Annotated in this window: 113 protein-coding genes, 1 tRNA gene, 1 other RNA gene, 1 pseudogene and 1 riboswitch (2 of these 117 only partly in view); of the genes and pseudogenes, 19 read left to right on the top strand and 97 right to left on the bottom strand. The window is 42.4% G+C overall.

Annotated features, from left to right (window positions below; translation table 11 throughout):
* The 13 genes from msrA to ACSR9O_RS12560 all read right to left on the bottom strand — a co-directional run.
* Positions 1 to 455: the 5' portion of a peptide-methionine (S)-S-oxide reductase MsrA gene (gene msrA / locus ACSR9O_RS12620; RefSeq protein WP_101223690.1), read on the bottom strand. It extends 67 nt beyond the left edge of the window; 455 of the gene's 522 nt are visible here — the first part of the coding sequence; its start codon is at positions 453 to 455; its stop codon lies beyond the left edge, outside the window.
* 100 nt (positions 456 to 555) lie between these two features.
* Positions 556 to 1,164, bottom strand: coding sequence for a response regulator transcription factor (locus ACSR9O_RS12615; RefSeq protein WP_101223691.1), 609 nt, complete (start codon positions 1,162 to 1,164; stop codon positions 556 to 558).
* Between the two features lie 12 nt (positions 1,165 to 1,176).
* The gene (locus ACSR9O_RS12610; RefSeq protein ID WP_101223692.1) at positions 1,177 to 2,298 is read right to left on the bottom strand and encodes a sensor histidine kinase; all 1,122 of its coding nucleotides are present in this window, start codon (positions 2,296 to 2,298) and stop codon (positions 1,177 to 1,179) included.
* 94 nt (positions 2,299 to 2,392) lie between these two features.
* The gene (desA, locus tag ACSR9O_RS12605; RefSeq protein ID WP_230176177.1) at positions 2,393 to 3,445 is read right to left on the bottom strand and encodes a Delta(5) desaturase DesA; all 1,053 of its coding nucleotides are present in this window, start codon (positions 3,443 to 3,445) and stop codon (positions 2,393 to 2,395) included.
* A 291-nt stretch (positions 3,446 to 3,736) separates the two neighbouring features.
* Positions 3,737 to 4,444, bottom strand: a complete 708-nt coding sequence (locus ACSR9O_RS12600; RefSeq protein WP_101223694.1) for a response regulator — start codon at positions 4,442 to 4,444, stop codon at positions 3,737 to 3,739.
* Positions 4,441 to 6,033 (bottom strand): ATP-binding protein, encoded by a 1,593-nt coding sequence (locus ACSR9O_RS12595; protein WP_230176176.1) that lies wholly within the window; start codon positions 6,031 to 6,033, stop codon positions 4,441 to 4,443. The genes ACSR9O_RS12600 and ACSR9O_RS12595 overlap by 4 nt, the downstream gene beginning before the upstream one ends.
* A 79-nt stretch (positions 6,034 to 6,112) precedes the next feature.
* Positions 6,113 to 7,639 carry a tripartite tricarboxylate transporter permease gene (locus ACSR9O_RS12590; RefSeq protein ID WP_230176175.1) on the bottom strand — a complete coding sequence of 509 codons (1,527 nt, stop codon included), beginning with the start codon at positions 7,637 to 7,639 and terminating at the stop codon, positions 6,113 to 6,115.
* An 18-nt stretch (positions 7,640 to 7,657) separates the two neighbouring features.
* Entirely contained in the window at positions 7,658 to 8,113 is a 456-nt protein-coding gene (locus tag ACSR9O_RS12585) for a tripartite tricarboxylate transporter TctB family protein (RefSeq protein WP_101223697.1), read from the bottom strand.
* Between the two features lie 57 nt (positions 8,114 to 8,170).
* Positions 8,171 to 9,193: a Bug family tripartite tricarboxylate transporter substrate binding protein gene (locus ACSR9O_RS12580; protein WP_101223698.1), complete on the bottom strand. Its 1,023-nt coding sequence runs from the start codon at positions 9,191 to 9,193 to the stop codon at positions 8,171 to 8,173.
* Positions 9,194 to 9,503: 310 nt separating this feature from the next.
* Positions 9,504 to 10,430 carry an AEC family transporter gene (locus ACSR9O_RS12575; protein WP_101223999.1) on the bottom strand — a complete coding sequence of 309 codons (927 nt, stop codon included), beginning with the start codon at positions 10,428 to 10,430 and terminating at the stop codon, positions 9,504 to 9,506.
* A gap of 158 nt (positions 10,431 to 10,588) precedes the next feature.
* On the bottom strand, positions 10,589 to 11,461 hold the full coding sequence (locus tag ACSR9O_RS12570; protein WP_101223699.1) for a LysR family transcriptional regulator: 873 nt from the start codon (positions 11,459 to 11,461) through the stop codon (positions 10,589 to 10,591).
* 148 nt (positions 11,462 to 11,609) lie between these two features.
* On the bottom strand, positions 11,610 to 12,407 hold the full coding sequence (gene fdhD, locus ACSR9O_RS12565; protein ID WP_101223700.1) for a formate dehydrogenase accessory sulfurtransferase FdhD: 798 nt from the start codon (positions 12,405 to 12,407) through the stop codon (positions 11,610 to 11,612).
* A 54-nt stretch (positions 12,408 to 12,461) separates the two neighbouring features.
* Positions 12,462 to 12,824 (bottom strand): Na-translocating system protein MpsC family protein, encoded by a 363-nt coding sequence (locus ACSR9O_RS12560; protein ID WP_095390832.1) that lies wholly within the window; start codon positions 12,822 to 12,824, stop codon positions 12,462 to 12,464.
* 333 nt (positions 12,825 to 13,157) lie between these two features.
* On the opposite strand from ACSR9O_RS12560, the gene fdhF reads away from it, so the two are divergent.
* The 3 genes from fdhF (at position 13,158) to ACSR9O_RS12545 (ending at position 17,029) form a co-directional block, all read left to right on the top strand.
* Complete coding sequence (gene fdhF / locus ACSR9O_RS12555; protein ID WP_101223701.1) at positions 13,158 to 16,097, top strand: formate dehydrogenase subunit alpha; 2,940 nt, start codon at positions 13,158 to 13,160, stop codon at positions 16,095 to 16,097.
* An 18-nt stretch (positions 16,098 to 16,115) separates the two neighbouring features.
* Positions 16,116 to 16,592: a helical membrane plugin domain-containing protein gene (locus tag ACSR9O_RS12550; protein ID WP_063595796.1), complete on the top strand. Its 477-nt coding sequence runs from the start codon at positions 16,116 to 16,118 to the stop codon at positions 16,590 to 16,592.
* Positions 16,593 to 16,795: 203 nt separating this feature from the next.
* Positions 16,796 to 17,029: a hypothetical protein gene (locus ACSR9O_RS12545; protein WP_491724472.1), complete on the top strand. Its 234-nt coding sequence runs from the start codon at positions 16,796 to 16,798 to the stop codon at positions 17,027 to 17,029.
* Between the two features lie 83 nt (positions 17,030 to 17,112).
* Here ACSR9O_RS12545 and ACSR9O_RS12540 read toward each other — a convergent pair whose 3' ends face one another.
* The 6 genes from ACSR9O_RS12540 to secG all read right to left on the bottom strand — a co-directional run bounded on the left by ACSR9O_RS12540 (position 17,113) and on the right by secG (position 22,817).
* Positions 17,113 to 18,087 (bottom strand): nuclease-related domain-containing protein, encoded by a 975-nt coding sequence (locus ACSR9O_RS12540; protein ID WP_230176173.1) that lies wholly within the window; start codon positions 18,085 to 18,087, stop codon positions 17,113 to 17,115.
* Positions 18,088 to 18,287: 200 nt separating this feature from the next.
* Positions 18,288 to 18,649, bottom strand: a transfer-messenger RNA (tmRNA) gene (gene ssrA, locus ACSR9O_RS12535).
* 123 nt (positions 18,650 to 18,772) lie between these two features.
* Positions 18,773 to 19,240, bottom strand: coding sequence for an SsrA-binding protein SmpB (gene smpB / locus ACSR9O_RS12530; RefSeq protein ID WP_101223703.1), 468 nt, complete (start codon positions 19,238 to 19,240; stop codon positions 18,773 to 18,775).
* A 66-nt stretch (positions 19,241 to 19,306) separates the two neighbouring features.
* Positions 19,307 to 21,664 (bottom strand): ribonuclease R, encoded by a 2,358-nt coding sequence (gene rnr, locus ACSR9O_RS12525; RefSeq protein ID WP_101223704.1) that lies wholly within the window; start codon positions 21,662 to 21,664, stop codon positions 19,307 to 19,309.
* A gap of 30 nt (positions 21,665 to 21,694) precedes the next feature.
* Positions 21,695 to 22,441 carry an alpha/beta hydrolase gene (locus tag ACSR9O_RS12520; protein ID WP_101223705.1) on the bottom strand — a complete coding sequence of 249 codons (747 nt, stop codon included), beginning with the start codon at positions 22,439 to 22,441 and terminating at the stop codon, positions 21,695 to 21,697.
* Between the two features lie 142 nt (positions 22,442 to 22,583).
* Complete coding sequence (gene secG / locus ACSR9O_RS12515; RefSeq protein ID WP_034309999.1) at positions 22,584 to 22,817, bottom strand: preprotein translocase subunit SecG; 234 nt, start codon at positions 22,815 to 22,817, stop codon at positions 22,584 to 22,586.
* A gap of 177 nt (positions 22,818 to 22,994) precedes the next feature.
* Between secG and ACSR9O_RS12510 the strand changes: the two genes are divergently transcribed.
* On the top strand, positions 22,995 to 23,537 hold the full coding sequence (locus ACSR9O_RS12510; RefSeq protein ID WP_101223706.1) for a hypothetical protein: 543 nt from the start codon (positions 22,995 to 22,997) through the stop codon (positions 23,535 to 23,537).
* Between the two features lie 56 nt (positions 23,538 to 23,593).
* Positions 23,594 to 24,418, top strand: coding sequence for a M15 family metallopeptidase (locus tag ACSR9O_RS12505; protein WP_101223707.1), 825 nt, complete (start codon positions 23,594 to 23,596; stop codon positions 24,416 to 24,418).
* 317 nt (positions 24,419 to 24,735) lie between these two features.
* On the opposite strand, the gene ACSR9O_RS12500 is transcribed toward ACSR9O_RS12505, so the two are convergent.
* From ACSR9O_RS12500 to ACSR9O_RS12430, 15 genes are all read right to left on the bottom strand, one after another.
* Positions 24,736 to 25,047, bottom strand: coding sequence for a hypothetical protein (locus tag ACSR9O_RS12500; protein WP_230176172.1), 312 nt, complete (start codon positions 25,045 to 25,047; stop codon positions 24,736 to 24,738).
* A gap of 60 nt (positions 25,048 to 25,107) precedes the next feature.
* Entirely contained in the window at positions 25,108 to 25,272 is a 165-nt protein-coding gene (locus tag ACSR9O_RS12495) for a hypothetical protein (RefSeq protein WP_157831060.1), read from the bottom strand.
* The gene (locus ACSR9O_RS12490; RefSeq protein WP_230176171.1) at positions 25,269 to 25,448 is read right to left on the bottom strand and encodes a hypothetical protein; all 180 of its coding nucleotides are present in this window, start codon (positions 25,446 to 25,448) and stop codon (positions 25,269 to 25,271) included. The genes ACSR9O_RS12495 and ACSR9O_RS12490 overlap by 4 nt, the downstream gene beginning before the upstream one ends.
* A 58-nt stretch (positions 25,449 to 25,506) precedes the next feature.
* Positions 25,507 to 25,701, bottom strand: a complete 195-nt coding sequence (locus ACSR9O_RS12485; RefSeq protein WP_101223709.1) for a hypothetical protein — start codon at positions 25,699 to 25,701, stop codon at positions 25,507 to 25,509.
* A gap of 20 nt (positions 25,702 to 25,721) precedes the next feature.
* Complete coding sequence (locus ACSR9O_RS12480) at positions 25,722 to 26,048, bottom strand: hypothetical protein (RefSeq protein ID WP_141992827.1); 327 nt, start codon at positions 26,046 to 26,048, stop codon at positions 25,722 to 25,724.
* A gap of 111 nt (positions 26,049 to 26,159) precedes the next feature.
* Positions 26,160 to 26,621, bottom strand: coding sequence for a hypothetical protein (locus ACSR9O_RS12475; RefSeq protein ID WP_230176170.1), 462 nt, complete (start codon positions 26,619 to 26,621; stop codon positions 26,160 to 26,162).
* Positions 26,622 to 26,890: 269 nt separating this feature from the next.
* Positions 26,891 to 28,186: a phosphopyruvate hydratase gene (gene eno, locus ACSR9O_RS12470; RefSeq protein WP_034309992.1), complete on the bottom strand. Its 1,296-nt coding sequence runs from the start codon at positions 28,184 to 28,186 to the stop codon at positions 26,891 to 26,893.
* A gap of 30 nt (positions 28,187 to 28,216) precedes the next feature.
* Positions 28,217 to 29,752, bottom strand: a complete 1,536-nt coding sequence (gene gpmI / locus ACSR9O_RS12465; RefSeq protein WP_230176169.1) for a 2,3-bisphosphoglycerate-independent phosphoglycerate mutase — start codon at positions 29,750 to 29,752, stop codon at positions 28,217 to 28,219.
* A complete protein-coding gene (gene tpiA / locus ACSR9O_RS12460; RefSeq protein ID WP_101223713.1) occupies positions 29,745 to 30,506 on the bottom strand; it encodes a triose-phosphate isomerase in 762 nt (253 codons plus the stop codon). Before tpiA ends, gpmI begins: the two co-directional genes overlap by 8 nt.
* Before the next feature lie 45 nt (positions 30,507 to 30,551).
* Positions 30,552 to 31,736 carry a phosphoglycerate kinase gene (locus tag ACSR9O_RS12455; RefSeq protein WP_230176168.1) on the bottom strand — a complete coding sequence of 395 codons (1,185 nt, stop codon included), beginning with the start codon at positions 31,734 to 31,736 and terminating at the stop codon, positions 30,552 to 30,554.
* A 246-nt stretch (positions 31,737 to 31,982) separates the two neighbouring features.
* Positions 31,983 to 32,990 carry a type I glyceraldehyde-3-phosphate dehydrogenase gene (gene gap / locus ACSR9O_RS12450; RefSeq protein ID WP_076368241.1) on the bottom strand — a complete coding sequence of 336 codons (1,008 nt, stop codon included), beginning with the start codon at positions 32,988 to 32,990 and terminating at the stop codon, positions 31,983 to 31,985.
* A gap of 32 nt (positions 32,991 to 33,022) precedes the next feature.
* Complete coding sequence (locus tag ACSR9O_RS12445) at positions 33,023 to 34,057, bottom strand: sugar-binding transcriptional regulator (protein WP_101223715.1); 1,035 nt, start codon at positions 34,055 to 34,057, stop codon at positions 33,023 to 33,025.
* 139 nt (positions 34,058 to 34,196) lie between these two features.
* Positions 34,197 to 34,439, bottom strand: a complete 243-nt coding sequence (locus tag ACSR9O_RS12440; protein ID WP_101223716.1) for a glutaredoxin family protein — start codon at positions 34,437 to 34,439, stop codon at positions 34,197 to 34,199.
* A gap of 15 nt (positions 34,440 to 34,454) precedes the next feature.
* A complete protein-coding gene (gene rpoN / locus ACSR9O_RS12435) occupies positions 34,455 to 35,792 on the bottom strand; it encodes an RNA polymerase factor sigma-54 (RefSeq protein ID WP_491724471.1) in 1,338 nt (445 codons plus the stop codon).
* Positions 35,793 to 36,108: 316 nt separating this feature from the next.
* Positions 36,109 to 36,180: transfer RNA gene (locus tag ACSR9O_RS12430), tRNA-Arg, on the bottom strand.
* Positions 36,181 to 36,469: 289 nt separating this feature from the next.
* Between ACSR9O_RS12430 and clpP the strand changes: the two genes are divergently transcribed.
* On the top strand, positions 36,470 to 37,078 hold the full coding sequence (gene clpP / locus ACSR9O_RS12425) for an ATP-dependent Clp endopeptidase proteolytic subunit ClpP (RefSeq protein WP_063233960.1): 609 nt from the start codon (positions 36,470 to 36,472) through the stop codon (positions 37,076 to 37,078).
* Between the two features lie 95 nt (positions 37,079 to 37,173).
* On the opposite strand, the gene ACSR9O_RS12420 is transcribed toward clpP, so the two are convergent.
* From ACSR9O_RS12420 to ACSR9O_RS12350, 15 genes are all read right to left on the bottom strand, one after another.
* Positions 37,174 to 37,431, bottom strand: a complete 258-nt coding sequence (locus ACSR9O_RS12420) for an HPr family phosphocarrier protein (RefSeq protein WP_101223717.1) — start codon at positions 37,429 to 37,431, stop codon at positions 37,174 to 37,176.
* Positions 37,432 to 37,451: 20 nt separating this feature from the next.
* On the bottom strand, positions 37,452 to 38,405 hold the full coding sequence (whiA, locus tag ACSR9O_RS12415; protein ID WP_101223718.1) for a DNA-binding protein WhiA: 954 nt from the start codon (positions 38,403 to 38,405) through the stop codon (positions 37,452 to 37,454).
* Between the two features lie 67 nt (positions 38,406 to 38,472).
* The gene (locus ACSR9O_RS12410) at positions 38,473 to 39,459 is read right to left on the bottom strand and encodes a gluconeogenesis factor YvcK family protein (protein WP_101223719.1); all 987 of its coding nucleotides are present in this window, start codon (positions 39,457 to 39,459) and stop codon (positions 38,473 to 38,475) included.
* Positions 39,449 to 40,348, bottom strand: a complete 900-nt coding sequence (gene rapZ / locus ACSR9O_RS12405; protein ID WP_101223720.1) for an RNase adapter RapZ — start codon at positions 40,346 to 40,348, stop codon at positions 39,449 to 39,451. Before rapZ ends, ACSR9O_RS12410 begins: the two co-directional genes overlap by 11 nt.
* Before the next feature lie 45 nt (positions 40,349 to 40,393).
* On the bottom strand, positions 40,394 to 40,852 hold the full coding sequence (locus ACSR9O_RS12400; protein ID WP_101223721.1) for an NUDIX hydrolase: 459 nt from the start codon (positions 40,850 to 40,852) through the stop codon (positions 40,394 to 40,396).
* A gap of 556 nt (positions 40,853 to 41,408) precedes the next feature.
* Positions 41,409 to 42,356, bottom strand: coding sequence for a thioredoxin-disulfide reductase (gene trxB, locus ACSR9O_RS12395; RefSeq protein ID WP_034309960.1), 948 nt, complete (start codon positions 42,354 to 42,356; stop codon positions 41,409 to 41,411).
* Positions 42,357 to 42,459: 103 nt separating this feature from the next.
* Complete coding sequence (locus ACSR9O_RS12390; protein WP_260358748.1) at positions 42,460 to 43,962, bottom strand: tetratricopeptide repeat protein; 1,503 nt, start codon at positions 43,960 to 43,962, stop codon at positions 42,460 to 42,462.
* A 409-nt stretch (positions 43,963 to 44,371) separates the two neighbouring features.
* Positions 44,372 to 45,028: a bifunctional phosphoribosyl-AMP cyclohydrolase/phosphoribosyl-ATP diphosphatase HisIE gene (gene hisIE / locus ACSR9O_RS12385; protein WP_491724470.1), complete on the bottom strand. Its 657-nt coding sequence runs from the start codon at positions 45,026 to 45,028 to the stop codon at positions 44,372 to 44,374.
* Positions 45,025 to 45,783, bottom strand: a complete 759-nt coding sequence (hisF, locus tag ACSR9O_RS12380; protein WP_101223725.1) for an imidazole glycerol phosphate synthase subunit HisF — start codon at positions 45,781 to 45,783, stop codon at positions 45,025 to 45,027. The genes hisIE and hisF overlap by 4 nt, the downstream gene beginning before the upstream one ends.
* Positions 45,784 to 46,518, bottom strand: coding sequence for a 1-(5-phosphoribosyl)-5-[(5-phosphoribosylamino)methylideneamino]imidazole-4-carboxamide isomerase (hisA, locus tag ACSR9O_RS12375; RefSeq protein WP_101223726.1), 735 nt, complete (start codon positions 46,516 to 46,518; stop codon positions 45,784 to 45,786).
* On the bottom strand, positions 46,515 to 47,147 hold the full coding sequence (gene hisH / locus ACSR9O_RS12370) for an imidazole glycerol phosphate synthase subunit HisH (RefSeq protein WP_101223727.1): 633 nt from the start codon (positions 47,145 to 47,147) through the stop codon (positions 46,515 to 46,517). The genes hisA and hisH overlap by 4 nt, the downstream gene beginning before the upstream one ends.
* A 2-nt stretch (positions 47,148 to 47,149) precedes the next feature.
* Positions 47,150 to 47,737 carry an imidazoleglycerol-phosphate dehydratase HisB gene (gene hisB / locus ACSR9O_RS12365; protein ID WP_063233950.1) on the bottom strand — a complete coding sequence of 196 codons (588 nt, stop codon included), beginning with the start codon at positions 47,735 to 47,737 and terminating at the stop codon, positions 47,150 to 47,152.
* 100 nt (positions 47,738 to 47,837) lie between these two features.
* On the bottom strand, positions 47,838 to 49,118 hold the full coding sequence (gene hisD / locus ACSR9O_RS12360; protein WP_491724469.1) for a histidinol dehydrogenase: 1,281 nt from the start codon (positions 49,116 to 49,118) through the stop codon (positions 47,838 to 47,840).
* Between the two features lie 26 nt (positions 49,119 to 49,144).
* On the bottom strand, positions 49,145 to 49,774 hold the full coding sequence (gene hisG, locus ACSR9O_RS12355) for an ATP phosphoribosyltransferase (protein ID WP_034311625.1): 630 nt from the start codon (positions 49,772 to 49,774) through the stop codon (positions 49,145 to 49,147).
* Positions 49,767 to 50,951: an ATP phosphoribosyltransferase regulatory subunit gene (locus ACSR9O_RS12350; protein WP_101223729.1), complete on the bottom strand. Its 1,185-nt coding sequence runs from the start codon at positions 50,949 to 50,951 to the stop codon at positions 49,767 to 49,769. The genes hisG and ACSR9O_RS12350 overlap by 8 nt, the downstream gene beginning before the upstream one ends.
* Before the next feature lie 487 nt (positions 50,952 to 51,438).
* On the opposite strand from ACSR9O_RS12350, the gene ACSR9O_RS12345 reads away from it, so the two are divergent.
* The 3 genes from ACSR9O_RS12345 to ACSR9O_RS12335 all read left to right on the top strand — a co-directional run bounded on the left by ACSR9O_RS12345 (position 51,439) and on the right by ACSR9O_RS12335 (position 53,347).
* Positions 51,439 to 52,497 (top strand): processed acidic surface protein, encoded by a 1,059-nt coding sequence (locus tag ACSR9O_RS12345; RefSeq protein ID WP_491724468.1) that lies wholly within the window; start codon positions 51,439 to 51,441, stop codon positions 52,495 to 52,497.
* Position 52,498: 1 nt separating this feature from the next.
* Positions 52,499 to 53,140: a class D sortase gene (locus ACSR9O_RS12340; protein ID WP_491724467.1), complete on the top strand. Its 642-nt coding sequence runs from the start codon at positions 52,499 to 52,501 to the stop codon at positions 53,138 to 53,140.
* A 63-nt stretch (positions 53,141 to 53,203) separates the two neighbouring features.
* A complete protein-coding gene (locus tag ACSR9O_RS12335; RefSeq protein WP_230176162.1) occupies positions 53,204 to 53,347 on the top strand; it encodes a hypothetical protein in 144 nt (47 codons plus the stop codon).
* Between the two features lie 35 nt (positions 53,348 to 53,382).
* Here ACSR9O_RS12335 and ACSR9O_RS12330 read toward each other — a convergent pair whose 3' ends face one another.
* From ACSR9O_RS12330 to ACSR9O_RS12285, 10 genes are all read right to left on the bottom strand, one after another.
* Positions 53,383 to 53,901, bottom strand: coding sequence for an acyltransferase (locus tag ACSR9O_RS12330; protein ID WP_101223732.1), 519 nt, complete (start codon positions 53,899 to 53,901; stop codon positions 53,383 to 53,385).
* Positions 53,898 to 54,566 (bottom strand): pyrophosphatase PpaX, encoded by a 669-nt coding sequence (ppaX, locus tag ACSR9O_RS12325; protein WP_101223733.1) that lies wholly within the window; start codon positions 54,564 to 54,566, stop codon positions 53,898 to 53,900. Before ppaX ends, ACSR9O_RS12330 begins: the two co-directional genes overlap by 4 nt.
* Complete coding sequence (locus ACSR9O_RS12320) at positions 54,556 to 55,500, bottom strand: nucleoside recognition domain-containing protein (protein WP_101223734.1); 945 nt, start codon at positions 55,498 to 55,500, stop codon at positions 54,556 to 54,558. Before ACSR9O_RS12320 ends, ppaX begins: the two co-directional genes overlap by 11 nt.
* Positions 55,501 to 55,527: 27 nt before the next feature.
* On the bottom strand, positions 55,528 to 56,340 hold the full coding sequence (gene lgt, locus ACSR9O_RS12315) for a prolipoprotein diacylglyceryl transferase (protein ID WP_101223735.1): 813 nt from the start codon (positions 56,338 to 56,340) through the stop codon (positions 55,528 to 55,530).
* Positions 56,341 to 56,366: 26 nt separating this feature from the next.
* The gene (gene hprK, locus ACSR9O_RS12310; RefSeq protein ID WP_101223736.1) at positions 56,367 to 57,302 is read right to left on the bottom strand and encodes an HPr(Ser) kinase/phosphatase; all 936 of its coding nucleotides are present in this window, start codon (positions 57,300 to 57,302) and stop codon (positions 56,367 to 56,369) included.
* 559 nt (positions 57,303 to 57,861) lie between these two features.
* Complete coding sequence (locus ACSR9O_RS12305) at positions 57,862 to 58,962, bottom strand: DUF4097 family beta strand repeat-containing protein (protein ID WP_402943519.1); 1,101 nt, start codon at positions 58,960 to 58,962, stop codon at positions 57,862 to 57,864.
* Positions 58,963 to 59,462: 500 nt separating this feature from the next.
* Complete coding sequence (gene uvrA / locus ACSR9O_RS12300) at positions 59,463 to 62,342, bottom strand: excinuclease ABC subunit UvrA (RefSeq protein ID WP_491724466.1); 2,880 nt, start codon at positions 62,340 to 62,342, stop codon at positions 59,463 to 59,465.
* A 6-nt stretch (positions 62,343 to 62,348) separates the two neighbouring features.
* The gene (uvrB, locus tag ACSR9O_RS12295) at positions 62,349 to 64,334 is read right to left on the bottom strand and encodes an excinuclease ABC subunit UvrB (protein ID WP_101224004.1); all 1,986 of its coding nucleotides are present in this window, start codon (positions 64,332 to 64,334) and stop codon (positions 62,349 to 62,351) included.
* Positions 64,335 to 64,552: 218 nt separating this feature from the next.
* Positions 64,553 to 64,783: a CsbA family protein gene (locus ACSR9O_RS12290; RefSeq protein ID WP_101223739.1), complete on the bottom strand. Its 231-nt coding sequence runs from the start codon at positions 64,781 to 64,783 to the stop codon at positions 64,553 to 64,555.
* Between the two features lie 190 nt (positions 64,784 to 64,973).
* On the bottom strand, positions 64,974 to 66,551 hold the full coding sequence (locus ACSR9O_RS12285; RefSeq protein ID WP_397315557.1) for a catalase: 1,578 nt from the start codon (positions 66,549 to 66,551) through the stop codon (positions 64,974 to 64,976).
* A gap of 260 nt (positions 66,552 to 66,811) precedes the next feature.
* On the opposite strand from ACSR9O_RS12285, the gene ACSR9O_RS12280 reads away from it, so the two are divergent.
* Positions 66,812 to 69,034 (top strand): MMPL family transporter, encoded by a 2,223-nt coding sequence (locus ACSR9O_RS12280; protein WP_491724465.1) that lies wholly within the window; start codon positions 66,812 to 66,814, stop codon positions 69,032 to 69,034.
* A 195-nt stretch (positions 69,035 to 69,229) separates the two neighbouring features.
* Positions 69,230 to 69,763 carry a YceI family protein gene (locus tag ACSR9O_RS12275; RefSeq protein ID WP_101223742.1) on the top strand — a complete coding sequence of 178 codons (534 nt, stop codon included), beginning with the start codon at positions 69,230 to 69,232 and terminating at the stop codon, positions 69,761 to 69,763.
* Positions 69,764 to 69,818: 55 nt separating this feature from the next.
* Here ACSR9O_RS12275 and ACSR9O_RS12270 read toward each other — a convergent pair whose 3' ends face one another.
* Together ACSR9O_RS12270 and ACSR9O_RS12265 are read right to left on the bottom strand one after the other, a co-directional pair.
* On the bottom strand, positions 69,819 to 70,874 hold the full coding sequence (locus ACSR9O_RS12270; protein WP_101223743.1) for a FecCD family ABC transporter permease: 1,056 nt from the start codon (positions 70,872 to 70,874) through the stop codon (positions 69,819 to 69,821).
* Complete coding sequence (locus ACSR9O_RS12265; protein WP_491724464.1) at positions 70,871 to 71,875, bottom strand: FecCD family ABC transporter permease; 1,005 nt, start codon at positions 71,873 to 71,875, stop codon at positions 70,871 to 70,873. The genes ACSR9O_RS12270 and ACSR9O_RS12265 overlap by 4 nt, the downstream gene beginning before the upstream one ends.
* A 180-nt stretch (positions 71,876 to 72,055) precedes the next feature.
* Here ACSR9O_RS12265 and ACSR9O_RS12260 point away from each other — a divergent pair, with 180 nt between their 5' ends.
* Complete coding sequence (locus ACSR9O_RS12260) at positions 72,056 to 73,045, top strand: ABC transporter substrate-binding protein (RefSeq protein ID WP_063595771.1); 990 nt, start codon at positions 72,056 to 72,058, stop codon at positions 73,043 to 73,045.
* A gap of 74 nt (positions 73,046 to 73,119) precedes the next feature.
* Here ACSR9O_RS12260 and ACSR9O_RS12255 read toward each other — a convergent pair whose 3' ends face one another.
* The 9 genes from ACSR9O_RS12255 to secA form a co-directional block, all read right to left on the bottom strand.
* Positions 73,120 to 74,343, bottom strand: a complete 1,224-nt coding sequence (locus tag ACSR9O_RS12255) for a PDZ domain-containing protein (protein ID WP_491724463.1) — start codon at positions 74,341 to 74,343, stop codon at positions 73,120 to 73,122.
* 182 nt (positions 74,344 to 74,525) lie between these two features.
* On the bottom strand, positions 74,526 to 75,950 hold the full coding sequence (locus tag ACSR9O_RS12250) for a S41 family peptidase (protein ID WP_101223746.1): 1,425 nt from the start codon (positions 75,948 to 75,950) through the stop codon (positions 74,526 to 74,528).
* Positions 75,951 to 76,092: 142 nt separating this feature from the next.
* Positions 76,093 to 77,481, bottom strand: coding sequence for a murein hydrolase activator EnvC family protein (locus ACSR9O_RS12245; protein ID WP_101223747.1), 1,389 nt, complete (start codon positions 77,479 to 77,481; stop codon positions 76,093 to 76,095).
* A 93-nt stretch (positions 77,482 to 77,574) separates the two neighbouring features.
* Positions 77,575 to 78,468, bottom strand: coding sequence for a permease-like cell division protein FtsX (gene ftsX, locus ACSR9O_RS12240; protein WP_101223748.1), 894 nt, complete (start codon positions 78,466 to 78,468; stop codon positions 77,575 to 77,577).
* On the bottom strand, positions 78,458 to 79,144 hold the full coding sequence (gene ftsE, locus ACSR9O_RS12235; protein WP_063233927.1) for a cell division ATP-binding protein FtsE: 687 nt from the start codon (positions 79,142 to 79,144) through the stop codon (positions 78,458 to 78,460). The genes ftsX and ftsE overlap by 11 nt, the downstream gene beginning before the upstream one ends.
* Positions 79,145 to 79,440: 296 nt before the next feature.
* Positions 79,441 to 79,782, bottom strand: coding sequence for a cytochrome c551 (gene cccB / locus ACSR9O_RS12230; protein ID WP_230176155.1), 342 nt, complete (start codon positions 79,780 to 79,782; stop codon positions 79,441 to 79,443).
* Positions 79,783 to 79,831: 49 nt separating this feature from the next.
* Positions 79,832 to 80,695 (bottom strand): YitT family protein, encoded by an 864-nt coding sequence (locus ACSR9O_RS12225; protein WP_101223750.1) that lies wholly within the window; start codon positions 80,693 to 80,695, stop codon positions 79,832 to 79,834.
* A gap of 155 nt (positions 80,696 to 80,850) precedes the next feature.
* Positions 80,851 to 81,949, bottom strand: a protein-coding gene (gene prfB, locus ACSR9O_RS12220; RefSeq protein ID WP_230176154.1) for a peptide chain release factor 2 whose coding sequence is annotated in 2 segments (ribosomal slippage) — positions 80,851 to 81,885 and positions 81,887 to 81,949 — 1,098 coding nt in all. Because the reading frame shifts where the segments join, the coding sequence is not laid out codon by codon here.
* 171 nt (positions 81,950 to 82,120) lie between these two features.
* The gene (gene secA / locus ACSR9O_RS12215) at positions 82,121 to 84,634 is read right to left on the bottom strand and encodes a preprotein translocase subunit SecA (protein ID WP_101223752.1); all 2,514 of its coding nucleotides are present in this window, start codon (positions 84,632 to 84,634) and stop codon (positions 82,121 to 82,123) included.
* A 420-nt stretch (positions 84,635 to 85,054) separates the two neighbouring features.
* Here secA and ACSR9O_RS12210 point away from each other — a divergent pair, with 420 nt between their 5' ends.
* Positions 85,055 to 85,378 (top strand): helix-turn-helix domain-containing protein, encoded by a 324-nt coding sequence (locus tag ACSR9O_RS12210; protein WP_063233922.1) that lies wholly within the window; start codon positions 85,055 to 85,057, stop codon positions 85,376 to 85,378.
* Positions 85,379 to 85,526: 148 nt separating this feature from the next.
* On the opposite strand, the gene sinI is transcribed toward ACSR9O_RS12210, so the two are convergent.
* The 7 genes from sinI to flaG all read right to left on the bottom strand — a co-directional run bounded on the left by sinI (position 85,527) and on the right by flaG (position 89,912).
* On the bottom strand, positions 85,527 to 85,667 hold the full coding sequence (gene sinI / locus ACSR9O_RS12205) for a DNA-binding anti-repressor SinI (RefSeq protein ID WP_491724462.1): 141 nt from the start codon (positions 85,665 to 85,667) through the stop codon (positions 85,527 to 85,529).
* 31 nt (positions 85,668 to 85,698) lie between these two features.
* Positions 85,699 to 85,784, bottom strand: a riboswitch (cyclic di-GMP riboswitch).
* 163 nt (positions 85,785 to 85,947) lie between these two features.
* Positions 85,948 to 86,145 carry a hypothetical protein gene (locus ACSR9O_RS12200; protein WP_491724461.1) on the bottom strand — a complete coding sequence of 66 codons (198 nt, stop codon included), beginning with the start codon at positions 86,143 to 86,145 and terminating at the stop codon, positions 85,948 to 85,950.
* 297 nt (positions 86,146 to 86,442) lie between these two features.
* Positions 86,443 to 87,000 carry a ribosome hibernation-promoting factor, HPF/YfiA family gene (gene hpf / locus ACSR9O_RS12195; protein ID WP_137016562.1) on the bottom strand — a complete coding sequence of 186 codons (558 nt, stop codon included), beginning with the start codon at positions 86,998 to 87,000 and terminating at the stop codon, positions 86,443 to 86,445.
* 253 nt (positions 87,001 to 87,253) lie between these two features.
* A complete protein-coding gene (fliT, locus tag ACSR9O_RS12190) occupies positions 87,254 to 87,598 on the bottom strand; it encodes a flagellar protein FliT (protein ID WP_230176151.1) in 345 nt (114 codons plus the stop codon).
* Complete coding sequence (gene fliS, locus ACSR9O_RS12185; RefSeq protein WP_101223755.1) at positions 87,598 to 87,999, bottom strand: flagellar export chaperone FliS; 402 nt, start codon at positions 87,997 to 87,999, stop codon at positions 87,598 to 87,600. The genes fliT and fliS overlap by 1 nt, the downstream gene beginning before the upstream one ends.
* Before the next feature lie 24 nt (positions 88,000 to 88,023).
* Positions 88,024 to 89,535: a flagellar hook-associated protein 2 gene (locus tag ACSR9O_RS12180; RefSeq protein ID WP_491724460.1), complete on the bottom strand. Its 1,512-nt coding sequence runs from the start codon at positions 89,533 to 89,535 to the stop codon at positions 88,024 to 88,026.
* A gap of 14 nt (positions 89,536 to 89,549) precedes the next feature.
* Positions 89,550 to 89,912, bottom strand: a complete 363-nt coding sequence (flaG, locus tag ACSR9O_RS12175) for a flagellar protein FlaG (RefSeq protein ID WP_202190606.1) — start codon at positions 89,910 to 89,912, stop codon at positions 89,550 to 89,552.
* 177 nt (positions 89,913 to 90,089) lie between these two features.
* Here flaG and ACSR9O_RS12170 point away from each other — a divergent pair, with 177 nt between their 5' ends.
* Positions 90,090 to 90,932, top strand: a complete 843-nt coding sequence (locus ACSR9O_RS12170) for a DNA endonuclease (RefSeq protein ID WP_491725465.1) — start codon at positions 90,090 to 90,092, stop codon at positions 90,930 to 90,932.
* A gap of 486 nt (positions 90,933 to 91,418) precedes the next feature.
* Here ACSR9O_RS12170 and ACSR9O_RS12165 read toward each other — a convergent pair whose 3' ends face one another.
* The 14 genes from ACSR9O_RS12165 to ACSR9O_RS12100 form a co-directional block, all read right to left on the bottom strand.
* A complete protein-coding gene (locus ACSR9O_RS12165; RefSeq protein ID WP_101223758.1) occupies positions 91,419 to 92,648 on the bottom strand; it encodes a flagellin N-terminal helical domain-containing protein in 1,230 nt (409 codons plus the stop codon).
* Between the two features lie 138 nt (positions 92,649 to 92,786).
* Positions 92,787 to 93,020 carry a carbon storage regulator CsrA gene (gene csrA, locus ACSR9O_RS12160; RefSeq protein ID WP_260358761.1) on the bottom strand — a complete coding sequence of 78 codons (234 nt, stop codon included), beginning with the start codon at positions 93,018 to 93,020 and terminating at the stop codon, positions 92,787 to 92,789.
* On the bottom strand, positions 93,020 to 93,463 hold the full coding sequence (fliW, locus tag ACSR9O_RS12155; protein ID WP_230176150.1) for a flagellar assembly protein FliW: 444 nt from the start codon (positions 93,461 to 93,463) through the stop codon (positions 93,020 to 93,022). The genes csrA and fliW overlap by 1 nt, the downstream gene beginning before the upstream one ends.
* Positions 93,464 to 93,474: 11 nt before the next feature.
* Positions 93,475 to 94,050 (bottom strand): DUF6470 family protein, encoded by a 576-nt coding sequence (locus tag ACSR9O_RS12150; RefSeq protein ID WP_491724459.1) that lies wholly within the window; start codon positions 94,048 to 94,050, stop codon positions 93,475 to 93,477.
* A 44-nt stretch (positions 94,051 to 94,094) separates the two neighbouring features.
* On the bottom strand, positions 94,095 to 94,973 hold the full coding sequence (gene flgL, locus ACSR9O_RS12145) for a flagellar hook-associated protein FlgL (RefSeq protein WP_230176149.1): 879 nt from the start codon (positions 94,971 to 94,973) through the stop codon (positions 94,095 to 94,097).
* A 15-nt stretch (positions 94,974 to 94,988) separates the two neighbouring features.
* Positions 94,989 to 96,548 carry a flagellar hook-associated protein FlgK gene (gene flgK / locus ACSR9O_RS12140; protein ID WP_230176148.1) on the bottom strand — a complete coding sequence of 520 codons (1,560 nt, stop codon included), beginning with the start codon at positions 96,546 to 96,548 and terminating at the stop codon, positions 94,989 to 94,991.
* Between the two features lie 30 nt (positions 96,549 to 96,578).
* Positions 96,579 to 97,067: a flagellar protein FlgN gene (locus tag ACSR9O_RS12135; protein ID WP_491724458.1), complete on the bottom strand. Its 489-nt coding sequence runs from the start codon at positions 97,065 to 97,067 to the stop codon at positions 96,579 to 96,581.
* A 76-nt stretch (positions 97,068 to 97,143) separates the two neighbouring features.
* Entirely contained in the window at positions 97,144 to 97,407 is a 264-nt protein-coding gene (gene flgM, locus ACSR9O_RS12130) for a flagellar biosynthesis anti-sigma factor FlgM (RefSeq protein ID WP_230176146.1), read from the bottom strand.
* Positions 97,408 to 97,626: 219 nt separating this feature from the next.
* Positions 97,627 to 98,046, bottom strand: a complete 420-nt coding sequence (locus tag ACSR9O_RS12125) for a TIGR03826 family flagellar region protein (protein WP_491724457.1) — start codon at positions 98,044 to 98,046, stop codon at positions 97,627 to 97,629.
* A gap of 98 nt (positions 98,047 to 98,144) precedes the next feature.
* Positions 98,145 to 98,837, bottom strand: coding sequence for a ComFC family protein (locus tag ACSR9O_RS12120; RefSeq protein ID WP_491724456.1), 693 nt, complete (start codon positions 98,835 to 98,837; stop codon positions 98,145 to 98,147).
* The gene (locus ACSR9O_RS12115; protein ID WP_491725464.1) at positions 98,830 to 100,221 is read right to left on the bottom strand and encodes an ATP-dependent helicase ComFA; all 1,392 of its coding nucleotides are present in this window, start codon (positions 100,219 to 100,221) and stop codon (positions 98,830 to 98,832) included. The genes ACSR9O_RS12120 and ACSR9O_RS12115 overlap by 8 nt, the downstream gene beginning before the upstream one ends.
* Before the next feature lie 126 nt (positions 100,222 to 100,347).
* The gene (locus ACSR9O_RS12110) at positions 100,348 to 101,190 is read right to left on the bottom strand and encodes a DegV family protein (RefSeq protein ID WP_230176143.1); all 843 of its coding nucleotides are present in this window, start codon (positions 101,188 to 101,190) and stop codon (positions 100,348 to 100,350) included.
* Positions 101,191 to 101,382: 192 nt separating this feature from the next.
* On the bottom strand, positions 101,383 to 102,066 hold the full coding sequence (locus ACSR9O_RS12105; protein WP_101223770.1) for a response regulator: 684 nt from the start codon (positions 102,064 to 102,066) through the stop codon (positions 101,383 to 101,385).
* 47 nt (positions 102,067 to 102,113) lie between these two features.
* Entirely contained in the window at positions 102,114 to 103,256 is a 1,143-nt protein-coding gene (locus ACSR9O_RS12100; protein WP_491724455.1) for a sensor histidine kinase, read from the bottom strand.
* 615 nt (positions 103,257 to 103,871) lie between these two features.
* Here ACSR9O_RS12100 and ACSR9O_RS12095 point away from each other — a divergent pair.
* Both ACSR9O_RS12095 and ACSR9O_RS12090 read left to right on the top strand, forming a co-directional pair.
* Entirely contained in the window at positions 103,872 to 104,507 is a 636-nt protein-coding gene (locus ACSR9O_RS12095) for a YigZ family protein (protein WP_402943445.1), read from the top strand.
* 178 nt (positions 104,508 to 104,685) lie between these two features.
* Positions 104,686 to 105,708 carry an LCP family protein gene (locus ACSR9O_RS12090; protein WP_101223773.1) on the top strand — a complete coding sequence of 341 codons (1,023 nt, stop codon included), beginning with the start codon at positions 104,686 to 104,688 and terminating at the stop codon, positions 105,706 to 105,708.
* Between the two features lie 164 nt (positions 105,709 to 105,872).
* Here ACSR9O_RS12090 and ACSR9O_RS12085 read toward each other — a convergent pair whose 3' ends face one another.
* The 3 genes from ACSR9O_RS12085 to ACSR9O_RS12075 form a co-directional block, all read right to left on the bottom strand.
* Positions 105,873 to 106,982 carry a glycosyltransferase family 4 protein gene (locus ACSR9O_RS12085; RefSeq protein WP_260358867.1) on the bottom strand — a complete coding sequence of 370 codons (1,110 nt, stop codon included), beginning with the start codon at positions 106,980 to 106,982 and terminating at the stop codon, positions 105,873 to 105,875.
* An 88-nt stretch (positions 106,983 to 107,070) separates the two neighbouring features.
* On the bottom strand, positions 107,071 to 108,174 hold the full coding sequence (locus ACSR9O_RS12080; RefSeq protein ID WP_260358762.1) for a glycosyltransferase family 4 protein: 1,104 nt from the start codon (positions 108,172 to 108,174) through the stop codon (positions 107,071 to 107,073).
* Between the two features lie 18 nt (positions 108,175 to 108,192).
* Entirely contained in the window at positions 108,193 to 108,936 is a 744-nt protein-coding gene (locus ACSR9O_RS12075; protein ID WP_101223775.1) for a WecB/TagA/CpsF family glycosyltransferase, read from the bottom strand.
* Between the two features lie 111 nt (positions 108,937 to 109,047).
* Between ACSR9O_RS12075 and ACSR9O_RS12070 the strand changes: the two genes are divergently transcribed.
* The 3 genes from ACSR9O_RS12070 to ACSR9O_RS12060 are packed head-to-tail and all read left to right on the top strand — an operon-like array spanning position 109,048 to position 113,200.
* The gene (locus tag ACSR9O_RS12070; RefSeq protein WP_101223776.1) at positions 109,048 to 110,478 is read left to right on the top strand and encodes an O-antigen ligase family protein; all 1,431 of its coding nucleotides are present in this window, start codon (positions 109,048 to 109,050) and stop codon (positions 110,476 to 110,478) included.
* A gap of 4 nt (positions 110,479 to 110,482) precedes the next feature.
* Positions 110,483 to 112,009 (top strand): murein biosynthesis integral membrane protein MurJ, encoded by a 1,527-nt coding sequence (gene murJ / locus ACSR9O_RS12065; protein WP_101223777.1) that lies wholly within the window; start codon positions 110,483 to 110,485, stop codon positions 112,007 to 112,009.
* Between the two features lie 24 nt (positions 112,010 to 112,033).
* Complete coding sequence (locus tag ACSR9O_RS12060; RefSeq protein ID WP_101223778.1) at positions 112,034 to 113,200, top strand: glycosyltransferase family 4 protein; 1,167 nt, start codon at positions 112,034 to 112,036, stop codon at positions 113,198 to 113,200.
* A gap of 37 nt (positions 113,201 to 113,237) precedes the next feature.
* On the opposite strand, the gene tagH is transcribed toward ACSR9O_RS12060, so the two are convergent.
* From tagH to ACSR9O_RS12045, 3 genes and pseudogenes are all read right to left on the bottom strand, one after another.
* Positions 113,238 to 114,035, bottom strand: a complete 798-nt coding sequence (gene tagH / locus ACSR9O_RS12055) for a teichoic acids export ABC transporter ATP-binding subunit TagH (RefSeq protein WP_101223779.1) — start codon at positions 114,033 to 114,035, stop codon at positions 113,238 to 113,240.
* A 17-nt stretch (positions 114,036 to 114,052) separates the two neighbouring features.
* Positions 114,053 to 114,850 carry an ABC transporter permease gene (locus ACSR9O_RS12050; RefSeq protein WP_101223780.1) on the bottom strand — a complete coding sequence of 266 codons (798 nt, stop codon included), beginning with the start codon at positions 114,848 to 114,850 and terminating at the stop codon, positions 114,053 to 114,055.
* A 3-nt stretch (positions 114,851 to 114,853) separates the two neighbouring features.
* A pseudogene (locus ACSR9O_RS12045) lies at positions 114,854 to 115,343 on the bottom strand (CDP-glycerol glycerophosphotransferase family protein); its annotated part runs 716 nt beyond the window's last position; the annotation flags it as partial.

The raw sequence follows: 115,343 nt of genomic DNA, 5'->3' as shown, positions 1-115,343 counted from the left end.
TCATCTTTGTTTTTTTTATGATAGCCTTGATGGTATTCCTCGGCAGGATAAAAGGTTTGGGCCGGAAGGATTTCCGTTACGATTGGTTTCTGGAACTTCCCGCTGCCTGCTACCTTTTCTTTCGCTTCAAGAGCCAGTTTTTCTTGAGCTTCATCATGATAGAAGATGGCCGTCCGATATTGGCTTCCTCTGTCATGGAATTGACCGCCATCGTCGGTTGGATCGATTTGCTGCCAATATAGCTCCAGCAATCTTTCATAAGGAAATAACTGAGGATCGAAAGTGATTTCCACGACTTCATAATGCCCCGTAGTTCCCGTCTTCACTTCCTCGTAAGTCGGGTTTTCAACATGTCCTCCCGTATAACCGGATACGATTCCCCCAATCCCCGGTTGTTCTTCAAATGGTGTCACCATGCACCAAAAACAGCCTCCAGCAAATGTAGCCTTTTGCATAATGGTCATCCTCTCCGTATGTAATAAAAATTAATATACCATATTCAATTCTGACACTGCGCTTTTTTGATTTGCGAGGCCGCCATGGATTTACCTTTGATCAATCTTTTGACCAGCCCTTTTCCTTGAATCTTACAATCGCTTCAACGCGGTTGCTCACATCCAATTTATCAAGGATGACCGATATATAATTACGAACCGTTCCATTGGTCAGATAAAGCTGGCTTGCGATTTCCTTTGTGGTCTTACCATCCGCGATCAATTTGAGCACTTGGCACTCTCGTTCAGTCAAAGGGTTTTCTTCTTCGAAAGCCATATCCACCAGCTCAGGAGCATAAATGCGCCGACCATCCATGATGACACGGATAGAGTTCGCCAGTTCGTCACTTGGGCTATCCTTCAGAAGATATCCGCCTACCTCGGCCTTTCTGGCTCTTTCAAAATACCCAGGACGTGCAAAGGTGGTTAAAATGATGACCTTGCATTGGTGGCCTTGATCCTTGATCTCCTCCGCTACATCGAGCCCGGTTTTAACTGGCATTTCAATATCGGTTATGCAGATATCCGGCTTTAATTGATTGACGAGATTCATTGCTTCTTCCCCATTGCTCGCTTTTCCTACAACTTCCATATCACTTTCCAAATCAAGGATGGAACCTAACGCGCCAAGCAGCATCCGCTGATCTTCGGCAATTACGATTCGAATCAAGGTTAATCCCACCTATCCATTATTTTTTATAGCATTCGGAACCCTTATATAAAGTGTCGTTCCCTCTGTTGATTTAATATCCAGGCTGCCATTAACAAATTCTAGCCTTTCTTTCATTCCTTGAAGTCCATTGCCTTTAATATACTCTGATCTATGTGAAAGTCCCACTCCATTATCCTGTACTGTGATCGTCACCCCTGTTTGTAATTCTTCGATGACGATATTACAGCAGTCGGCACCGCTATGTTTGACGATATTGGTCACAGCTTCCTTCAAGCACATGCTCAAAACCGTTTCAACAAGCAATGGGGTTTCTTGCAATTCCGTGGTCCCTTCCAAATTGAATTCTATCTCTGCGGCTTTCAATATTTGCTTGACCCGGATGATTTCATCGCTTAGCTTGGACCCACGCATTTCCGACACCATTTCACGTACTTCCTTGAGTGCCGTCCTCGCCGTTTGACGGATATCCTTGATTTCCTTCTTGGCCGTCTCCGGATTCAAATCGATCAACTTCCCTGCAAGGTCACTTTTCAAGCCAATCAAAGACAGCTTTTGGCCAAGTGTATCATGTAAGTCACGGGCAATCCGCTGACGTTCTTCCATTTTGCCAAGCTCTGATATTCTTTTATGAGCGTCCTCCAATTGTTCTTCCAGCATGCCCCGTTTATTCCGATTATACGTGTTGAAAGGGAGCAGGATCACACCTACCACACAAATGAGCATAAAGGGAAATTGCGAAAAGAAGGTAGGGTCTTTCATGATGAAGCCAATATTGACAGACACGATGGTAGCCAATAGCTGGATTGAATATAATACGAAAAAGCCAACCTTATTTTGAACATTCCCAATAAAGAATGCTAAAAAAAGTGAAAAGTAAATGTAGCTGAAAAATATGGTCATCGATATCGAAATGATTATTTGTATCGCGGTCCATACGTATACGGGCCATCCCTTCGAAACGAATGAGAGACCATATGATATGAAAAACAATATGATCATGACGATTCCAAAGACTATCTCCAACATCGAAGAGGATTTGAAGATGAAATAAAAAGGAAGGATACAAAAAATGATCCAGACATAAGGGCTCAGCCCTGTGTTTTTCGGAAAGATATGATACCAACTTTGCATGGCGCCGCCTCTATTTCTTTTTATCCTAGTATATACTAAGGAGTTTCATCAAAAAACCATCCAATGGGAATCGAATGGTTTTTTGGTGAACAATTTATTTTTTTTGAAGACTTGGACGTTCATTATTGAGTTCAATTTTTGATTTTGTTTCATTTAGACGGTCCTTAATCTCTTTAAAACTGACAAACGTCTTGTTTTCGCCATCATAAAGGCGGAAGCGAAGTGATTTTAAACTTGAACTAAGGGTGATTGTCGTTGCCTGCTGCAAAGGCAGGGTGGATTCATGGACTTTTTCCAGATTATAGTTCGGCACTCTTGGACTAAGGTGATGCACGTGATGAAAACCGATATTACCAGTTACCCATTGCAAAACCTTTGGGAGTTTATAATAGGAACTTCCATCAATGGCAGCCTTCACGTAATCCCATTCAGATTCCTCTTCGAAATAAGAATCTTCGAACTGATGCTGTACATAAAACAGCCAGATGCCCAGTGATCCCGTTACAAAAAGCATCGGTACCTGAATCATCAGGAATGCCTGCCATCCGATAGCCAAGCATAAAAGACCATAAATTGCCACGATTGCAGCATTTGTCAAATACGTATTCATCCGTTCTTTCTTTTTAGCGCCCTTTTTATTCAGACGGTTCGATACAAGAAATAGATAAAATGGACCCAATCCAAACATGACGATCGGATTTCTATATAAACGGTAAGCAAGACGCCCCCAGAATGTAGCCGCGATATATTCATCAACGGTCATGATCCAAATATCCCCTGTACCGCGTTTGTTTAAATTACTGCTCGTTGCATGATGTATGGAGTGGCTATGCTTCCATTGTTCATACGGAAATAACGTAACGATTCCACTGATTGTACCCAGGATGCTATTCGCTTTCCTGCTTTTGAAAAACGATTGATGACAGCAATCATGGAAAATGATGAAAATCCTGACTACGAATCCTGAAGCAAGGACGGCAAATAAAAGGGTCAGCCAGTATGAAATGGTTAAGCTTTGATAAGCTAAAAACCATAACAGGAAAAATGGCGGAAATGTATTTATGAGCTGTTTCACGCTTGATTTAGTATTGGATTTTTCAAAAGGAGCAATATCTTTTCTCAATTGTTTTTGATTATGATTACTCATGATTTCCTCCTCATAATATATAGGAATGGAGTGTTTAAATGGATTGGTTATGCTTACTTCTCTTCTTTAAGTATAGTAATAATAACCGATTTTCTATAGTCATAAACGTCAATTCCCTGCCATGACACTTGTCATATACTTGTCTGCTTCAACACTTTTCATACTATTTTTTCCTCTTTCATCATTTTTACACTTCAAAAAAAACGATGAACTCCAATCAATCTGATTCCAAGAAAATGCCTGACGTTTTTTCGAGCAAATAAAAAAGGATCCGCCGCTTGGCGAACCCATTTATATCTTGATGGCATAAACCCTTTCAGGACGTCCTACCGTGCCATATGTTAAATCGGCATCAATTTTTTCCTCTGACATCAAGTGCTCCAGATAACGCCTTGCCGTTGTCCTGCTCACCCCGATCTCCTTTGCCACTATTTCGGCAGTTAACCCAGGGGAGGATTTCCCCAACACAACCATCACCTTCTCCAAAGTCATCCGATCAATCCCTTTTGGCAGTGAAGCCTGTTCCCTCTCTTTTTCTTTCATATCCTTTCGCAAAAGCTTATCAACCTGTTGCTGCGTTACGGGAAAATTGCCCTTTTCCAATTCAGACAGCTTAATGTGATACTCTTGATATCGGAGTAGGGACTGCTTGAAACGTTCAAATGCGACAGGCTTGATAATATAATCGAATATGCCGATTTTGATAGCTTCCTGGACTTTTTCGATTTCTTTAGCAGCCGTTATCATAATGACATCCATTTGTTTGCTTTGCTGCTTGATTTCTTTCAGGATATCGAGCCCATTCATATCCGGAAAATACATATCGAGCAGCAATAGATCCGGCTGCATGATTTCAATGAAGCTTTTAGCTTCGTCATAGCTTGAGGCGATCCCGATCGTTTGAAACCCCTCAAGCTTTTCGATGAATAGCTTTTGTATTTCGGCAATCCGCAGGTCATCTTCTACGATTAAAACTTCTATATCGCGATTGGCCATCATGAAATCACCTCTCTGTTTTTTGGCAGTGCTACAGTAAATATCGTATATTCCCCTTCTTTCGTCGAAAAAGTGATATACCCCCCTAATCCATCTATCGCTTCCTGAACAAGGCTCAAACCTATACCTGAATTGGTTTGATGGCTTTTCGTCGTAAAGCCGTTCTGGAAAATCAGTTCGGTAACATCTGAATTCATCCCTTTTCCATTATCTTCAACCTCTATGATTAACTCTTTACCCAAGTCCGTGACGAACAACGATACCCTTTTTTCTTCCCTATCGTTTTCCCGTACAGCTTCGAAGGCATTATTGATGAGGTTGCCGATGATCGTCACTAATAAATCTCGATCTATTTCGGACGGAATATCTTTAAAACTGCTTTCTCTATCAATTGTAAAATCAATTTTCAGCTCGCTCGCTAAACTTACCTTCCCTAAGATGAACCCAGCAATAATCGGATCAGGTATTTCCTTCATTAGAAAGTGGAGGAAGCCTTGGGTGACATCCACTTCCTTCGATATGAAATCCATCGCTTCTTTATATGAACCGAGTTGAATCAGTCCTAGCAGTGTATAGAGCCGATTCGAATATTCATGTGTCTGGGCCCTCAGCCCCTCTGCATATGCCTTTACATGTGACAGTTCCTGAAGGAGATTGGATAGTTCCGATTTATTTCTCAAACTTGCAACGGCACCGATAATTTCACCCTGTCCATCCAAAATGGGAATCCGGCTTGCCAAAAAAACTTCACCGTCAATCATGAATTCCTGATCATACTCGGCCCGTGCCGTGCTGACTACATCTAGCAAATGTGTATGCGTGATGACTTTTTCGATTTTTTGCCCGCGAAGCATGACGTCCTTAGGGATATGAAGGATTTTATGCGCCGTTTCATTGACGACCGTGATTTTTCCATGAACATCAATGGCAATGATGCCTTCATGAATGGATTCCAAAATGGCATGCTTCTCTTGAAACATCCAGGCGATCTCTTTCGGCTCCAGACCCAGTATCGCCTTTTTTATATTGAATGAAATGAAAAAGGCTACCAATAAACCGCCGATTAATATAAAAGAGATGATCCAGACGATCTTTCTTTGTATACTGGACAATTCTTTTTCAATATCGTCCTGAAGGTAGCCAACGGAGACGACACCAATGACCTTTTCATTGGCGATGATCGGGGATTTCCCCCTAATGGAAGGACCCAATGTCCCAGTGGACTCCGTGATGATGGATTTTCCATCCCACACCTCGGCGTTATCTCCCCCTACCATTTTCTTCCCGATCAAGTTTGGATCTGGATGGGACAGCCTTGTTTCACTCTCATCCCCTATTACTATGAATTCCGCATCGATCTGCCTGCGAATTTTTTCCGCGATGGGCTGGATGATTACAGAAGGATTGTCCGTTCTAAAAGCTTGTTTAATTTCAGGCAGCAAAGAAATGGTCTGGGCAACCGACAATGCTTTTTCCCCTGTTTCCTGCTTCAGGTTATTTTCCAGGATATTTATGAAAATAACTTCAAAGATTCCACCCATTAAGATGATTAACGTACAGATGCCCAGCATCAACTTGGTGTGTAAACGCATTCAATCACCTCTACTTACATCATATAAAAAAAAACCCCTTTAAAAAAGGAGTTTTTTCACAACATTCAGAAAATATCGGTTAACCTTCAATATTGATGACAACATCCTTCCCTCTCTTCTTGAGTAAAACCGGAATGAGCAGCCATAATGCCGTTACGACCAGGAATGTCAGCGAAAGCGGCCGAGTGAAAAACAAACTGTAATCACCATCGGATATCGTCAGTGCCCTGCGCATATTATTTTCTATCATCGGTCCTAAAACCAGTCCTAAGACCAACGGGGCGATTGGATAATCATTTTTACTTAAGAAATATCCCAAGATCCCACATCCTAGTAATAGCAATAAATCATAAGTCGATACTTGTACCGCATAAACGCCAAAAATGGAGATCGCGATAATGATTGGTATCAAATACTTCTTTGGCGTTTCAATGATTTTCGCAAAAACCTTAACGAGCGGGAGATTAAGGATGAGGAGCATCAGATTCCCGATGAACATACTGGCGATAAGTCCCCAGGCCACCTGGGGATGGTCTTCGAATAATAATGGACCTGGCTGAACATTGTACATCATCAACGCACCCATTAAAATCGCCGTTGTACCTGAACCCGGAATTCCCAGCGTCAATAATGGAATCATCGCTCCGCCAGAAGCCGCATTATTGGCCGTTTCAGGACCAGCCACTCCAGCGATTGCCCCCGTACCAAATCTCCCGGGTTTTTTTGATATCCGTTTTTCCATAAGGTATGAGAAGAAGGAAGCAAGAGTGGCCCCTGCACCTGGCAGGATTCCTACAAAGAAACCTAAGAGCGATCCCCTCGCAATCGGCCCTGCAGATTCCTTGAATTCTTCTTTTGAAGGAATCAAATTATTGATCTTTGCAATTTCCCCATCATCCTCGTCTTTTTCCAGGATTGTCTTGAATACTTCCCCAAGGGCGAATAGGCCTACTGCGATCGTCAGGAATTCGACCCCTTGATACAGCCAAGGAATGTCGAATGTAAAACGGGCGATCCCGGATACATTATCGATGCCTATCGTCCCGATCAACAAACCGCAAACCGTCATGATCAGTGCCTTGGTTACGGATTTTCCCGCGAGGCCGCTGACTGCCGCCAACCCTAGAAGCATGAGCGAAAAATACTCAGCTGGACCGAATTTAATGGCAATCGTCGATAATGGCTGAGCCAAGGCAATCATGGCGACAAGGGTGACAATCCCTCCGACGAAGGAACCGATTGCCGAAATCGATAAAGCACTCCCGGCTCTTCCCTTCTTGGCCATTTGGTAGCCATCCAGTGTGGTGACGACAGAAGAAGATTCACCAGGAGTATTCAATAGGATTGAAGTTGTCGATCCTCCATACATCGCTCCATAATAAACACCTGCAAGTAAAATGATGGCGCTTGTTGCCGCTTGCTCTGGGGGAAGTCCCCCTGTAATCGAAGCGGTTACCGGAATTAAAAGAGCCACACCGCTCATCGGCCCGATCCCCGGCAAAACGCCGACAGCCGTACCGATCAATACTCCGACAAATGCAAAAAGTATATTATACCAAGTTAGTGCCGTTTCAAAACCATGCATCAAATAATCAAAAGTGCCCACTTCACATCCCCCTCCCCTTTATGAAAACCAGATTGGCCAACCCGGCAGTGTTCCCTTTAAAACATTCACGAATAAATAATAGATGATTCCGGAAAATCCTGCGGATATGATGAGCGATGTCACCCATTTATTTCGCTCCATCGTTTGAAAGCAAACAAACAAAAACAGAAAGGTCGTAATGACATATCCTATCGTTTCCAATGTCAAAATATAAATCAAGGTGGAGAGCAGAATGATGATAAAAGGTTTATATTCCAGCTTTCCCTTACCCGATTCCTGTACATTGCTCCGAAATGCCTCATAAAACAGGCGAATACTTAAAACAGCAAGAACGAGTCCCAATACAAAAGGGAAAATGTCCGGTCCTACCGAACTTCCATAAGAAGAACTGGCCAGCTTTCTGCTTCCTATCATAAACAGCACTCCGACAGCCAGAAAGGCTACAGATGCAAAGCGATCAAATTTAACATCCATCACAATCCCTCCATTTCAGAAAATAAGAAGAAGGTGAAAGCACCCCCTTCTTCTCGATTATTTTTCCATGCCTAAGGCTTCCAATAATTGCTGCACCTGTTTCTCCTGTTCTTCTAAAAACTTGCTGAATTCTTCACTATTTTTATACTCTTGTTCCCATCCTTGAACTTCCACTTCCTTTTTCCATTCAGAAGTTTCAACTAGCTTCTCAATGGTTCCGTCCCAAAAGGCTTTCGCTTCACCAGACATATTCTGAGGTCCAAAAACGCCTCTCCAAATCGTGAATTCAGCATCAACACCCTGTTCCTTTGCCGTCGGTATGTCTTTTAGATCTCCACCTAAACGTTCCGTCGAGGTTACGGCCAACACTCTAATCTTTCCTGCCTTTAAAAATTCCCTGACACTGGATGCATCCGTTCCGATCACATCTGCATTTCCGCCAAGCAATGCCGTAATCGCTTCCCCTCCACCATCGTACGAAACGTATTTAAGTTCGGTGGGATTCAAGCCATATTCATATGCTGGAAGAATGGAAATCAAATGATCCATGGATCCCGGAGCCGATCCTCCTGCGAAGGTCAATTTACGCGGATCTTTTTTCACTGCTTCCAGCACTGATTTCAAATCCTTGAATTCAGAATCTGCCTTTACCACTATTGCCCCATAATCCTTTGTCAGCTGCGCCAAAGGAGTCGTATTTTTATATCCATAAGGACTGTTGCCTTCTTTTTTAAGGTTATTGATGATGACAGGCGGTGAATTCACGAACAGCATGTCATTGTTATCAGCTTGCTGTGTTGCATAATCCGCCATGAAGACAGCGCCCCCGCCACCGGGTTTGTTTTCGACGGTTAATGGCTGGTTAACCAGTTTTGTCTCACCCAAGACCTTTGTAAATGAACGGGCGGTTAAATCCCATCCCCCGCCTGCGCCCGATGGAGCAACGACCGTTATGGCTTTTTTCGGATAACCTGTACTTTCTTTCTTTTCTCCTGATGTACCCGAACTGCTGCATGCACCTAAACTTAAAGCTAACGAACCCGCCAATATGACCGCTGAAATCTTTTTACGAGAAAACATAATAATCCCCCTTTTTGAAAGCGTTTTCTTAATTCTACAAAAATATCTTCCTTTTATTTGATTGCCCAACTAAAATGCATAACTTCCATAACTTCCATATTGTTCATAAAGTTTTATAGCAGGAAAAGGGGGAAAAGACTGCTCCTTTTAGAGCAGTCCAAGTTTGTAGACAAAAGGGGTTCTATCTAAATAAAACAAAGTGATTGGAGTGGAAATTACGGTTCGGTTTTACAAACACTATAAACTGTAAACAAACTCGATTTTCATCGAGTTTGTTTACAGTTAGAGACTGCACTTTTGAGCAGCCCTGCTAGAATAGTATTTTTGATAGATATACGACCATCGTTACCGTTATGCTGCTGAATAAAGTCGACATCAAGACTGCCTGTGCCGCATACTCCGGATGGTTGTCATATTCCAAAGCGAATAATGCGCTGTTTCTTGATGTGGGAAATGAGCTTGCGATAAACAACCCTTGGGCGACAGTCCCTTCCAAACCCAGCATGAGGATGATCAGGAAGGCGATGGATGGCGAGAGTATTAAACGGCCAATCAAGCTAAGTATAAGCGGAAGCGGAAATTGCGTCATTTTCAAATAGGCACTCTGTGCACCCAATGTAATCAAGGCAATGGCTATGAAGGCACTCGCGATATTTTCAATCGGGGTCCATAAGAACAGCGGAATGTCGAAAGAAAAGGAATGTAATAGAAAACCGAGTAATAAAGCATAAATGACGGGGTTCTTCAAGAACTCGCGAATGGCGCCCTTCGCACTTTTTGTATGGACGGAAACGGAATTCATCAATCCATAGGTATAGGTCAACAGGTTTTGAAAGATGATCACGATGACTTGTATCGACAGCCCAAGAGGATTTCCGTGAAAAACCATCTGGCTGACGGGTAATCCGAAATTGGCTGAGTTATTCAGGACTACACTATTTTTAAACGTGGCCGAAAGGCTTTGATCAAACCTGGCAAGTTTAGCAATCACTGTACTCACGATGATGAGACTTACTGCTTGAAGAGCAAGGAAGCTGAATATCTGGAAGATCATCCCCCCGCCCATTTTACTTTGATAAATATTAATAAAGCTAATGGCCGGCATGAGCAGGAAGTGATTCAATTTAGACAGCGTATTCATATCCAACTTGAATTTACGATGCAGAATGGCCCCCGCCCCTATGAGGAAAAAGACCGGCACAATGACATTCAATACGATCAGAAACAGGACACTCACTTGACTTCCTCTCCATTCCTTAGGCAATACCTGATGATTTACATTTACATCTCCATTTATCATAATGCCGGGATAACCATAATTAAAATACCAATAAATTATCGTTATCCATTCAAAAAAGGAATGACAAAAAAGCACAGAGGTTTCTGCGCTTCCGGTTAAATGTCCCTCATGAAATCGACGCCTTTGACAAATTCGACAAACTCCTTGACCAGCTTTAATTCCAGCGACTTTTCATGATATAACATCCACGTATTCCTGATAAGGGGATTACCTTGCTTATCCTTAAGGTCCATTTGACGGAGATTTTGGTCCTTCTCCAATAAAACACTGGGAAGGATGCCATATCCCAGGCCATTCCTGACCATTTCTTTGCATGTATCACCTTTGTCCACTTCCATCCCCACCAAAGGAGGTCCGGAAAAATTGTCTCTCCACCAATTATCGATCATTGTTTTCAAAAGAGCATCTGTCCCATAATCGATCCTCGGCAAAAAAGGCAGGTTCCGGACTTCGATTTCTTCCTTGGAAGCAATGCAAATCGTTTCCTCAAAAAGATGATGCCTTGATCCTGACCATTGATAGTCCCCCCGAACGATTCCGACATGCACTTCCTCCTTGTAAATGAGGTTCAGCACTTCTTTACTCCATCCAGTTGTCACATGGAAATCCACTTTGGGATATCGCTCACGAAATAATTTCAGCAGGCCTGGCAATTTATGCAGCGTAATATAGTTGGAAACACCCAGCCGTAATGTTCCACTGATTTCCTGACCCATATTGAATGCCGTCTCTTTTATCTGCCGGAGCCTGATCAGCATCTCATCTGCACAGATGGCCAAATATTCCCCTTGAGGCGTGAATTGCACTCCCCTTGTTCCCCGCTCCACAATCTTTAGATTGAATTCCTTCTCTATTTGTTGAATCCGTTTCGTTAAAGAAGGTTGCGAGATATATAAACTTTGCGCCGTTTTAGTAATATTCTTGTGTTCATGCAACACCTTTAAAATATGCCAATCCCTTTCGTTCATAACCCTTCCCCCGATACGCATTTCCTTGAATGTTTTATCCAAACTGTACCACAAAAGGCCTGATCGATATATCCTTTTACAAGTACATAAAAAGCCCAAGCCATGTTGGCAAGGACTTTCCGATAAGTACCTTTTAAGCGAATGATGATCATTCATTCAATTGAATTCTTTCAGGGCATGTGTAGATATTCAGTGAATCATTACGAATGAATCCGACCGTGGTGATTCCCAATCCTTCAGCCAACTCCAAGGCCAATTCGGTTGGAGCCGATTTCGAGAGTATCAGCTCACAACCGATTTTCGCCACCTTCAAGAGAATTTCCGATGAAATCCGGCCGCTGAACACGATAGCTTTTCCTTCTATCGAAATACCATTTTTCAGGCAATAGCCGTATATTTTGTCCAATGCGTTATGCCGTCCGATGTCCATCCTGCTTAATACGAGGCCATCGACATCACATAAAGCGGCATTGTGGACTCCACCTGTGTTCTGGAAGGTGACGGCAGAATTTTGTAAATCCTTCATCAAGCGGAAGCAGTCATCAGGAGTCAGTTTCACCGAAATATGATCCATTTTCTTGGCAGTCAATGCATCATTCACAAAGACGAAACCTTGTCTGCTCATTCCGCAGCATGATGTAATATACCGCTTATTTTGAAAATCCTGGAAGTAAGGATTCACTTTATCTGTCTTCACATGAACAAAGCCTTCTTTTTCCTGGACCCAGATTTCTTTTATCTCATCATATTTTTTGATGATGCCTTCCGAAGCCAAATAACCAATCACCATATCCTCGATGTATTCGGGTGTACAAACCATCGTGACGAATTCCTGGCCATTTACTTTGACAGTAACGGGATACTCCGTTACAATCGCATCTTCCGTACGCTCAGTGTTACCTTTGGTTATCCGGATGATGTCCCTCTTGATTTCAATCGCTTTCATGTTCCCACTCCTTTTAATATCCAGGAGCCAATTGACCAATATGTAGGAACATGGTCAATGCCCGTTGAGTTTGTCCGCTATATTCTTATCAAAAACGAATACGGAAATCGCTATGTTCTCTTTGATTTTTATGTCTGAAAACAAATGAAGCAGTTTAGCTCCAACCAGTTCTTCCATTCCATCAGGAGGACTCTCCGAATACACATCCTGAACCATCTTGGTTCGTGCAGAATGGACCATGTCCCTTCCTTCCTCCGATCTTGATATGAACATTTCCGTAGGAGTCAAATTTCCATATAACGTAGAAACGGCCATATTTTCCACGAAAACCGTGTGTATGCGTTCTGGTCCTTTACCGAATAGTTCCTTGCGCAGCTTACGAATCATATCATTGAATTCATGGATAACTTTTGACACCGTTGCGTCACTCCAATTCAAGAAAATTAAGTTCTCAATTTTCTTATCATAAATCAACGCGAAGAAAAACGAAAGGAATTTGGGAATGATACCCTCTTTCCAGGATTGTTTCTTTTAATAATTAAAGGTATAATAACAATGATGAAAGTTGGGAGCATAATAGTGTACTGTTTTGTCCTATCTTTTTTAAAATTATCCATTATGGTATGGATTGGTATATTGGCAAGCTTTGCTATTAAACTATTCCACCATGACCTACATTTCCGTTCAGAGACGGAGGTGTAATCATGGTGGTTTTTTTGCGTCTTTTTGGCTATAAAAGGGGGAAATATAATGAGCGATTCAAACATCACCATCAAAATCAACGGGAAGGAATATACCACTAATGAGGGAGCGACAATATTGGAGGTCATCAACCAAAATGAGATGGCTCATCCACAGATCTGTTATGTTCCTGAAGTGGACCCGATCCAAACATGCGACACATGCATCGTCGAAGTTAATGGGAAACTCGTCCGGTCATGTTCGACAAAAGCAGTGAGCGGCATGGATATAGCCTTGGACTCAAGCAAGGCAAAAGAAGCCCAAACCGAGGCCATGGATCGTATCCTGGAAAACCATTCTTTATACTGTACTGTATGTGATAATAATAACGGAAATTGCAAACTGCATAACACGGCAGAATTAATGGAAATTGAACACCAAAAATATCCTTACACACCGAAAGTGAAATTGGATGCCGTCGATATGTCCCATCCATTTTACCGCTATGATGCCAATCAATGCATCGCATGCGGGCAATGTGTTGAAGTCTGCCAAAACCTTCAGGTCAACGAGACGCTGTCCATCGATTGGGAAGCAGAACGCCCACGGGTAATCTGGGATGAAGGAACGGAAATCAATAACTCATCTTGTGTAGGCTGCGGACAGTGTGTAACCATTTGTCCATGTAATGCATTAATGGAAAAATCGATGCTGGGCGAGGCCGGTTTCATGTCAGGTTTGAAAAACGATATGCTTGAACCAATGATAGACCTTGTCAAAGAAGTGGAGCCTGGATACAGCGGGATTTTTGCCATTTCGGAGATTGAAGCGGCAATGCGTGATACACGAACGAAGAAGACAAAAACGGTCTGTACGTTCTGTGGGGTAGGATGCACATTCGAAGTCTGGACAAAAGACCGTAAAATCCTTAAAGTCCAACCTACTCATGAAGCTCCCGTCAATGCGATATCCACATGTGTCAAAGGGAAATTCGGTTGGGACTTCGTAAACTCGGAAAAACGTTTGACAAAGCCCCTGATTCGGAAAAATGGAAGATTCGTTGAATCAAGCTGGGATGAAGCACTTGATTTGGTTGCATCCAGACTCGGTTCGATCAAACAGCAATACGGCGGAAATTCAGTAGGCTTCATTTCCTCTTCCAAGATCACGAATGAAGAAAACTATGTAATTCAAAAACTGGCACGGCAAATGTTCGAAACGAATAACGTGGACAATTGCTCTCGTTACTGTCAATCTCCGGCAACAGACGGACTGTTCCGTACAGTCGGCATGGGCGGAGATGCTGGTACGATCAAAGATATCGCCGCAGCAGGTCTTGTCATCATCGTTGGTGCCAACCCGGCAGAAGGCCATCCCGTACTCGCGACACGCGTTAAACGGGCTCACAAGCTTCACGGACAAAAACTGATCGTAGCTGACATCCGCAAAAACGAAATGGCAGAGCGTTCCGATATCCATATCAGTCCAAAACAAGGAACGGATCAAGTATGGTTGATGGCGGTTACAAAATATATGATCGATCAAGGCTGGCATGATCAAGAATTCATCAATGAAAATGTTAACTTCTTCGACGATTATAAAGAAGTACTTGAAAAATATACCCTGGAATATGCAGAAACACACACAGGTATTTCAAAAGAAACATTGATCCAAATAGCTGAAACCATTCGCGATGCAGACGGAACATGCATTCTTTGGGGAATGGGCGTTACACAAAACACTGGTGCTTCCGATACTTCGGCTGCAATTTCCAACCTGCTATTAGCTACAGGCAACTACCGTCGCCCAGGAGCGGGAGCTTATCCGCTTCGCGGCCATAACAATGTTCAGGGAGCTTGCGATATGGGCACCCTTCCAACATGGCTTCCGGGATATCAGCATGTTACCGATGACGTGGCACGTGCTAAATTCGAAAAAGCATATGGAGTGAAAATCGATGGCAAACCAGGCATGAACAATATTGAAATGCTTAAAGCGATAGAAAAAGGCGACATGAAGGCCATGTATCTTGTAGGTGAAGATATGGCACTTGTTGATGCAGATGCAAACCATGTTGATAAAGTGTTATCCGGATTGGATTTCTTTGTTGTCCAGGATATTTTCCTTTCAAGGACTGCCCAATATGCCGACGTGGTATTGCCCGGAGCTCCATCTCTTGAAAAAGACGGAACGTTCACCAATACGGAGCGCCGTGTACAGCGCTTATATAAAGCCCTTCCCACTATGGGAGATTCTAAGGCAGACTGGGAAATCACTCAGGAGATCGCAAACCGCTTAGGTGCAAATTGGAACTACACACATCCTGGTGAAATCTATGATGAAATGGCAAGCCTGTCACCGATATTCAGCCAAGCGAATTACGAGGTGCTGGAAGGATGGAATAGCTTCCTATGGGGAAGCCATGATGGATCAAGCACGCCGCTTCTTTATGTGGATGGCTTCAACTTCCCTGATAAGAAAGCGCGCTTTGCACTGGCTGACTGGGTGGAGCCGCATAAATTCCCGAAAGAATATGACCTTCATATCAATAATGGACGCATGCTGGAGCATTTCCATGAAGGCAATATGACGAACAAATCCAATGGAATCCAATCGAAGGTACCTGATATTTTCGTTGAGGTTTCACCAGAACTTGCCAAAGAACGTAAAGTCAGTGATGGCGGACTCGTTCGCTTAGTGTCTCCATTCGGGGCCGTTAAGTTAAAAGCCCTGATCACAGACCGCGTTAAAAATAATGAGCTATTTTTACCGATGAACTCCGTTGATAAAGACTCTGCCATTAACTTTCTGACCGGTCCTATCTATGATCAACGCACAAGCACGCCTGCTTACAAGCAGACGATGGTCCGCATGGAAGTATTAAGCGCAAGCGGGGATATCCCATTACCAGGTACCAATCCACGGAACAAAAAACGCCATCCTCAAAATGGTGTCGAGGTTGAACGTAAGTGGGCACGTCCAGGGTATGTTCACTTAACGGATAAATAAACAAGGAGGGTGAAGATCATGGCAGCTCCTATTACGGAAATCCATAATCCCATTACTGAGGAAGAAATAAAGCTTCAAAAACTGGAGGAACTGAAAACGCTGATCACCGATAATGAAGATGCCTTGAACAATATGTTTAAAATCGTCAATGAACTGAATGACTCAGGAGTATTCGAAGCCGCGACCTCCATGCTTCAAGGAAAAGAACAAATTGCCAAAATCGCTCTTCAACAAATCACAAGACAACCTGTCACAAACCTGATCAATACCCTTATGGGGGCAACAGGAGCCTTGATGAATGCCGATGCCGCACAATCCACGAAACTGCTTAACAGTGCACTTGCAGGAATCGATGAAGGAAACAAGTTCCTTCAGGCCGATAAAAAGATCGGCGTTTTGGATTTAATGAAAACATTGAATGATCCAGACATAAACCGGGCGATCGGCTTTGGCGTCCACTTCCTTAAGGGGATGGGCAAGGAATTAAAAGAATAGACTCGGAACAAAGACTCAAGAGAAGCTTCTTTTGAGTCTTTGTTCTATCATTGGGCTTAGTTGCTGAAAACTGCTGAAAGTGTAGCGTATTGGATAAGATTAGCATTGGAGTGGATGATTTAATGAATCAAGAAGAATAAATCAAGGAATTAGAATACGAATTGTTTTTATTGAAGCATGCATTTTTTAAATTACATGATAGTATGGCCCCGAATTTAAAGTCTAGGTATTATGAGTTATTATCACATGGCTTTACAGAGCAAGAGGTTAGTGAGTTAGATAGATTTTTCATGTGGGTTTACGGCACAAAAAATTATCCCACAAAGGAAGAAATGAGAAAAAAAATGGCGGATATAAAAAATATGGAAATGGAAGAATTTGTAATAGATATTATTTTGGAGGATTTCCAAAATGTTGATGTAAATACAGAGAAATGATTTTTTATATTAAGGAATAGTGAAGAAACTATTCCTTTTTTTAAGGTAGTCTGGGTAATAATTAAGGCAAGATCACCCAGAAATCACTCATCAAAATACAGGCTGTACACCCTCCCCTTATTCGCACCACTGCTTGTCAGATTCAATGATTGCAAGATCCTCGTTGCACTGGATGAAGAGGAAATGTTTAAAAAGTTCCTCAACTGCCGATTCGTTATGGTCGAGCCTAATAGATAAAAATAATCTCGTAAAGCCGGGATATGTGCTTTTTTACTGGAGAGTTGGCATTGATTGCAAAGCCATGTGCCATGCCTTCTAAATAATTTATTGCCCTTACAATTCTCACAAATCACTCCTTTAATTAGGTCCTTTTCGGTAAGATTGTATCGTTCCAGAATGGAAAAGTCCGCATCGATGTGGTGTTTATTCATTACGCGAATTGATTTTTTCAAATCTTTCTCACTAAAACTGGATTCTGTTATGGAATGCTCCATTTGATTAATTTTAGCGGGAAGTGCATCGCGATGGATAACTTTATAGTGGAGTTCATGGTTTTCAAGAGCTGTACGGATGATTGTTTGGGGATTACTGATGACAATCAATGAAAGGATGGGCAGTGAGGGAAAACCGTTTTTCAAGAACCAATTGGTCAATTGTGATTCCTGGCGGCTGACTTGTATGATGGGATCTGGAAATGCCGTTTCTTTTCCTTCTATCGTTCGAATGAGCTGATTGAAATGCGGATCAAAATAGATCGCCCCTGCAATGTTCTTCACTTCAATGATAAGCGCATATTTCTTGGAGATTAATAAGGTATCCAGTTGAAAAAATCGGGATTGATCCTGAAGCCTTAAATCGTGGAAGATGAAATTGCTTTTCGGTTCAAGAAAGCTTAATGGAAAATCAATGGAACATTCCCCTTTATAGCCCGCTTCCCTTTTTTTGAGATCATTCATGATTAAGGGAACTTTAGGGTGATTCGGAGGAAGCCTGCACGCTAATGCACGTAATTTGCGGACGGCAAGAGGAACTTTTCGCTTTTTTACAATCAATTTCATCGCTCCAATCCTATTTTCTTCAAAAGGATTCTACAGCAAATGATGGAAATTGTACAGTTTATCTGCGAAATCGGGAATATATCTTCGAAATTGGAGATATATCAACGAAAAATCCTGATATATCTGCGAATTATACGATTTATCGATTTTTCGACAAAAACGACGAAAAAAACCAAATAAAAAACCACCAATATATGTATTGGTGGAGACGGTGGGAGTCGAACCCACGTCCAGACATAACGGCACTTAAGCTTCTACGAGTGTAGTCGATATATTCGCATTTCGCGAACTCATTAGCCTATCGACAGGCGGCAGAGCAGCTAGTCTGATTGGTCTCTTCCTTCATCCTCAGACGGTGGATTCCGGCGTATCCCACTTAGAGTGAGTCCCTTACCCTACCACGTGGGCCATGGAGGGAGGAACAGCTATCGACTGTTATTAAGCAGCGAAAGCTAGGTTGTTGTTTTGTTTGCCAGTTATAGGCGTTGACGTTTTAACGAGGCCGATCCCCTCGACTCGCAACTTAAGCTCGAACTATCCCTGTCGAATCCGTAACGTCCCCATGATATAAATGGAGCGTACGAGAGAAGAATAGTCAGCAAGTTGGCTGATATTCAATTGTCATCGGTACAGGATTAATTATAACAGATTGGCTCAAAAAATCAATTGTAAGGTCTTGGCAGTTCTACATCTTCTGTCGATCACGGAATGCACGTTCAATATCACGCTTCGCTTCCTTCTTCTTCAGGTCTTCACGCTTGTCATATTGCTTCTTCCCTTTACCCAGACCGATTAAAACCTTGGCAAAGCCATTTTTCAAATACATTTTCAACGGTACGATCGTGTAGCCTGTTTCCTTTGTTACACCGATCAGTTTACTGATCTCTTTCTTATGCAAAAGAAGCTTCCGTGTCCGCAACGGGTCATGGTTAAACTGGTTTCCCTGCTCATAAGGGCTTACATGCATATTATAAAGATAGATTTCTCCATTTTCTATTTTAGCGAAGGCATCCTTCAAATTCACTCGGGCCGCACGGATGGCCTTGATTTCGGTTCCCTTCAAAACGATTCCGGCTTCAAACGTTTGTTCAATAAAAAAATCATGATAAGCCTTTTTATTTTGTGCTAGTTGTTTACCTGAACCTTTTGGCATCTAACTCTCCCCTTTTTACATCCAATCGCGGCAAGAGGATGAAATGATCATCCCCCGCCTCAATCTTTATCTCTTTTTTGGTTTTCTCTTGCGCTTGGCAGCTGGCGCATTTTCAAAGAATTTTTTCTTCTTTTTCGATTTTCTCCCATTAGAAGGCGAATCTCCATTACGGCCGCCGCCTTTACCTTCATTACGTCCTCCATTGCCTCCACGGCCGCGTTTACGTTCACCTGAATTGGCTTTGAATATTTTCTTCTCGCCAGATGGACGCGGACGGCTTACCTTCATGCCGATAATTTCAAAATCGATGGCGCGTTCCTCTTTATTGACGTTGGAAACACGTACGTCGATCTCATCTCCAATCCGGAACACATTACCGGTACGTTCCCCGATCATTGCAAGCTGACGCTCATCGAAGCGGTAATAATCATCCGTCATGAAGCTGACATGGACAAGTCCTTCAATGGTGTTCGGCAGCTCGACGAACATCCCGAAATTTGTAACCGAACCAATGATCCCGGTATACTCTTCGCCGATTTTATCCAGCATATATTCCGCTTTCTTCAGATCATCCGTTTCCCGTTCAGCATCGACTGAGCGACGTTCACGTTTCGATGTATGATCGGCAATCTCAGGTAAATTGGCATTCCATTTCTCCTTCGTAGCTTCATCCAGTTTACCTTCCACCAAGTAGGTCCTGATCAACCTGTGCACGATCAAATCCGGGTAACGGCGAATCGGCGATGTGAAATGTGTATAAAACTCAGCAGATAAACCAAAGTGACCTAAGCTCTCCGGATCATATTTCGCCTGTTGCATGGAACGGAGCATGACGGTGGATATGACCGTTTCTTCCGGTTTTCCGGCTACCGCCTCAATGATTTCCTGTAACGCCTTAGGGTGAACGTCATTGGCCGATCCCCGGACAATATATCCGAAGTTCGTTATGAATTCAAAGAAACGCTGCAGTTTTTCCGGCTTGGGATCTTCATGAATACGGTAAATGAACGGTACGTCAAGACGGTGGAAATGCTCTGCAACGGTTTCATTAGCCGCAAGCATGAACTCTTCAATAAGCTTTTCGGCAACCGACCTTTCACGTAAAACCACATCAGTCGGATGGCCTTCTTCATCAACGATGACTTTAGCTTCATTGAAATCAAAGTCAATCGCACCGCGGTTCATCCGGTTCTTGCGCAGGATGGCAGCTAACTTCTCCATGTCCTGGAACATCGGCACCAACGCTTCATAGCGTTCGAGCTGTTCTTCATCTTTATCGACAAGGATTTTGTTCACATTTCCATATGTCATACGTTCCGTCGTCTTAATGACACTTTCAAAAATCTCATGGTTGACGACTTTGCCATCTGGCGTAATTTCCATTTCACAAGAGAGTGTAAAGCGATCGACTTGTGGGTTCAAGGAACAAATGCCATTCGATAAACGATGCGGGATCATCGGGATGACCCTGTCCACCAAATAAACGCTCGTCCCTCTTTCCAAGGCTTCCTTATCGATTGGTGATCCTTCCTTCACATAATGGCTGACATCAGCAATATGAACACCCAGCTTATAATTGCCATTTTCAAGTTTGGAAACAGTGACGGCATCATCCAGGTCCTTTGCATCCGCTCCATCAATCGTGACCAAAACATCATTGCGCAAATCCCTGCGGCTTCCAATTTCACTTTCTTCAATGGTATCCGAAACGGCATTGGCTTGTTCCATGACGTCATCCGGGAACTCCATTGGCAAACCATATTTATGGATCACGGAAAGAATATCTACACCAGGATCATTTTTATGTCCAAGAATCTCAATGACTTCACCTTCGGCACTTATGCGTCCTTCAGGATAAGAAGTAAGCTTGACGACAACCTTATGGCCCTCTACCGCTCCATGTGAAGCATGCTGCGGAATGAAAATATCGTTTGCGATCTTTTTATCATCAGGGATGACGAAACCAAAACTTTTACTTTCGGAGTATGTACCGACCACTTGTGTAATACCGCGTTCAAGAATTCTGATGACCGTGCCTTCTTGCCTTGAGCCCGATGTTTCCGAAGATACTCGTACCATGACGACATCTCCATGCATCGCTGTGCCCGTTTCATTCGGCGGAATGAAAATATCATCCATTCCAGGGTTATCTTCAGGTGTGACAAAGGCGAATCCCTTAGCGTGTCCTGTTAATTTACCACGGAACAAATTCATCTTTTGCGGCAGCCCGTAACGATTGCTCCTCGTTCTGACCACCAATCCCTTTTCTTCCATCTTTACTAGAGCCTTAACGAAATTCTTGAAATCTGCCGAGTCTTCGATTTTCAAAGCCTCTTCCAGTTCTTGTACCGTTAAGGGCTTATACGCTTCATCCGTCATGTATGTCAGAAGCTTATTAATATGTTCTTGAATGTTATCTTCCATGAAAACCCTCCTATTCAGGGTATATTTTTGTTATTCGGCCCAATCCAGACTTTCTAAAAATTCCAATACATCTTCATGCAGCTGGTCCTTTTCTTTATCAAGAGTTATGACATGACCGGATTCTTCATACCACTTGATTTTTTTGACCGGTGATTCAATGGCATCAATAATAATATCGGCACTTTTTGGATTGATAACATCATCATGCCTGCCCTGCACCACAAATGTCGGCGCGTATATAAGGTCGACGTGCTCTCGTACATCCGTTATCAATTCCTGAAGGGCTTTCAATGTATTCATCGGTTTATCGGCAAGGAGGTCCATTTCAAGCTCTATTTGCTCTTGAGTTTTTCCTTCATACTTCTTAAATTCTCTGGCGTACTCCAATACTCCTTTAAACATCATTTCTTCACTTTTGATATACATAGGCGCACACATTGATACGATACCCTTTATAGGTACAGTGTAACCTAATTTAAGAGAAAATACGCCTCCTAATGATAGTCCGGCAACAGCAATTTCTTCATGGCCTTTGCTTTTCAGGAAATCGTAGGCCATCATTACATCTTTCCACCAATCTTCCGGACCCGTTTTCACCAGCTCCTCTGGGGGTACGCCATGCCCTTTATAGTGCGGGGCATGGCAGGTGTATCCCTGTTTCTCCAAGTAACGCCCTAGCATCCGTACATCCGCTGAATTCCCCGTAAATCCATGTAAAAGTAAGACAGCTCTTTTTCCGCCTTCAAAAGTAAAGGGCTGCTGCAGCTTTATTTTCATGATCTTAAGCTCCTTTATCAGTAAATAGAATTTTAAAAACATCCCTATCCTATAATTAAGTACTAAAATCACTATATCTATTCATGTAACTATTGTGCAAAGAAAAAAGTCTAGCTATTTAGCTAGACTCATTTTTGATCCATTACACATCAAAGTATGCAACTAGTAAAGTTAAAGCAAAGAATAAAATCGCCAATACTATTGTCGCACGATGTAAAACCAGGTCCAAACCGCGTGCCTTTTGCTTTCCGAATAACTGCTCAGCACCGCCGGCAATCGCACCTGATAAACCTGCACTCTTACCTGATTGAAGCAATACCGTCACAATGAGGGCGATACTGACAATCACTAAAAGCGTTATGAGAAATGCATGCATGCAATTACACCTCCTGAAGAACCAATAAACAATTACTTTAACTTTACCACACCCAATAAGTATCCACAATCTTTGTTATACTATGATGGTAAGAATTCCTAAAAATCCATAGTCATTTATTTTCTTTTTGAATCAAAGTTTGAGATAATTTGCATAAATAGAGAAAGAGGTGTCAACATGTTTAAGTCCATACTCCGGATTCTTGATCTCCTGACCATCCTATTCTCGGCGGTTGCCGGCTATTCTTTATGGACAGGCGGAAGCAATTTTATCAGTGTCCTATTAATCATCCTATCACCGCTTTTATTGCTGCTGGCAAAGTATCACGGAAATCGATACTTATTATTTGCTGCATATATCACGACAACCGTTTATTTTACTGCTATTATTTATAATGGACTTTCCAATAGCGGTACTGACTTTTTCCAATCAAGCTTCAATGTCCTCCTGATCGGGGCAGCAGCCGCCTTGCTGAGCGTCATAGCGGCGGTCATTGGGTTTGGGACCAATACCCTTACGATTCTTTGGTTATCGCTTCACGCCCTTGTCACATTCGAGACAATCAGGATGTCATCGGGTTTCCTTTCGAGCTTTTGGTCTGATCCCGTTGTGGAAACCGCAGTCCGTAACGATTATCCATTTTTATTGATGGTCGTCTGGATTGGCTTATTTCTTGATAAATATCAAAGTGAATTAACAAGGGATTACTTATCCCGATAATTTTTTTCAAAACTACTTTTATTGGAAACTTATATTAAAAGCAAGGGGCCTTTCATATGTTAAAACCTATATTTGCAGCAACTGTTCTATCATCTTTCATTCTAATGGCTGGCTGTTCATCCGACCTGACAAGCGAGCATGAAAAAGAGCAAAAAGAAGAACAACCGAGCTCCCAGGAGACGGAGACAGAAACCGACAAGAATAATGATTCAAAAGAATCGGCCCAACGCCAGGTGGAAGTTGATGAAACGGCTAAACCCGGACAGGCTGGCCTTCAGACATTAGCCCATCCGGAAGGCATTCCTGTACTTGTCAATAAACAATACAGCCTGCCTGAAGATTACAAACCTGCTGACCTCATCTACCCAAAAGTGGATTTCATCTTTCAAGATAAAATTGAAAAAAGAATGATGCGAGAGGAAGCGGGAAAGGCACTTGAAGTAATGTTCCAGGCTGCCGAAAAAGAAAACATGCACTTTGCCGGCGTTTCCGCTTATCGCTCTCACCAAAGACAGATCGAGGTCTTTAATAACTATGTGGCTAAGGACGGGGAAGAAAAGGCGAAAACCTACAGTGCAATGCCTGGGACAAGCGAGCATGAAACAGGCCTGGCGATTGATGTCACGACCCACGATGGGGCATGCGCTGCCCAAGACTGCTTCGGTGATACGAATGAAGCTGCCTGGCTTGCTGAACATGCACATGAATACGGATTTATCATTCGCTACCCTGAAGGCAAGGAAAACATCACAGGTTATAAATACGAACCATGGCACATCCGTTATGTTGGTGTCGCTACCGCAACTGAAATCTTTGAAGCGAAGATTACATTAGAAGAATACTATAATGCCGTACCAGTGGAAGCTGTATCGAGTAAATAAAAAAAGGTGCCCGGATGCGGCACCTTTTTTTATATTAATCAAACGTTTGATTAAATCCTTTTATCAGCCCTGAACCAAGCCGGAATCAGTGACTGGCGGCTAACTTTATAAGCAAAAAAACCTCCCATACAATGTGTATTCTCACATTGTATGGGAGGTGAAAAGAAATTACTGTGCAGAACCCATCTTCTCGTCAGAAGCAGAATCCCCAAATAATTGGGTGAATGGATTTCAACGACTGAAAGAACGAAACCTAATTTTGGAGCATTGCATATTTAAGCAACGAAAAAAGGACTCCGCATAATTGGCGGGGTCCTTCAATATTCATCGTTTTTATTTTCAACTTCAAATAGGTTGAAACTTGATGATTCATCTGGGTTGAATGCAGGTTCTTCATTTTCATATTTATATTTATGTTCTTCTACGTATTTAATCTTCTGATATTCCTCTTTTGACATACCCTCCCAAATTTTTGTTGCATTGTGGTCTTCATGGCCAGGCTGAGGATTCGTATGCGGTGTTGGGTCCAAGATAAAACTACCCAAAAAAATGGTTGTGTAGAAAAATGGCATTGCCATAATCAAAACGATTAAGCCCAATGCTCCAACTATATTTATGTATTTTTTCATTGGTGACATACCTCCCAATTTTTGAATTTTTATATTCAATTGATGTACAACCAGCATATTTTAGTCACTCCATAACCAATCACGAAACCACTTGACGGGAAGAACAGCCAATACACAAATTACAAGAAGTATAAATGCAATATACAGCATTCCTAAATCAATCAGTATGCCCATTACTACAGCTACACAGGAGATTATAATAGCGATAGAGAAACGTTCAGTCATTGTCTCACCTCCCGTTTGGTTAACTCCAGTAAATCTTTTATTAATTCATCGGTATGGATGAAAACAAACACTTGGTATTTTTTGTTGTTTCGATCGGGCATAGTATGATGAATGTCATGTCCAGCCCGTACCAGAGCCATAGACAATGATTTTTTGTAAATGTTCTTGAGCCCCATAATATCCACCTCCATTTATGAAATTGGCAAAGGAGGTAAAGTGCTTACCTCCTTAAATTCATTCCTTTTCCATCTTTTCTTTCTTTTCCATTTTATGAAGGATGATATTGGAAACAATCGCATAGACCACAAACGCCATCCAATAATAACCATAATCCTTATCGTTGCCAATGGACGAAAACATTAATATCGCAAATAACAAATATGGAATGGTCAATAACAATCGGAGTTTCCAAAGGTATCGTCCCCACATCGGCATTCCTCCTTTTAAACTCATTGGCAGTGCTTTTGAGATTTTTTCCACTCCTCAAATACTATGTCACTGGCAATAATTTCAGCATCGGTATATCCCAACCCACCTAAAGCAACTTCGATTTCATCAGCGCTCTTGCTGTCAAATAATCGTAGCTTGGGAATGAGAGCCCACGCTCGCTGTTTATCAATTTCCACAGCTACAGAGTTGATATCACCAAGCAAATCAAGGTCGTTTATATAATGGTCCAATGTGCGTTTGGCAAGAAAGTCAGTTCCTTCATTATTGTTACGGAAAAACAATCCTGTTAGCGTTTCGATGGCTGTTGATAAGATTTCTGGTTTCATGGCTTTCGTCCTCATAATTAACTAAATATTCCGTTACATCTATTACTATAGAAGTATGAAGTACCAAAATTATGCTGTCAATCTAAAAAAGACCATTCCTATTGGAACGGTCTAAAAGTTTGGCATATAAGATTTTTCGTCTGTGTTTTTAACATCCACCTCATGACCATCTACCATGTAATCATAAACAAGCGTGGCTTGTGGGACATACTTTCCATCTATCTTTGCTTGATGTATTGCTCTGTCCACTTTACCGAAACCGTTGATTTGTCGCCTTTCTGCTAATTGCAAATTATATTTTCTAGCCACAATATCGAACACAAGTTTTGCATCATCTTGAGTTTTAGGCAGCTCTAGGCTTTCACGAACTTTACTTTCAGTTTTCGTTAAATAAGCACAGTAAGCATCATATTTAAAGCGAATGCCATAATATGCGTGGATTTCCTTGTGTTTTTTTATAAACTCCTTGGAGTTTGGATGATTGCCTTTTTTGGCTATCCAATATCCAATTCCCAATTCCTCTTTTAACAAGTTGACCTTATCGTCAATATCTTTAGCAATATCAATATCCAATGGGCCATACCATTTTGTAATTGTAGGTCTCGATAGTTCGCTTGGAATAATTTTTAATTTGTAAGTTAAATGTAAATTCTTTCAACAAGTCCTGTATTAACACGCAAAAACCCCCAATTCATAAGCGATTTCACTCACTTATAAATCAGGGGTTGATACTAAACATTTGTATTGCTAAGTTCGAGTTGATGTACTACATAACTCAAAGTGTCCAAAAGTGCCTTGTATGACAAAGTTCGGACGTATTTTATGCTTGATAATTACTATAATTACTTCTTCAAGTTATAGAAAGATTTCAAGCCGCCATATACAGCCAAGTCACCAAGTTGATCTTCGATGCGAAGAAGTTGGTTGTATTTAGCAATACGGTCCGTACGGGACATGGAACCAGTTTTGATTTGTCCTGCGTTTGTTGCAACGGCGATATCAGCGATCGTTGCATCTTCAGTTTCACCGGAACGGTGGGAAACGACTGCAGTGTAGCCTGCGCGTTTTGCCATTTCGATTGCATCAAACGTTTCAGTCAGTGTACCAATTTGGTTCACTTTGATCAGGATGGAGTTGCCGATGCCTTTTTCGATGCCTTCAGCCAATTTTTTCGTGTTCGTTACGAAAAGATCGTCACCAACAAGCTGAACTTTAGAACCGATGCGTTCCGTTAAAAGTTTGTGACCATCCCAGTCATTTTCATCCAGGCCGTCCTCGATGGAGATAATAGGGAATTCATTCACTAGCTCTTCATAGAAAGCTACCATTTCTTCTGATGTAACACCATTGCGGCCTTCGCCAGCAAGATCATATTTGCCTGTTTCTTTGTTATAGAATTCAGATGAAGCTACGTCCATGCCAAGGTAGATATCTTCGCCTGCTTTGTAGCCAGCTTTTTCAATTGCCTCGATGATGACTTGAAGCGCTTCACGGTTTGAACCAAGGTTTGGCGCAAAGCCGCCTTCATCGCCGACTGCCGTATTCAGGCCTTTGGCAGAAAGGACAGATTTCAAGGCATGGAATACTTCTGCACCCATACGAACTGCTTCTTTGAAGCTAGGAGCACCTACAGGAAGAATCATGAATTCCTGGAAGTCAACATTGTTATCGGCATGTGATCCGCCGTTAATGATGTTCATCATTGGAGTAGGAAGTTGTTTCGCATTGAACCCTCCAAGATAACGATACAATGGTAAACCTGAAAATTCCGCAGCGGCATGGGCAGCAGCCATTGATACGCCAAGGATTGCATTAGCTCCCAAGTTTCCTTTGTTTTCAGTGCCATCCAATTCAATCATAGTGAGGTCAAGTCCTGCTTGGTTCGTAACATCCAAACCGATGACAGCTTCAGCAATGATATCATTTACATTATCGACTGCTTTTTGTACCCCTTTACCCAGGTAGCGAGATTTATCTCCGTCACGAAGCTCAACCGCTTCGTGTTCTCCTGTTGAAGCACCTGATGGTACGATTGCACGTCCGAAGTATCCGGACTCTGTTTGGATTTCTACTTCTATTGTTGGATTACCACGGGAATCTAGCACTTCGCGTGCATATACATGTTCGATGTACGGCATTATAAATCTCTCCTTTTCCTATTCACAATTTTATTTAGATAATAGGGATTTCCCTGTCATTTCAACAGGTTTTTCGACTCCAAGCAAATCAAGCATCGTTGGAGCTAAATCACCTAGGATACCACCTGTTCTTAATGTTACCTGATTTTTAGTGATAATGACAGGCACGGGATTCGTAGTATGAGCTGTCATGGGGTTGCCTTCAAGCGTTACGACTTCATCAGCATTCCCATGGTCAGCGGTAATGATTGCCGTACCGCCTTTTGAGACGATTAAATCGACAATCCTGCCTAGGCATTCATCCACTGTTTCAATCGCTTTAATGGTAGGCTCAAGCATCCCTGAATGACCAACCATGTCCGGATTGGCAAAATTCAAGAGAATGGCATCAAAGCGATCAGCCTCAATTTGTTCCACCAACGCATCCGTAACTTCATAAGCACTCATTTCAGGTTTTAAATCATATGTAGCGACTTTCGGAGAATTAATTAAAATCCTCTCTTCACCAGGAAACTTCTCTTCACGTCCGCCGCTCATGAAAAATGTCACATGCGGATATTTCTCAGTTTCAGCGATACGAAGCTGGGTAAGCTGGTTTTGGGAAAGTACTTCCCCTAATGTATTATCAAGATTTGTCGGATTAAATGCAACATATCCGTCAACTGTTTCTGAAAAATGTGTCAAGCAGACAAAATGGAGATGCTTCGGATGTCCAGGACCGCGGTCAAATGAGCGGAAGTCCTCATTGGTGAACGTATTGGAAATCTGGATCGCCCGGTCTGGACGGAAGTTGTAAAAGATTACGGCATCATCATCTTTAATCGTTGCCACCGGTTTACCGTCTTCCGCCGTTATGACTGAAGGAATCACGAACTCGTCAAAAATACCATGTTCGTAGGAATCCTCAACACATTCCATCGCGGAAGAGTAAGCAGGGCCATCACCATACACCATCGAACGGTAGGATTTCTCCACACGTTCCCAGCGCTTATCACGGTCCATCGAATAGTATCTTCCGGATATGGTCGCAAACTGTCCAACACCGATCTCCTTCATTTTCGCTTCCGCTTCCTTAATATAACCTTGCGCCGTTTTCGGCCCGACATCACGACCATCTAAAAATGCATGTACATATACATTTTTAACTCCTTCTTTAGCGGCCAACTTCAGCAGGGCATACATATGATCGATATGACTGTGCACGCCGCCATCTGAAAGTAGACCGAAAAGATGAAGGTCCGTGCCTTTTTTCTTGGCATGGCTCATGGCATCGATCAAAGTTGGGTTTTTGGCAAACTCACCTTCACGGATAGCCAGGTTCACACGGGTCAGACTTTGATAAACGATCCGTCCTGCCCCGATATTCAAATGCCCCACTTCCGAGTTCCCCATTTGACCGGCAGGCAAGCCGACCGCTTCCCCGCTTGCAGTTAAATGGGAATGCGGATACTGTTCCCAAAAACGGTCAAAGTTCGGTTTTTTCGCATGAAAAACAGCATTTCCCTTTTCCTCGTTACGGCAGCCAAAACCGTCTAAGATGATAAGTGCCACAGGCGACTTACTCATAGTGACCAGCCTCCAGCAATTGTAAAAATGAATCGGGTTTCAAGCTTGCACCGCCAACCAACGCACCGTCTATATCAGGTTGTGCCATGTACTCTTTAATATTCTCAGGTTTTACACTGCCACCGTATTGAATGCGGATGGCTGCAGCTGCTTCATTTGAAAATTTGTCGGCAACAACCGAGCGGATATGCGAACAAACTTCATTAGCATCTTGAGCAGATGACGATTTTCCTGTTCCAATTGCCCAAATCGGCTCATAAGCAATAACGGCTTGTTTCAATTGATCGTCAGATAATCCTGCAAGGCCTTTTTCTATCTGGCTGCCTACGAAATCATTCGTTTCGCCAGCTTCCCTTTGCTCTAATGTTTCACCGCAGCAAACGATCGGGGTCAATCCGTGGGCAAAAGCGGAATGAGCTTTTTTATTAACGGCTTCATCCGTTTCGTTGAACATTTCACGGCGTTCGGAATGACCAAGTATGACGTAGGATACACCAAGATCAGCCAATGCGATCGGGCTGATTTCTCCTGTGAAAGCACCGCTTTCTTCAAAGTGCATGTTCTGCGCCCCGATCTTCACATCAGTTCCTTTTGCTGCTTGAACCAGCTGATCCAAAAATAAAGCTGGAGCACATACAACCGTATCGATTACATCTTGCTTCGGAATCAAATTGCTCACTTCTTCTAAAAAGGCAGTCGCTTCAGATAGTGTTTTATTCATTTTCCAGTTTCCTGCAATAATCGGTTTACGCATTTGGTTTCTCATCCCTTCTAAAGTTGAAATATGTAACGGTCAGTCTTATTTATCGTTCAAGGCCACAACGCCAGGCAACTCTTTGCCTTCCATGAACTCAAGAGATGCACCGCCGCCAGTTGAAATATGGGACATCTTTTCTGCCAAGCCAAACTTTTCTGCGGCTGCGGCTGAATCCCCTCCGCCTACAATGCTGTACGTATCTTTTGCTTCCGCCAAGGCTTTAGCAACGGTTTTCGTTCCATTCGCAAATTTATCGAACTCGAATACACCCATTGGTCCATTCCAAATGACAAGCTTGGAACTTTTGATTACATCCGCAAATAATTCGCTTGTTTTTGGTCCGATATCAAGAGCCATTTTATCCTTTGGAATAGCATCGATATCGACATTATCCGTCTCTGCATCAGGTGAAAATTCAGCAGTTACGACTGCATCGATAGGCAAATGAAGTTTTACGCCTTTTTCTTTTGCACTTTCGATGAAAGATTTGGCCAATTCTATTTTGTCTTCTTCCAATAAAGAATTACCGATTTCATGACCTTGCGCTTTAATGAATGTATAACCCAATCCACCACCAATGATCAAGTGATCGACTTTTTCCAAAAGGTTTTCGATAACGCCTATCTTATCCTTTACTTTTGCTCCGCCAATTATAGCTGTAAAAGGACGTTCTGGGTTGGATAGGGCTTTTCCAAGTACTGAAAGCTCTTTTTCCATCAGTAATCCGGCAACGGCTGGGAGATGGTGCGCTATTCCTTCAGTTGAAGCATGTGCACGATGCGCAGCTCCGAATGCATCGTTAACATAAACATCAGCAAGTGCAGCAAATGACTTCGCCAATTCTTGATCGTTCTTCTCTTCTCCTGGATAGAAACGAACGTTTTCCAACAACAAGATCTCGCCATCTTGCATGTTATCAATTATTGATTGAACGGTCTCACCGTATGCTTCTTCTGCCTTTTGCACATCCTTGCCACTAAGTTCGCTTAGTCTTTCCGCAACAGGCGCTAGACGCAATTCTTCTACGACTTGTCCTTTAGGACGGCCAAGGTGGCTGGCTAAGATGACTTTTGCGCCTTGTTCTGTCAAATAGGAAATCGTCGGCAGTGCAGCCTTGATTCTCGTATCATCCGAAATCTTTCCGTCCTGCATCGGCACGTTGAAATCAACACGGCAAAATACGCGTTTCCCCTTTAATTCAATATCTTTAATCGACTTTTTATTCATAATCCAAGAACCTCCTTAGATATTGTTATCATATTTTTGATTCTTTTAGCCAAAAAGGGAGAGGGTAAATTTCCCAACTCCCCTTTTCTCTTTTTCATTATAGTCGGTTTCCAGGAAATTATCCAAAAACAAGAAATGTAAACGCTTGACTGATTAATGACTTACTAATAATATCATCTTCTGCCAAGTTTTTTTAGAGGTGTGATAAAAAAAACCTCACCTTGGTGAGGTTTTTTATTATTCTAATTACAATCCTTTTTTAGCCAAATAGTCGATCAAATCAACAACACGGCTTGAATATCCTGTTTCATTATCATACCAAGATAATACTTTAACCATGTTTCCTTCCATTACCATTGTGGAAAGGGCATCGATTGTAGATGATGATGGGTTACCATTATAGTCAGTTGATACTAGCGGAAGTTCGCTGTACTCAAGGATTCCTTTTAATTCTCCTTCAGAAGCCTTTTTGAATGCTGCATTAACTTCTTCAACTGTTGTGTCTTTTTCAAGTTCTGCAACAAGGTCGACAACAGACACGTTTGGAGTAGGTACGCGCATTGCCATACCATTCAATTTCCCTTTAAGTTCAGGAAGGACAAGTGCAACAGCTTTTGCTGCCCCAGTTGTTGTAGGAATGATATTCTCGGCAGCTGCACGTGCACGGCGGTAATCTTTATGTGGCAAATCAAGGATTTGCTGATCATTTGTATAAGAGTGAACAGTAGTCATCATACCGCGTTTGATTCCGAATTGTTCGTGAAGCACTTTAGCAAATGGAGCTAAGCAGTTCGTTGTACAAGAAGCATTAGAGATTACATGGTGGTTAGCTGCATCATATTTATCTTCGTTTACACCCATGACGATTGTGATATCTTCATCAGATGCAGGAGCAGAGATGATTACTTTTTTCGCGCCAGCTTCTAAATGCTTAGCTGCATCTGCACGTTTCGTGAAACGTCCTGTAGATTCTACTACTACTTCTACTCCTAGTTCACCCCATGCTAATTGTGCAGGGTCACGTTCAGCCAATACTTTGACTTTATGACCATCAACAACAAGGTAATCCCCATCAACTGTTACTTTTTCATTAAGAGATCCATGAATTGTATCGTATTGAAGAAGGTGCGCTAACATATTAGCATCCGTTAAGTCGTTAATAGCAACAATCTCTACCCCAGGATTACTCAATGCTGCACGAAATACATTACGTCCAATACGTCCAAAACCATTAATACCAACTTTTACTGCCATGAAAAATTCCTCCTTTTAAGTTCGCAAATATATTAAGGGGTGTAATTCCCCTGAATTAACTCTTGTGCCGCCGCTTCATCCGTGATTAAAACGGTTGATGAAGGTGCGCCTTTCATGTAGGAACGGATAGCCTTTGCTTTAGTTTTACCACCTGCCACAGTTATCACTCGCTTTTCAGGGCTAAGATCATCTAACTGGATGCCGACTGTCAAAACTTTATGAACAACTTTACCGTTTTCATCGTAATAATAACCGAATGCCTCTCCTACAGCATTTCCATCTAACAGCTTCTTTAACATTTCTGGCGATGAATTTCTTCTTTCTGCCATCGCCATGGCATCACCGATTCCATGAATGATCATATCAGCAGATTTGATTTGGGAAATCACTTCTTTAATTGCAGGTTCCTTCTGAAATGAAGCATAAACCTCACCGCTTAATTGATCGGGTACATACAATACTCTGTATGAGGCCTGTGCCTTCTGGGCCATTTTTTCGACAATCGTATTGGCCTGATTCTGCACTGCTTCACCAATTCCCCCGCGGGCCGGGACAAATGTCAATTTCTTCGACGCTTCATCAGGTGACAGCGAATCAGCCACTTCGGCCATTGTCGATCCGCCAGTAACCGCAATGATATTCTTTGAGTTCCATTCTCGTTTCATACGGATTGCACAAGCTTTACCCAATTCTTTTTTCACCCATGGGGTCTCATCACAATTTCCTGAGACAATAATGACCTCATCCACTTGCAATAAATCCTGCAATTGCCGTTCCATTATGTCTATACCCATTACTTCACGCATTATTCCTTCTAACTTATCCAGGATTTCAATCCCTTCATCAGTCAGCGTCATGCCAGAGCTGAATATGTTAACCAGGTTCTGACTTTTCAGAAAATCAACCTCGCCTCTGAGCGTCCGCTCCGTCAAATTAAGGCTCACGGACAGACTGCGCCTTCCAACCGGCTGCATCATTTTGATATAACGCAGGATATCATATCTTTTTTGCATAACCAAAAGGAAATCTGGTAATAATTTTCTTTGTACCTCGAGTAATGTACGCATATTTAAAACTCCTAAAAAGTTAAGTTGGACGTATAATGTCCCGCGTAGTCATTTTCTGTCCCACTTAAAACAAAAAAATATTCCTGCTACATATTTTATTCTAGCAGGAACGGAATGTTTCTTCAAATGATTTGAAAAATTATTTTTCCAAAAGCCTATTTAGAGCTGATTTATCAACGTTTCCGAATTGAACGATATCATCTTTCCATTCAACGACAGGGATCATCAGCCCGAATTTCTCAAGCAAATCATCATCGGTGTGGATATCGATTTCTTTATAGCCTATGCCTGATTCCTCTTTCACTTCTTCAAGCACTTGCTTGGCTTTATCGCATAACGGGCATTTATCCCTACTATATAAAACAAAAGCATTTGATTCCAAAACCACTCATCCTTTTCAATCATATCTTTTTCGTTTAGATGAAGAAGGGATCCCTAATTGTTCCCGGTACTTGGCAACGGTTCGGCGTGCCAGGATAATTCCATGCTCTTCTTTCAACCGTTCTGCCAGGTCCTGATCCGAGAGCGGCTTTTGTTTATTTTCCCCATTGATGGCTGCCTGAAGGCTCTTTTTTGCCTGCATGCCCGACATTTCCTCATCAAGGCCGACTGACTGTAAAGAAGTAGTGAAAAATATCCTCATCTCTATCGTGCCAAATGGTGTCTGCACGTATTTCCCTTTGACCGCCCGGCTTACTGTGGACTCATGTATACAAAGTTCGTCGGCGATTTCCTTCATCGTCATCGGTTTCAAATAGTTCAGGCCATGATGAAAGCACGCCGGCTGTTTATCGACGATGCACTGAATGACCTTCAATATAGTTTCTTTCCTCTGTTGGATCCCTCTGGATATCCATTGGTATTCCTGCCACTTATCCTGGATAAACCGTTGAACCCCCTGATCCTTATGGCTCTTCATACGGTTTAAATACCCTTTATCCACATTAAGATTAGGTGTGTTACCATCATAATTCCCGACAAGCAGCATACCATCCCGAACTTCCACGACCACATCCGGCACTATATAAGAAGGTTTTTCCTGAAAAAAGAGTGATGCGGGTCGCGGGTTCAATGTCTGGACATAATCAAATACTTCTTGAATCTCCTTCATTGTAACACCGATTTTCTTACTTAGGTCTTTCCAGCGCTTTTCAGCAAAATCGAGGAAATGGTTTTCTATGATCGATTCTGCAAGCAGGTTCACCCCTTCTGCTTGCACCTGAAGCAAAAGGCACTCTTGAAGATTTCTCGCTCCAATTCCATGCGGCTCGAGTTCCTGTAAAATTGAGAGGCTTTCTTCCAAAACTATCCGAGGTATACCAGGGATACATATGTCATCCAGCTCAGTCCTCAAGTAACCGTTTTCATCAAGGTTATGAATTAATAGCAGCAACGCCTTCTGCTGTTCACCGGTAAGTTGCTGGTGATTCACCTGGGACATGATATGCTGTTCAAGCGATATAGTATCTTCACTGATCTGTTCAATCCAATAGTTGGCATCATACGTATTCTTAAGGGTCCGTTTTCCCTTTTTTCGGTCAAAAGTTGGCTGAAATAAAGCCGATGTTGGCTGATCTATGGACAGTAATGGATTCTCCACCATTTTATTTTCTAAAAAAGCCGATAGCTCCTGCGAGGAATATTGCAGCAATGTAATAGCTTGCATAAGCTCCTGCGTCATTGCCATCTTTAATGTTTGCTGTTGAAAAAGTCCTGCTTTCATATTCATACTCATCGATTCATCCCTCCCCCACTCCATTTTACATTATCAGGAGAAAATTCTACACAAAAACCCATGAAAACGCTTACGTTTTTTTCTGAATAGTTTATTTGTTTTAAATACTATATGTTAGAAATGCAAATTAAACAACTACTTTTATTGAAAAATCACCATTTTTCAATAGTGTGCGCGTATATTTTCAAGACAGGGCTTACATTACAGGATCCGATGGAATATTACGGAAATCGAGCGAATTCGCCAAAAATTTTAGGGCCCCTCTTAAAAATGGCCAATAAAAAATCCCCCACTTTATTAAGCAGAAGATTGGTAATGCCCTCGGCAGGAATCGAACCTGCATTTCAAGCTTCGGAGGCTTGCGTTCTATCCGTTGCACTACGAGGGCGTAATAGAAAATATTTTTTCAACAGACTTCATTATATGATAGATTCCCCTCCTTTGCAAGGGCTATCAGGTTTAAAACTTCGCCATTTGGGTATTATGGGTAATGTGGAAATTCATCCCTGTGCGGCATAATATATAAAGTAATCTATCGGAAAGGAGCCTTAGCCAGAAAATTGTCGAACAAATTATCCATTATAGGGTTTGTTTTGTTTGACCTAAATTGACCAAAAAGTGTATCATACATACATAAAGAATTTAAATGATTCTCTTAATCGAAGGAGGAAATGAACATGAATTTAATTCCTACAGTTATCGAACAAACAAGTCGTGGGGAGCGTGCCTACGATATTTACTCCCGTTTATTAAAAGACCGGATCATTATGCTAGGAAGTGCAATTGACGATAATGTTTCCAACTCCATTGTTGCTCAATTACTATTTTTAGAAGCGGAAAATCCTGAAAAAGATATCACTCTATACATCAACAGCCCTGGCGGAAGCATCACTTCCGGTATGGCCATTTACGATACTATGCAATATATCAAACCTAATGTATCCACAGTATGCATCGGTATGGCCGCTTCCATGGGTGCTTTCCTATTGGCCGCTGGCGAAAAAGGCAAACGTTATGCGTTGCCAAACAGTGAGGTCATGATTCACCAACCACTTGGAGGAGCTCAAGGTCAAGCTACGGAGATTGAAATTGCTGCCCGCCGTATCCTTCACTTGAAAGATAAACTGAACCAAATCTTGGCAGAACGTACTGGTCAACCTATTGAAGTCCTTCAAAGAGATACGGAACGTGATAACTTCATGACTTCCGAAAGAGCTCTTGAATATGGCTTGATCGACAAAGTCATCACGCGCAGCATCCTTGATGATAAAAAAGACTCTAAATAATCATGCAACAACCGGCTCCGGAGAACGCCTTTAGCGACTTCCGGAGCTTTTTTGCATAATAAAAAAAAGGATGCTCTTTTAAGCATCCTTTTCTTTTAACCCTCTTGCTGAACAAACTCTTCCAATGCCTCTAACGCTTCTTTTTCATCGCGTCCTTCGACGATTAACTTCACGGTCACGCCAGAACTGATGGCAAGGCTCATTAACCCCATTATACTTTTTGCGTTCACTTTCTTTCCTTCTTTTTCAAGAAAAACATCTGAATGAAAGCGGTTAGCTTCTTGTACAAAAAGAGCTGCCGGCCGCGCCTGCAAACCCGTTTTCAATTTTACCTCAACTTGTTTTTCCACCATCTTGATCTCCCCTGTTAGCTTTATTTTTTCGCAGCAATAGCCTCTCCCCCACGGAGCCTGTCAGCTATTTCATCAATCTTACGTAATCGGTGATTAATCCCGGATTTACTGATTGTTCCCCCAGAAACCATTTCCCCAAGTTCCTTTAAGGTTATATCCTGAAACGCAATCCTAAGCTCCGCAATTTCCCGAAGCTTATCCGGTAAAATGCCTAATCCCACCGTATCCTCGATATAATGGATATTTTCAACCTGGCGTAATGAGGCCCCAATCGTTTTGTTCAAATTGGCTGTTTCACAATTCACAAGCCGATTCACTGAATTACGCATATCACGGACGATCCTTACATCTTCGAACCTTAATAAAGCTGAATGGGCGCCAACTATACTTAAAAACTCGGCAATCTTTTCGGCTTCTTTCAAATAAATGATATACCCTTTCTTGCGTTCAAGAGTTTTGGCCTTCAAGCCAAACTTATTCATTAGCTCACAAAGGGCATCATTGTGCTCTTTATAAAGTGAGAAAATTTCAAGGTGATAGGAAGACGTTTCCGGATTATTCACCGAACCTCCCGCAAGAAATGCACCTCTTAGGTAAGAACGCTTACAGCATTTCTTCCCAACAATAGTATCGGATATAGCATGGAGAATTTCAAATCCATCGCCTAAAATTTCCAAATCGGTTAAAACCCGCTGCCCTCCAGATGACATCCTGACAATATATACATTATTCTTTTTAAGCTTCATCTTTTTACGGACCAACAGCTCGACCTGGACCTCATAACTTTTTTTCAGCAGCGTATAAATCCTTCTGGCAATCGCAGCATTCTCAGTTTGAATATCCACAACAAGCTTCCGATTAGAAAATGAAAGGGATCCGTTCATCCGGATAAGCGCACACAATTCCGCTTTACCGCAGCAATCCTTTCCCTCTAATGTAGTAAGCTCTTTTTTCGTTTCTGAAGCAAAAGACATCCATTTCACCCCCAATCGAACGCAGGTAATCTATTTTTATCAATCAAAAAACCGTCCCCGCTTATATCTACGGTGCAATGTGGCTTTTTGTTTCATTTACAAGCATATTATAGAGCAAATCCGCCACTTTTTTCGTGTCATGGCGTATTACATTCCCTTCATAGCTGAAAATGCGTTCTTGTATGATTTCAAGCCCCATCATTTTTAAGCTTTCCACATCATACATGACCGGTTTAGCATATTCAGCTTGATAGCGTTGCTGAATTTCGGTTGGTATTTCCTCATTATTAACAAGTATCCTGTCAATATATGCATTTCCCATATGGTCATATATCGCTTTTATATGATCGCTCGCGCTATAATCCAGCGTCTCTCCGGCTTGTGTCATCAAATTGCAAATGTACACCTTCTTCGCCTTCGAACGGGCAACCTCTTCTCCTAAACCAGGAACAAGTAAGTTAGGCAGAATGCTAGTATATAGACTCCCTGGACCTATGACAATAAGATCTGCCTGTTTGATTTCCTGGAGAGTTTCACTGAGCGGCTTTATATGATGAGGAGACAGAAATACTTTTTTTATTTTCTTTCCTGAGAAGGGGATCTTGGATTCGCCTGTAACAATCGTTCCGTCCTCCATCTCCGCATGGAGAACCACACTTTGGTTGGCCGCCGGAAGCACTTTACCGCGGACATTAAGAAATTTACTCATTTCCTGGATCGCATGGACGAAATCCCCGGTCAGCGAGGTCATTGCCGCCAGTATCAAATTCCCCAGCGAATGCCCGGACAACTCATTTTTACTCTGAAAGCGATGTTGAAACATTTGTTCAACAAGGGGCTCTACATCCGATAACGCAGCCAGCACGTTACGAATGTCACCCGGAGCGGGAATATCCATATCCTCGCGAAGGCGGCCTGAACTTCCACCATCATCAGCTACCGTTACGATTGCCGTTATATCAACCGGATGCTTCTTTAACCCTCTCAACAAAACGGGAAGGCCGGTTCCCCCTCCAATGATCACAACCTTAGGTTGTTTCTTTTTATCTAACATCTGCTTTCCCCTTACTTTTTTCGATATCGCGATGTGATACTTGAACCCTGTAATCCTTCTTGAAGTGGTTTGAAATATACTCCGTCAATGCTACAGAACGGTGCTGACCGCCTGTACACCCTATCGCAACAACAAGCTGTGCTTTTCCTTCACGTTTATAATATGGAAGCATGAATGCAAGCAAATCGGTCACTTTTTCCAAGAATTTTTGCGTCTCACTCCATTTTAAAACGTAACTCGACACTTCCTGTTCCAAGCCAGTCCTTGGCCTCATATGGTCAATATAATATGGATTTGGCAGGAAGCGTACATCAAACACAAGGTCGGCATCTATGGGTAGACCATGCTTGAACCCGAACGACATGACATTGACTGTAAAACCGACACTTTTATCGGCAGAAAACTCCGAAGCGATTTTCTCCCTCAATTCGCGCGGTTTCAGTTGGGAAGTATTAAAGATCAGCTGGGCCCTTCCCTTCAATTCGTCCAATAGTTCCCGCTCCATTTTAATGCCTTCCAATGGCCGGCCTAATGGAGCAAGCGGATGGGTCCTTCTCGTTTCCTTATATCTTCGGACCAAGGAATCGTCATCAGCTTCAAGAAAAAGGATTCTTGGTGATACTGCAGCTGAATCCGTTAAATTATCCAGTGCAAGAAATAAGGAATCAAAAAACTCCCTACCCCTCAAATCCATGACAAGAGCCACTTTATTCATCTTATTCCCTGAGTCCTTCATTAACTCCAAAAACTTTGGCAATAGCGTGGGCGGCAAATTATCGACGCAAAAAAAGCCGAGGTCTTCAAAACTTTGAACCGCCACTGTCTTACCCGCTCCGGACATTCCGGTAATGATGACCAATTGCGTTTCACTGATCTGCCCTGTACTCATAGTTTCTCCGCCCCCATGTATAGCAATCTTTTTTATATGTGAAAATTAACCTGGATCCAATCGATAAGAAAGTAGTTTAAACTCAGGTGTATAGGTAAAGGTTCCATAAATGATCCCAGTTCCATGAACCATATAGTCCAGGATGTGAAAATCACCTTCAGCCATCATCAGCTTTTTAACATCTTCGACCGGATGCCAGCTAAGTTCCCCTTCTTCACAAACATCAACATTTACACCATCGGAATCCGTTGCAAAGAAAGTGAACATCATCCATTCCGACAATACCTTATCTCCGTCCTTCATAATGAAGGTGAAAATACCTTTGATGGAAGGGTTTTTTAAATAAACGCCCGTTTCTTCACGATATTCCCTAATACAAGCATCGCGTACAGATTCCCCAGGCTCCATCTTTCCGCCTGGAGCTACCCACCATCCGCGTCTAGGCTTTTTCAATAAGAGGATTTGATTATCCTTGATCAATACACAGTTTGTGACACGTTGCACGTTCTTCACCTCAATTGGCTCTGCTCGACTATAGAAACCTTCACCCCCGTGTTGAAGAGATTCAGTTTATATCCTTAAACCGCCGCTAGATATCCATTTGGCGATTTACAAATGCTAATAGTTCAAACAAGTTGTATTTTTCATCTTCTTACCATTATGAAAGATATATATATGTTTAGTATATCTTAACATTATACTATTTTTGAAATGAGCTAACAATAAAGTAAACTTCCTGCATTGGGGGAATATTCATTCCCAAGGAATCACGTAGATAAGCCTTTATCCTGCTTAACTCCTATTCTTCTCCACTTTCGCTGCCTAAATGCAAAGGGCGGACTTACTTCTCATTAAAAATCATTTGGTACATCCTAAAAATTGGAACTAAAGATTTAGTCTTAAAGCAGGAAACAAAAAAAAAGGACACAGAAACTTAATCTGTGTCCTTAAACGTTTATAATTAAAGGGGGTCAACTTCTATCCATACTATACCCAATCATTATTTCACGCGTGTTACAACATCGTTAAAACGGAATTACGATTGTATATTCTAGTGAAATCAAGCCTTAGGCTGCAATTTTTCTTGAAGTTCCTCAACAAAATGCTGAGCGGATTGAGCGGCAATGCTTCCATCGCCTGTAGCTGTAACGATTTGGCGCAATGTTTTTTCACGAACGTCACCAGCAGCAAAAATACCAGGGACGCGTGTTTCCATCCGGTCATTCGTTTCAATATAGCCTGTGGAATTCAAGATGCCCAAGTTCTCAAATGGTTTAGTTAGCGGAAGCATTCCGATATAAATGAATACACCGTCTGCGTCCATCACTGTCTCTTCCCCGTTTTCAGTGGAAACTAGTGTGACACCGCCGACTTTGCCGCCTTTTTCATTGATTTCCTTCAAAGTGTGATTCCAGATGAAGTTAATTTTCTCATTGGCAAATGCACGATCTTGAAGAATCTTTTGAGCACGAAGTTCGTCACGTCTGTGAACGATCGTCACTTTTGAAGCAAAGCGGGTTAAGTACACACCCTCTTCAACAGCAGAGTCTCCGCCGCCGATAACGAATAGTTCCTTTTGCTTGAAGAATGCACCATCACAAACTGCACAATACGATACACCGCGGCCGCCCAATTCTTTTTCGCCGGGAACACCGATTTTCTTATATTCGGCACCAGATGAAATGATGATTGAACGTGCCTTGAATTCCTTGGAACCGGCTTTGATCGTTTTATACTCTTCACCGTCGATGATTTCCTTAACATCCCCATAGGCATACTCCGCACCGAATTTCTTTGCATGGTCAAACATTTTCGTTGAAAGTTCAGGTCCGAGTATAGTATCGAATCCAGGATAATTTTCAACTTCTTCTGTATTGGCCATTTGCCCGCCCGGTACTCCGCGTTCTAACATCAATGTTGAAAGGTTCGCACGTGATGTATAGACAGCCGCCGTCATCCCTGCAGGACCAGCTCCAATAATAACAACGTCATAAATTTTTTCAGACATGTTTTCACTCCTCCATATTCCATTGCAAATGGAACCTTCACTACGGTTAGTGTTCCCTACCTATTATCCTATATAACAAATAATTTTTCGTCCAAATATCTGCTCATCCAAGCAGGGTTTGAACCAACTTTACGTACTTTGATAAGGTGGACACGGATATGAAATGTTTGTCTGCGATTGCCTGTTTGCTCGCCTTCTCATTTTTAAGCTGATTCCACACGTACTCCACCGCTGAGGCCCATCCTGCTGGATTATTTAGTTTTTGCTCTGATTTCACCGCTTCGATGAAGACGGAAAACCACATTAAATACAGCCCGGCTTCATTTAATTGTATCGGTTGGAAATGCTGATATAATAACTCAGCTGTGCGATCGGCAAAATCAATCGGTGTTAATTGACGATCTTTAGCAGGAGCTTGAACAAGTTCAGCATAATCACGTTCCAAATCAGTGAAATTCTGATTAAGGTTGAGGACCTGGTTTTTCAATAGCTTCTGTTTATGAACCGAATGTTTCAGAAGGAAAATGGCAAACAGCCTTTCTTCAATGAATTCACTTTCCAGCCTTTTTATAATAGAAGGAAAATGATGTTCAAAACCATCTGAAGTTGCATTCATATCTCCCCAAGGCTCCATGCCTTCCTTTTCCGGGTTCATTTCCACGACCTTTTTCCATGCCTTTTTGGCAGCCTGATCATGGCCTAGGTGGTAAGCGGAAATGGTTAACCAATAGTAGAAGGTTCCATCTCCCTCGAACCCTTGCCTTTGCAGTACTTTCAACCATTTATATGCAGAAGCATAGTTTCCTATCAAAGCGAAGGTCGCTCCAAGCTTGAAACGATGTTCGGATAGCATCGGCCTAATTTTCTCCAGCATGTGTATGAGCTCTTCAACCTTCGCTTCATCTTGTTGATAATGATGAAAAACAACAAGGTTACAAAGCGCATGCAGGTTTCCTGGACTTTTTTCCAGTACCTCATCAAGTGTTGCAAAGGCGTCATTTACTTGACCAAGATAGAAATAGGCAAGTGCCAGGTTATTATAAGCGGACCAGTAATCCTCGTACTCGGCAATCGTCTCTTTCAATACTTCGATTGCCTTTGGAAAATTGCCTGATTCAAGGTACTCACGGGCTTGTTCCTGTTTGGTAATGAGCCCATCATGCTTAAAGGGATTTTCTTCTGACTCATCCGACTCAAAAGTTATCAGTTCAAGCAGGTCCTCTGCGTCATCGCTAAACTCCCCGTCTTCTTCTTTATCAAGATAAGCACTCGCGTGACGATAAGCCTCCTTGAACATGCCTAAGTGGGCATAATTATTCGCCAGGAAGTAATGACATTCCGACATATAGGGATCCATCACATCCAAGATGTTTTCCAAGAGGTTGTTTGAATAATTATATTCTCCGATTTCCGAGCAAGTGATTGCCAATTGACAGGCTATCATCGGTTCAGCGGGTTCAAGTTCCAGCGCACGTTCCAGGTATTTTTTTGATTTAGGTAGTTCTCGTCTATGATAAGCTTTTAAACCCTTGGTGAAATAATACTCACCTGTTGGGTGAAAAGTTAGAATTTTTGCCTGTTGGCCAAATTTAGAGTCTTTACTCATGTAATCCTCCATCTTCAAGTTGATTAACCATAGTATTATAACATATTGGAGTAAATTTGCCGAACAATTCAAGAAAATGGAAAAAGGGAATCACCATGAGGTATATTCCTAGTCAAATGGGGAGCCAGGATTGATCTCGTTGTCGTAAATACACACAAAAGGGGTTGGGAAATATCTCTTTCATGTTCCCAAACAAAGCAACACCTTGAAATCTCAGATATGGTTTCTACCAAAAGTTTGTAGCAAAAGTTGATTGGGGCGGTTGTGCGAGACTCCGGCGGGAAAAGCGGGTGCCTGGATCGATAATCAACGTCCAAATTGTACAAGCCATAAAAAAACTGAAGAGAAACTTGACTTTCATCGAGTTTGTCTTCAGTCTGAGCCCTCCTTGACGGAGGGCACTTACCATTCATTCAGTTTCTTTCGGTTCATCCTTATCGGCATGTCTAGCCTTCAATACATCAAGCACTGCTTGGAAAGGCAACTCCTGCTCCTGAAGAAGAACGAATAAGTGATAGAGGAGATCGGCACTTTCCATCGAAAGTTCCTCTGCATCGCTGTTCTTAGCAGCAATGATCACTTCTGCCGCTTCTTCACCGACTTTTTTCAGGATCTTATCAACGCCCTTTTCGAATAGATAGGTAGTATATGAACCCTCAGGCATTTCCGATTTTCTTCTTTCAATCAATTTTTCCAATTCCGTCAAGAAAGTCACATTCGCCTTCACGTCTTGTCCGGCTTCACCGTTTTGGTAAATCGTTTCGCTAAAACAGCTTGTTGCCCCTGTATGGCACGCAGGCCCTGCAGGAACGACCCGAACGACCAATGCATCTTGATCGCAGTCATACTTCATTTCGATGATTTTCTGGGTATTACCGCTGGTTGCTCCTTTATGCCATAATTCATTGCGCGAACGGCTGAAGAAAACCGTTTCACCTTTTTCAATCGACAATTGCAGTGATTCTTGATTCATATAAGCAAGTGTCAGCACTTCGCCGGTTCCTGCATCTTGAATAATTGCCGGTATCAGGCCTTTTTCGTCGTATTTAATAGTTTCAAGATTCATCGTACAACCACTCCTTGTTGTTTGAGAAACGCTTTTACTTCTTTGACGGATGTTTCTTTATAATGAAAAATCGATGCGGCTAATGCTGCGTCGGCTTTACCTTCTTGGAAGGCTTCCTGGAAATGCTCAGCGTTGCCCGCCCCGCCTGAGGCGATGACCGGCACCGAAACGGCTTCAGATACCGCTTTTGTCAAAGCGATATTAAACCCTTGTTTCTCGCCGTCACAATCCATGCTTGTCAATAGTATTTCACCTGCACCTCGGGACACAGCTTCCTTCGCCCAATCGATCACTTCCCATTCAGTCGATTTCCGGCCGCCGTGGGTATATACGCGCCATGAGCCAAGCCCTTCTTCATATCGGGCGTCTATGGCGACCACGATACATTGGGAACCAAAGTAATCAGCACCTTCATTAATTAAATCAGGGCGCAGAATGGCTGCTGTATTTAAGGAAACCTTATCGGCTCCAGCTCGTAAGATCTTCTTCATATCCGCCAATGAATTAATGCCGCCGCCCACCGTGAATGGGATTGCCAGACTGCCCGCTACCGCTTGAACGACGTCGACAATCGTTTCCCTGCCTTCATGTGATGCGGAAATATCCAGGAAGACAAGCTCATCGGCACCTTCTTGGTCGTAAAAGGCTGCAAGTTCGACCGGGTCTCCTGCATCCCTAAGGGAAACAAATTGTATCCCTTTGACTACCCGCCCATCCTTTACATCGAGACATGGAATAATTCGTTTAGTGAGCATTTAACCACGCACCTTTTCTAGTGCTTCTTCTACAGTAAAGCGATTGGTATAAAGCGCCTTGCCAATGATTGCCCCTGCAATGCCTTGGGCTTCATACTCTTTGAGGGTGATTAGGTCTTCAAGTGAACTAATGCCGCCCGAAGCGATAACGTTTTTACCGGTTGCCTCCGCCATGGCCAAAATACCTTTCACATTCGGACCTGAAAGCATCCCATCCGTCGCGATATCAGTCACGATAAATGTCTCTGCACCAGCATCGGCCAGTAATTTACCAAGATCTATCGCAAGGGTCCCAGACGTTTGAAGCCAACCATGAGTGGCAACCCTGCCATCCTTCGCATCGATCCCGATTGCGATATGGCTTCCATATTTCCTAATCATATCTTTAGTGAAATCAGGGTCTGAAACGGCCGTGCTGCCAAGAATGACACGTTCCACACCATTATCCAGGTAATGGGCTATATCATGTTCCGTACGGATGCCGCCGCCGATTTGAATGCGGGCCCCTAACTCACTTGCAGCTTTGATTACGTATGAATCATTGATGCGCACTCCCTCTTTAGCTCCGTCAAGGTCGACCATATGTATCCAATCGGCTCCTTGGTCCGCAAAGCTTTTTGCCATATCAAAGGGGGAATCGCCATAAACGGTTTCCTGATTGTAATCTCCCTGGATTAAGCGGACGCATTTGCCTCCACGCATATCAATCGCCGGGTAAATAGTAAAGTTGCTCATGCTTCTTCCTTCCCTTCTACTAATGACAGATAATTTTTTAACAGTGACATGCCCATCTTCCCGCTTTTTTCCGGATGGAACTGCATGCCGAACACATTCCCTTTACCGACGATCGCAGGCACTTCCACATCATACCTTGCCGAAGCAGTGACGAATGATTCATCGGTATCGACGTAGTAGGAATGGACGAAATAAACATGCTCCTCTTCCAGCCCCTCATTCACTGGTGAAGCGTGTTTGAATTCAAGACGATTCCAGCCCATGTGCGGCACTTTATAAACCTGGTCATTCGCACCCACTCCCTTAAAACGAACGACTTTTCCCGGGATGAGGGATAATCCTTTAGCCGGTCCATTTTCCTCACTTTCATCAAAGAGAAGCTGCATACCAAGGCAGATCCCTAATAGATAACCTCCATCGGCTACATATTCCCTCAGGAATTCATCCAGCTTTTGTTTTTCCAAGAGGCTCATTGCATCCCTGAAAGATCCAACGCCGGGAAGTATGATTCCTTTCGACTTTGAAAGTTCTTTTGGGTCATCGGAAATGAATGAATCGGCACCAAGGCGTTCAAGCCCTTTACTTACAGAAAATAAATTCCCCATGCCATAATCGACGATTCCGATCATTTTTACAACATTCCTTTCGTCGAAGGGATGCCTTTGACACGTGGATCGATGGTCGTAGCTTCATCCAATGCACGTCCCAGCGCTTTGAATATTGCTTCGATCATATGATGTGTGTTGTGACCGTAATGAACGACTACATGCAGGTTCATCCTGGCTTCAAGAGCGAATTTCCAAAGAAACTCGTGCACGAGTTCAGTATCGAAAGTACCCACCTTTTGCGAAGGAAACTCAGCCCGGAACTCTAGGTGCGGACGATTGCTTAAATCGATGACAACCTGGGCGAGTGCTTCATCCATGGGTACGAAAGCATTTCCGTAACGCTTTATCCCGCGCTTGTCCCCAAGGGCCTCCAATAACGTCTGACCTAAGCAAATGCCAATATCTTCAGTTGTATGGTGATCATCGACATCTGTATCTCCGTTTGCATCTACGGTCAAATCAAACTTCCCATGTTTCGTGAACAAATCAAGCATATGCGTCATAAACGGAACGCCCGTCTTAATGGAGGAATTACCTTCCCCATCCACACCAAACTTCAAACTTATTTCCGTTTCATTCGTCTTTCGCTCCACACTAGCAAAACGTTCCATTACAACTCCTCCTCAACGGGGTAAGACCCCTTTTCCCAAGATGTAAAAGCATGTCAAAAGTCTTTATATCAATGATTTCGCGTATTTCAATATTTCAGGACTATTTACCGGATTCATTCACACCACGTGATTCAATGGCACGGGCGTGAGCCTCAAGTCCTTCCATTCGGGCAAATGCCGCGATTTTTTCTGCATTTTTGCGGAAGGCCGTTTCACTATACATGATGATGCTTGATTTCTTTTGGAAATCATCCACATTAAGCGGACTGGAAAAACGGGCGGTTCCATTGGTAGGCAGCACATGATTGGGGCCTGCAAAGTAATCCCCGACGGGCTCCGAACTAAATCGGCCAATGAAGATTGCTCCGGCATGACGGATTTTAGACATGATTTCAAGTGCATCATGGGCCACAATTTCCAAATGTTCCGGTGCAAGTTCATTAATCGCTTCAACAGCTTCCGCCATATTCCCGCTTACAACGATTCTTCCATAATCCCTTATGGATGCTGCAGCAATATCATGGCGTGGAAGTAACGCCACCTGCTTGGTCACTTCTGCGGCCACTTCTTCTGCAAGAGTCGTTGACGTCGTCACCAAAACACTGCAAGCACGGGCATCATGCTCCGCCTGTGACAGCAAGTCTGCCGCAACTTCTGCAGCAATGGCGGTTTCGTCCGCCAATATCGCTATTTCACTTGGACCTGCTATCATATCAATGGCGACATCTCCAAATACTTCCCGCTTCGCTAACGCCACATATATATTTCCCGGACCCACTATTTTATCCACTTTCTTAATCGTTTCCGTCCCATAAGCGAGAGCAGCTATTGCCTGTGCCCCTCCAACTTTATAGATTTCCTTCACCCCGGCAATTTTGGCAGCTGCCAAAACCGCTGGCGATAATTTCCCATCCTTCCCTGGCGGAGACACCATAACGATCCTTTCCACCCCCGCGGCCTTCGCAGGCAACGCATTCATCAGTACTGACGAAGGATAGGCTGCTGTGCCTCCAGGTACATAAACACCTACAGCATCAAGAGGTGTCAATTTTTGTCCTAGCATCGTTCCCGTATCATCAGTCGTAAACCATGAATTTCGAATTTGTTTCTCGTGAAACATTCGGATATTATTCGCGGCTTCTTGTATAATATCAAGCTGCTCAGCAGTTAAAGATGCTGTCGCTTCTTCCATTTCCTGTTCCGATACAAGTAATTCCCCTGCACTGACACCATCGAAACGTTCGGTATAGGTATGTAAAGCGGCGTTTCCGCTTTTCCTGACATCATAAATAATATCCTGAACCGCTTTTCTTTGATCGGCATTACCTGCATCAACCGAGCGTTTCAGTGAAATCCCTTCAGCAAACCGTTCTATTTTCATACCTTCACCTCATTAGCTATTCTTTACTATTCAATAATTTCTGCTAGCCGTTCCACGATTTCGGTAATCCTTGCTTCTTTAATTCGATAGCTGACAGGGTTTGCCACCAGCCTCGAAGTCACATTGGCGATTTTCGCATATTCCACAAGACCGTTTTCCTTCAATGTCCTCCCCGTAGAAACGATATCGACGATTCGTTCAGCCAAACCAATTAACGGTGCTAACTCAATAGACCCATTCAACTTTATAATCTCGACTTGCTCCCCCTGCTCGCGAAAATAACTGGAGGCAACATTCGGATATTTACTGGCTATTTTAGGGGCGATGTCACTTATCTTCGTACCAGGCAGTCCAGCTACAGCTAAATAGCAGGCACTGATTTTCAAATCTAGTAACTCATAGACATCCCGTTCTTCCTCTAACATGACATCCTTTCCTGCAATTCCAATGTCAGCGACGCCGTGTTCCACATAGGTTACGACATCCATCGGTTTAGCTAAAATGAACCGCAGATTTTCCTCTTCCACTTCAAGGATCAATTTCCGGGAATCATCAAACTCGGGAGGGAGACGAAAACCGGCCCTTCTTAATAGCTCTGCCGCTTCTTCAAAGATTCTTCCTTTCGGCATGGCAATCGTTAAAAAGCTATTATTCATCTTTTCCATACCCCCCATTCCCTACGAATAAATGAACTTCAGAAAATGTCCGTGTAAAGGCATCGACATTTTGGACGACCGTAATATCCTGAATCGTTACCAATTTTCCTTCGGTGCGTTTAATTCTTGCAAATTCAATGGCTTCCAATCTTCGTTCGGGACTATATAAAATACATTCTGGCGCGACAGGCTGGATCGGCTCCCCAAGAGCTTCTGCAAGACGATCCACCCGGATTGCAAAACCTGTGGCCGAAGCATTCCAGCCGAACTTCTCAAGCAGATTATCATACCGGCCGCCATTGCCGATTGGCGAACCGACTTGTCCGGCATACACTTCAAATAAAGTTCCTGTGTAATAGCTCATATGACTGACCAATGTTAAGTCAAAGCTCACATATTGTTCAACGCCAAATTCTTTCAGCTGCGCAGACAATTCCTTCAGTTCAGCCAAAGAATCCTGCCCTTTATTATTTTCAACCAACCCCAGCGCCTTCATCAGGGTCCCTTCACTGCCCCTTAATGAGGTGAACTCGATAAGCCGTTGCTTATCAATGGATGAAAGCGGCAGTGATTTAACATGCTCTCGATAACCAACATAATTCTTTTCATACAAAAACTTCCTTAATATAGAGGCTCTTTCCTCCGTACCTAGAATGCTCAAGAAAAATTCTTGCAGAAATCCAATATGCCCAATGGAAATTTTAAATTCCTGAAGCCCGGCAGCCTTTAGAGCATCCGCAAGCAGGGCAATCATTTCAGCATCGGCACTTATAGACTTATTTCCAATGCACTCAATACCAATCTGTTCGAATTCTGCCGGCCTGCCTCCTTCACGCTGCTGTGCCCGGTATACATTCGCGGAATAGGCCAGGCGAAGCGGAATTTGCTGTTTTAACAGTTTGGATGCTGCCACCCGTGCAATGGGGGCTGTCATCTCGGGACGGAGTACGAGCGTATGCCCCTGGGAATCGAGAAGTTTAAACAACTGTTGATCCAATATTGCCGAAGCCTCGCCAATTGTTTCATAATATTCCAAAGCAGGCGTTTCAATAAATTGATAGCCCCACTTCTTGATTTCATCACTCATTTTATTTCTGGCCAACACCTTCGTTTCATACAGTACCGGCAATGTATCTCTCATGCCTAACGGTTTTTCAAACATAAATGGCTTTGTCACGACTGCACATCCTTTTGAATTGATTACTATCTATATCCAATCGGTCCGCCTGTAGGCACAAACCGATGCATCCATTCCTTATTTTGTTTATCTCTTTATCATTCCAAGGTTTCACGCTTAAATCCAAATTTCGGATAACATATAAAAATAGTATCAAATAAAATGACATAATCATATTAATACTCACAATAATCTATTAAATCACTTTAGTTCGCTAATATGGTAGCAGGTTGAAGTTACTAATAGTTTACTCTCGCTCCCATCTTACGTCAAGGAAAATATGCCTAATTCCATTACTTCAAACTACAGCTGTCTTTAATATTCTTCATGATCAGTTTAAGTCCAAACTCAGGGAGTCACACCTTTTTACCTAGATGTTTCTCCCTATCTTTAGCCATTCATTGTTATTAATGTATACCTTTTGGTATAGCTGCTTTATAATATTTAGGAGTTTGGTAATATTATAAAATTTTAGGGGGAAATGGGAATGAAGAAATATTTTTCATTTTTTGTGGCTCTTATCGTTCTTTTTTCACTGGGTTCAAGCGGGACGATGGGTTTTGCCGCAACTAAGATCAACCAGGATGAGCTTAATGAATACCTTTCTGAAGTTAGAATGACACAAGAAGAATTGGAAGAGTATTTATCCTATTACGACTTAACATTGAATGAACTGAAATCGGTAGAAGAGTTGCGTGATACATTAGGACCGGCCGTCACTCCTGAGACCTTACAGAATCTACTTAAACAATATGAAATGACAGAAGCTGAACTAACGGAATTATTAATAGAATACGGTGAACTGGAAGAGGGAGATTCCATCATCGATACCTTCCATTTCATTTACGACATTGAGGATATCATCGATTTAGAAATGGATTATGATGAGGACGCAATGGATTATGATGAGGAAGAGATCATCGATTTAATGGATGGCCTCTTTACTGATATCGGTCTAACAGACGAAGAGCTCGACAGATTCATGAATCATCTCTTGCCTATCATCGAAGACCCTTCTTTTGAAGCTCGTTTAATGGCGATCTCCGATAGAATGAATCAACTTGATAATTTCGAAACAATTGATGAATTGTCTGCAGAACAAGTGGCTGAATTGCTTTCTATTTATAATGATCTTCAAAGCTTGCTGCAAATTCAATTCAAATTCGCCTTAATTCAGGATGGTGTCACAACAAACCTATCCCTTGAGGCTTTATTCCAGCTTAAGGAATTAACGAATGCTAGTTTACTAGTTTCGATTTATGATTTAAACGGCAATTTTTTGCTCGATTTTATATTGACAGGTAAAATGATCGGTTCCGATTTAGTGAAAGAAACCGGTAATGACATTAAACAGTCCACCGAGGTCATTTCTAAAGTGGCTGAGGTACAAAAAGAAAAGAAGAAACCCGCAAAACCTGAACACAAAACGGAAAAAGGCGGAGTGCTTCCTAAAACGGCCGGTCATTACTTATTCGGTGCTTTAATCGGTTTAGTGTTGATGGGTATCGCTTTCGGATTAATTAGAAAAGCAAGACTCACTAATTAAGATGAGTAAAAATAGGCAATCCAGGCATAAGAAAAAATGGTTTCTTGTCACTGCTGTTTGCTTTTTAACCTTAGGTTTTTATTTTACAACGACAAACGCCTATACACTGTTAAAAGGCTATGCCCTGTATAAATGGAATGAATCTGCCACAACGGAAGCTACAGCTAAGCTCCCCGAACCGAAGACGAAGGCAAATATTCCCGATGGGCTTGAACTATATGAAGAGCGGACGGAGACAGGAGATTTGATGGGTCAGCTTTATATTCCAACAATTGAGGCAACACTCCCAATTTATCACGGAACGGACGAAGATGAACTTGAAAAGGGCGTCGGTCATTATGCAGGCTCCGTCCTCCCAGGTGAAAAGGATAATTCCGTTTTATCCGGGCACCGAGATACAATTTTCAGAGATCTAGGTGAAGTCGGCGAAGGCGACTTGCTGATTGCCAAGACAGAAGCCGGTTCATTTACATATAAAGTGAGGAAGGTTCGTATCGTCGATGCAGATGACCGTACCGTGATCGTTCCCAAGCCTAAAGCCACACTTACAGTAACAACCTGCTATCCTTTTTCATATATTGGTAGTGCACCGGAACGGTACGTATTGGTTGCCGATTTATTGAAATCGGAAATAGTTAAATGAGATATGGGGCTGAAGTTGTTCAGCCCCCTTTTGATAAATAGATGATAGGAGGACAAGCTCAATATGGATAAACAGGCACAGGAAAGGTTTTTTCGAGTTTTAAAAGAAACGTATGAAGCGACGGTGAACCAGGAATATATATCAATCAACGAAGTCATGGAGCATCTAAAGAATGAACTGACTCCGTTATACCCAAAATGCCATTAAAAAGGACCTGCCGCATATATGGGCAAGTCCTTTTTTCACAAGGAAGTTTGCTGCTCCCTCTCAAGCATTTCTTCTTTGGTATATATGATTTTCATTGGATTTCCCCCGACGAAAGCTCCCTCTGGAACATCCTTATGGACAAGTGTACCTGCAGAGACAATCGCCCCATTTCCGATTGAAAGTCCTGGAAGAATGGTCGAATTGGCTCCAATCAATACTTCATCCCCAATGACTACATCTCCTAAACGATATTCCTGAATCAAATATTCATGTGCAAGAATCGTCGTATTATAGCCAATGACAGTATTTCTTCCAACTGATATTTTTTCCGGAAACATCACATCGGGCATGACCATCAAGGCAAACGAAGTATGCTTTCCGACTTTCATATGTAAAAAAGTCCTGTACAACCAATTCTTCATGCCCAGAAAAGGCGTATAACGCGCTAGCTGTATCACCACAAAATTCTTGACGACTTTCCAGAATGGAACGGTCTTATATACATGCCATAGTGAATTAGCCCCTTCAACTGGATAGCGGGACGTGCGTCTCATTTTCTAGCCTCTGTGAGCTTTTCAACCTCAACGATATTCAATAAATCCGCCATCTGCTCAAGCATATAATCAGGGTGATAGCTTTCCAGGAATTCACGGCCTTTAATGGACCATGAGACCCCTGCCGTTTTTGTACCTGTGTTCTTCCCGCCCAGAATATCATGATAACTGTCCCCAATCATGATCGCTTCTTCAGGAACCGAACCGAGTTGATTTAAAGCTTTTACCAAAGGCTCTGGATCCGGCTTTGCTTTTTCCACCTCATCCAGTGTGACCACCACATCAAAGAATTGATCCAGTTTGCTTAAACGCAGGCCCTTTTCGACGACATCACGCTTCTTTGTCGTAACGACTGCCAATTTATAGCCGCTCTGCTTCAATGTTTGAACGGTTTCGAACACACCGTCAAATTGTGTGACAAGCAAATCATGGTTCCTCCAATTATGCTCCCGATAGTAAGCGATCATTTCATCCACTCGTTTTGGATCAATGGAAGAGAAAGTATCGACCAAAGTCGGTCCGATAAATGGAATGATATCTTCCCGATTGAACTTTCCTGGACAAAAGTGGTTTAACGTTTCTGTAAATGAGGCGATGATCAATTCATTTGTATTGATCAACGTCCCGTCAAGATCAAATAATAATGTAGTTATGTTACTGTTCATATACAGCTTCCTTTCTCTGTACCCTGTCAGCCCGATTCCATATATACGCAACGGCCATCGTTAAAACAATGGCAGTGAGTATCCGAATAAGTAATAACGGCAAGACCGGAATCCCCAGCGGAATAAAAATCAATGTATCTTCTACAACAGCATGGCAGGCAACTAAAAAGATGAATGCAATCGTCATATCCTTCTTCGAAACATTATCCTCTTTAGCCGCTTGAATCATCACCCCTGCCCCATATGCCAAACCGAGAGTCAGGCCTGTAACGAAAGGCATGGAAGCATTCGGCTTCATCCCCAGGACCTTCATGAAGGGTGCAAGGGCTTTCGAGAAGGCTTCCAGCCACTTTAAATCTTTCATGATTTGAACAGCCACCATGAGCGGAATAACGATGACCGCCAGCTGGCCAATTCCTGAAAGGGCCTGGATGACCCCATGCAAAAGGATCGCTCCCGCTCCGTTAATCTCTGCAGCCTCCCCGATAGCCGTTCCCTGGGCCATTTCAGATCCGCCCTGCCAAACAAGATTGATGACGACCGCGGACAAAAGCGCAAGCCCGATCCGTACTGTTAGGATGACCCACAGCTTGACACCGGTTTTCATCGCCACACCTGACTCAATCAATAAATTATGTGAAAAAGATAGCATCATAGCGATGATAAAAACTTCTTTCACAGTCAAATCAAGCGTTAATATGCCAGCAATCGCTGCGTATAAATTCAGGAAATTCCCTAATACAAGAGGAATTGCAGCATCCCCTGGAAGACCGATGAGATTCATCAAAGGCGCTATCAAGTTGATGATGAATGGCAATACAGGCGTATATTGAAGCACAGTGACGATCAGAGTAACCGGAAATATCACTTTCCCCAAAGACCAGGTTGTATTCAAGCCTGAAAGAAGTCCCTTTTTAACCGAATCTACTATCACTATGCCCTCTCCCTTTACACATATTACCTATGCATCTAAATATCTTTTGTCTGCATGCCCGCGGACCCTTCTAAAGACCACCAAGGCGATGGCTACAGCTACCAATACAATCGAGATCACTTGTGCGATACGCAGTGAATCCGTCAGCATCAAACTGTCCGTCCGCAATCCTTCAATGTAATAACGTCCGATGGAATACCATATTACATAGGTTAAAAACAGTTCCCCCCTGCGCAAGTTCACTTTCCGTAAACTTAAGAGAATAATGACACCGAGGATATTCCAAATCGATTCATACAAAAAGGTCGGGTGATAATACGTACCGTTTATGTACATTTGATTTATGATGAATTCAGGCAAATGCATATTTTCAAGGAATGACCTTGTTATTTCTCCCCCATGCGCTTCCTGATTCATGAAATTACCCCAACGGCCAATCGCCTGCCCCAACAATAAGCTCGGTGCAGCAATATCCGCCAGCTTCCAAAATGACACTTTCTTGACCTTGGCAAACACGATTGCAGTCAGTACCGACCCAATCAACGCACCATGTATGGCGATTCCGCCATTCCATATTTTAATGATATCTCCCGGGTTTTGTGAATAGTACTCCCATTGAAAGATCACATAATAAATACGGGCACTTATGATCGCGATTGGGACAGCAAACAAAATCATGTCAGTAAAAATTTCCTTATCAAGACCTCTTCGCTCAGATTCCCTTAAAGCGATAATAAGACCCAATAACACACCGAAACCGATGATGAGTCCATACCAATGTACCTGGATGGGACCTAGATCTATCGCTATTGGATTCAGCGGCTGAATTCCTTGTTCCATTTTGTCCCCTCTTTTCTTATAACCTTTTAAAATTCATCATGTTCCGGATCTGCAATTGCGTGGTTCAAGCGATCTGAAAACTGTTCCGCTGCATTTACTCCCATTCGCTTCAGGCGGTAATTCATGGCTGCCACTTCAATGATGACAGATAAATTTCGCCCTGGACGGACAGGTACGGTAATTTTCGTCACTTCCGTATCGATGATTTTCATTTTTTCTTCATCAAGGCCAACCCGGTCATACTGCTTGTTTTTTTCCCATAGTTCCAGATTGATGACGATTGAGATCTTTTTATTGCTGCGGACTGCGCCAGCTCCGAAAAGTGTCATTACATTAATGATTCCCAATCCTCTTATTTCTAGAAGATGTTCGATTAAATCCGGGGCATTCCCGACCAGCGTATCTTGGTCTTCCTGCCTGATTTCGACGCAGTCATCGGCTACGAGACGATGACCCCGTTTCACTAATTCCAGGGCTGTCTCACTTTTACCGACGCCGCTTTTTCCGGTGATCAACACACCTAACCCATAGATATCCACCAATACACCATGAACAGCAGTAGTTGGTGCCAACCTGCTTTCCAGGAAATTGGTCAGACGGCTGTATAACCTTGTTGTCTTCATATTAGATCTCATCACAGGAACGGATTCCCGCTCAGACGCTTCGATCAATTCTATCGGCACTTCCTGACCACGCGTAATGATGATGCCTGGGGTAAAGTCCCTGCATAACTCTTCCATCCTCTGTACTCGATCCGGTTCATTCAGCCGATTAAAAAAGGACATCTCCGTCATACCTAAAAGCTGTACTCGATCTGCGGGATAATAATCAAAAAAACCGGCTATTTCAAGTCCGGGACGAGATAAATCACTCGTGACGATCGGTCTGTTAATTCCTTCTTCCCCACTGATAAGTTCTAGACCGAACGCTTCTACTATATCCTTTGTACGGACTTTTGCCATATATCTTTCCTCCTTTTGGAGTGATGCTATTTTTTGAGATACTTTTTCTATTTTAGCATTTTTCTGTTAATAACCAAACAAAGCATTATCGATTTATTGTTTTTTTATTCACTCCACCCGGATGGGCCAAGTGAACTGGAAAGAGATGAGAGGAAAAGGAACATACATGAATCCTTACATCAAAATAAAAGAAAGCCAGCCAATTTATATTGGCAGGCTCACTTTGCAGACAAAAGGGATCTGAAACGTATCTTTCATCAAATGATGTTCCCGACCCAACTCCAAAGCAACTCCTTAGGTATGGTTCCGATACAAATTGGATGTTGATTTCCGCTCAAGAAACTCGTTTTCCGCGGGCGGTCGTGGAGCCTCCTCGGCTTGCGCCTGCGGGGTCTCCCCTAGTCGCGCTTTTCCCGCAGGAATCTCGTACCTTCCTCTCCAATCAAACTTGTTATTAAATTTAGAACAAGCCATAAAAAAACTGCAGGCAAACTCGTTTTCCATCGAGTTTGCCTACAGTTTGAGCCGCCAGTAGTATATCAATGGCCTTTCCCTTTCTTCAGGAAACCGTTATCGCTGCAGTTTTGGTTTCTGCAAAAACATGAAGCACAGGAACCTCTTCTTTAACCGTCTTAAACTTAAGGACCTTCTGAACCACATCACTTTTCTCTTCGATGATTGTCATCCCTTCCAAAGTTACATTAAAGCTTCCTAAATTTGACTTCAATTCTCCTTCGATCGCCTTACCTGGCGGCAAGGTCAACTGGACTTTTCCAGTGACTGACTTAGCATGGATCGAATCGCAATCCATCCCTGAATTCGTACAGATGATTTCCCCATTGAACGTTTGGACATCCAATTTCTTGAAGTATCCAGCAGCATTAATCGCTCCATTCAGGGTCTCGGCTTCCAAGTCATTAAAGTTGGTATCTGAAATGGTGATCATCCCATTACCTGTTTCAAGCTCACAGAAATCACCCGTACCCTGCATGATATGAATGGCACCATTTGCCGTTTTCGCTTTAAGCTTCTCTGATTTCAGTGATTCAGTCGTGATTGCGCCATTGAACATCCTTACATGGATGTCCTCATATTCCTTCCTTGGAATGTACATGATTGTATCAACCTTTATGGATTTTTCACGAACCTTGAACTTCAATTTTCCATTTTCAATCGTGAAATCGACTTCTTCCAAAAAATTTTTCCTGGCTTCTTCTATTTCTTCCACACGGTATACCTTAGCTTGGCATTCAACCCGGACATCATCATGGTCCCATGCGGCGATTTTTATTTTCCCATTTGCTATATCTACATCAACCTCATCCAGGAAATCATGCTCATGCTGAAAAATATGACTGACCTCCACAGACTTCCCGAAATTGAAATCAAGATCCGTTTCTTTGATTTTCTTAAAAGCACTTTCAACGAAATCAATAATCTTTTCTTTCGATGACTGGATATTCTTTTTAAACGTATCCTGAGTGCTTCCTTCACTTTTCTTATCCACGACTACCGTCGATAATTCGTTTTGCAATTTCTGCTCTTTAGCTTCACTTTCCTGACTGGCTTTTTCTAATTCTTCCAAAAGGCCCAAGGCTTCTTCCGCCGATAACTTTCCATCCTGAATCATTTCTAAAATCTTCTTTCTTTCCTCCTGCATGAACATTCCTCGCTTTCTTCTACCATTTTATTCATACATACGCCTAGATATCTAAAAAGTTTCATAAATACCGTTTTTCCCATCTTTCGACAAAGGAAAATGACAATTTCCGAAAAGGAAGATGTATGATTTCCCCGGAAATATCTTGTTTTCCCATTCTTTAATCAAATGATTGATTAAATGCACACTGTCATTTTTCTACAAAAAAACAAGCCTGATGGCTTGTTCCTGACTGTAGACAAATTCGAAGAAAACGAGTTTGCCTGCAGTTTTAATATTACTTTTACAATTCAGGTTGATTTCCGATCCAGGCACGCGCTTTTCCCGCAGGGGTCTCGCACCTTCCTCTACAATCAACTTCGTTAAAAAAATTAAGCTAGAAATCCATACATAAGGAATTGAACTGCTTTGGGTCAGCTGGTTCGGACATCCATTTGATGAAAGATATGTTTTCCGAACCCCCTTTAGTGGACAAACTGAAACTAGCCAACCGGCTTCTTTTAAGCATGTTCATGCTCCGTTTCTTTTTCTTCAATCCAATTTTCCATGCGGATTTGATCACGGGTAAGTACAGGTTTTAAGTATTTCCCCGTGTACGATTCGGAAACTTCACATATTTTTTCAGGTGTTCCATAAGTGACGATCGTACCGCCCTTATCTCCGCCTTCCGGTCCCAGGTCAATAATATGGTCCGCCGTCTTGATGACATCCAGATTATGCTCGATCACCAAAACGGTATCCCCATTGTCAACCAGCCGCTGCAGAACCTGGAGCAGCCTTGCTATATCGTGGACATGTAGACCGGTAGTTGGTTCATCCAAGATATAGAAGGAGCGCCCAGTGGATCGGCGATGCAATTCGGAAGCAAGTTTCACCCTTTGCGCTTCACCGCCTGATAAAGTGGTGGCAGGCTGTCCAAGCTTGATATAACCCAAACCAACATCATAAATCGTTTGCAGCTTCCGTTTGATTTTCGGGATATTTTCAAAGAAACTAACGCCTTCCTCGACTGTCATATCGAGAATGTCGGATATGTTTTTCCCTTTATATTTCACTTCAAGAGTTTCCCGGTTATACCTTTTACCATGACAGATTTCACATGGAACATAGACATCTGGGAGAAAATGCATTTCAATCTTGATAATCCCATCACCACGGCATGCTTCACAGCGGCCGCCCTTAACATTGAAACTGAACCTTCCTTTTTTATAACCGCGGATCTTCGCTTCATTAGTCGAGGCAAACACGTCACGAACATCATCGAATACACCCGTATAGGTAGCTGGATTCGATCGTGGGGTTCTGCCGATAGGTGATTGGTCAATATCAATGACTTTATCTAAATGCTCGATTCCCTTGATTTCACGGAAATCACCTGGTCTGGCTTTTGCCCGATTCAGTTTTTGAGCCAATGACTTATGGAGGATCTCATTCACCAATGTACTTTTCCCTGATCCGGAGACTCCCGTTACGGCTGTAAAGACCCCAAGCGGGAATTTCACATTAACGTTTTTCAAATTGTTTTCCTTGGCACCTTTTATTTCAATGACACGGCCATCATTTTTCCGGCGTTCCAATGGCAATGGAATGAATTTCTTCCCTGCTAAATATTGCCCCGTTAAGGATTTAGGATTATTCATGACCTCTTCCGTAGTTCCAGCGGCCACTATTTCCCCTCCATGCGCTCCTGCTCCAGGACCAACATCGATCAAATAATCCGCAGCAATCATCGTATCTTCATCGTGCTCGACAACAATGAGGGTGTTCCCGATTTCGCGCATATTCTTCAATGTTTCGATCAATCGATCGTTATCCCTCTGATGCAGCCCTATTGAAGGTTCATCCAAAATATAAAGGACTCCCGTCAATCGGGAACCGATCTGCGTCGCCAATCTTATACGCTGCGCTTCACCGCCTGATAAAGTTCCCGCTGCCCTGCTCAACGTCAAATATTCCAAACCTACATTAGCCAGGAAACCGAGCCGCTCACGAATTTCACGTAAAATCAATCTCGCAATTGCAGCTTCTTTTTCAGTCAAATCAAGCTCATCGAAAAATACTAACGCATCCTCCACTGATAAAGCTGTCGTTTCACTAATATGGACCCCTTGAATGAGCACGGAAAGACTCTCTTTTTTCAATCGATGACCCTTACAGGTTGGACAGTGATGTTCTGACATGTATTTCTGCATTTGCTCACGAATAAAGTCAGAACTCGTCTCCTTGAAGCGCCTTTCGATGTTTCTTAAAACTCCTTCAAAAGGAATATATCCTTCTTGCACTCTTCCAAAATCATTTTTATAACGGAAATATATCTTATCTTTGCCTGAACCAAGCAAGACCTTATCCATCTTCTCTTCCGGTAAATCCTTAACGGGCACATCCATATCTATCCCATAATGGTTTGCCACCGCTTCAAGGAGCTGAGGGTAATATTGAGAACTTGTCGGCTCCCATGGCGCAATTGCATGTTGACGGAGGCTTAATTCGTTATTCGGGATGACCAGATCACGGTCCACCTCAAGCCTTGCCCCCAAGCCATCACAATCCGGGCAGGCCCCAAACGGGCTATTGAAGGAAAACATTCTAGGCTCTAACTCTTCAATCGAAAATCCGCAGTATGGACAAGCATGATGTTCACTGAACAGCAGCTCTTCCTCACCCATAACGTCAATGATGACTTTACCTTCGCCAAGCTGCAAAGCACTTTCCAATGAATCTGCAAGCCTGGCCATGATACCCTCTTTTATGACGATCCGGTCTATGATGACTTCAATCGAATGTTTTTTATTTTTTTCGAGAGTGATCTCATCGCTGAGGTCATGCATTTCCCCGTTCACACGAATGCGGACATATCCTTGTTTCTTAACTTCCTCCAAAACTTTCGCATGTGTCCCTTTTCTGCCTGAGACTAGCGGTGCCAATACTTGAAGCTTGGTTCGCTCAGGGTAATCAAGAATGCGGTCCACCATTTGCTCTATCGTTTGTGAGGTGATTTCTATATTATGGATGGGACAGGTCGGCCTGCCGACCCGTGCAAATAACAGCCTTAAATAATCATAGATCTCCGTAACAGTCCCTACGGTTGAACGAGGATTTCGACTGGTCGTTTTCTGGTCTATGGAAATGGCTGGTGACAAACCTTCTATCGCATCGACATCCGGTTTATCCACTTGGCCTAAGAATTGACGAGCATAAGCGGAAAGTGATTCCACATAACGTCTTTGCCCTTCTGCATAAATCGTATCAAAAGCCAAGGAAGACTTTCCAGATCCGGATAATCCGGTCAGCACAACAAGTTTGTCTCTCGGTATCGTGATATCAATATTCTTTAAATTGTTGGCCCTGGCGCCTTTTATCACAATTTTATCCATTGCCATGTTTCGTCACCCTTCCGCTTTTAACTCTAGTAATAAATCACGCAGCTCGGCAGCTCGCTCGAAGTCCAGTGCCTTTGCCGCTTCCTTCATTTCTTTTTCCATGCTTGCCATTACTTTTAAACGCTCTTTTTTAGGAAGCTTCGCGAGGCTTGGTGCAAGGTCTTCCTTATACTCTTCGCCTTCTTCGGCAACATGAGTCGCCCTTATGGAGTCGCGGATATCCTTTTGAATGGTTTGAGGCAATATTCCATGCTCTTTATTATAATTTTCCTGGATTTCACGGCGCCGCCTCGTTTCATTGATGGCAAGTTCCATCGAATTCGTGATTCGGTCTGCATACATGATGACGTGGCCGTTCGCATTACGGGCTGCACGGCCCATCGTTTGAATAAGCGAACGTTCCGAGCGAAGGAACCCTTCTTTATCGGCATCCAGAATGGTCACTAACGACACTTCCGGAATATCGAGGCCTTCCCTTAAAAGATTGATTCCAACTAGAACATCATATTTGCCCATTCGAAGTTCCCGGATGATTTCTATCCTTTCCAAGGTCTTCACTTCCGAATGAAGATATTGGACCTTGATGCCGATTTCCTTTAAATAATCAGTTAAATCCTCAGACATCTTTTTCGTCAAGGTCGTTATGAGCACACGCTCGTTCTTTTTGACGCGCTCCTGTATTTCACCGATCAAGTCATCTATTTGCCCTTCAATCGGCCGCACTTCCACCGTCGGATCCAGCAATCCGGTAGGACGGATGATCTGCTGAACCATTTCCGGGGTATGTTCGAGTTCATATGGTCCCGGAGTTGCCGAAACGAATATGGATTGATGGACCTTTTTTTCAAATTCCTCAAATCTTAGCGGGCGGTTATCTTTCGCAGACGGCAGACGGAAGCCATGATCGACGAGCACTTGCTTACGCGCCTGATCTCCATTGAACATTCCGCGGATTTGCGAGAGGGTTACGTGTGATTCATCCACGACCAATAGGAAATCCTCTGGAAAGTAATCTATTAAAGTGTATGGTGTCGCACCTGAGGGACGAAGCGTCAAATGGCGGGAATAGTTCTCGATCCCTGAACAAAAGCCCATTTCACGCATCATTTCCAGATCATAACGGGTCCGCTGCTCCAAGCGCTGCGCTTCAAGGAGTTTTTCATCTTCCCTTAATTCCTTCAATCGTTCTTCCAGTTCCGTTTCGATATTTTGAATGGCTATCCGCATTTTCTCTTCGCGGGTTACGAAGTGGGAAGCCGGGAAAATGGCGATATGATCCCGTTCACCGGTAATTTCGCCAGTCAGGGCATCGACTTCACGAATACGGTCAATCTCATCCCCGAAAAACTCGACCCGTACGCAATGTTCATCACGTGAGGCCGGGAAAATTTCAACCACGTCGCCGCGAACGCGGAAGGTCCCCCGTTGGAAAGCAATATCATTACGTTCATATTGAATATCAACGAGTCTGTGCAGCAAGGCATTCCGGTCTATCTCCATGCCTGTTCGGAGGGAAACGACCATCTCCCGGTACTCTTCAGGAGAACCGAGTCCATATATGCACGAAACACTGGCAATGATGATGACATCTTTCCTTTCGAACAAAGACGAGGTTGCCGAGTGACGCAGTTTATCGATTTCATCATTGATGCTTGCATCTTTCTCGATGAATGTATCCGTGGATGGAACATAAGCCTCCGGCTGGTAGTAATCATAATAGCTAACGAAGTACTCAACGGCATTATTAGGGAAGAACTCTTTGAACTCACTATAAAGCTGCCCTGCCAACGTTTTATTGTGGGCAATGACAAGAGTCGGTTTATTGATTCTTTGAATCACATTGGAAACGGTGAACGTTTTCCCTGTCCCTGTCGCCCCCAATAACGTCTGCATTTCCTTGCCTTCCTTAATCCCTTCGACCAGCATTTCAATTGCTGCCGGCTGATCTCCTTGAGGAGAGTATTTTGAGACTAACTCAAACTTATCCTTCACCAAGCATAGCCTCCTATTGAAATATTTTTATATGAAAACGGGACATAACTATATCCCTTCTATTTATTCCGGTTTGATAAAGCATATATACACATTCTACCACAATAGCCTTAAAACAAACCAGCAATAAGCGAACATCCATTCTATTTTTGTTTTATGGACTTCATGATGTGTTGAGGGGAATGACAAGTTTGGGTACAAAAAAAGCACCTTTTGTGTCAGGCGCTCTTGGATGTACGTTTCATCATTCTTTTTGATAACCAAAATCCCACTGTTAGGGATAAGGCATCGACGATGATCAATAAGTTTGTATGCGTATAACCTTTATATGCGGAAGCTGTAATCAAGGCAACAGTTAAAACAAGGCCCACGACATTGTTATAGGTGACCCTTGAAAATAGCATGACGAGTAGACAAGGAAGGAAAAGGGCAGAAAGAAATTTAATCATTTTTTCATCTCCTTTATAAGAGAAAAATAGAGTAGTTTCAGTTTAAATGATTATCAAGTTTTTTGCCAATCAATTTCCCACTTGATTTTCAAGGCATCATCAGAAGAATCTTCCACACTTCCATCAATTATGCCCATTAAAAAAAGAGGCAAACCCCTTTATAGGGAAGTTTGCCTCTTTTTTAGTCCCATCAATATGGATCCGCTTCATGTCCTTTACTAACGGCATCCTCAGGGTTATCCGACCCGCCCAGTGGTTTTGAAGATTCCGTATGTTCAGAAGCCGAGGCCAGTCCCTCTTTCAATCTGCGGCCATACTCTTCATCGGCCTCTTCGGCAAGTGCTATCATTTTTTCCTGAATGCGCTTGTCGGCAGGAGCCAATGCCGCCACTAAATTGGAAATTAAATCGTCCTTTTCCCAATCCTCGAATTCACGGAATGTTTCCCCGGCCTGTTTCGTATTATTTTGACGATCGATTGTCTCACGAACAATTTTCCCTTCCACCATAGGTGTATGCTCCTTGCCCGTCTGCTTGGCTTCTTTCAAGCCGCCGACAGTTGATGGTTCGTAGTTGATGTGGGGGCTTTGGCTGCCTCTGCCAACTTCATATTGCATCTGTCCGCCAGTCTGATTCGTGGCTGTTCGTTTTTTCGGAGCATTGATCGGCAATTGCAGATAATTCGCGCCAACACGGTGACGCTGTGTATCGGAATAAGAGAATGTACGTCCCTGTAACATCTTGTCATCAGAAAAGTCCAGTCCATCCACTAGGACACCTGTGCCGAATGCAGCCTGTTCGACTTCAGTGAAATAGTCTTCAGGGTTTTTATTCAATACCATCGTACCGACATGCAGCCAAGGGAACTCATCTTTCGGCCAGATCTTCGTATCATCCAACGGATCGAAATCCAACTCAGGATGATCATCATCACTCATGATCTGTACGTTGAGATCCCATTCAGGATAGTCACCGCGTTCGATCGCTTCATAAAGATCCTGTGTGGCATGATTGAAATTCGTAGCTTGAATTTCATTGGCCTCTTGCTGTGTCAGGTTCTTGATCCCTTGTTTCGGTTCCCAATGATACTTGACAAGCACTGCTTTCCCTTCCTCATTCACCCATTTATAAGTATTGACCCCTGATCCTTGCATCATGCGATAGTTAGCTGGAATGCCCCATGGGGAAAACACAAAGGTAACCATATGGAATGTTTCAGGCGAACTCGAGCAAAAATCGAAAATCCTCCTGCCGTCCTGAATATTCGTGACCGGATCCGGTTTGAAGGCATGAATCAAATCCGGGAATTTCATGGCATCACGGATAAAGAAAATTTTCAGGTTATTGCCTACAAGATCCCAGTTTCCGTCTTCCGTATAAAATTTAACGGCAAATCCCCTTGGGTCACGTAACGTTTCCGGGGACGTCCCTCCATGAATAACAGATGAAAATCTCACGAATACCGGGGTTTTTTTACCTTCTTCCTGAAAAACCTTCGCTCTCGTATATTTTGAAATCGGCTCGTCCCCCGCTTTACCGGTCGGAACGAAATAACCATGCGCACCTGCACCGCGGGCATGCACAACCCGTTCAGGGATACGCTCCCTATCGAAGTGGCTGATTTTTTCCAGGAAATCATAGTTCTCAAGTGTACTAGGTCCTCTGTTCCCTACAGTTCTAATACTCTGGTTATTCGTTACCGGGTGCCCTTGCCTGTTCGTTAATGTTTCTTTCGATTCATCATTTGTTTTTTTTGATTTATCAGACAAAAAAATCCCTCCTTTGTTAATAAAAGCCATAATAATACTATACTTTCCCCTATCTCCTATATTTAACTCTTCAATCTTCAAAATTTAATTGAAATTAGTAAATAAGTACTTTTCCCCTATATATCGATGAGCAGATTTTCATGCCATTAACGACTTGAAGCATTTAGTAGTTGGAGTGAGCATACCCATTTTTGTATATGTCAACAGCACACCATTATAATGAACTAAGGATAAAAAATTCAAAAAGCGGGGTGCCTTCATTGGACGAATCAATATTAGGAAAACTTGGCAGGATGATGACAGGAAAAATCAGTCGTTGGGTTGTCATTGCTGTATGGATAATTGCAGCAATCGGATTAACCATCACATTGCCTGCCGTTAATGATCGAACAGCAAATAATGCCGCCGACTTGCCTGAAGACTCACCTTCCGTCGTGGCTGATGAACTTATTAAAGAAGAGTTTCCAAATTCCTCTGGAATACCTGCCCTGCTTACATGGCATCGGGAAGGTGGACTGACAGAGGCCGACTTGGCCGAAATCCAGTACCTTTCCAAGGAATTGACAGATAACCCTTTGATACAGCAATCTTTTTTACCGCCGCTTCATGAAATTCCGTTGCCTGCTCTTCAAGGCTCGGTTTCAGAAGATGGAACGACTTTCGTACAGCCGCTTTTCTTTAAAGAAAAGACCGAGACTGAAATTCTTGAAAAAAATCTTGAGAGCATTAATGAAATAGTTTCGGAACGTATTGGATCTGACCCATTCAAGGTCCCTACAGATTCAGATGAATTATCACTTCGAGTGACAGGCCCTGTAGGGATATCCGTCGATGCAACAGGATTATTTTCAGGTGCTGATTTCAAATTGCTATTAGCGACCGTAATACTTGTACTTGTCGTATTATTACTCATTTACCGTTCCCCGCTTTTAGCCATCATCCCTTTAATCGGAGTAGGATTCGCCTATATTGTCACAAGCCCGATCCTTGGATTCATGGCAGATCATGGTTGGATTACAGTCGATTCACAGGCCATTTCGATCATGACCGTATTATTATTCGGTGCCGGAACGGATTATTGTCTATTTTTAATTTCTCACTACAGAAGTGAATTAAGAAATCATGAAAGCAAACGGAAAGCCATGATCTCCGCATTTAAAGATTCATCAGGCGCCATTGCGATGAGCGGCCTTACGATCGTCATCTCGCTGCTAACATTGCTTGTAGCGAAATACGGAGCCTACCACCGTTTCGCTGTACCATTCAGCTTGTCCATCTTAATCATGATGCTGGCAGCTTTAACACTTGTACCGGCATTGCTTTCTGTATTCGGAAGGGCTTCCTTCTACCCAATCGTTCCGCGTACACCAGAAATGGAAGAAATACGGGCCAAGAAAAAGGGAAAAGCCGTCAAAAAGCATAAAGAAGGCCGCATCGGTAACTGGATTGGTCATATCGTCACAACCAAGCCATGGACCGTCATTCTTACATGCTTGATCATCTTCAGTGTATTAGCTGGATATTCTTCACAAATAAAATATTCATATGATATTCTCTCTTCCTTTCCTGAAGATATGAACTCCCGTGAAGGCTATTCTGTCATTTCCGACTCGTACTCACCGGGTGAACTGGCACCAGCCACAGTGGTTGTAGACACGAATGGTGAAGATATCGATTTAGCGCCGACATTAGAAGGGATGAATATTGTTGAAAGTGTGGCTGATCCAGTCACAAGTAAATCCAATGAAGATCTGCAATCCTATGAGGTCAAATTCAACATCAACCCATATGATATCGAGGCAATTGATTCCATTCCGGAAATCCGCACAATTGCGGAGAAAGAATTGAAGGCCGCCAATATATCTTCCGTCGAAGATAAGGTTTGGATTGGCGGGCAAACTGCGACGCAATTCGATAAAAGGGATACCGTAAAGGCAGATGAATTCATGATCATCCCGATCATCATCGTCCTGATTTCCTTACTCCTTTTAGCCTACTTGCGATCTGTGACAGCCATGGTGTATTTAATGGGGACAGTAATTCTCTCATTCTTTGCTGCTATGGGCTTAGGTTGGATAATCCTGCACTATTTCATGGGTGTCGATGCCATAGAGGGGACGATTCCACTTTATTCTTTCGTATTCCTTGTTGCACTTGGAGAAGACTATAACATTTTCATGGTTTCAAGCATTTGGCGTAAGAAAGAAACGATGCCAATCAAGCAGGCCATCAGAAAAGGCGTTGCCGAAACTAGCGGTGTCATCACTTCCGCCGGAATAATCTTGGCAGCCACTTTTTCCGTTCTAGCCACACTTCCGATTCAAGTATTGGTTCAATTCGGGCTCATTACTGCTCTTGGTGTGTTAATGGACACATTCATTGTGCGCCCGTTCCTTGTTCCTGCGATTACCGCCCTGCTTGGCCGCCATGCCTTTTGGCCAAGTAAAGTGACCGATCAAGAAGAGAAAGATCATGCCAATTAATTAAGGTAGTCAGCTTTACTTTTCTTCATAATGAAAAACCCTGTGCCTCATAAATGCACAGGGTTTTTCATGTTTTCAAAATTAAGGAAAACTTTCAGTTGACACTATTGCTTCCACCTCTTATAATTACATTAAGTTAAGATATCTCAAATTAAAGATATATAAATTCAAGATTAATAATTAGGAGGAATTATCATGACCAATACAAAATGGACAGTCGACCCGACTCACAGTGCTATTGAATTTTCCGTAAAACATATGATGATCGCTAAAGTAAAAGGAAGTTTTAATAAGTTCGAAGCAAACATTCTTGCAAACCCATTGGATCTAACAACTGCAGAGATCGATTTTACCGTTGATGTGGCCAGTATTGACACACGCAATGCAGACCGGGATAATCACTTGCGTTCCGCTGACTTCTTTGATGTAGAAAAAAACCCTACATTAACATTCAAATCAACAAAAATTGTGAAAACGGATGAAGATGAATACGATGTAACTGGAAATGTGACTCTTAATGGAATCACACAAGAAGAAACTTTCAGCATCACCTTCGAAGGCCAAGGAAAAGATCCATGGGGAAATGAAAAAGCAGGCTTTAGCGGAAAAGGTAAAGTCAAACGCAGTGATTATGGTTTAACCTATAACGCAGCTTTAGAAACAGGCGGCGTACTGATCGGCGATCAAATCACGCTTACCATCGAAATCGAAGTTGCAAAAGAAGCTTAATTAATAAAGAAGCAGCCATCCTAGGGATGGCTGCTTCTTTCTACATTTACCGGTGTTACGAATTCCTCGTTTTATAAAGTAAATAAATGAAGTATGGTGCCCCGATGCTCGCTGTGAAGACACCAGCCGGTATTTCCAAAGGTGAGAATAGGGTCCGTCCAATCAAATCCGCCACCATAACCAGGATGCCGCCAAGCAAAGCTGAAGTGGGCAGTAACACTCCAAAACTAGAACCAACAAGCCTTCTGGCCATGTGTGGGGCCATTAATCCAACAAAGCCTATTCCTCCAGCAAAAGCTGTGGAACCGCCAATCAAGGCCGTACTGATCATCAATAATGTAAACCGTTGTTTTTGGACATGTCCCCCAAGACCCGTTGCAAGGTCATCGCCAAGCTCCTGTAAATTAATATTTCTGGCATACAGGAAGGCGATTAATAGGAATAGAATCGTCCATGGTGCCAGAACAGCGATATTATTCCAGGTGGAGTTAGACACTGACCCCGTGATCCAAAGGTTGGCCTGGCTCGCTTGATAGACTGGACCAAGAATCATCATCATCGTAGTGAGTGCCTTCATTAAGGCCATCACCCCAATTCCGATCAACACAAGCCTGATCGGGGGAACTCCATTTTTCCAGGCTAATGAATAAACAAGTAAGGCCACGACTGTCGCCCCAATGAACGCAGCTAACGGCAGCCAATTGATGCTCACCGTTAATGAATGATTCTTATCACTAAAAATGGCCAAGAATCCAACGACCGCCACTGTCGCTCCTCCCGTTATCCCCAAGATATCAGGCGAAGCAAGTGGATTCCGAATCATCCCTTGAAGGATTCCGCCAGCAACAGCAAGGCCCATCCCCACCAACAGGGCAACAATTATTCTAGGCAGGCGGAAAGATTGGATGATAAGCCGATCGCTCTCCGTTCCCCCTCCGAAAAGGACCTGGAGGACACTTAGCGGATTTATATTCATTTCACCCACGCCAGTACTGATCACAAACACTAGTGAAGTGACTACAAATAATATGAAAATCACGATCATAGCTTTTTTATCCATCAAGAATGATATTTTTTCATTAAACAAACGAAAGCTCTTATATGACTTCATCGACCGCTGAACCCCTTTCTAGCTATATAAATAAAGAATGGGGTCCCTATTATGGCTGTCATGACTCCGACCGGAACTTCTCGAGGCATCAGGATATACCTGGATATGACATCGGCCGCAATCAAAAGCACCGCCCCGAAAAGTCCAGAGAAGGGAATCAGCCAGCGATGATCGATGCCTACTATAGAACGGGTAAGATGTGGAACGACGATTCCTATAAAGCCAATCGGACCCGCAACCGCCACTGATCCGCCAGCGAGAAGGATGATTGCCAGCCCCAGAACCAACTTAAGGAAAACTATATTCAATCCAAGACCTTTTGCAACATCCTCACCTATGGACAACACATTCATTTTACCGGACATGATCAAGGCAAGGCCCCAGCCTACGACAAGATAAGGCAGAACAGCAACTAAATTGTCCAGACTTCTACCGGAGACGGATCCGGCAAGCCAGAATAGGACTTGCTCTAAAAGAGCCTCATTAGAGACAAGAAGACCTTGTGTAAGTGAAGCTACCATGGCCGTCATGGCTGCACCAGCCAATGTCAGCTTCATAGGTGTCAAGCCGCCTCGCCCCATGCTTCCAATCATATATATGCTTATCGCGGCTATGGCCGCCCCTATGAATGACAGCCATGTGAATACTTGAAGATTACTTATTCCAAAAACGGTGACACCTGTTACAACCGCCAATCCCGCCCCGGCGTTGACCCCGAATATATCTGGAGACGCGAGGGGGTTTTTAGTTAGCGTTTGCATTAACACCCCGGAAATGGCCAAACTTGCACCGATTGCCGAAGCTATCAGGGCCCGCGGAAGTCTGACTGATTGAATGACAATGTGTTCGTTCGTCCCATTGAAATCGGTAAAAGCATCGATGGCCATTTTCCACGTTGTATCTGTATAACCGTATACAATGCTTGAGCACAGTAAAAATAGCAGCAAAAGAATGGTAATGAACAGCCCCATCCATTTCTGCCATGAATTTTTTAATAACATATCCAGTTACCTTTCCAATCACGTTTGTATAGTAATATTTTACTGGTCTAAACAGGATTATGTCAACGAATTTGAGAATCATTTTCAATTATATATTGACAGAAAAGTATATTCATTTTATGATGGTGCTGTTAAGTGCGAATGATTATCATTTGCTGACAAATTGGGAGGGATACATAGATGTTTAGATTTAAGTCTTTATTAACGATTTTTACAATATTTGCAGTCTTCCTTCTAGCAGCTTGCGGGAATTCGGATGAAAAGGCCGATGGAAATAAAGCTGAAGACAAGAAAGAGGAGAAAAGCTACACAATTGAGCATGCCATGGGCACTGCCGAGTTGAAAGAAACGCCTAAAAGAGTGGTCGTTTTAACAAATGAAGGCACTGAAGCATTGATTGCTTTAGGGATTAAACCTGTTGGTGCCGTTCAATCATGGCTTGGTGACCCTTGGTACGACCATATTAAAGATGATATGGATGGGGTCGAAGTTGTTGGTGTTGAACATGAAGTTAACTTAGAGAAAATCGCATCACTGAAGCCTGACTTGATTATCGGAAGCAAGATACGCCAAGAAGCTGTTTATGATAAATTAAATGCAATCGCCCCTACCGTTTTCTCGGAAACGTTAAGAGGAGATTGGAAAGAAAACTTTAAACTATATGCAAAAGCCTTGAACCTTGAAGAAAAAGGGAACGATGTAATTGCAGAATTCGATAAAAACACTGAAGATCTTAAAGCTAAATTGGGTGATAAAGTAAATCAAGAAGTTTCCATTGTTCGTTTCATGGCTGGAACTACTCGTATTTATTACACTGATTCATTCTCTGGAGTGATTTTCGATCAATTAGGATTTAAACGTGCAGAACAACAGAAGGAACTCTTCACTGCAGATAATAAATTAGGCAACCTTGCCATTGAGGTTGGAAAAGAAGTCATCCCTAAAATGGATGGAGATATTCTCTTCTACTTCACTTACGCTCCTGAAGGCGACAAACAAGCCCTAAGCACAGCAAAAGAATGGACGAATGATCCACTTTGGAAAAACCTTGATGCAGTCAAAAACGGAAATGCCCATGAGGTTAGCGACGCAACATGGAATACAGCTGGCGGAGTAATTGCAGCTAATAAAATGCTTGAAGATATAGAAAAGATCATGCTTGAAAAGTAATAACACGTTTCCATTGAAAAAGGCCTTTCTCGATATAATTCGAGAAAGGCCTTTTATTTTATATTAATGTGTCATTATCCCACTTGTCCGCTTTCCTTCAATTGATCGTCAACGAATAAGAGGCCCAATTCGTAATGCTCCCCGTCAAATAGAGCTCTTTGCACAAAACGAATCTGTTCATTATTATCGATGACCTCAAGCTTGCAATGTGCCCGGTTTATTTGGAGGGCCCTGTATAACTCTTCTTCTTCCCTGACGACGACACCATTTATTTTCGAAATGACCTCGCCTTTTAGCAACCCCATTTTATCTGCCGGAGATTGAGGGATAACGCCTAAGATCTGGACACCCAACTTACTTTTCGAAAAATAAAAAGGAAGCTTTTGATCCATTGCCTTTTGGGAATAATGCAGAAATTCACGACCGAGGATTGCTAAAACAGCCGTCATGATTGCCAATGGGGGATACCAGTAACCAACTGCCGCCAAAAGCGTAATCATAATTCCCAATGCCCCTACCTTTTTGCCTTGCGCCCTAATGGCCAGTTCAGGGAGCGTCCCATGCACTTTTTGCCTAAAGCCGATTAATATGGGCAGTACGATCGGCGACAGGGATACATCCCCGATTGAAAAAACTGGATACCATTCGAAAGGAATTGGAAGTTGTCCTCCAGGAACCATGACGAACATGGGAATTAGCCAGATTCGCTGTGATACATACACACCTATCGGCTGCCCCCTCTTGGATACCTCCAACTGGGGAGAGACCTTTTTACTTCCGTTGCCAACAATCAAGAACCCTTCAGCAATCAATAATAACCCAATTAAAATGACAAGTGTCGGATATACGGACCGATCCAGCTGATTAAAGGCATCCTGAAAGAACGTAAGCTTGATATCTCTATCATATAAAAAGAAAAGGATAAAGAAGGTGAGTCCCACTGTATAAACGGGGGAAACAAACCTCCTTTTCATGGATAGCATGGACAAAATCGTTACCACTGTCATGATGAGCAGCGCCGCCATAGGAATGGCGAGTCCAGTAGCCAGCGTAAGGAAGGAAAGGATCAATCCCCATATCAATCCTTGAGGTAACATGGAACGCAGCTCCATGGAAAAACTGTAAATCTTCGTATTAAAATCATGGCGTTCCCGTTTAACGCGAAGATAGCCGATGAATAAACAATAGGCAATCGAAACATAAAGCAAAGGATGAAGGAAGAGTTTTCCTAATCCCATTAAGCATGCTATCAGCCAATCCGTTGTCAATTTCTTTCCACCATCCTCAAATGTAATCAAAATTTTGTCAATTTCGTTCTGGTCAGTTACCTCCTATTCTATCAAAAATGTAGCCTCCATGCCTATTAAGATGCAGAAAAAGTAGCTTTATCTAAAGTTTCCCCTAATCTGCCTCCATGTTCGCAGGCGAACTCAAACAAATGCAAAAGAGGCACCGCTCCAAGGGGAACGGTGCCATCAAGTTACTTCACTAAATAATTCAAAGCCGTGCGTAACTGAATATCATTATCTTCATCCTGGATCTTATCCAGAATGGCGGATTCCAAATGTGCTGCGGTTTTAGCGTCCAGCTTACCAGTCACTTCCAGGCCAAATTGTTTTTGGAATGCTTTTACTGCGATTTCTGTACTCCAATCATAATATCCATCCTCACGGCCCGGTTCAAATCCAAGTCCTTTCAGAATGCTTTGGGCATACTGGATTTGTTCATCATTCATATCCCGCTGCAACACCTTCTCAATGGCCAGCTGATGTGCATCAAAATACTCCGGTTGTTTCACTTTGATTGTCGGCTCGATCCCTTTTTTATGGATCCAGTTCCCTGAAGGCGTCAGCCACTTATATAATGTAAGTTTAATCTTACTGCCATCACCCATTGGTACAGCCTGCTGTACTGTGCCTTTCCCGAAGGTCTTCTCGCCAACCAATGGATAGCCTCCCGCCTCTTGCATCGCGCCTGCCAGGATTTCCGAGGCTGAGGCGCTCCCTTTATCCGTCAAGACGGCAATGGGATAACTTTTCGCTTTCTTAAGGCTTGTAAAAAACGATTGCGTTTCGCCCGTTCTTTCTGCAATTTGCAAATATGGCTTGTCTTTTGTGATAAACTCGCCAAGAATCGTTTCCACACTAGAAAGAAGGCCACCTGGGTTGCCGCGTACATCTATGACCAAGCCCTTGATTCCCTTCTTTTCGAGCTCTTTCATCTGCTTTTTGAAATCAGATGCAGTATTTTCCGAGAAAGTGGTCAACTCGATATAACCGATTTGTTCTCCTGCAACTTCTTTAATTGATGAAAATACGGTATCCAACGGAATTTCGGCACGCACCATATTGAATTCAAGTGGATTATCCACCCCTGCCCGCTTTATTTCCATTTTGACGGGAGATCCTTTTTTGCCACGGATTTTCAGGCGTGTTTCATACAGATCCAAACCTTCTACACTTTCACCATTCACCTTAAGGATTTGATCTTTCGGCTTTAATCCAGCTTTTTCAGCAGGAGAGTCTTTGTAAGGAGAAACAATTATGACCTTACCATCTTCCATTCCGATTTCAGTCCCGATCCCTTCAAAAGAGGAGTCCAGGGTTTCATTGAATTGCTTGGCGGTCTCCTTGTCCATATATACGGAATATGGATCTTTCAGCGCTGACAGCATACCTTGGATGGCACCCTCCACCAGGTTGGAGCCGTCCACCTGTTCTACATACTGACTTACGATCAAGCCGTAAGCTTGTTCCACTTTTGCCCATTCCTTATCCTTCGTTATTTCTTGACTTTCATCCTTTGCTTCATTCTTGGCAGGAAGGCTTGTCCAATATATGCCCCCCACTGCTCCAATGGCTAGTGACATGATGATTGCTAGAGGAAGTACCCATTTTTTGACCATATTTATCCCCATTTCTGACCTGATATGTATTTCACTATATGATGGGAATGGAAAGAATATGCTTATAGAAAATGGTGACACTACAAAAAAAAAACAGACAAGGAATTTATCCTGATCTGTTTTTTCGTTCATATATTGGGTATTAATTAGGTATATAGTTTAATGGATTAACAGCATTTGACTTGCTATAATTCCATGGACCTTTATGTAACTCAAAGTGTAAATGCTGACCGAAGGAATGTCCTGTGTTACCCATGATGCCAACTTGTTGACCTTTGGCAACTACAGCACCTTCGCCTACTTGTCTAGAACTTAAGTGTGCATACACAGTAGTCCATTGCTGACCGCCGATTGAATGGGTAACGAAGACGACGTTACCGTATGAACTTGAGAAGTAAGAACGGCTTACGACTCCGTCGGCTGCCGCTACAACTGGAACCGTTCCGCTAGCAGCGATATCGATGCCGGCATGCTGTTTATTCCAACGTTCACCCATTGTTGAAGATACATATCCTGCACTTGGTCTAGTGAAAGTACCAGATGATACAGCTGGCGCTGAACTTACATTAGACGAAGGTTGTGAAGTTGATGGCGCTGATGAACTGTTGCTTTTTGCACTATATCCTGAAGAAGTGGATTGTTTTTTTGATTCCGATGCTTGTGATGCTGCTTGTGCAGCCGCTTGTGCCGCTTCTTGCTCTGCACGTTTTTTCGCTTCAGCTGCCGCTTTTTTACGAGCTGCTTCCAATTCGGCTAGACGTTGATGCTCTAAGCTGATGGCAGATTTGATGGCTTTTTCTTGAGCAGCAAGATTCGCTTTTTCTTCCTCTAGACCCATCTTCTCATGTTCATGCTTTTCAGTTTGTTGCTTTAATTTCTTAACTAAAGCATCCTTTTCTTGCTTCTGCTGTTTTTGTTGCTTTTGAATCTCCAATAGTTCAGCTTTTGCCACTTCTAAACTGGCAAGCTTCGTTTCAACGGCATTTTGCTTTTCTTCCAGATCCTTTTTATCAAGCTCATGCTGCTTTAAAATATCGCGGTCCGCTTCAGCGATTGTTGCTACAGCTCCGACACGGTCAACTAAATCCCCAAAACTGGATGATCCGAATAATACTTCAAGGTAGTTCACGTCCCCGCCAGTCTCCTGGAAAGAAAGTGCCCTTTCCTTCAATACTTCATTACGTTTGGCGATCCGCTCTTTTAATACTTTAATCTCTTCTTTCAATGCCTCGATTTCTTTTTTCGTTTGTGTAATTTCAGCATTTTTAGCATCGATTTTCTTTGCGGACTCTGCAATTTTCGCTTCAATGGCAGCGATTTGGTCTTCTGCTGTCATTTGCTTATCCTGCAGGTTATCGATTTTCTTTTCAGTTTCGGAAATATTCGATTCAACACCCGAACGTTTTTCCTGAATGGATTCTTTCTGTTTTTCTAAGTCCGAAATCGACTCAGCATAAACCGAAGGTGCCGCTAGAATGCTTCCCAACCCGATCATGATGGAGGCATTCATGGCAATGATATTTTTTTTCACGTTTCATTTCCCCTTTCAACCCGTTACATCCGTGCTTGTAACGTCTCTCTATTTATGTCTGTGTTCTTATGGCTTTCGAGCAAAGATACACTTTTATACTTTCAAGAACTTCCTGACGGACATCAAGCTGCCCCATATACCGATAACGGCTCCAATTACGATGAGGATGGCCGAAACTTGATAAATAAACGGATTTGCAGGCAGGAAATCGATGAATTTGAACGTAATCTGCGGTGCTGCATATTTATAAAGATTGTAGTAGAGTACTGCAATCAGACCTATCGGAATTATGGAACCGAGGACTCCCAACCACAGTCCTTCCAAGAAGAATGGCCAACGGATGAACGTATTCGTTGCTCCTACCAATCTCATGATCTCAATTTCTTTCCTTCTGGCTACAATGGTAATTTTAATCGTATTCGAAATCAGGAACATTGCAGTAAATAGTAAACCTACAATAAGGACGATCCCTATGTTTCTAGCAATATTAACAAAGCTGAATAGTTTCTCGACGTAGCCTTGTCCATATTTAACACTTTGGATATACTCAAAACCTTCGATTTTTTTTGCCACCTTGATGACATCTTGCGGAGATTTCGTTTTGATAACATAAACGTCCCTTAATGGGTTATCCTGTTCAAATGGTTTAAAAGCCTCACCATTATCTCCTAAATCATCTATTAAATTAGTAAGCTCTTCATCTTTTGGAGAGAAAATCACTGATTCAATGCCGTTTATCTCCGTAATTTGCTTACCTATAGCTTTTATATCGTCATCATTCGCCGCATTATCAATATGTGCACGAACTTCGACATCTTTCTCCACATTTCCCGCGATATGATTTAAATTCATCATGAGCACTAAAAAGACGCCAACCAAAGTTAGAGTGACCGTTACTGCACTGACTGAAGCAAACGTCATCCATCCATTACGGCCAATATTTTTAAAACTTTCACGGAAGTGACGGAGCAATGTTCTAAATTTCATATCCGTAATCACCTCGATGTTCATCGCGAACTATTTTTCCACTTTCAATGGCAATGACACGTCGTTTAATATTGTTGACGATGTCCCTATTATGAGTGGCCATGACAAGTGTAGTTCCGCGTTTATTAATTTCTTCAAATATGTTCATGATTTCCCATGATGTTTCGGGATCAAGATTACCTGTAGGCTCGTCGGCTATGACTACCTTGGGATCATTGACGATCGAACGTGCTATTGCAACCCTTTGCTGTTCCCCACCAGATAACTCGGAAGGCAGCATTCTTGCTTTATGCTTAATGCCAACCAGATCAAGGACTTCCATGACTCTCTTTTTGATTTCTTCTGGTTCCTTTTCAATAACTTCCATGGCAAAAGCAACATTTTCATATACAGTGAATGTTTGAAGGAGTTTAAAATCTTGGAATACCATACCGATATTACGGCGGAATAGAGGAACTTTCGAATTGCGGATACTTGGCAGGCTAAGGCCATTGACCAAGATATTACCGCTTGTAGGCTTTTCTTCCCTATACATCATTTTGATGAAGGTCGATTTTCCGGCACCGCTCGGACCCACTACATAAACGAACTCGCCTGCCTTTATTTTCACATTGATTCCATTAATGGCAATTACGCCATTTGGATATGTCTTTTTCACATCTATCATTTCTATCATTCTAAAACCACCTAATTTGCTTGGATTATCACTATGTACCTACAGCTTTTTCGACAATTTTCACTGAAATCTGACAGGAAACTCTCTTACTTGAGCACAGAAACATTATAACATCATATTTTGTCAAATTAAGCATAAAAAATATTACAGTTTCATTTCAGTTAGACATATATCAACATCTATGTAATAATTCCAGGATTTGATTGCTTGAAAAGGGGGTTAAATGTGAGTTGTCACGAGGTTTATTAAAGGAGGCTAAATGAAACGTCCTGCTAAGCAGGACGTTTCATTAATCATTATTTATGTTCAGCAAGCCATTCAGCGACCATGCTCGCTTCCTTGCCCTGGATTATACCTTTTGGCATTCCGCCTTGACCATTCGCAATGACTTTTTCGATGTCTGCTTTTGATAGCTTAGAACCGACCTTCGTTAAATTCGGTCCTACGCCGCCTTCAAGATTCACTGCATGACAACTTGAACATTTGTTTTCATAAATTTTTGCGGCATCACCGGCATCTGCCGTAGTCGTTTCATTATTTTCACTTGCAGGCTCTTTATCTGCAGCATCATCGTTCCCACCGCATGCAGCCAAGGCCAAAGAAGTACCCAAAATTAAGGCTAACCACTTCATTTTCATTGAATTTACCCCCTCTGATTTATACCAGCACAAGAACATTATACCAATTTCAATCCAGTTTAAAACCCTCCCCAAGTACCTCCGATGCGTCCATTACAATTACAAACGCTTTAGGGTCAACGAGTTTCACCAATTGTTTCAATTTGGTGAATTCTGACTGGTCTATTACGCACATCAAAATTGGACGAGTAACATCTGTATAGCCGCCATACCCGGATATGCCTGTTACACCCCGGTCCAGCTCATGTATGATAGCATCCCTTACTTCCATTTCTTTATTCGTGATGATTAATGACATCTTCGAACGGTTCAATCCAACCTGGACGAGGTCTATCGTCTTGCTTGTCACATACAATCCAATCAATGCATAAAGCCCTTTTTCAATATCAAAAACGATGGCAGCACTTAAAACGATGATTCCATCAATGACTGCCACACAGGTTCCTAATGACAGATGGGTATACTTATGGAAAATCTGTGCCGCCAAATCGGTCCCGCCTGTGGAACCCTTCCCTCGAAAGACGATCCCCAGCCCAAGTCCGACCATCATCCCTCCGCAAATCGAACCAAGCAATGCATCATTCGTCCATGCATCCCAATCCTTTGTCAGAAATACCACTAAAGGCAGAAACAAGGTTCCAATCAAGCTTTTGGCTCCGAAATGTCTTCCAAGGATAATAAGCCCCGCAATGAACAAAGGGATATTAAAACCCCAAAGAACGTAGGCTGGCTCCCAACCGAGAGTTGAACCGAGAATCGTGCTAATTCCACTGACCCCGCCAGATGCGACCTGGTTAGGCAGTAAGAATACATTAAAACCAATGGCAATTATGGATGAACCGACAATCACCAATCCATACTCCGTTAACTTTTGAATTAAAGGGTGCTTCTGCTCCCGGTATCTTTTCTTCATTTTGCATAAGTCTCCTCGAACCATCATTATTATCTAGTATTGGCCGAACGAGGTAGAGCATCCCTTTTCAATCCTGTAAATGTCAGCCAGAAGATTCGTTAAAAAGGAAAAAATAAAAAAAGTCGGACCGTGGAAACCGGTCCGACTGGCTGATCTTATAATTTTGAACGCAAGTACGCATCAATGAACATATCGATATCGCCATCCATGACAGCTCCCAAGTTTCCGGTCTCCGCACTGGTACGGTGATCTTTAACCATGGAATACGGGTGGAAAACATAAGAACGAATTTGGCTTCCCCAGCCAATTTCCTTTTGCTCACCACGGATTTCATCCAAATCCGCTTGTTGCTGTTCAATTTCACGTTGATACAATTTGGCTTTCAGCATATTCATTGCTTGGGCCTTGTTTTTGATTTGAGATCTCTCGTTTTGGCACGTTACCACGGTGTTCGTAGGTATATGGGTGATCCGGACTGCCGAGTCCGTTGTATTGATATGCTGACCACCTGCACCACTTGCCCGGTACGTATCGACTTTCAAATCTTCCGTACGTATTTCTATATTGATCGTTTCATCGAATTCCGGCATGACTTCACATGAAACGAATGAAGTATGGCGTCGTCCTGAGGAATCGAAAGGAGAAATACGAACAAGACGGTGTACCCCTTTTTCCGCTTTCAAATAACCATAGGCGTTATGGCCTTTGAAAATTAAAGTGACACTCTTGATACCAGCTTCATCACCTGGAAGGTAATCAAGGGTTTCCACTTTAAAGCCTCTTTTTTCACCCCATCTTGTATACATGCGCAGCAGCATGGAACCCCAATCCTGGGACTCCGTTCCGCCTGCACCAGGATGCAGTTCAAGAATGGCATTTTTCGAGTCATATTCTTCACTTAGTAAAAGTTGAAGTTCAAAGTCGTTCATCTTTTGTGCAAGAACCGTGATCTCTTCTTCCAGCTCCGCTAAAAGTTCTTGATCGTTCTCCTCTTTCACTAATTCATATGTCAAATCCAGATTTTCATATGATTCATTCAGGTCGGATAATTGATTGACTTGTTCTTTTAAACCATTCGTTTCATTGATGACAGTTTGTGCCTTTTGCTGATCATTCCAAAAATCGGGATGTGTCATCTCATTTTCTAGCTGTGCGATTCGTGCCTCTTTTTCATCTAAGTCAAAGAGACCCCCTAAAGTCCGTTAATCGTTGCGCTGTCCGTTCAAGTTCATTTCTAATTTCTGCTAATTCCATTTCTCTTCACCTCATTAAGTATGTTAAAAAAAATCCCTGAAGAGGGATTCCCTTCATTACAAATAAAACCTCTCCAAACTATATGCAAATGTATACCTTTATGCAAACAAAACATGAAAAGAGGCGGCAAGCCTTACACTTAACCGTCCCATAATCATTATACACCTAACTTTAACCTAAATTGCCATGGCAATTCTTATATTTTTTACCGCTGCCGCATGGGCATAACGCGTTTCGGCCAACGTCTTCCTTTTTACGGGCAGGGGCTTTTTTCACTTTTCCCCCGTCTTCTTCTTTCGGATTGACCGCTTGTCCTTTTATGACTTCCTTACGTTCCAAATTGTTTCGGATTTCGGCCTTCATGATGTATTTTGCGACTTCATCTTCCATTGAAGCAATCATCGCTTCAAACATTGCGAAACCTTCTGATTGATATTCACGAAGCGGATCAATCTGGCCATAAGCACGAAGGTGGATCCCTTGGCGCAATTGCTCCATCGCATCAATATGGTCCATCCACTTGCTATCGACGGCACGAAGAACGATTACTTTTTCGAATTCACGCATTTGTTCTTCAGATAGCTCTTCTTCTTTTTGGTCATAGCTTTCTTTCACTTTTGCTAAAATGAACTCAACCAATTCCGATTCATTTTTCCCTTCCAAATCAGCTACAGTGATTGAACCTTCATTGAATAGGTTACCATTCAGGTAATCGACAAGGCCTTGTAAATTCCAGCCTTCCTCATCACCCATTGGTGCAAACGCGACAACATTTCGCTGGATGGATGCCGTGATCATCGTTTCGACGATTTCACGTAAGTTGTCACTTTCCATGACATCGAAACGCTGTTTATAGATAATTTCCCGTTGTTGACGGAGAACATCATCATACTGCAGTAATTGCTTACGTGAATCGAAGTTATTGCCTTCGACCCGTTTCTGTGCGGATTCAACGGCCCTTGTCACCATTTTGCTTTGAATTGGCTGGGAATCATCCATACCAAGGCGCGCCATCATGTTTTTCATGTTATCCGAACCGAAGCGGCGCATCAATTCATCTTCCATTGATAAATAGAATTGAGTGACCCCTGGATCTCCCTGACGGCCGGACCGACCACGCAGCTGGTTATCTATACGCCTGCTTTCATGACGTTCCGTACCGATTACAGCAAGGCCCCCAAGCTCCTTGACACCTTCTCCAAGCTTGATATCCGTACCGCGCCCTGCCATGTTCGTAGCGATCGTAACTGAGCCTTGATTACCTGCATTCGCAATGATTTCCGCTTCACGCTCATGGTTCTTGGCATTCAAAACATCGTGAGGGATTCCTTTTTTGGATAAATAGGCAGATATGACTTCAGATGTTTCGATGGCAACCGTACCGACAAGCACAGGCTGACCCTTTGTATAGCGTTCGGCGATGTCTTCCACAACAGCCTTGAATTTGCCATCAGTTGTCGCGTATATAAGATCTGCCCTGTCGTCCCTGATGATATTCCTGTTTGTCGGGATCGCAATTACATTCATATTATAAATATTGCGGAATTCTTCTTCTTCCGTTTTGGCTGTTCCGGTCATACCTGAAAGCTTTTCATACATCCTGAAATAGTTCTGGAATGTAATCGTCGCAAGAGTCATGCTTTCATTTTGAATCTCAAGTCCTTCTTTCGCTTCGATCGCCTGGTGGAGACCTTCACTGTAACGGCGGCCTTTCATCAAACGGCCAGTGAATTGGTCAACGATGACTATCTCGCCTTCCTGGACAACATAATCCACATCCAAATGCATGGAAACATGTGCCTTTAACGCCTGATTGATATGATGATTCAAAGTAACGTGATTAATATCGAATAAATTATCGATATTAAACGCTTTTTCAGCTCGATTCATCCCATCTTCCGTCAGCTGAACACCTTTTGTCTTTTCATCATATGTGTAGTCGGTTTCTTTTTTCAAGGTTTTTACAAACGCATTGGCCTGGATATACAGCTGAGCCGATTTTTGTGCAGAGCCGGAAATGATCAATGGCGTTCTTGCCTCATCGATCAAAATCGAATCGACCTCATCAATGACAGCGAAGTGCAGCGGGCGCTGTACCATTTGTTCTTTATATAACACCATATTGTCACGAAGATAATCAAAACCTAACTCATTATTCGTACTGTACGTAATGTCAGCATTGTACGCCGCCTGTTTTTCTTCTTTAGAATGACTGTTCAAATTCAACCCGACGGTCAAACCAAGGAAATCATACAATACACCCATCTCGGTGGCATCACGGTGTGCCAAGTATTCATTGACAGTAACGACATGTACACCTTTACCGGTAAGCGCGTTTAAATAAACCGGCATGGTGGATGTTAAGGTTTTACCTTCCCCTGTTTTCATCTCGGAGATATTTCCATCATGAAGTGATGCCCCACCCATGATTTGAACACGATAAGGATATAAGCCCAGAGCACGCTTTGCCCCTTCACGTGCAACCGCAAAAGCCTCAACAAGCAAATCATCAACGGTTTCCCCATTTTGATAACGCTCTTTAAATTCACCCGTTTTGGCACGCAACTGTTCATCCGATAACCCCGCCGTCTCATCAGCCAGCGCTTCGACCTGATCGGCGATTTTTTCTAAACGTTTGATTTCTCGCTTATTCGGATCAAAAACTTTATTTAATATATTAAGCATTCAATAACGCTCCTCTATTATGGTAATGATCGTTCAATGACAAAATTCATATAAGTAAGAAGAAACACACTTCTATTATTACTAATGCACGCTTAATTTTACCACTTCTATCATAGAGGTACAACTTCATGTCACTTCCCTGGTATAGACCTGAATTCAATTCTTGCGAAAAACAATGGATAAATGAGGAGTAAAACTGTTAAAATAGAAGGAAGTATAAAAAATATGTTGCTAACTCCCCACTATTCCATATGTAAATGTGAATTATCCATAACCTTCCATCACTAGATGCTGTGTGTCCTCTCTAGCGATAGCATGTCAAGGTAATCCAACCTTACAGTCGTCTTGTTTTGAATGATAAGATTGGCTACTGACACTTATTAGCGGAAGATAAATAGAACATGTTTCGAGGTGGTATTGATGATTGGTGAACGTGTAAAAAAACTGCGAGAAGAAAAGAAAATGTCGATGACTGAACTTGCCGATAAAGCGGGTGTGGCAAAGTCTTATTTAAGTTCGCTCGAGCGGAACTTACAAACGAATCCTTCTATTCAATTTCTTGAAAAAATCTCCGCCGTACTAAACATTCCTGTTGATGCCCTGCTTTATGATGCACCAAATAAGGAAACCTTAGACACTGACTGGATGAAAATCGTTGAGGAAGCCATGAATTCGGGTGTCTCAAAACAACAATTCAGGGAATTCATCGAGTTTAATAAATGGAGAAAAGATAAAGAAGAGTAGAGTGGTAGTACACTAGTTTACCTACATAATCCTGAAGAATACAGTTTGAATAAGCTAGACTTGTAGAATCTCAAGGAAGAATAAACCCTATAAACAGCTAATGAATCGAATTACTGTTTATAGGGATGTTCTCGAACTTTTTCGTAAGCTATTTTCCATTGTTCTCCTCTAATGTTACTTCAAGGCTTTCCCGTTTCAAAAAAGCACTGATTTCCTCCTTTTTGAAACCCAAGCTCCTTGCTTCTGAAATCAATTTCACCCATTCATGATCCATTTCCACATTAGCCACCTCTTTTACCTCCTAAAATACTCCTTGTATTTCAGGCAGACCAGCCATCCTAGTCTCGAGGACCTTAGACCTGTGCCTTTGCGCCCTCATCTTTCAATAAGTTTGCCTTTGTCGTGGTATTTATTACCAAATACATTACTTATAATCATATTATAACGGATACCCACTCCATATATTGCTATTTTATGTCGGTAATCTACCTAAATGCAAAAACTTTTATCCGACAAATTATTACAAAATTAAGAAAATTCATAGTGCAGGTAATTTATCATAGACTAATTCATTTTCGTTTTTTTGTATAATAGTGAATATTGCTCTTCTTAATATATCGTTGCTTTGTATTGATTCTCTCCATTGTAAGTGCATCCAAGGCTTTTTGCGCAGTTAAATCCTCACCGCAGGTCGGGCAAAGCCACTTTCCATATTCCGCACTGCTAAAAGAAGCCCTATGGCAAGTATGGCAATTCTTTCGATACAAGTAATCCAACCCCTCTGCACCTTGATCAAATTGTTTTTTATAAAAAATCAGCCGTTCTTTTTAAAGAACTTACAATTTGAGTATAGTGCAAAAGAAGGGGGTTATTAAATAGGTAAAACTGACTATTTATCTTAATAAAGAACAATAATTGTTCTTCAAAAGGATTTTTCGTTGATTTGTATTTTATAGAGAACAAAAGAAGCAATCATTCTTTTCCTTTTCAAACGAATTCTATCAACAGGCATTAAAAAAGCACAACCCAAAGGCTGGGCTGTGCTTTTGATCTTAGAATAATAATTAACTAGGTTCAATCAATCCATAGCGTCCATCTTTTCGGCGGTACACTACGTTCGTTGTATTAGTATCCGCATTCGTGTAAACGAAGAAACTGTGACCAAGCATATTCATTTGTAAAATCGCTTCTTCACTGTCCATCGGCTTTAAATCAAAGCGCTTATTGCGGACCACTTCAATATCATTATCGTCTTCGAATTCATCCACCACTTCGTCAACTTCCATATTGAAGGCGAATGCATCTGGTGCAGCTGATAGATTGTTCCGGAACTTACGATTGACCTTCGTTTTATGTTTACGAATTTGGCGTTCAAGCTTATCATTGATCAAGTCAATGGCAGCATACATATCCGCATTTTCCTCTTCAGCACGAAGAACCAAATTCTGCATGGGAATCGTCACTTCGACCTTTGATGTATTATTGTTCACTTTTAAATTCACTAACACATTTGCATCTGGTGTATTGTTAAAATATCGTTCTAACTTGCCAATTTTCTTTTCGACGTATTCTCGAATTGCTGGAGTTACCTCAATGTTTTCACCGCGTACGTTGTAATTCATAAAGTGAGTCCTCCTTAAATTAAGACTATACAGTTAGATTCTACAATACCCCTCCGGTTCCTTTTAGAAACACATCATGAAATATGTCGAAATAATGAAACAATTGTCGGAAGGTTTGGAAAGGGGTTGATGTCTGCCCTAGCTTCATTATATCAAATGCTATGCTATAAAGAAAAAATTAAGCCTATTTTATTTACAGAAAATTTAAAAATAATTAACATGAAAACCTTTTGGAATCCAAACGGTCGTGTAATCAATTTCTTTTATCATAGAACACACCATCCACTGATAGACTTTCATACGGGTTCGTGTATTTATTGGATGATCGTTTCTTCTTGTTTATTTCCTGGATATCCCGCTTTATCTCCTGCTTTTGGAGCTTCAGCAAGTGATCGACCTTTTGGTTGAGCAACAGTGCTGCACGTCCCAGCTGCTGCTCTTCTGCAGTAAAAGGCGGTTTGATTCGAGAAAGAAGTCCATCTCGCTGATCGATCAGCTTTGTGATCCTTTCTATTTTATCATCACGCTCTGTAATCGTGTGATTTTCCAGAACGGCAAGTAATTCAACAGTCAAATCATGAAAGGTCCTAATCACCATTACACTTGACCGCTTTGGGTAAATTGTTTTTTCCGATTGATTTGAATTACTTCCTTCCAAGTATTCCGGAACTCAGTAACAAGGCCCTCCACTTCTTCCAAGGCAGAAACATCATTTTTCATATTCGCTTCTATCAGACGCCGGTTCATGAAATCATATAGACTCATCATATCTTTGGATACATCCGCATCCATATTCAGCGTCACCATCAATTCGCGGATGATATTTTGCGCCTTGATGATGTTCGTATTCTTCGCTTCGATATTTCCTGCTTCAATGGCCTTCTTCCCAAGCATGATGAACTTCAAACAGCCATTATAAAGCAGTAATGTAAGCTCTCCCGGGGATGCTGTGTTGACTGAATTTTGCTGATACGATTGATAAGGATTATTTATTGCCATATTTAACTTCCTTTCCGACTTACCTTAACTAAAATAAGAAGCTAACGATGCACTTTGGCTGTTTGCCTTTTGAATCGCTTTTTCCATCGCCGTGAACTGGTTGTAATAGCGCGATTCCAATTTCGTTAGCTTTGCCTCAAATGTTGAAATCTTCTTATCCAGCCCATCAACCAATTTTCCGATTGTAAAATTGTTATTAACAAATCCGGCCTTTCCGGCCTTTTCAGTAATCGCCTTCATTGATGATTCTATATCATCCCTTAACCGGCGCGCGAGACCTTTGTCGCTCTTTTCTGGCCCATTGGCCATGAACATATCATAAATCGCATTCGGATCCTCACTAATGGCTGCCCGGAGCTTGTCCTCATCAATCGTTAATTTACCGCCCTCCAAATAATTTTTGGTGGTGGTGATCCCCAAACTGCTGAGATTGTTTTTTCCTGTGATCCCATCCACCGAGGTGTATAGGGATGACCTCATTGTGATCAGGAGGCTTTTTAACGTCGAATCGCTTTTTAACGTTCCGCTCTTCGCTTTTTCTTCCCACAGCTTCACTTCATCCTCGGTCATTGCCTTCTTTTGCTCAGAGGTAAGCGGGGTAAAGGAGCGATATTTAGCTTCACCCGTTTTATCTTGAACCTTTTTAATGACATCATTGTATGTATTCACAAACTGAGTGATCGTGTCCAGGATGGCATCCACATCAGCTGTTGATGAGAATGTGACTGTATCCGTCGTTTTTTGCTTTACCGTTATTTCCGCTCCATTAATCTGAAACGTATTCGAAGGCCGGGAAATGTCCAGGCCATTATAAGTAATCGATGCATTTTCCCCTATTGTGCCGCCAGTTCCTTCATTGTTACTGCTCATTTTTAGCACATTGAAGAAATCTCCGGTACTCCCTAACTCAATTTCAGGCCGATCTTTTATATCACCTGTATTTTTAGCAGTGATGGAAAACTTCTGGGACGTTTCATCGAAAAATAGAGTCACTCCCGAGTTTGCATTAATTTTATTTATGACACTTTCTAACGTATCGTCCGCATCAAGGGTAAGAGTATACGGTTTTTCCACTGTTGCGCCATCTTTTACTTCCGTATCAAAACCGCCATCCTTATTGATGGACAGTATCGTAATATCTTGAGGAGTCGTGATTCCCAATTCCGATAGTTTCTTTTTGGGGTCGGTAACAGCTGATTTTTCTGTACTTGTCATGGTTGCTGCCTTGGCAAGTCCATTCACTTTTATATTCCCGGAAAAATCACTGGTCGAATTCACATTTCTCACTGATACAGCATCTGGATTCGATAACGTCACCTTCTTTTTAATGAAGGAAGACTGCTTCCCAATTCCATCACGAATGAGCGTATCCAATTCTGATAAAGCTGTATTTATCGAACGGTAATCATCCCGCTGCCACTCGGAATACTGCTTTTTCTGTGTCAGTTTATCCAATGGCACCCGTTCTGCCTGCATCATGCTCTTAACTAATTCATCAATGTCCATCCCGCTTGCTAAACCACTGATTCGTACCAAAATTGATCACCCGCTTATATTTTTTCATCCACCATTATGCCGACAAACTCCGTCATTGCCGCATAGAAGTCCAATAACTTCTTCGGGGGAATTTCCCTGATCGTCTCATCCGTTACATCATCCACTACCTTGACATAGTACTCATTCAGCTTCTCATGATATTCAAAACGAACCGCCGTATGTGTTGGATTAAGGAAGGTGTTTAAACTATCCACCACTTCCTGCATCTTTTCTTTTGAAGGCACATAAGTAGATTCCCCACTTTGCTCCGAATAGGCTAGCGTATTCATTTCCCGCTGATAAAATGAACTGATTCCTTCCGAGATTGCTGTTCTAAGTTGTGAGGAAAGGATATTTGTGGACAAACTCTCCAGCATCTAAATAGCCCCCAATATGATATCTTTACTTTTTATATCGGTTCCGAAATGGAACTTTACAGTGTACATACAAAGGATTTATTATTAAATAGAGAACAAACATTCGCTATCGGAGGGGATAACATTATAAAATGGGATTAAGAAGATGAGCTTACACTCTTATATAAGGAGGTTTTCATAATTAATCTTACTGAAATCCAGAAAAATATATTATATGCCAGCATTATAAGTGACGGTGAAATCACGAAAATTTATAAAAATAGCAGGAGAAAGAACAACAGCTACCGGGAGCACTACGGCACATCTCAGGGAGATTATCGAAAATGGAAAATTTCCTTTTTTGATGGATTATTATATATCACTCCGGCAAGCCAATGTGTCCGTTCCGCTTCTTTAGAATTATTCACCAATTTATTCCTACACTTTTACAGTGATGATGGAACTAAACATCTCCCCTTCACATTATTGAAACATTGCATTTTACCACATTTCCTAACTATTCTATACATGGATGATGGCTCTTTAAGCATCTCATACAGGGTAAATCATAATAAAAAAATTATTTACCTCACACCGCATATTTACCTTTACCTTCAATGTTATCCTAAAGACGAATTAGAGAAACTAAAGGAACATATATTTACCACATATCATTTATCCTTAAAGCTGAGCTCTCGTAAAGATGGATATGGATATATTCTAAAAACTACTTCTGTTAAAGAAACTTTTCGTTTCCTCGAACTAATCGAACCTGTAGCAAAAACTTGTTCTTCCATGTTATATAAAACCTCTTGGGAATTCCGAAATCAAAAAGAAATACTCAGGTGGAAATCTAAGTATCCTGATTACACGATTCTTACCAGCAGTTCAGATCGCTCTAAACCCTATTCTCCAGATGAAATTAAATTACTAAGACAACTTAAAGAAAATGGTTATACAACAAATGAAATTGCAAAGATGCTAAAAAGAAGTTATTGGTCCGTTACTTATAAATGGCAAGAAATAAAAAAACTAAACTAACGCCAAAACGTGATAGTATTTTGGAGCTAAATAATGTTAATCTAACCGATCCTTTATATTTTTCGATAAAAAAAGAGACTCTAGTAAAACTAGAGTCTCTTTCAGGTAATCTAAAATTAACGAAGAAGTTGTAAAACTCCTTGTGGTTGTTGGTTCGCTTGCTTTGCGACTATGTCTTTCGATCATAGAACAGACTATATCTTCACCCTTATCTTATAAGGGGCTGGGCACTTCGAATGGCTTTTGCCACCCTACGGATTTCATTGCCATAGCTTTCACCTTAGACTGTATATCCTAGTCGTTGAACCTTCTCCAGAGTTTCCTCAAAGGAGCTTGGCTGCTGATTATCCATTATGTCATCTCCATCATTTTCAGACCATCACGCTTACCGTTTCCAGTTACGTTGTGGTTGATGCAGCTTTAGGAAGTTCCAGCAATTCACCCAGTCATAATTTTATCCATTACTGGATAAAACGCCCTTCAAATTTACCTCAGAAGTTGTAAAACTCCTTGAGGTGCGGAATTTGCTTGAGCTAGCATTGCTTGAGATGCTTGCGCCAAGATAGAGTTTTTAGTTTGCTCCATCATAGTCTTAGCCATATCTGTATCACGAACACGTGATTCAGCAGCAGTCAGGTTTTCAGAAGAAGTTCCTAAGTTGTTGATCGTATGCTCTAATCGGTTTTGGTTAGCACCTAGTTTAGAACGTTCAGCTGATACAGTGTCAATTGCAGATTGAATAACTGTGATTGCTGCAGATGCATTTTTAGCATTAGAAACATCCAGACCGGATTCAACGCCTTTAGAATCTGTACCATTGCTTACATTTGTAGTTGCAGTGAATCCATCACCAATACCAGTTAATCCTAGATTACTAGCACGCATGTCACCGATTTCAAGTGTCAGACTTTGGTTTTCATTTGCACCGATTTGGAATTGAAGACCTGCGCCAGCATCAGTACCCGTAGAAGAAGAACTACTTATTTTTAAATCAGCTAAAGCAGTACCAGCAGATGCACCAACTATTTCAACGGAACCTTTAGCGCCAGCAGTTAAGGTATCAAGCTTTAAAGCACCATCACCATCAAGGGACGCATACTCTTCACCAGTTGTTCCAAGTGCAGTATTTGCTGCAGTATTAATAGCAGTCACTATATCAGCAGCTGCATCACCATCTCCGATTGTAACATCCACATCTTTCCCATCGATTTTAAGACTTAATGTACCGCCAGTTGTAACAGCACCTGCCGCCCCTGAACCAGTCAAGCTAGCAGTAGAAAGTTTTGTATCAGAATCCTTAGAACCATTCAATAGTTTCTGAGTATTGAATTCAGTAGTATTACCGATACGGTTGATTTCAGATGTTAATGAATCCATTTCCTTTTGTATTTCTCCACGGTCACTAGTTGTATTAGTATCCGTTGATGCTTGTGTAGCAAGTTCACGCATACGTTGAAGAATGTCAGTCGTTTCGTTTAATGCACCTTCAGCAGTTTGGATCAATGAGATGGCATCCTGTGAGTTACGGGAAGCTTGGTCCAATCCGCGGATTTGTCCACGCATTTTTTCAGAGATTGCTAGACCGGCTGCGTCATCGCCTGCACGGTTGATGCGCATGCCCGATGCTAGTTTCTCCATTGATTTTGATTGTGCATTCGTTGCACTTGATAATTGACGGTGCGTGTTTAGAGCTGAGATATTGTGATTGATAATCATTTTTGTTTCCTCCTTGAGTCTTAAGTCCCCACGTCCATGTGGTTGTTTACGATGGGCAGTGACTAAGTCGGCCGCCTATTTCACTGCCCATCGTTGTATACTTAATATCGACCTGCATGGAAACATATTTAGCGGATTTTACGATTTTTTCTTGAAATACTCATTTATACCTTCCAGAAAAATAGTTTCTGTTTTAGAGGCTTTTCTATTTTCCTGCTGAATGGACAGGTAGATTTCCTTCCTATGGATATCGACGTTTTTAGGGGCATTGATCCCCAGTTTGATCTGTTCCCCCTCGACGGACAGGATCGTAATTTCGATATCATCGCCAATCATGATTGCTTCATTTGGTTTTCTGGTCAAAACGAGCATCATTTCCCCCCCTGTTCCGCTGGAGGTTCAAACAGTTTGTGCTTTGTACGGTATTCACTAGCGTTCATGATGAATTGCTTTCCGACTTTTTTAGGGCCGTTTATGATGATGGGTGCCTGGAGATTCGCCGTCGTTTCATTGAAAGGGTCTTGGATCGTTAAGATGACGAAAGTAATGACTTCCAGTTCCGTTTCTATTTGTAAAGAAGATAATACTTCATCCGTAAGCTTCACTTCGTAATCAGGAAACACCTCAAATGGATTCGTCACAATGAAAGCAAGCTCTTTTGTTTCTGTCGATTGCAGGACGAAAAATGGCGTGTCATCCAAAGCTAGCAGGCAAAACTGTTTTTCTTCTAAAAATCCTGGTATCCCGCTTTCAAATACATAAATCTCTTTCTCAGCCAATTCGAGTTCGCCATGAAATTTTGTTTGTAGAATCATCTATGTTTTCACTACCTTATCTCATCCGGATTTAAATTGATGAAATCTATATCCAGCGCATTTTTTTGTATAATTTCGACATTTACACTACCTGGTGTGTATGTATGGTTAACCCTATTGATTTGAGCATCAATGATCGGTTTTTGTGCGGTTGCTTCAATCTTCACTTCCGCTGGCTGGTAGTCAAGCTTCACGCTGAATGGAGAGGGAATCCAGCCGAGATTGAATCTCTTCTCAGGTCCTTTGCTGTTTTGCCTGGCCTGTTCAGCGAGTGGATTACCGCCTTTTTCAATATGCCTCAGCTCAGTTCCCTGCTGGGCACGTATTGCCATACCCGCCAGCCAATCCTGATATCCCTGCTCCGCAAATTCATCGACTCTTACTGAGAGGCTTTTCAAATCCATGTCTTCCCTTGCTTGTGACTGATCGATCGTCAGCTTACCCGTGGTCGTTTGAATCTCGAGGATCGCTTGCGGCTGTTTGATCGATTGGACCGCAGCCTTCTGTTCGATCTGCTGTACAGGCTGTTCTATATTCACTCCAATCTTCATTGGGGTGGTTTGCAATCTAATTTGCGGAATCTGCATCATCAACACTCCTTATAGAAAAAAGCTATCCATTTAAGAATAGCTTAGCGAAGAAAATCCAATAAACTCGGCTGCATGATCTTTGCTCCGATGCTTAAAGCAGCACTATGGACACTTTCCTGGGTCGTCAAATCCATGATCGCCTTTTCGATATCGACATCCTCATTTTTCGAAAGGATTTCAGTGGCAAAAACCTCCTGCTGCTTGAGACGGTCCGTCATCAGCTCAATCCGATTCTGCCTTGCGCCAACCTGTGCCTGCATGCCTAAGAAAGTATTTATCGTTGCGTCAAGTCCTTCCAGTGTGCCGCTCACGTCCCCGCCGTTTTCGAGTGCCTCAATTGTCTGGTCGATGCTTCCGCCGGCAGCTAGTGCATCACCAAAAATCTTGGAACCGTCCGTATTGATTTTAAGGGAAATCCCCGAAAAAACTTCAAGGTTTATGTCCCCTGTGCCATACACGGTATTTCCATTCCCATCTTTAACGGACGACGGTCTCACATTCGTATCCTGGCCGTTAAAGATATACTTCCCGCCAATCTGTGTGTCGCCAAGAGTTATGAGATGTTCTTTTAATTGTTTAATTTCTTCAGTAATTGTTTTAAGTTGCTCCCCTTCATACGTGCCATTGCTGCCTTGAACGGTTAATTCACGAATCCGCTGCAGGGCGGAAACACTTTCAGTAATGGCATCATCCGTGCTGTCGATCCAATTGGTCGCCTCGGCAATGTTACTTTGATACTGCCCTATTTGATTGAGGTTTGTCCTGTACCCCATTCCCATCATGGCCGCAACAGGGTTATCGGAAGGCTTGGAGAACTTCTTTTGAGAGGAAACCTGCTCTTGCAGCCTGGACATCTTTTCGTAACTGCTGCTTAAATTGCTCAGCATATTATTGGTTAGCATCGATTGCGTTACCCGCATATTCGTCTCCTCCTATCATCGGCCAACTGTACCCATTCCGTTTATGATTTTATCGAGCATTTCATCCATCATCGTCATCATTCTTGCGGATGCGTTGTATGCCTGCTGGAATTTGATCATGTCAGTCATTTCTTCATCAAGGGATACGGAACTGACTGACTCCCTATTTTGATTGACTGAGGCAGCAAGCACGACAGAGTTGGAAAGGTTCTTTTGGGCGCTTTGGGAATCCACACCAAGCTTTCCGATGATACCGGAATAATAGGTGTCGAAGCTACCCGTCAATTCGTCGGAGTTTTGGTCTTTAGTCGAGTACTCACTGAACGCCTTCTTTTTAAGGTCAGCCAGGAGTTTGGCGTTTTCATTATCACCGGATGCCCCTCCACTTTTACCGCCTGCGGCAATTTTTGTGGGATCCTTAACGATTTCACCATTCACCTTGATGCTTTGGGCGGCACTCTTACCCGGTTCGAGTTTAAAGAAGTTCAATGTGGAAGTGCTGTCATCACCCAGGGCATAGCCTTGTTTATGGATGGCATTGAATTCATTCACGAAAGCAGCCGTCATATTATCGAGCTTTTTCAGCATATCAGGATAAGCGCCGGCGATCGTGCCATCAGCCTTCTTATAGCCAAAGCTTTTGATCAGACCGGATAGTTCTCCCGAGAAATTGTAATCCGTCAATGTTTTCGAACCAAACTTTAATCCATCCACCATACCTGTCGTTTTATCATGGCTAACTTCAACTTTCGAAGTTCCCACCATCCCGGTTTGGTTAACACTGACTAGATTGATGGGCGGCACAAAAGACGAACCGTCTTCTTTCATCAATTCGATATTGTATAGCCCTGTGGCCACATCGCTTGCTCTGCCGTAATCCGTCGGAATGACATTGCTCACTTTAATGCTGACAAGCTGTGAGAGATTGTCTACGAGTACATCACGTTTATCATAAAGGTCATTGGGAATATAACCATGAGGCTCCACTTTGCTGATCTGTTGGTTTAGCTGGTCAATACTGCTGATGAGCGTATTGATTTCGTTCGCTTTGACGTTTATCTGATTGCCGATATCCGTTTGAACGTTCGTAAGCGAGTTATAGTAGTAATTTAGGGTATCCGCGACCATGACGCCCGTCGAGGCAACGACCTCACGCGCCCCGGAGTTTTCCGTATTCGCCGTCAGCCCCTGCAGCGAGTTCCAGAACTTCTCCATCGTAGCGGCTAATCCGCTGTCGGTCGGCTCGTTCATGACGCCTTCCATTTTCGTCAAGGATTCGCTCATGGCCCCGTAATAACCGATTTTATTACTTTGTGTCCTGTATTGTGCGTCCAGGAAACTGTCCCGGATCCGCTGAACCGTTTCAGCTGCCACCCCTGTCCCGATTTGGCCGGCAACGCGCGGGCTGTTCAAACCGACAGTAGGAAAGCCCGACGTCTGGACCAGATTGACCCGCTGTCTTGAATATCCTAATGTATTGGCATTGGCCACGTTATTTCCTGTTGTATACAATGCCCCTTGAGAGGTGGATAATCCGCGTTTGGCAGTCTCAAGACCCATAAAGGTTGAAATCATTTGCTCGCACCTCCATCTTTTTTCTGCTTATTAAGCTTTGGAATCAAACATTCCCATGCCGATTTTGGCCGTTTTCTTAACCGAATCCCCGTAATTCAGGTTCTGGTGCTGCGGCCTCAGCATATCCAATGAGACATTGATGAATTGAAGGGACTGATAGATCAATTGCTGATTTAAACTGTTTCGCTCCTTCAGCGTTGTCACTTCATCAATCAATTCCGCTTTTAGCCTTTCAAGGATTTCCGTTTCTTTAGATCCTGTCAATTCCGTTACGGTATGGATGGAGGCAGGCTGTCCCGCCGTTCCATTGGCTGCAAGAAATTCCTCGACTGCCCTTTCTCTTTCCTTATCCGTCTGACTGATCGCTTTAATATGTTTTTGTTCTGAAATTAGCAGGGCAGTGATTGCCTCTGTATCATTTGCTTTCAAAATGGCCGTTTTTCTTATCGCCAATTGATTGAAGCTTTTATGAAGCTTGATCAATTTTTCAAGCGATCCGATGATGTTCCGTGCAGACATTTTGCTGCCTCCTCACTCATAAATGAAGGACGGAAAATGGCTCCGTCCTCTTCATTCAAGCTTTTTCATTAAAAATTCATTTCCGGTAAAAATCGATGAGACCCTTAGCCGTTGCTTGTGCATTCAATTTATAATTTCCTTTTTCAACTTGGATTTTCAGTTCATCCACTCTTGCTTGTCTTGCAGCAAGAATCGGTGACGATTGCTGCATTTCTTTTGCCGCTGAAGAAATTTCAACTTTATCCGAGGATTTGACCTTGGATTCCTTGATATTCCCCGTTTTATTGGCTTGAAGATTATAAGGGTTAACACCTGTCATACCGACGTTATTGATTTTCATATTCCAGATCCTCTCCTTCGGTCGATTTTATAAATCCCATTATGTTTCGATTCCTTAACACATGAAATGGCTCTGGACTGTGTTATTCTCCCTATCGTTATTATCGACAAGGAATGGATTTCTTTAATTGTTTCTTGTAATCTTTCCTTCGACACCCATTGTCGAATCTTGTTCTCAATATCGAATATTTTAACAAATACTGCATCATGTTTCCATGATTTATCCTTTTTGATCATCCTTCATATAGTACGTATTTTTTTTATCATTTCCTTGAATTTCAGTCAGGCGCTTTTCCTCATATTCAAATGCCTGCAAATCCGTACGCATTGAATCGCTGCATTTGCCGCATAGCCTTCCGCTCTTGATGTTAGCGCCACACTTTTCACATGGAATTCCTAGATTGGGAAACTGCGAAATTCTCAGCTTTCCTGTTCTCACAAATTTAATAATTAACGTATCTTCAACGCCGGTGTCCTTAACCACCTGCATCATGGACGCCGTTCTATTTATTTTCTTGCGAATATATGCATACACTTTATCATATTGGTCTTCTTCTTCTTTATAACAGGCATCGCATACATCACGGAATTTCGTCATAACGAATAACGAATTACAGCTTGGACAGTTGAATACTTCCATCGAGGCCCCTCCTTCACCATCACAGCGATATTCTTCAGTACTGTATATATCGAATAATACCTGCGATACTTTAGGATGTTTTATTAAAATAAGCTTTTTCACCTAGCCAGGGTGATGGATGATACTTCTTTGGCCCCAGCCGTTTTCAATGCCTTTGCTGCATGCCTGAGAGTTGTGCCTGTCGTGTAAATGTCATCGATGATCAAAATTGATTTATGCTCCAGCAAATCTAACTGCATGACCTGAAAAACCTGCGGTAATGACATCCTCTCTTGACGTGATTTTTTTGATTGTTTTTCCGTATGGATTCTTGTCAAGATCTCAACCGTATGAATTCCAAGAAGGTCTGCCAAGGCCTGTACCTGGTTGAATCCACGTTCCGTAAGCCGTTCATGGCTAAGCGGGATGACCGTTACCAGGTCAAACTCCATGTCCTTTAACCTTTCTTTCAAAAAAGGGACGAAAACCTCAGCTAATGCATAATCCCCACGGTACTTATATTTAGCAATAATATCTTTTAAGTATTCATTATAATGAAATAGCGATATGTTCTTCGACAAATAGCCGCTCCATTCCTTATTCCTTTCCCATCTTGAACAATCCAGACAGAGGTCACCGGTAATATGAACCCCACCAAGCTCCCTTGAACACATTGTACATGTTTCTCCGGTAATCCTATTAAGCTTCCCCTCACATCTTGTGCAGATTGCTCTTGCCTCGGCCTGCTTAAGCAAGCTCCTCCAGGTCAATGCCTGCTTCATTCCTTCATCACAAACAAGACATCTATTCATAGAGCAGCCCTCTTATCTTGGCATCTTTATTCATCATTTGAATATGGTGAACCGCCTCGACCATCGCTTTACTTTTACCGTAATGAAAAAAGGTGATCGTCCCTGCAGGATTAGCAAAGCTTCTCCCTACCCTTCCAGCAATCTGAACGAGAGCACTATCAGAAAACACTTCATGTTCAGCACCGATCACGGCTACCTCCAACCGCTCAATAGTCACGCCACGTTCCAGTATGGTCGTGGTCAGTAATCCTGGAACCAAGCCATTCCTTAGTGCCATTACTATTTCCTTTCGATCAGGGTGCCGGGAGTGGACAATCGATAATTTTGGGGACAGCATTTGAAACAGCGGAATGACCTGCTCCATCACTTCAATGCTTGGAAAAAACAAGAGGAAGGGGATGTTCTGCTCAAGGCGTTCACTTACCCATCCGATGATTGCTGGGGGAATCTTTTTTTGAAGAAATATTTTTTGCCAATTGCCGCTCCACTTCATTTCAGGGACAGGGATTGGCTGACGATGATAACGGGCCGGTATTATGACGGCTTTCAATTTGCCGCTGCGGTATAGCCGCTGCATCCGTTTCGAAGGTGTGGCGGTCAAGTAGATGGTTGCCGCAGAAACCTTTTTTGATTTATTGACCGCATAATGCAGCGAATCATCAATTGAGTAGGGAAACGCATCGACTTCATCAACGATGATGACATCGAAAGCTTCAATAAAACGGAAAAGCTGATGTGTCGTGGAAACGGTTAGTGGCGAAAATCCATGTCGATCGCCACTGCCGGCATAGAGGGTCGCGACCTCAATGGCAGGAAAGGCTTTTTTTAACCTAGGGGATAGTTCGAGAACGACATCGGTCCGGGGTGTTGCCAAACAAATCCGTTTCCCGGCATGCAATGCTGCCTCAATCGCCGGGAATAGGACCTCCGTCTTTCCTGCCCCGCATACAGCCCATACCAGGAGTTCACCTTTTCCGTTTACAGCTTCAACGACAAGGTCGGAGGCAGTTTGTTGACCTTCCGATAAAGTGCCTTCCCAGCTCATCACTATGTCAGGAATCTGAAACTGAATGCCGGGTCCGGTCCACCTAAATAGTTTTGCACATTCACTGACCCGTCCCATCATGATGCATGAGCGGCAGTAAGTGCAATCTTGATCGCAAATCTTGCAAGGGAATGTATAAAACAAAGTTTGATCTTTGTTACCGCAGCGTACACAGTGATAACTGCCGTTACCGTATTGCACGCCGCAAGTTTCTGAGACATACCCATTCTTGAGGTGCTCTGCGAGGAGTTCTTGAGAGAAGGGGATTTCGAATGCCAAAAGATGTTTTCCGGTGAGATGGTTCTGAAGTTCCGGGGAATATGGCGGGGAAATGCTCATTTTTTCCAAACTGCAACCTCCTTTTCTTGATATATCACGCTCCTCCTTATCATTCGCTTTTTACTCCCGAATTCCCTTTTGCTTCATAAAAAAAACACCTTCCACTTAGGAAAGGCGTTAAATAGCTTAAATTTTATACCAGCCCATCCCCATCGAGCCTTCGCCCAGATGCGTTCCGATTACTGGACCGAAGTAGCTGATGTCGAACTCGACATTCGGGAACCGGGCTTCAAGTTCCTCTTTCCAGTCTTTAGCTTCACTTTCCCGTTTTGCATGAATGATGACGGCTTTATATTTCTCGCCGCTCGCCGCGTCTTCTCCAAGCAAATCGGCAATCCGTTTCATCGCTTTTTTTCTTGTACGGATTTTTTCGAATGGGACGATGACCTTATCAACAAAATGGAGAACCGGCTTCACTTGAAGCAAACTGCCAATCAATGCTTGGGCACTGCTTAAGCGTCCCCCGCGCTGCAGATGGGAAAGGTCATCTGCCATGAAGTATGCCCTGACCGATGGCTTCATCTCTTCAAGCCTGGCCATGATTTCTTCTGCACTTTTACCATCAAGTGCCATCTTTGCCGCCTCGATCACATAAAACCCCTGTACCATGCAGCTGATCTCCGAATCAAAGGCATGAACCTTAATTCCATCGACCATTTCACCCGCCGATACCGCTCCTTGAAACGTTCCGCTGATGCCGCTCGATAAATGAATGGAAATAACATCATCATAGTCTTTTTGCAGCTCCTCGAACTTCTCGACAAACTTCCCTATTGGAGGCTGTGAAGTGGTTGGCAATTTCTCCTGCCTCTTTACTTCCTCATAAAACTCATCCGCAGTGATATCAACTTCCTCCCGGTAAGCTTCATTGGAAAAAATGACATTAAGCGGCATCATATGTATATGTAAACGATCACGTATTTCCTCAGGTATATATGCAGTGCTATCTGTTACGACTGCGGTTTTCATAATAGTACCATCCTTATAAAAATTTACTTCATATCATACTCACCATTCTATCTGAAAATGCCTTTTTTTGCATTAAATTGCTTTCTCCATTACCAAAAATATGAATCCAGTTAGTCATCCTTCCTACAAAAAAATCCAGCCCTTCAGCACGCATTGCGGAATCTGAAGAGCCGGACTTATCGATCGTTTTAATTACTTCACTTCTACCCAGCCGTTTTTGATAGCTAGGACAACCGCTTGTGTACGGTCATTCACATTCATCTTCTGAAGAATGTTACTTACATGGTTCTTGACTGTTTTTTCACTGATATAAAGAGTTTCACCGATGGCACGGTTGCTTTTACCATCCGCTAAAAGTTGGAGCACTTCACATTCGCGTCGAGTCAATAGGTGAAGCGGCCTCCTGATTTCTATTGTATGTACGGAATCACGATCAGCACCCTCTTCAGCTGCCAATCGGCGATATTCCTTAACCAAGTTATGGGTCACCTTCGGATGAAGGTATGATCCACCTTCAGCTACTACACGCACAGCATCAATCAACGCATCCGCGTCCATTTCTTTCAACAGATAGCCTTGTGCTCCTGTTTTCAATGCGTGCTGTACGTAGTTTTCATCATCATGAATGGAAAGGATGATGACTTTTGTTTCAGGGTAACGGTTCACGAGCATTTTTGTCGCTTCGACCCCATTCATGTTCGGCATGTTGATATCCATGATAACAACATCAGGTTTATGTGTTTCAACGAGATCCATAGCTTCGCTTCCGTCATCACCCTCGGCAACAACATCAAAGGATGATTCAAAATCTAATATGCGCTTTACGCCTTCACGGAAAAGCTGATGGTCATCGATAATGATGATACTAGTCTTCAACGGCTTCTTCCTCCTAGTTTCTATTTAAAAAGTCTATTCTCTATCGTTTATATATGGTAGGGAATTTGTATAAATACTAAAGTGCCTGCCCCTGGTTGTGAATCTATCGTCATTTCACCTTCCAGCAGCTCGACTCTTTCTCTCATTCCTACCAAGCCAAATGAACCTTCTTTTTGAATCGAAGAGTCAAACCCCTTTCCATCATCCTTGACGACAACGGTCACCATCTCCTTGGAAATGGACAGTTTAACTTGAATCTGTTTTGGGTCCGCATGCTTCAATGAATTTTGTACTGCCTCTTGAACCAGCCTGAATAAAGCGACCTCCATATCGGAAGGAAGCCTTTTGACCTGCCCAAGATTGACGAAATTAAGATTCACGCCATTATTATAGTCTTCGGTCGTTTGCAGGTACTTTCTGAGGGTAGGAACTAGTCCTAAATCATCAAGCGCCATAGGACGAAGGTCATAGATGATTCTGCGCACTTCATATAAAGCATTCCTTACCATGACCTTTAAACTGCGGATTTCAACTAACGCTTCATCAGGGCCTCTCTCCCGTTGCACTCGTTCTATCAGATCTGAGCGCATCATGACGTTTGCCAGCATTTGCGCCGGCCCATCATGAATTTCACGTGAGAGCTTTTTACGTTCCTGCTCCTGGGCTTCGATTATTTTCAGGCCGAAGTCCTGTTTGCGTTTCGCTTCTTGAAGTGCTTCCCCGACAAATTTAAGATCCTGTGTCAAATAGTTCTGTACTACCGATATTTGCGAGACGAGATGCACCGCTTTATCGATTGTCTGCTGTAAACCCCTTAACCTTAACTCAAGCTCATCCCGGCGATTACGGAGCTCTTTCTCCAATTGCCGGTTAATTTGTAAATCGACTTGCAGCTTATGTGCCCTTTCATAAGCATCGCGCACCTGTTCTTCAGAAAAATGGTTGAAGTGCATACTGACTTCTGAAAGCCTTTTTCGAGCAAACCTGGCTTTTGAATCCATTGCATCGCTGTCGGTTATCACAATGGCAACCCTGATTTTCACATCATCAAGCTCTTTTGATAATGACTCGAAATCCTTTCGGCATTGTTCGCCGATATCAAAGACTTCGTCCTTACTTTCACTAACAGTGCTCACCATTGTTTCTAAGATCTTGTCCAATGCTTTAGCATCAACCTTTTTTATGGACATTAAGATCCCTCCACTTACCAAAAGACTTAAACAATTTATTGTCTTAAAGACTATGTATATGGAAAAAAGTTCTTTTCCTTTTTCATGAATGGTTAAATTTCAGGAAACTTTTGTATGAAGTAACCTTCATGAACATATTGTACCAAAAAAAGTTTAAAAATACGTTAATTTCCTTTTATGATTTCCATAAAATGTACATATTTACTATACATCTCATATTCCCGGCCATTAAGTCTGCCTTTTAAAGGCAGAAAGCCATTTCTATTATCCTAATACAAATTATCCTTTTCAATCAAATGGGATATTCCGCTCCATTGATTATCATATGAAACAGATGCATTTATTAAATGGCAAAATCCTTGAAAAGAGAGGACACGTTAAGGTAAAGCCAGGATAATGGCACAGAACCCATGTTTTTCCTACAATGTTATTCTTTTAAGCATATATGACCAGCTAATAACAATAACAGGCAATGAAATTAATTATAACACGTACAGCTTTATCTTATATTAAAGTTTCTTTACACATGCGGCATGTAAATGAATCGTCATTGCCACTTTTTCCGCAAAGCCTTATAATAAATCAACTAATAGGAAGTACGAAGGTGGAATAGTAATGCTCACTCAATATTTAACGGTGGCAGGTCGCGGCGAACATGAAATCGTCATTGAAAAATCGCGTTTTATTTCCCACATCGCCCGGGTTGAAACCGAAGATGCCGCACAGGCATTTATCCAGGAAATCAAGAAAAAGCACAAAGATGCTACACATAATTGTTCAGCCTATATGATCGGGGAACAAAATCAAATCCAAAAAGCCCTCGACGATGGGGAACCGAGCGGAACGGCAGGCGTCCCTATCCTAGAAGTGCTTAAGAAAAAGGATCTGAAAGACACCGCAGTTGTGGTCACACGGTATTTTGGCGGCATCAAACTTGGTGCTGGCGGTCTCATTCGCGCTTACAGCAAAGCGACTTCAGAAGGAATAAATTCCACTGGTGTGGTCATTAGAAAACTAATGCGTGTCATTTCGACAACCGTCGACTATACCTGGCTTGGAAAATTGGAAAACGAATTGCGATCTTCCATTTATCAAATAAAGGAAATTCAGTACCTTGATCAGGTCAATATCCTTGTATATGTCGAGGAAACACAAAAAGAGACATATACCGCTTGGATTACAGAGCTGACAAATGGCCAAGGCCACATCACTGAGGAAGAAATGCTTTATTTGGAAGAGGAATTCTCCTGATATACTCCTGCATATTTTTCCTTTTTTATGCTGTAATATAATTGAAAAGAAATATTTATTTTACGAAATTATTAAATCATTGTAAAATTAGGTGTAATAAATGACGAAATATAAACTGCAGGATTCGAAAAATAGCGATATATGTCTGATGTTCGTTATTTAAAAGGAGAAGAAAAAGATGTCTACTACTAGGCGTGTTTATAAAATTAAAAAAACAAAGAAAAAAAGGCGAAAGAGGCTTTGGTTATTGCTTGTTCCCCTGCTGGTACTTGGTCTGGGTGCTTCTACTTATGCTGCAACGCTGTATATGAAAGCCCAGAATGTATTCAATGATTCCTATGACCCTGTGGAAGCATCAGCAAAGCGAAGTGCAGCAATCGACCCGCTCGAAGATAATTTCTCCATTCTTTTCATCGGAATCGATGATAGTAAGGAACGTGATTTTAAAGGCAACTCACGCTCGGATGCTTTAATTCTGGCCACTTTCAATAAAGATCAGAAATCTATAAAACTACTAAGCATTCCCCGTGATTCCTATGTGTACGTACCAGCCAAAGGCGTAACCACAAAAATCAACGCTGCTCATGCTGCCGGCGGACCGAAAGCGACGATGGACACCGTTGAGGAGTTACTCGATATCCCTGTCGATTATTATGTTCGCATGAACTTTAATGCTTTCATCGATGTCGTGAATTCATTGGACGGTATCGAAGTCGACGTACCTTATGAATTGAATGAAATGGATTCAAATGACAAGAAGAATGCCATCCACCTTGAAGAAGGAATACAGACCGTTAATGGTGAAGAAGCATTAGCGTTTGCACGGACACGTAAAAAGGACAGTGATATCCAACGTGGTGAGCGTCAGCAGGAAGTCCTGAAAGCCATCATCGCCAAAGCAACCTCGGCTGGATCACTAACGAAATATACGGACGTAATGGAAGCTGTCGGTGACAATATGACAACGAACCTTCAATTCTCACAAATGAGAGGTTTCATAAAATATGTAACTACCGATAAAGGCCTTAATCTTGAAACCATCAAACTTGAAGGTCAGGATTCTACCATTAGCGGAACCTATTATTATCAGCTGAACGAAACATCATTAGCAAACACTAAGCTGTTGCTTCAATCCCACTTGAACCTGGGACCAGCTGAAGCCACTCAAACTGAAGCAGTTCAATCACAAATACAAGAATAAAGTGAAACCCCCACTCTTTATGAGTGGGGGTTTCCTTTTTTGCTATCTTTGCGCCCCCTCCAGTTAGGAGCAAAAAAGCCACCAGCCGTATCATTAAACGGTTGGTGGCTTTTCATATATACACTAGCGAATTTAGCTAATCTAGTAATCTATTTCCAAAATGATCATGGTTTGTTTTTAAAGTTGAGCATCTTGAGCAACGGCTGATAGTTTGAATTGACCAAACCAATTTTCTCCACAAAAATTTCTATGATCAGCAGGAGTCCCGTTACAAGTATCAAAGCTCCCCACACTGTTGCAAATTGAAAGATTATTGCCGCTAAGCCAAAGCAAGCAGCTAAAGCGTAAATGAGCAATACAGTCTGCTTATGAGTGAATCCCAAGTTTATCAAACAGTGATGTAAATGGGATTTATCAGCAGCCGAGATTGGCTGTTTATTGACGACCCTGCGGATAATCGCGAAAAATGTATCCGAAATGGGCACACCCAAAATGATGATCGGTACGATCAATGAAATCATCGTAACGTTTTTAAACCCTTGCAGGGACAGAACGGCAATGATGTAACCTAAGAATAATGCGCCTGTATCTCCCATGAAAATCTTTGCCGGATGAAAGTTATATTTCAAAAAGCCAAGAGTGCTTCCAATCACGATCAATGCGACCATAGCAACAAATAGGTCCCCTTTAATAAGGGCCATAGTTGCAATTGTCACTAATGCGATCGTTGAGACACCGCCTGCAAGACCATCCAGTCCATCTATTAGGTTAATTGCATTAATGATGCTGACAATCCACAAAATGGTTATCGGTATACTTAAAACACCAAATTCAAGTGTATCTATAAAGAACGGCAAATTGATGAATTCCACTTCAAGACCGCCCCATAATACGATAATGAGGGCAGCCAAAACCTGGCCCAGGAATTTGGGTGCAGCTCTTAATTCAAAAATATCATCTGCCATCCCAATCAAAATGATGACAAGGGCTCCCACCAGAAGGGGCAACTGCTCCCAAAAATCATTCATGAGGGGCAACTGCTCCCAAAAATCATTCATGAGGGGCAACTGCTCCCAAAAATCATTCATGAAAAGCAAGAAAGTAATGAAAAAACTCAAAAATATAGCTAAACCGCCCATGCGCGGCATAACTTTACTATGCACTTTTCGCTCATTCGGTTTATCGGTAGCTCCTAATTTAAAGGCCAGCTTTCCGACAAAAGGAGTCAAAAAAATGGATAATAAAAAGGATACCAACAAGGCCCCTATTAACATCAGGAACGACATCAAAAACCACCTCAATTCAACTAAAAATCTAATACCCGTAACGATCTATAAGAAAACCTATATATAAATGCTTATTTTAATTTTTCATCCTCAAATAAACATTATATACGTTATTGGCTAAAATCTCTATAGAAAAGTTGTTTTTTGCAAATTTTTGTAAATCCGCCCCTATCTTTGTCAGGTTCCCGGATTTTTTTAATTCTAAAGCATTGCAGATGGCCAATTTCAGCTGTTCGACATTGCCGATATCCGTAATCCAGCCCTTGCCCCGATCGGGAATCAATTCCTTTACACCGCCGACATCACTTGTGATTACCGGAAGACCCGATCTTGCTCCTTCAAGTAAAACCAGTGGAAAACTTTCGCTTAAGGAAGTCAATAATGTGATGTCCCCCAACGGGTAGATTCGATCTAAATCTTCACGATACCCTAAAAAGTGCACGTGATCTGATAATCCCTTTTCCGAGACCATCTCTTCCAAAGCGGATCTCCTGCTCCCGTCCCCTGCAAGCAACAGCTTTACATGGGGGAACTCTGATACAACTTCACTTAATGCTTCTAAAGCAAATTCATGACCTTTCACCGGCTCAAGCCTTGCAGGCATGATGACGATGAAATCGTCTTTCCCAAACCCAAAATCTTCTCTTTGAAATGGGAAAGGCAATTCCTTTTCAAAGTCAATTCCGTTTAGGATCTTTGTTATTTTGGACGAATGGATTCCTTGGTCAATCAAGTCCTGCTTAAAGCGGTCGGAAACTGCCAGTATATGATCGGCATATTGAAATGACCTTACATGAAGGCCCGTAAACAATTTTCCTTTTACACCCTGCCCCAAAAAGTCATGATGAGGTGAACTGTGAACAGTAAGAAGCCAAGGGCATTTAACGAGGCGCTTTATAAAGGCACCATATATATTCGCCCGCGGACCATGTGTATGGATGATGTCTATATTATTTTGACGGATAAAGTCCCTTAAAGGTTTCAAAATTGAAAGGTCATATTTGGAATGTTGCCTGAAAAGTTCGGTTTGTATCCCAGAGGACATGGCCCGCCGGTAAAGTTCACCATCTTCAAATAAACCAAGCAAACACTCCTCTTTATTCAATTGGTTCAGTAAGGACATTATATGAAACATACCGCCGCCGGTTTCATTACCGGCGTTTAAATGCAAGATCCTCATCCAGTCCACTCCTTATGTTCAGGAACGCTGCACCGATTTCCTCAATCGCCTAACCTTTAATACGAATCTTGGCAGTGCAAGCATCCGTTTCCACCGTGAAGGTTGCTGGATAAGTCGGTACAACCATTCAAGACGCATCTTTTGCCAGAAAACCGGGGCGCGGTTCACCTTACCCGCAAGTACATCAAAGCTCCCCCCAACTCCCATGAATAACCCTTTATTGAATAACGCATAGTGCCTGGAAACCCATTTTTCCTGCCTAGGAAACCCCAATGCAGTCAAAATGATGTCAGGTTCAAGTTCCGCTATCGACTTAGGCAGGGTATCATCCTTGATATCAATGTAACCATGATTGTATCCGACCAACTCGAGACCCGGGTATAGTTCTTTTACTTTCAGGGCCGCCGCTTCAATCACGTTTTCCTCCGCTCCAAGCATGTATACCTTGAGCGCTCTTTCATCAGCGACCCGAAATAATTCATTCATCAAGTCGAATCCTGTAATCCGCTCTTGTAAAGGTTGATTTAGCCATTTAGAGGCCATAATAATACCAACGCCATCCGGAGTGATGTAATCAGCAGATAAAATTATGTCTTTATAATCCTGATGTTCATTTGCATACTCAACTATTTCCGGATTTGCCGTAACGACAAACGTTTTTTCCTGATTCATCAATCTTGGATATATCATTCCATTCATGAATTCATCCATATTGCTATCAATGAATGGTATGGATAGTATCTCAACAAACTTTTCTGTCATTTCACTTCAGCCTTTCATATGTACTATACATCTAAAGGGTGGGGTATTATTCAAGAAATTTTTTCATACACATCATAGAACGTGATTTTTGATTCAAAGGTGGTTAATCAATTGAAGTTTCTAGAAAAACAATCGTTACCCATTCTATTACTGTGCCTGCTCGTCCCATCTGCAGTGCCTCACCCTATCGCCGGTTACTTGGCAACGGCGTTGATGCTCGTTTTTATCGGTATAAATAAAAAAAACCTGTTATTAATTCTATTCATTTATTTCCCTGCCCGTCCCTTATTTATGGAACTGAATAGCGGCTTAACCTATACAGGTGACCTGATCATCCTCACCTTATTCATTTCTTTGCTTATTGAAAGATTCAAAAAGAACGAATGGCAATTTTCGAAATATCATTTTACTGCGCCATTTTGGTTGTTTTGTTTAATTGGCGCCGCAGCTGCACTCATGAACGGAGTGGGAATCCTCCCCATCATATTTGAACTTCGTGCATTGCTTATCACATTCTTGCTTCTTTACATTATCGGTGAATTAAATCTAGAAAGAAAGGATATCTTTCGCTTTTTGAAGGTAATGCTAATATTTTCAATCTTACTTTGCCTGCATGGCATAGTGGAGAAAATCTTTTCTCGTACAATCCTGCTTCCACACTCATGGGAAATGTGGAATCTTTCGCCGACAAACCGGATGAGGATTTATGGAGCACCTGCCAATCCCAATGTATTCGCCTTATTCTTAAGCATTCAGTTATTCCTTAGTTTCTTTCTATTTCAGTCGATGAAAAAATATAAATGGATCGTCTTTCTTGCTGCCATCCTGTTTTCCGGAACGTTACTGCTTACCTATTCACGGGGCACGATGATTGCATTCGGGTTCGCGGCGCTTGTCTTTATGATATGGACCAGAAATAAACCATTTTTCAAATATGCTGTAGGAGCATTTTGTCTCGGCCTGCTTCTTATTTATTACCCAGCTTTATTTGCATCAAGTAAAGTGGAGGTATCCGCATCGATTCCCATGGAAAATGTGATAATCGGCAGCACCCCCTCTACTGAACACGAACATGCCCTTTCCAATCGTTTTTCAGATATGTTCTCTGATAAGACACTGCACCAGAGTACAGAGTGGGGCCGGTTATATGTCCTGATCAAGGGAATTGAGATTTTCAAAGATCACCCGATAATCGGTACAGGGTTAGCAACCTTCGGAGATTCTGCCACACTATCCTTTTCCTCACCAATTTATCGGGAATATCAAATTGGTGAAAGGATGTATACCGATAATCAATATATCCAGATTCTGGTACAAACTGGTGTGCTGGGCTTTCTTGCGGTTCTTGCATTCATCTTTTTCACCTGCCGTACAATCCTGAAATCGGAAAATGGCACTTTGGCAGCGTTCACCATCTGCCTGATGTTGGCCGCATTATTAGCAGGACTTTTCTACAATATTCTCGAAGATAAAACGTTTACGCTGATATTTTATAGTTGTTTAGGATTCTGTTTACAGAAGGACATCATATTAAAGGATTGAAAATATGCCTACTCTTTCACATGTCATTAAATCGGTCGGGCTCGTCACTATTATTGCTGCCATTGGAAAAGTCCTCGGATTCGGGCGGGAATCGATCATAGCCGCCTATTTCGGGGCATCATCGATGGCAGATGTTTTTTTCGTGGCAAGCCTTATACCAACCATTCTTTTTACGGCTATCGGCAGCGGTCTTCAGGCCGGCGTTATCCCCATTTACTTGGAAAAGAAGGCGGATAACCCGTTGAAAGCTGATGAATTCATCAGTGTTTTAGGTTCTTTCTTTATGCTGGTTGCCGGAATCCTGACCATTGCCTGCATGATTTTCATAAAGCCGCTCGTCATGTTGACGGCCCCGGGTTTCTCTGATTCGGAACTGGTCCTGACGGAGTCACTGACCCGGATCATGCTGCCAAGTTTACTATTTTTCACGCTTTCTTACATGGCGACGGGGGTCCTCAATGCGAATAAGCGTTTTATTCTGCCAGCACTCACTTCAACTGCACAAAACACGGTAATTATCGCAGCCACCGTATTGTTGGCTGCTCCGTTTGGGATTGAAGGGTTGGCTTGGGGGTTTGTGCTCGGTGCAGCAAGCCAGTTCCTTATCCAATACCCATCATTGAAGCAGTACGGAATCCGGCCCATCGTCTCTTTCCTGCCTCATAAACGGCAGATCGCACAAACACTGTACACCTTTTATCCAATCATTATCGCCGCTTTGGCGATCCAGTTGAATAGTGTCGTCGATCGGATTATTGCGACCTCGCTCGAAACCGGAAGCGTATCGGCCTTGAACTATGCCAATCGCCTGCTTTGGCTGCCATTAAGCATTGTCCTCACGCCGCTGATTACCGTATTGTACCCTTCAATCGTCGAGCGCGCGCTTATAGGCTATCAATCTTTCCTTAATTTGACCTTAAAGGGGTTGAAATCGCTGTTATTTTTAGCGATTCCGTTCATGGTCGTCATGTTAATCAGCGGAAACAGCTTAATCACTCTGGCTTTCCAACGCGGGGCTTTCGATGCTTCAGCAACCGAAATGACTTATAGGGCATTCGTCTTTTATTCTGCCTGCCTCCCATTCTTTGCACTGAGGGATTATTTGATGAACGCTTTCTACGCCTTGAAGAAAACGAAAGTGGCGATGTATTCCTGCTTGATTGCCGTATTGCTTAACGTCCTGCTCAGCTGGGTCCTATCACGTTATCTCGGCGTCGGCGGAATCGCTTTAGCATCGGGTATTTCCATGCTCCTGCAATCTCTCTACCTTTTCGCCTACCTATGGCTGAAGACAGCAAGAGCGGACAAGGCCGCTTTCAGGGATGTTTTTCAGGAAAGCAGCAAGCTTACCATCATCGGAACCGTCATTTACGGAATGGCTCTCTGGGTCCACCCGCTTACCCTAAAGTTGCCCATCATCATGGAATTAGTGATCATCTCGCTGCTAGTATTCGGACTATATCTCGCATTATCCATTCTTTTTAAAGTAAGCAGCCTGCAAGCTCTGAAAAGAATCAGATCATCAAATTAATGCATTAGAAGAAGGAGTGCCACTATGGACATTTTAATCACAACGATTTTCAACTACCCTCATGAAGGAGGGCTATCGAGTCATATCACTACGTTAAAAAAGGGGTTAATTTCACGGGGCCATAATGTGGACATTTTATCTTTCTCTCAATTACACCCTTTCAAGAGGAAAATGCTCGCCCAGGCCCCAGGATTTTTATTAAATAAAGTAAAACAGGGTAGCGGCCAGCTTTTCAATGACCGGCAACGCCAAAAATTGTTGGCTTCATCTATTAAAGCCTTGAAAAAGAACTATGATGTCATTAATGCTCAAGACATTTTCGCAACGCTTGCCTCCATCGAATCCGGGATACCGACGGTGCAAACCGTCCATGGGTATTATTCATTCGAGGCAGTCAGCAGGGGCGCCCTTCTTCCGGATAGTGAAGAAGATTTGATCATTCGCGAACTAGAAAGGAAAGCTTATCAGTCCGCTGCAAAAGTAGTGACGGTCGATCAAAGGATCAAAGACTATATCAATCATTTGGCACATATAGAAGCGGATACGATCAAGAACTTCATTGACGTGTCTGCTTTCAAACCCGAAAGCGCAAAGCGGGAGCAAACTCGCCGGGACTTTCAAATACCGCTACATAAAAAGATGCTTTTCGTTCCGAGAAGAATGACTGAAAAGAACGGTGTCATATACCCGCTTCTTTCTCTGCCGGAGGTGCTGGAAAACCATCCTGAAACAGTATTGGTCTATGCAGGGACGGGTGAACAGCGAAGCCGGCTCGAGGAAACCGCAGCCAGGCTCAAAATATCAGATTCCGTACTTTTTCTCGGTTCAGTGCCGTTCGAGAAAATGCATAACCTCTATGAAGCATCGGACATCGTACTCATCCCAAGCGTTCATTCCCACGGGGTGGAAGAAGCGACTTCCATTTCTGCCTTAGAAGCGATGAGTTGCCGCTCACCCGTCATCGCAAGTGCAATCGGAGGTTTAAAGGAGATTCTCATTGATGGAGAAGATGGTCTGTTAGTAGCGGAAAAAAATGAAGACGCACTTGCACAAGCCATCTCCAACCTGCTTAATGATCCTGAATATGCAGCAAATTTAGCTGCGAAAGCAAGATATAAAATGGAAAGCGAATACTCCCACCTTTCAGCTGCCGAGCGGTTTGAGAAAGCTTATGAAAAAGTGCTTAACTAAAAAAAGCAGACCCGTAGCCCGGGTCTGCTTTTCACTTTCATACCAGTGCTGAACTGCGCCTTTTCATTTGTTCTTCACGGTATTTTTTCTGTTCTTGTTTAGACATGGCGTTATATTCTTTTAAGAATGCTTCATATTGCGGCATTACTTCGTTCATGGCACCATATGCCTTTAACTCTCCATATTCAAGCCATAAAGCCTTTTGGCAAAATTTCTTCATCTGACCGATTGAATGGCTGACAAAGAACATCGTTTTTCCTTTTGCCTTAAATTCGTTCATTTTCTCTAAACACTTCTCAGCAAAGTTTTTATCCCCGACTGATAAGGCTTCATCAATAATCAGGATATCTGGATCGATATGCACGGAAATGGAAAAACCAAGCCTGGACTTCATGCCGCTTGAGTAGGATTTCACCGGTTGGTCAATGAACTTACCAAGTTCCGAAAACTCAATGATCTCAGGCTCAAGTTCTTTGATCCGATTTTTATCGAATCCGAGCATCAGCATTTTCAGTTCGATGTTTTCTCTGCCCGTCAACTGATTATTCAGGCCCGATGCAACGGCAATCAAAGCCGTTTTCCCGTTAGTTTGGACATTTCCGTCCGTGGGTGGGATGATGCCTGCGATAATATTGGACAATGTGGACTTACCTGACCCGTTGACCCCGACAAATCCTATTACATCGCCCTTTTCCGCTTCAAAACTTACATTCCTCAGAGCAAAGTACTCTTCCCCATAGCTTTTGGGCAAAAGAAGATCCAATAATTTTTCCGAGTTTTTATTATATAATTTATATTTTTTCGTTATATCTTTGACAATTACCGATTTTTCCAATTTTTCTCACTTCCAGTTTACTTAAAGTCAACAAAGCGATCTCTAAACCTGACATGCAGCGAGGAACCTATCAAAAATAAGATGATAACGACTGCCCAGAAATAAAGGGTATATTCCCAATGCGCTATTAGATACCATGATTCCCCCAACAATGAAGCCCGATACCCTTCCACAATATAATATAGCGGATTCAGCTTCATGATGTTTAGTATGATAGGGTGCTCCTTAGCATCCAATACCCAAAGGATTGGTGTTAAATAAAACAAGACTTTCATTAAGGACACGATTATATTATGAACGTCACGAATAATGGTTGATAATGTTGAAGAGATTAACCCAATTGAAAATAATAGCAAGACCGTCGCGGCAACATAATACGGCAGTTGTATGATATAAACTGTTGGAAGGTATCCAGTAAAACCTAATAAGATGATGATGACTCCCAGCAGCATGAGATGCTGATACAACTTGGCAAAGATGACGTACGATGGAATTACACTCATCGGAAAGCTCATCTTGGATACCATATTCAGTCGGGAATAGACGGATTTGGACGTTTGGGTTATCGAAGGATTCACAAAGAACCAGACAACGATCCCTGCCATCAGCCATGGAAGGAAATTTTCCCCGCGATTTAGGATTATAAATCCGAATACAAACCAATAAATCGCAATCTGTATCATTGGATTGATGATTTCCCATAAGACTCCCAGGTAGTTATTGCTGTTGGCACTTTTCATCTCATAAACAGATAAACGCCTTACCAAATAAAAATTATTGATTTGTTCTTTTAAAACGGTCAAAGCTGAACTCATAAATTACACAGACCTTCCTAAAAACACTTTTTCTACGACACGGCGTGAAGCCTGGCCATCCTCGAGTGCACAAAACCGCTCGTGAAAATGATTGATATCATTGGTATTTTCATATTTCATCGTCTTGATACTATCAATGACCGCATCAGATGTTTTGACTAACAAACCAGGTGCACTCTTTTCGAAATCAAAGTAAAAACCGCGAAGCTTGTCCCTGTAATTTTCAATATCATATACATAGAAAAGCATCGGACGCTGTAAATTTGCGTAATCAAAGAATACGGAGGAATAATCAGTTATTAATAAATCCGATATAAGATACAAATGACTAATATCTTCGTAACTGGATAAATCATAAGCGAATCCTTGATACGCCGATAAATCCAAGTTCTCGGAAACCAAGTAATGAAGACGGAGCAAAATGACATACTCCTCCCCCAATTCCTGTTTCATTCGATTCAGATCGAGTTTTATTTCAAACTTATATTTTCCC

The sequence above is a fragment of the Peribacillus sp. B65 genome (genome assembly GCF_058513295.1).
Note: the sequence above shows the minus strand (reverse complement) of the source record. Positions and strands in the feature narration are given on the sequence as shown.

What these genes read in the sequence shown, in the direction of transcription:
- ACSR9O_RS12610 (WP_101223692.1), bottom strand. Translation starts at nt 2,298, where the DNA reads ATGCAAAGTTGGTATCATATCTTTCCGAAAAACACAGGGCTGAGCCCT.
- desA (WP_230176177.1), bottom strand. Translation starts at nt 3,445, where the DNA reads ATGAGTAATCATAATCAAAAACAATTGAGAAAAGATATTGCTCCTTTT.
- ACSR9O_RS12600 (WP_101223694.1), bottom strand. Translation starts at nt 4,444, where the DNA reads ATGATGGCCAATCGCGATATAGAAGTTTTAATCGTAGAAGATGACCTG.
- ACSR9O_RS12595 (WP_230176176.1), bottom strand. Translation starts at nt 6,033, where the DNA reads ATGCGTTTACACACCAAGTTGATGCTGGGCATCTGTACGTTAATCATC.
- ACSR9O_RS12585 (WP_101223697.1), bottom strand. Translation starts at nt 8,113, where the DNA reads ATGGATGTTAAATTTGATCGCTTTGCATCTGTAGCCTTTCTGGCTGTC.
- ACSR9O_RS12580 (WP_101223698.1), bottom strand. Translation starts at nt 9,193, where the DNA reads ATGTTTTCTCGTAAAAAGATTTCAGCGGTCATATTGGCGGGTTCGTTA.
- ACSR9O_RS12570 (WP_101223699.1), bottom strand. Translation starts at nt 11,461, where the DNA reads ATGAACGAAAGGGATTGGCATATTTTAAAGGTGTTGCATGAACACAAG.
- fdhD (WP_101223700.1), bottom strand. Translation starts at nt 12,407, where the DNA reads ATGAAAGCGATTGAAATCAAGAGGGACATCATCCGGATAACCAAAGGT.
- fdhF (WP_101223701.1), top strand. Translation starts at nt 13,158, where the DNA reads ATGAGCGATTCAAACATCACCATCAAAATCAACGGGAAGGAATATACC.
- ACSR9O_RS12550 (WP_063595796.1), top strand. Translation starts at nt 16,116, where the DNA reads ATGGCAGCTCCTATTACGGAAATCCATAATCCCATTACTGAGGAAGAA.
- ACSR9O_RS12545 (WP_491724472.1), top strand. Translation starts at nt 16,796, where the DNA reads ATGGCCCCGAATTTAAAGTCTAGGTATTATGAGTTATTATCACATGGC.
- ACSR9O_RS12540 (WP_230176173.1), bottom strand. Translation starts at nt 18,087, where the DNA reads ATGAAATTGATTGTAAAAAAGCGAAAAGTTCCTCTTGCCGTCCGCAAA.
- smpB (WP_101223703.1), bottom strand. Translation starts at nt 19,240, where the DNA reads ATGCCAAAAGGTTCAGGTAAACAACTAGCACAAAATAAAAAGGCTTAT.
- rnr (WP_101223704.1), bottom strand. Translation starts at nt 21,664, where the DNA reads ATGGAAGATAACATTCAAGAACATATTAATAAGCTTCTGACATACATG.
- ACSR9O_RS12520 (WP_101223705.1), bottom strand. Translation starts at nt 22,441, where the DNA reads ATGAAAATAAAGCTGCAGCAGCCCTTTACTTTTGAAGGCGGAAAAAGA.
- secG (WP_034309999.1), bottom strand. Translation starts at nt 22,817, where the DNA reads ATGCATGCATTTCTCATAACGCTTTTAGTGATTGTCAGTATCGCCCTC.
- ACSR9O_RS12510 (WP_101223706.1), top strand. Translation starts at nt 22,995, where the DNA reads ATGTTTAAGTCCATACTCCGGATTCTTGATCTCCTGACCATCCTATTC.
- ACSR9O_RS12505 (WP_101223707.1), top strand. Translation starts at nt 23,594, where the DNA reads ATGTTAAAACCTATATTTGCAGCAACTGTTCTATCATCTTTCATTCTA.
- ACSR9O_RS12500 (WP_230176172.1), bottom strand. Translation starts at nt 25,047, where the DNA reads ATGAAAAAATACATAAATATAGTTGGAGCATTGGGCTTAATCGTTTTG.
- ACSR9O_RS12495 (WP_157831060.1), bottom strand. Translation starts at nt 25,272, where the DNA reads ATGACTGAACGTTTCTCTATCGCTATTATAATCTCCTGTGTAGCTGTA.
- ACSR9O_RS12490 (WP_230176171.1), bottom strand. Translation starts at nt 25,448, where the DNA reads ATGGGGCTCAAGAACATTTACAAAAAATCATTGTCTATGGCTCTGGTA.
- ACSR9O_RS12485 (WP_101223709.1), bottom strand. Translation starts at nt 25,701, where the DNA reads ATGTGGGGACGATACCTTTGGAAACTCCGATTGTTATTGACCATTCCA.
- ACSR9O_RS12480 (WP_141992827.1), bottom strand. Translation starts at nt 26,048, where the DNA reads ATGAAACCAGAAATCTTATCAACAGCCATCGAAACGCTAACAGGATTG.
- eno (WP_034309992.1), bottom strand. Translation starts at nt 28,186, where the DNA reads ATGCCGTACATCGAACATGTATATGCACGCGAAGTGCTAGATTCCCGT.
- gpmI (WP_230176169.1), bottom strand. Translation starts at nt 29,752, where the DNA reads ATGAGTAAGTCGCCTGTGGCACTTATCATCTTAGACGGTTTTGGCTGC.
- tpiA (WP_101223713.1), bottom strand. Translation starts at nt 30,506, where the DNA reads ATGCGTAAACCGATTATTGCAGGAAACTGGAAAATGAATAAAACACTA.
- ACSR9O_RS12455 (WP_230176168.1), bottom strand. Translation starts at nt 31,736, where the DNA reads ATGAATAAAAAGTCGATTAAAGATATTGAATTAAAGGGGAAACGCGTA.
- gap (WP_076368241.1), bottom strand. Translation starts at nt 32,990, where the DNA reads ATGGCAGTAAAAGTTGGTATTAATGGTTTTGGACGTATTGGACGTAAT.
- ACSR9O_RS12445 (WP_101223715.1), bottom strand. Translation starts at nt 34,057, where the DNA reads ATGCGTACATTACTCGAGGTACAAAGAAAATTATTACCAGATTTCCTT.
- rpoN (WP_491724471.1), bottom strand. Translation starts at nt 35,792, where the DNA reads ATGAGTATGAATATGAAAGCAGGACTTTTTCAACAGCAAACATTAAAG.
- clpP (WP_063233960.1), top strand. Translation starts at nt 36,470, where the DNA reads ATGAATTTAATTCCTACAGTTATCGAACAAACAAGTCGTGGGGAGCGT.
- ACSR9O_RS12420 (WP_101223717.1), bottom strand. Translation starts at nt 37,431, where the DNA reads ATGGTGGAAAAACAAGTTGAGGTAAAATTGAAAACGGGTTTGCAGGCG.
- whiA (WP_101223718.1), bottom strand. Translation starts at nt 38,405, where the DNA reads ATGTCTTTTGCTTCAGAAACGAAAAAAGAGCTTACTACATTAGAGGGA.
- ACSR9O_RS12410 (WP_101223719.1), bottom strand. Translation starts at nt 39,459, where the DNA reads ATGTTAGATAAAAAGAAACAACCTAAGGTTGTGATCATTGGAGGGGGA.
- rapZ (WP_101223720.1), bottom strand. Translation starts at nt 40,348, where the DNA reads ATGAGTACAGGGCAGATCAGTGAAACGCAATTGGTCATCATTACCGGA.
- trxB (WP_034309960.1), bottom strand. Translation starts at nt 42,356, where the DNA reads ATGTCTGAAAAAATTTATGACGTTGTTATTATTGGAGCTGGTCCTGCA.
- ACSR9O_RS12390 (WP_260358748.1), bottom strand. Translation starts at nt 43,962, where the DNA reads ATGAGTAAAGACTCTAAATTTGGCCAACAGGCAAAAATTCTAACTTTT.
- hisIE (WP_491724470.1), bottom strand. Translation starts at nt 45,028, where the DNA reads ATGAATCTTGAAACTATTAAATACGACGAAAAAGGCCTGATACCGGCA.
- hisF (WP_101223725.1), bottom strand. Translation starts at nt 45,783, where the DNA reads ATGCTCACTAAACGAATTATTCCATGTCTCGATGTAAAGGATGGGCGG.
- hisA (WP_101223726.1), bottom strand. Translation starts at nt 46,518, where the DNA reads ATGAGCAACTTTACTATTTACCCGGCGATTGATATGCGTGGAGGCAAA.
- hisH (WP_101223727.1), bottom strand. Translation starts at nt 47,147, where the DNA reads ATGATCGGAATCGTCGATTATGGCATGGGGAATTTATTTTCTGTAAGT.
- hisB (WP_063233950.1), bottom strand. Translation starts at nt 47,737, where the DNA reads ATGGAACGTTTTGCTAGTGTGGAGCGAAAGACGAATGAAACGGAAATA.
- hisD (WP_491724469.1), bottom strand. Translation starts at nt 49,118, where the DNA reads ATGAAAATAGAACGGTTTGCTGAAGGGATTTCACTGAAACGCTCGGTT.
- hisG (WP_034311625.1), bottom strand. Translation starts at nt 49,774, where the DNA reads ATGAATAATAGCTTTTTAACGATTGCCATGCCGAAAGGAAGAATCTTT.
- ACSR9O_RS12345 (WP_491724468.1), top strand. Translation starts at nt 51,439, where the DNA reads ATGAAGAAATATTTTTCATTTTTTGTGGCTCTTATCGTTCTTTTTTCA.
- ACSR9O_RS12340 (WP_491724467.1), top strand. Translation starts at nt 52,499, where the DNA reads ATGAGTAAAAATAGGCAATCCAGGCATAAGAAAAAATGGTTTCTTGTC.
- ACSR9O_RS12335 (WP_230176162.1), top strand. Translation starts at nt 53,204, where the DNA reads ATGGATAAACAGGCACAGGAAAGGTTTTTTCGAGTTTTAAAAGAAACG.
- ACSR9O_RS12330 (WP_101223732.1), bottom strand. Translation starts at nt 53,901, where the DNA reads ATGAGACGCACGTCCCGCTATCCAGTTGAAGGGGCTAATTCACTATGG.
- ppaX (WP_101223733.1), bottom strand. Translation starts at nt 54,566, where the DNA reads ATGAACAGTAACATAACTACATTATTATTTGATCTTGACGGGACGTTG.
- lgt (WP_101223735.1), bottom strand. Translation starts at nt 56,340, where the DNA reads ATGGAACAAGGAATTCAGCCGCTGAATCCAATAGCGATAGATCTAGGT.
- hprK (WP_101223736.1), bottom strand. Translation starts at nt 57,302, where the DNA reads ATGGCAAAAGTCCGTACAAAGGATATAGTAGAAGCGTTCGGTCTAGAA.
- ACSR9O_RS12305 (WP_402943519.1), bottom strand. Translation starts at nt 58,962, where the DNA reads ATGCAGGAGGAAAGAAAGAAGATTTTAGAAATGATTCAGGATGGAAAG.
- uvrA (WP_491724466.1), bottom strand. Translation starts at nt 62,342, where the DNA reads ATGGCAATGGATAAAATTGTGATAAAAGGCGCCAGGGCCAACAATTTA.
- ACSR9O_RS12290 (WP_101223739.1), bottom strand. Translation starts at nt 64,783, where the DNA reads ATGATTAAATTTCTTTCTGCCCTTTTCCTTCCTTGTCTACTCGTCATG.
- ACSR9O_RS12275 (WP_101223742.1), top strand. Translation starts at nt 69,230, where the DNA reads ATGACCAATACAAAATGGACAGTCGACCCGACTCACAGTGCTATTGAA.
- ACSR9O_RS12270 (WP_101223743.1), bottom strand. Translation starts at nt 70,874, where the DNA reads ATGAAGTCATATAAGAGCTTTCGTTTGTTTAATGAAAAAATATCATTC.
- ACSR9O_RS12265 (WP_491724464.1), bottom strand. Translation starts at nt 71,875, where the DNA reads ATGTTATTAAAAAATTCATGGCAGAAATGGATGGGGCTGTTCATTACC.
- ACSR9O_RS12260 (WP_063595771.1), top strand. Translation starts at nt 72,056, where the DNA reads ATGTTTAGATTTAAGTCTTTATTAACGATTTTTACAATATTTGCAGTC.
- ACSR9O_RS12250 (WP_101223746.1), bottom strand. Translation starts at nt 75,950, where the DNA reads ATGGTCAAAAAATGGGTACTTCCTCTAGCAATCATCATGTCACTAGCC.
- ftsX (WP_101223748.1), bottom strand. Translation starts at nt 78,468, where the DNA reads ATGAAATTTAGAACATTGCTCCGTCACTTCCGTGAAAGTTTTAAAAAT.
- ftsE (WP_063233927.1), bottom strand. Translation starts at nt 79,144, where the DNA reads ATGATAGAAATGATAGATGTGAAAAAGACATATCCAAATGGCGTAATT.
- cccB (WP_230176155.1), bottom strand. Translation starts at nt 79,782, where the DNA reads ATGAAAATGAAGTGGTTAGCCTTAATTTTGGGTACTTCTTTGGCCTTG.
- ACSR9O_RS12225 (WP_101223750.1), bottom strand. Translation starts at nt 80,695, where the DNA reads ATGAAGAAAAGATACCGGGAGCAGAAGCACCCTTTAATTCAAAAGTTA.
- secA (WP_101223752.1), bottom strand. Translation starts at nt 84,634, where the DNA reads ATGCTTAATATATTAAATAAAGTTTTTGATCCGAATAAGCGAGAAATC.
- ACSR9O_RS12210 (WP_063233922.1), top strand. Translation starts at nt 85,055, where the DNA reads ATGATTGGTGAACGTGTAAAAAAACTGCGAGAAGAAAAGAAAATGTCG.
- hpf (WP_137016562.1), bottom strand. Translation starts at nt 87,000, where the DNA reads ATGAATTACAACGTACGCGGTGAAAACATTGAGGTAACTCCAGCAATT.
- fliT (WP_230176151.1), bottom strand. Translation starts at nt 87,598, where the DNA reads ATGGTGATTAGGACCTTTCATGATTTGACTGTTGAATTACTTGCCGTT.
- fliS (WP_101223755.1), bottom strand. Translation starts at nt 87,999, where the DNA reads ATGGCAATAAATAATCCTTATCAATCGTATCAGCAAAATTCAGTCAAC.
- flaG (WP_202190606.1), bottom strand. Translation starts at nt 89,912, where the DNA reads ATGCTGGAGAGTTTGTCCACAAATATCCTTTCCTCACAACTTAGAACA.
- ACSR9O_RS12165 (WP_101223758.1), bottom strand. Translation starts at nt 92,648, where the DNA reads ATGATTATCAATCACAATATCTCAGCTCTAAACACGCACCGTCAATTA.
- csrA (WP_260358761.1), bottom strand. Translation starts at nt 93,020, where the DNA reads ATGCTCGTTTTGACCAGAAAACCAAATGAAGCAATCATGATTGGCGAT.
- fliW (WP_230176150.1), bottom strand. Translation starts at nt 93,463, where the DNA reads ATGATTCTACAAACAAAATTTCATGGCGAACTCGAATTGGCTGAGAAA.
- ACSR9O_RS12150 (WP_491724459.1), bottom strand. Translation starts at nt 94,050, where the DNA reads ATGCAGATTCCGCAAATTAGATTGCAAACCACCCCAATGAAGATTGGA.
- flgL (WP_230176149.1), bottom strand. Translation starts at nt 94,973, where the DNA reads ATGCGGGTAACGCAATCGATGCTAACCAATAATATGCTGAGCAATTTA.
- flgK (WP_230176148.1), bottom strand. Translation starts at nt 96,548, where the DNA reads ATGATTTCAACCTTTATGGGTCTTGAGACTGCCAAACGCGGATTATCC.
- ACSR9O_RS12135 (WP_491724458.1), bottom strand. Translation starts at nt 97,067, where the DNA reads ATGTCTGCACGGAACATCATCGGATCGCTTGAAAAATTGATCAAGCTT.
- flgM (WP_230176146.1), bottom strand. Translation starts at nt 97,407, where the DNA reads ATGAAAATCAATAACGTCGGTATGACAGGTGTTAACCCTTATAATCTT.
- ACSR9O_RS12125 (WP_491724457.1), bottom strand. Translation starts at nt 98,046, where the DNA reads ATGGAAGTATTCAACTGTCCAAGCTGTAATTCGTTATTCGTTATGACG.
- ACSR9O_RS12120 (WP_491724456.1), bottom strand. Translation starts at nt 98,837, where the DNA reads ATGAATAGATGTCTTGTTTGTGATGAAGGAATGAAGCAGGCATTGACC.
- ACSR9O_RS12115 (WP_491725464.1), bottom strand. Translation starts at nt 100,221, where the DNA reads ATGAGCATTTCCCCGCCATATTCCCCGGAACTTCAGAACCATCTCACC.
- ACSR9O_RS12110 (WP_230176143.1), bottom strand. Translation starts at nt 101,190, where the DNA reads ATGAAAACCGCAGTCGTAACAGATAGCACTGCATATATACCTGAGGAA.
- ACSR9O_RS12100 (WP_491724455.1), bottom strand. Translation starts at nt 103,256, where the DNA reads ATGTCCATAAAAAAGGTTGATGCTAAAGCATTGGACAAGATCTTAGAA.
- ACSR9O_RS12095 (WP_402943445.1), top strand. Translation starts at nt 103,872, where the DNA reads ATGCTCACTCAATATTTAACGGTGGCAGGTCGCGGCGAACATGAAATC.
- ACSR9O_RS12090 (WP_101223773.1), top strand. Translation starts at nt 104,686, where the DNA reads ATGTCTACTACTAGGCGTGTTTATAAAATTAAAAAAACAAAGAAAAAA.
- ACSR9O_RS12085 (WP_260358867.1), bottom strand. Translation starts at nt 106,982, where the DNA reads ATGTTAATAGGGGCCTTGTTGGTATCCTTTTTATTATCCATTTTTTTG.
- ACSR9O_RS12080 (WP_260358762.1), bottom strand. Translation starts at nt 108,174, where the DNA reads ATGAGGATCTTGCATTTAAACGCCGGTAATGAAACCGGCGGCGGTATG.
- ACSR9O_RS12075 (WP_101223775.1), bottom strand. Translation starts at nt 108,936, where the DNA reads ATGACAGAAAAGTTTGTTGAGATACTATCCATACCATTCATTGATAGC.
- murJ (WP_101223777.1), top strand. Translation starts at nt 110,483, where the DNA reads ATGCCTACTCTTTCACATGTCATTAAATCGGTCGGGCTCGTCACTATT.
- ACSR9O_RS12060 (WP_101223778.1), top strand. Translation starts at nt 112,034, where the DNA reads ATGGACATTTTAATCACAACGATTTTCAACTACCCTCATGAAGGAGGG.
- ACSR9O_RS12050 (WP_101223780.1), bottom strand. Translation starts at nt 114,850, where the DNA reads ATGAGTTCAGCTTTGACCGTTTTAAAAGAACAAATCAATAATTTTTAT.